99 protein-coding genes (2 of these 99 only partly in view) are annotated in these 113611 nt (G+C 72.9%); 24 read left to right on the top strand and 75 right to left on the bottom strand.

Annotated elements, in window-relative coordinates:
* On the top strand, window positions 1-2166 hold the 3' portion of the coding sequence (locus AC4H2S_RS07925; protein ID WP_491496418.1) for an Ig-like domain repeat protein. The gene continues 252 nt to the left of window position 1, outside the view; the window shows 2166 of its 2418 coding nt (coding positions 253-2418); the start codon falls outside the window, past its left edge; the stop codon is at window positions 2164-2166.
* A gap of 78 nt (window positions 2167-2244) precedes the next feature.
* On the opposite strand, the gene cimA is transcribed toward AC4H2S_RS07925, so the two are convergent.
* From cimA to AC4H2S_RS07905, 4 genes are all read right to left on the bottom strand, one after another.
* On the bottom strand, window positions 2245-3825 hold the full coding sequence (gene cimA, locus AC4H2S_RS07920) for a citramalate synthase (protein ID WP_491496417.1): 1581 nt from the start codon (window positions 3823-3825) through the stop codon (window positions 2245-2247).
* 359 nt (window positions 3826-4184) lie between these two features.
* A complete protein-coding gene (locus AC4H2S_RS07915; RefSeq protein ID WP_491496416.1) occupies window positions 4185-5492 on the bottom strand; it encodes a circularly permuted type 2 ATP-grasp protein in 1308 nt (435 codons plus the stop codon).
* Between the two features lie 349 nt (window positions 5493-5841).
* Window positions 5842-6453: a DUF5709 domain-containing protein gene (locus AC4H2S_RS07910; protein WP_491496415.1), complete on the bottom strand. Its 612-nt coding sequence runs from the start codon at window positions 6451-6453 to the stop codon at window positions 5842-5844.
* 70 nt (window positions 6454-6523) lie between these two features.
* Window positions 6524-8275, bottom strand: a complete 1752-nt coding sequence (locus AC4H2S_RS07905; RefSeq protein WP_491496414.1) for a serine/threonine protein kinase — start codon at window positions 8273-8275, stop codon at window positions 6524-6526.
* A gap of 110 nt (window positions 8276-8385) precedes the next feature.
* Between AC4H2S_RS07905 and AC4H2S_RS07900 the strand changes: the two genes are divergently transcribed.
* The 3 genes from AC4H2S_RS07900 to AC4H2S_RS07890 all read left to right on the top strand — a co-directional run bounded on the left by AC4H2S_RS07900 (window position 8386) and on the right by AC4H2S_RS07890 (window position 10939).
* Window positions 8386-8739, top strand: a complete 354-nt coding sequence (locus AC4H2S_RS07900) for a TraR/DksA family transcriptional regulator (protein WP_491496413.1) — start codon at window positions 8386-8388, stop codon at window positions 8737-8739.
* Window positions 8740-8803: 64 nt separating this feature from the next.
* Complete coding sequence (locus AC4H2S_RS07895) at window positions 8804-10309, top strand: HNH endonuclease signature motif containing protein (RefSeq protein ID WP_491496412.1); 1506 nt, start codon at window positions 8804-8806, stop codon at window positions 10307-10309.
* A 246-nt stretch (window positions 10310-10555) separates the two neighbouring features.
* Complete coding sequence (locus AC4H2S_RS07890; RefSeq protein ID WP_491496411.1) at window positions 10556-10939, top strand: hypothetical protein; 384 nt, start codon at window positions 10556-10558, stop codon at window positions 10937-10939.
* Between the two features lie 244 nt (window positions 10940-11183).
* On the opposite strand, the gene nhaA is transcribed toward AC4H2S_RS07890, so the two are convergent.
* From nhaA to AC4H2S_RS07870, 4 genes are read right to left on the bottom strand one after another with little or no spacing between them, the layout of a single operon-like run.
* Window positions 11184-13070: a Na+/H+ antiporter NhaA gene (nhaA, locus tag AC4H2S_RS07885; protein ID WP_491496410.1), complete on the bottom strand. Its 1887-nt coding sequence runs from the start codon at window positions 13068-13070 to the stop codon at window positions 11184-11186.
* Between the two features lie 36 nt (window positions 13071-13106).
* Entirely contained in the window at window positions 13107-14180 is a 1074-nt protein-coding gene (locus AC4H2S_RS07880; RefSeq protein ID WP_491496409.1) for a branched-chain amino acid aminotransferase, read from the bottom strand.
* A 25-nt stretch (window positions 14181-14205) separates the two neighbouring features.
* Window positions 14206-15294 (bottom strand): 3-isopropylmalate dehydrogenase, encoded by a 1089-nt coding sequence (locus AC4H2S_RS07875; protein WP_491496408.1) that lies wholly within the window; start codon window positions 15292-15294, stop codon window positions 14206-14208.
* A gap of 10 nt (window positions 15295-15304) precedes the next feature.
* On the bottom strand, window positions 15305-15454 hold the full coding sequence (locus tag AC4H2S_RS07870) for a hypothetical protein (protein ID WP_491496407.1): 150 nt from the start codon (window positions 15452-15454) through the stop codon (window positions 15305-15307).
* Between the two features lie 421 nt (window positions 15455-15875).
* Here AC4H2S_RS07870 and AC4H2S_RS07865 point away from each other — a divergent pair, with 421 nt between their 5' ends.
* A complete protein-coding gene (locus AC4H2S_RS07865) occupies window positions 15876-16442 on the top strand; it encodes an O-methyltransferase (RefSeq protein WP_491496406.1) in 567 nt (188 codons plus the stop codon).
* Window positions 16443-16458: 16 nt separating this feature from the next.
* On the opposite strand, the gene AC4H2S_RS07860 is transcribed toward AC4H2S_RS07865, so the two are convergent.
* Window positions 16459-18066, bottom strand: a complete 1608-nt coding sequence (locus AC4H2S_RS07860; protein ID WP_491496405.1) for a hypothetical protein — start codon at window positions 18064-18066, stop codon at window positions 16459-16461.
* Between the two features lie 93 nt (window positions 18067-18159).
* On the opposite strand from AC4H2S_RS07860, the gene AC4H2S_RS07855 reads away from it, so the two are divergent.
* Together AC4H2S_RS07855 and AC4H2S_RS07850 are read left to right on the top strand one after the other, a co-directional pair.
* Window positions 18160-18828, top strand: coding sequence for an ABC transporter ATP-binding protein (locus tag AC4H2S_RS07855; RefSeq protein WP_491496404.1), 669 nt, complete (start codon window positions 18160-18162; stop codon window positions 18826-18828).
* A complete protein-coding gene (locus AC4H2S_RS07850) occupies window positions 18818-20311 on the top strand; it encodes a DUF6297 family protein (RefSeq protein WP_491496403.1) in 1494 nt (497 codons plus the stop codon). The genes AC4H2S_RS07855 and AC4H2S_RS07850 overlap by 11 nt, the downstream gene beginning before the upstream one ends.
* 3 nt (window positions 20312-20314) lie before the next feature.
* Here the strand turns inward: AC4H2S_RS07850 and yczE are convergent, their stop codons facing one another.
* The gene (gene yczE, locus AC4H2S_RS07845; RefSeq protein ID WP_491496402.1) at window positions 20315-21004 is read right to left on the bottom strand and encodes a membrane protein YczE; all 690 of its coding nucleotides are present in this window, start codon (window positions 21002-21004) and stop codon (window positions 20315-20317) included.
* Window positions 21005-21065: 61 nt separating this feature from the next.
* Between yczE and yczR the strand changes: the two genes are divergently transcribed.
* Window positions 21066-22517 carry a MocR-like transcription factor YczR gene (yczR, locus tag AC4H2S_RS07840; RefSeq protein ID WP_491496401.1) on the top strand — a complete coding sequence of 484 codons (1452 nt, stop codon included), beginning with the start codon at window positions 21066-21068 and terminating at the stop codon, window positions 22515-22517.
* A gap of 21 nt (window positions 22518-22538) precedes the next feature.
* Here yczR and serA read toward each other — a convergent pair whose 3' ends face one another.
* Window positions 22539-24134 (bottom strand): phosphoglycerate dehydrogenase, encoded by a 1596-nt coding sequence (gene serA / locus AC4H2S_RS07835; protein WP_491496400.1) that lies wholly within the window; start codon window positions 24132-24134, stop codon window positions 22539-22541.
* Window positions 24135-24270: 136 nt separating this feature from the next.
* On the opposite strand from serA, the gene AC4H2S_RS07830 reads away from it, so the two are divergent.
* Window positions 24271-24843, top strand: coding sequence for a YdeI/OmpD-associated family protein (locus AC4H2S_RS07830; RefSeq protein ID WP_491496399.1), 573 nt, complete (start codon window positions 24271-24273; stop codon window positions 24841-24843).
* A gap of 37 nt (window positions 24844-24880) precedes the next feature.
* Here AC4H2S_RS07830 and AC4H2S_RS07825 read toward each other — a convergent pair whose 3' ends face one another.
* The 12 genes from AC4H2S_RS07825 to AC4H2S_RS07770 all read right to left on the bottom strand — a co-directional run bounded on the left by AC4H2S_RS07825 (window position 24881) and on the right by AC4H2S_RS07770 (window position 37138).
* Window positions 24881-25594, bottom strand: a complete 714-nt coding sequence (locus tag AC4H2S_RS07825; protein WP_491496398.1) for a DsbA family oxidoreductase — start codon at window positions 25592-25594, stop codon at window positions 24881-24883.
* Window positions 25595-25632: 38 nt separating this feature from the next.
* Entirely contained in the window at window positions 25633-27135 is a 1503-nt protein-coding gene (locus AC4H2S_RS07820; protein WP_491496397.1) for a purine-cytosine permease family protein, read from the bottom strand.
* A gap of 51 nt (window positions 27136-27186) precedes the next feature.
* Window positions 27187-27525 (bottom strand): hypothetical protein, encoded by a 339-nt coding sequence (locus tag AC4H2S_RS07815; RefSeq protein WP_491496396.1) that lies wholly within the window; start codon window positions 27523-27525, stop codon window positions 27187-27189.
* 37 nt (window positions 27526-27562) lie between these two features.
* A complete protein-coding gene (gene efeB, locus AC4H2S_RS07810; RefSeq protein ID WP_491496752.1) occupies window positions 27563-28849 on the bottom strand; it encodes an iron uptake transporter deferrochelatase/peroxidase subunit in 1287 nt (428 codons plus the stop codon).
* A complete protein-coding gene (gene efeO / locus AC4H2S_RS07805) occupies window positions 28846-30021 on the bottom strand; it encodes an iron uptake system protein EfeO (protein WP_491496395.1) in 1176 nt (391 codons plus the stop codon). Before efeO ends, efeB begins: the two co-directional genes overlap by 4 nt.
* 16 nt (window positions 30022-30037) lie before the next feature.
* A complete protein-coding gene (efeU, locus tag AC4H2S_RS07800; RefSeq protein WP_491496394.1) occupies window positions 30038-30901 on the bottom strand; it encodes an iron uptake transporter permease EfeU in 864 nt (287 codons plus the stop codon).
* Between the two features lie 56 nt (window positions 30902-30957).
* Window positions 30958-31758, bottom strand: a complete 801-nt coding sequence (locus tag AC4H2S_RS07795; RefSeq protein ID WP_491496393.1) for a class I SAM-dependent methyltransferase — start codon at window positions 31756-31758, stop codon at window positions 30958-30960.
* Between the two features lie 7 nt (window positions 31759-31765).
* Complete coding sequence (gene ilvC, locus AC4H2S_RS07790) at window positions 31766-32794, bottom strand: ketol-acid reductoisomerase (RefSeq protein WP_491496392.1); 1029 nt, start codon at window positions 32792-32794, stop codon at window positions 31766-31768.
* Window positions 32795-32832: 38 nt separating this feature from the next.
* The gene (gene ilvN / locus AC4H2S_RS07785; RefSeq protein ID WP_491496391.1) at window positions 32833-33387 is read right to left on the bottom strand and encodes an acetolactate synthase small subunit; all 555 of its coding nucleotides are present in this window, start codon (window positions 33385-33387) and stop codon (window positions 32833-32835) included.
* The gene (locus AC4H2S_RS07780) at window positions 33384-35198 is read right to left on the bottom strand and encodes an acetolactate synthase large subunit (protein WP_491496390.1); all 1815 of its coding nucleotides are present in this window, start codon (window positions 35196-35198) and stop codon (window positions 33384-33386) included. Before AC4H2S_RS07780 ends, ilvN begins: the two co-directional genes overlap by 4 nt.
* Window positions 35199-35403: 205 nt before the next feature.
* Window positions 35404-36075, bottom strand: a complete 672-nt coding sequence (locus AC4H2S_RS07775) for a 4a-hydroxytetrahydrobiopterin dehydratase (protein ID WP_491496389.1) — start codon at window positions 36073-36075, stop codon at window positions 35404-35406.
* A 46-nt stretch (window positions 36076-36121) separates the two neighbouring features.
* Window positions 36122-37138 carry a S66 family peptidase gene (locus AC4H2S_RS07770; RefSeq protein ID WP_491496388.1) on the bottom strand — a complete coding sequence of 339 codons (1017 nt, stop codon included), beginning with the start codon at window positions 37136-37138 and terminating at the stop codon, window positions 36122-36124.
* Between the two features lie 25 nt (window positions 37139-37163).
* On the opposite strand from AC4H2S_RS07770, the gene AC4H2S_RS07765 reads away from it, so the two are divergent.
* Window positions 37164-37604, top strand: a complete 441-nt coding sequence (locus tag AC4H2S_RS07765; protein ID WP_491496387.1) for a DUF6973 domain-containing protein — start codon at window positions 37164-37166, stop codon at window positions 37602-37604.
* 33 nt (window positions 37605-37637) lie between these two features.
* Here AC4H2S_RS07765 and AC4H2S_RS07760 read toward each other — a convergent pair whose 3' ends face one another.
* Window positions 37638-38249 carry a TetR/AcrR family transcriptional regulator gene (locus AC4H2S_RS07760; protein WP_491496386.1) on the bottom strand — a complete coding sequence of 204 codons (612 nt, stop codon included), beginning with the start codon at window positions 38247-38249 and terminating at the stop codon, window positions 37638-37640.
* A gap of 45 nt (window positions 38250-38294) precedes the next feature.
* On the opposite strand from AC4H2S_RS07760, the gene AC4H2S_RS07755 reads away from it, so the two are divergent.
* Window positions 38295-39158, top strand: coding sequence for a hypothetical protein (locus AC4H2S_RS07755; RefSeq protein WP_491496385.1), 864 nt, complete (start codon window positions 38295-38297; stop codon window positions 39156-39158).
* Here AC4H2S_RS07755 and AC4H2S_RS07750 read toward each other — a convergent pair.
* The 7 genes from AC4H2S_RS07750 to AC4H2S_RS07720 all read right to left on the bottom strand — a co-directional run bounded on the left by AC4H2S_RS07750 (window position 39139) and on the right by AC4H2S_RS07720 (window position 45900).
* Window positions 39139-39603: a deoxycytidylate deaminase gene (locus AC4H2S_RS07750; RefSeq protein ID WP_491496384.1), complete on the bottom strand. Its 465-nt coding sequence runs from the start codon at window positions 39601-39603 to the stop codon at window positions 39139-39141. The genes AC4H2S_RS07755 and AC4H2S_RS07750 overlap by 20 nt on opposite strands.
* Window positions 39600-40016, bottom strand: a complete 417-nt coding sequence (locus tag AC4H2S_RS07745) for a VOC family protein (RefSeq protein WP_491496383.1) — start codon at window positions 40014-40016, stop codon at window positions 39600-39602. Before AC4H2S_RS07745 ends, AC4H2S_RS07750 begins: the two co-directional genes overlap by 4 nt.
* Before the next feature lies 1 nt (window position 40017).
* Window positions 40018-40773, bottom strand: a complete 756-nt coding sequence (locus AC4H2S_RS07740) for a GNAT family N-acetyltransferase (RefSeq protein ID WP_491496382.1) — start codon at window positions 40771-40773, stop codon at window positions 40018-40020.
* The gene (kynU, locus tag AC4H2S_RS07735) at window positions 40770-41984 is read right to left on the bottom strand and encodes a kynureninase (RefSeq protein WP_491496751.1); all 1215 of its coding nucleotides are present in this window, start codon (window positions 41982-41984) and stop codon (window positions 40770-40772) included. Before kynU ends, AC4H2S_RS07740 begins: the two co-directional genes overlap by 4 nt.
* Before the next feature lie 40 nt (window positions 41985-42024).
* A complete protein-coding gene (gene ilvD, locus AC4H2S_RS07730) occupies window positions 42025-43716 on the bottom strand; it encodes a dihydroxy-acid dehydratase (RefSeq protein ID WP_491496381.1) in 1692 nt (563 codons plus the stop codon).
* Entirely contained in the window at window positions 43713-44387 is a 675-nt protein-coding gene (locus AC4H2S_RS07725; RefSeq protein ID WP_491496380.1) for a helix-turn-helix domain-containing protein, read from the bottom strand. The genes ilvD and AC4H2S_RS07725 overlap by 4 nt, the downstream gene beginning before the upstream one ends.
* A gap of 409 nt (window positions 44388-44796) precedes the next feature.
* Window positions 44797-45900, bottom strand: coding sequence for a WD40/YVTN/BNR-like repeat-containing protein (locus tag AC4H2S_RS07720; protein ID WP_491496379.1), 1104 nt, complete (start codon window positions 45898-45900; stop codon window positions 44797-44799).
* A 61-nt stretch (window positions 45901-45961) separates the two neighbouring features.
* Here AC4H2S_RS07720 and AC4H2S_RS07715 point away from each other — a divergent pair, with 61 nt between their 5' ends.
* The 3 genes from AC4H2S_RS07715 to AC4H2S_RS07705 are packed head-to-tail and all read left to right on the top strand — an operon-like array spanning window position 45962 to window position 48657.
* The gene (locus AC4H2S_RS07715) at window positions 45962-46534 is read left to right on the top strand and encodes a PadR family transcriptional regulator (protein WP_491496378.1); all 573 of its coding nucleotides are present in this window, start codon (window positions 45962-45964) and stop codon (window positions 46532-46534) included.
* A gap of 48 nt (window positions 46535-46582) precedes the next feature.
* A complete protein-coding gene (locus AC4H2S_RS07710) occupies window positions 46583-47494 on the top strand; it encodes an EamA family transporter (protein ID WP_491496377.1) in 912 nt (303 codons plus the stop codon).
* On the top strand, window positions 47491-48657 hold the full coding sequence (locus AC4H2S_RS07705; RefSeq protein WP_491496376.1) for a PQQ-dependent sugar dehydrogenase: 1167 nt from the start codon (window positions 47491-47493) through the stop codon (window positions 48655-48657). Before AC4H2S_RS07710 ends, AC4H2S_RS07705 begins: the two co-directional genes overlap by 4 nt.
* 63 nt (window positions 48658-48720) lie before the next feature.
* Here the strand turns inward: AC4H2S_RS07705 and AC4H2S_RS07700 are convergent, their stop codons facing one another.
* The 9 genes from AC4H2S_RS07700 to gatC all read right to left on the bottom strand — a co-directional run bounded on the left by AC4H2S_RS07700 (window position 48721) and on the right by gatC (window position 60518).
* The gene (locus AC4H2S_RS07700) at window positions 48721-49545 is read right to left on the bottom strand and encodes an ECF transporter S component family protein (protein ID WP_491496375.1); all 825 of its coding nucleotides are present in this window, start codon (window positions 49543-49545) and stop codon (window positions 48721-48723) included.
* Entirely contained in the window at window positions 49542-51191 is a 1650-nt protein-coding gene (locus AC4H2S_RS07695; protein WP_491496374.1) for an ABC transporter ATP-binding protein, read from the bottom strand. Before AC4H2S_RS07695 ends, AC4H2S_RS07700 begins: the two co-directional genes overlap by 4 nt.
* Window positions 51188-52288, bottom strand: coding sequence for an energy-coupling factor transporter transmembrane component T (locus tag AC4H2S_RS07690; RefSeq protein WP_491496373.1), 1101 nt, complete (start codon window positions 52286-52288; stop codon window positions 51188-51190). The genes AC4H2S_RS07695 and AC4H2S_RS07690 overlap by 4 nt, the downstream gene beginning before the upstream one ends.
* Window positions 52289-52294: 6 nt before the next feature.
* A complete protein-coding gene (locus AC4H2S_RS07685) occupies window positions 52295-53428 on the bottom strand; it encodes a hypothetical protein (RefSeq protein WP_491496372.1) in 1134 nt (377 codons plus the stop codon).
* On the bottom strand, window positions 53425-55302 hold the full coding sequence (locus AC4H2S_RS07680; RefSeq protein ID WP_491496371.1) for a hypothetical protein: 1878 nt from the start codon (window positions 55300-55302) through the stop codon (window positions 53425-53427). Before AC4H2S_RS07680 ends, AC4H2S_RS07685 begins: the two co-directional genes overlap by 4 nt.
* Window positions 55303-55606: 304 nt before the next feature.
* Window positions 55607-57016: a prenyltransferase/squalene oxidase repeat-containing protein gene (locus tag AC4H2S_RS07675; RefSeq protein WP_491496370.1), complete on the bottom strand. Its 1410-nt coding sequence runs from the start codon at window positions 57014-57016 to the stop codon at window positions 55607-55609.
* A gap of 163 nt (window positions 57017-57179) precedes the next feature.
* Window positions 57180-58688, bottom strand: coding sequence for an Asp-tRNA(Asn)/Glu-tRNA(Gln) amidotransferase subunit GatB (gene gatB, locus AC4H2S_RS07670; RefSeq protein ID WP_491496369.1), 1509 nt, complete (start codon window positions 58686-58688; stop codon window positions 57180-57182).
* A gap of 1 nt (window position 58689) precedes the next feature.
* Entirely contained in the window at window positions 58690-60219 is a 1530-nt protein-coding gene (gatA, locus tag AC4H2S_RS07665) for an Asp-tRNA(Asn)/Glu-tRNA(Gln) amidotransferase subunit GatA (RefSeq protein ID WP_491496368.1), read from the bottom strand.
* Window positions 60219-60518, bottom strand: coding sequence for an Asp-tRNA(Asn)/Glu-tRNA(Gln) amidotransferase subunit GatC (gatC, locus tag AC4H2S_RS07660; protein WP_491496367.1), 300 nt, complete (start codon window positions 60516-60518; stop codon window positions 60219-60221). Before gatC ends, gatA begins: the two co-directional genes overlap by 1 nt.
* A 167-nt stretch (window positions 60519-60685) precedes the next feature.
* Between gatC and AC4H2S_RS07655 the strand changes: the two genes are divergently transcribed.
* Genes AC4H2S_RS07655 through AC4H2S_RS07645 form a run of 3 tightly spaced genes read left to right on the top strand, consistent with a single transcriptional unit; the run spans window position 60686 to window position 63836 of the window.
* Complete coding sequence (locus AC4H2S_RS07655; RefSeq protein ID WP_491496366.1) at window positions 60686-62284, top strand: N,N-dimethylformamidase beta subunit family domain-containing protein; 1599 nt, start codon at window positions 60686-60688, stop codon at window positions 62282-62284.
* 35 nt (window positions 62285-62319) lie between these two features.
* Window positions 62320-62931: a hypothetical protein gene (locus AC4H2S_RS07650; RefSeq protein WP_491496365.1), complete on the top strand. Its 612-nt coding sequence runs from the start codon at window positions 62320-62322 to the stop codon at window positions 62929-62931.
* Window positions 62928-63836: an LCP family protein gene (locus AC4H2S_RS07645; protein ID WP_491496364.1), complete on the top strand. Its 909-nt coding sequence runs from the start codon at window positions 62928-62930 to the stop codon at window positions 63834-63836. The genes AC4H2S_RS07650 and AC4H2S_RS07645 overlap by 4 nt, the downstream gene beginning before the upstream one ends.
* A 3-nt stretch (window positions 63837-63839) precedes the next feature.
* Here the strand turns inward: AC4H2S_RS07645 and AC4H2S_RS07640 are convergent, their stop codons facing one another.
* From AC4H2S_RS07640 to ligA, 4 genes are all read right to left on the bottom strand, one after another.
* Window positions 63840-64484 carry a response regulator gene (locus tag AC4H2S_RS07640; RefSeq protein ID WP_491496363.1) on the bottom strand — a complete coding sequence of 215 codons (645 nt, stop codon included), beginning with the start codon at window positions 64482-64484 and terminating at the stop codon, window positions 63840-63842.
* Between the two features lie 20 nt (window positions 64485-64504).
* Window positions 64505-66751 carry a sensor histidine kinase gene (locus AC4H2S_RS07635; protein ID WP_491496362.1) on the bottom strand — a complete coding sequence of 749 codons (2247 nt, stop codon included), beginning with the start codon at window positions 66749-66751 and terminating at the stop codon, window positions 64505-64507.
* A 55-nt stretch (window positions 66752-66806) separates the two neighbouring features.
* Complete coding sequence (locus AC4H2S_RS07630) at window positions 66807-68054, bottom strand: calcium-binding protein (protein ID WP_491496361.1); 1248 nt, start codon at window positions 68052-68054, stop codon at window positions 66807-66809.
* An 81-nt stretch (window positions 68055-68135) separates the two neighbouring features.
* Window positions 68136-70274, bottom strand: coding sequence for an NAD-dependent DNA ligase LigA (ligA, locus tag AC4H2S_RS07625; RefSeq protein WP_491496360.1), 2139 nt, complete (start codon window positions 70272-70274; stop codon window positions 68136-68138).
* Between the two features lie 179 nt (window positions 70275-70453).
* On the opposite strand from ligA, the gene AC4H2S_RS07620 reads away from it, so the two are divergent.
* Together AC4H2S_RS07620 and AC4H2S_RS07615 are read left to right on the top strand one after the other, a co-directional pair.
* Window positions 70454-71056: a TetR/AcrR family transcriptional regulator gene (locus AC4H2S_RS07620; protein ID WP_491496359.1), complete on the top strand. Its 603-nt coding sequence runs from the start codon at window positions 70454-70456 to the stop codon at window positions 71054-71056.
* Window positions 71057-71147: 91 nt separating this feature from the next.
* A complete protein-coding gene (locus tag AC4H2S_RS07615) occupies window positions 71148-72767 on the top strand; it encodes an MFS transporter (RefSeq protein WP_491496358.1) in 1620 nt (539 codons plus the stop codon).
* A 9-nt stretch (window positions 72768-72776) separates the two neighbouring features.
* On the opposite strand, the gene AC4H2S_RS07610 is transcribed toward AC4H2S_RS07615, so the two are convergent.
* From AC4H2S_RS07610 to AC4H2S_RS07550, 13 genes are all read right to left on the bottom strand, one after another.
* A complete protein-coding gene (locus AC4H2S_RS07610) occupies window positions 72777-73766 on the bottom strand; it encodes a uroporphyrinogen decarboxylase/cobalamine-independent methonine synthase family protein (protein ID WP_491496357.1) in 990 nt (329 codons plus the stop codon).
* Window positions 73763-74716, bottom strand: a complete 954-nt coding sequence (locus AC4H2S_RS07605; protein ID WP_491496356.1) for a serine hydrolase domain-containing protein — start codon at window positions 74714-74716, stop codon at window positions 73763-73765. The genes AC4H2S_RS07610 and AC4H2S_RS07605 overlap by 4 nt, the downstream gene beginning before the upstream one ends.
* On the bottom strand, window positions 74713-75816 hold the full coding sequence (gene mnmA, locus AC4H2S_RS07600; protein WP_491496750.1) for a tRNA 2-thiouridine(34) synthase MnmA: 1104 nt from the start codon (window positions 75814-75816) through the stop codon (window positions 74713-74715). The genes AC4H2S_RS07605 and mnmA overlap by 4 nt, the downstream gene beginning before the upstream one ends.
* Window positions 75817-75836: 20 nt before the next feature.
* Window positions 75837-77018: a cysteine desulfurase family protein gene (locus tag AC4H2S_RS07595; protein ID WP_491496355.1), complete on the bottom strand. Its 1182-nt coding sequence runs from the start codon at window positions 77016-77018 to the stop codon at window positions 75837-75839.
* A gap of 147 nt (window positions 77019-77165) precedes the next feature.
* The gene (gene proB, locus AC4H2S_RS07590; protein WP_491496354.1) at window positions 77166-78287 is read right to left on the bottom strand and encodes a glutamate 5-kinase; all 1122 of its coding nucleotides are present in this window, start codon (window positions 78285-78287) and stop codon (window positions 77166-77168) included.
* Complete coding sequence (gene obgE / locus AC4H2S_RS07585; protein WP_491496353.1) at window positions 78277-79845, bottom strand: GTPase ObgE; 1569 nt, start codon at window positions 79843-79845, stop codon at window positions 78277-78279. Before obgE ends, proB begins: the two co-directional genes overlap by 11 nt.
* 86 nt (window positions 79846-79931) lie before the next feature.
* The gene (rpmA, locus tag AC4H2S_RS07580) at window positions 79932-80186 is read right to left on the bottom strand and encodes a 50S ribosomal protein L27 (protein WP_491496352.1); all 255 of its coding nucleotides are present in this window, start codon (window positions 80184-80186) and stop codon (window positions 79932-79934) included.
* Window positions 80187-80243: 57 nt separating this feature from the next.
* Window positions 80244-80543 carry a 50S ribosomal protein L21 gene (gene rplU / locus AC4H2S_RS07575; RefSeq protein WP_056908626.1) on the bottom strand — a complete coding sequence of 100 codons (300 nt, stop codon included), beginning with the start codon at window positions 80541-80543 and terminating at the stop codon, window positions 80244-80246.
* Between the two features lie 188 nt (window positions 80544-80731).
* Window positions 80732-84364 carry an Rne/Rng family ribonuclease gene (locus tag AC4H2S_RS07570; protein WP_491496351.1) on the bottom strand — a complete coding sequence of 1211 codons (3633 nt, stop codon included), beginning with the start codon at window positions 84362-84364 and terminating at the stop codon, window positions 80732-80734.
* A gap of 320 nt (window positions 84365-84684) precedes the next feature.
* Window positions 84685-85407, bottom strand: a complete 723-nt coding sequence (locus AC4H2S_RS07565; RefSeq protein WP_491496350.1) for a TIGR03936 family radical SAM-associated protein — start codon at window positions 85405-85407, stop codon at window positions 84685-84687.
* Entirely contained in the window at window positions 85404-86129 is a 726-nt protein-coding gene (locus AC4H2S_RS07560; protein ID WP_491496349.1) for a class I SAM-dependent methyltransferase, read from the bottom strand. Before AC4H2S_RS07560 ends, AC4H2S_RS07565 begins: the two co-directional genes overlap by 4 nt.
* Window positions 86130-86162: 33 nt before the next feature.
* Window positions 86163-86597: a DUF2304 domain-containing protein gene (locus tag AC4H2S_RS07555; protein ID WP_491496348.1), complete on the bottom strand. Its 435-nt coding sequence runs from the start codon at window positions 86595-86597 to the stop codon at window positions 86163-86165.
* Window positions 86597-87340 (bottom strand): glycosyltransferase family 2 protein, encoded by a 744-nt coding sequence (locus tag AC4H2S_RS07550; RefSeq protein ID WP_491496347.1) that lies wholly within the window; start codon window positions 87338-87340, stop codon window positions 86597-86599. The genes AC4H2S_RS07555 and AC4H2S_RS07550 overlap by 1 nt, the downstream gene beginning before the upstream one ends.
* A gap of 157 nt (window positions 87341-87497) precedes the next feature.
* Here AC4H2S_RS07550 and AC4H2S_RS07545 point away from each other — a divergent pair, with 157 nt between their 5' ends.
* The 3 genes from AC4H2S_RS07545 (at window position 87498) to AC4H2S_RS07535 (ending at window position 89997) form a co-directional block, all read left to right on the top strand.
* Window positions 87498-87662 carry a hypothetical protein gene (locus AC4H2S_RS07545; RefSeq protein ID WP_491496346.1) on the top strand — a complete coding sequence of 55 codons (165 nt, stop codon included), beginning with the start codon at window positions 87498-87500 and terminating at the stop codon, window positions 87660-87662.
* Window positions 87663-87675: 13 nt separating this feature from the next.
* A complete protein-coding gene (locus AC4H2S_RS07540) occupies window positions 87676-88764 on the top strand; it encodes an O-fucosyltransferase family protein (protein WP_491496345.1) in 1089 nt (362 codons plus the stop codon).
* A gap of 66 nt (window positions 88765-88830) precedes the next feature.
* Window positions 88831-89997, top strand: coding sequence for a hypothetical protein (locus AC4H2S_RS07535; protein WP_491496344.1), 1167 nt, complete (start codon window positions 88831-88833; stop codon window positions 89995-89997).
* A 55-nt stretch (window positions 89998-90052) separates the two neighbouring features.
* Here the strand turns inward: AC4H2S_RS07535 and AC4H2S_RS07530 are convergent, their stop codons facing one another.
* Window positions 90053-91021 (bottom strand): glycosyltransferase family 2 protein, encoded by a 969-nt coding sequence (locus AC4H2S_RS07530; RefSeq protein ID WP_491496343.1) that lies wholly within the window; start codon window positions 91019-91021, stop codon window positions 90053-90055.
* A 169-nt stretch (window positions 91022-91190) separates the two neighbouring features.
* Here AC4H2S_RS07530 and AC4H2S_RS07525 point away from each other — a divergent pair, with 169 nt between their 5' ends.
* The gene (locus AC4H2S_RS07525) at window positions 91191-92300 is read left to right on the top strand and encodes a UDP-N-acetylglucosamine 2-epimerase (protein WP_491496342.1); all 1110 of its coding nucleotides are present in this window, start codon (window positions 91191-91193) and stop codon (window positions 92298-92300) included.
* On the opposite strand, the gene AC4H2S_RS07520 is transcribed toward AC4H2S_RS07525, so the two are convergent.
* From AC4H2S_RS07520 to AC4H2S_RS07440, 17 genes are all read right to left on the bottom strand, one after another.
* Window positions 92290-93291, bottom strand: coding sequence for a Gfo/Idh/MocA family protein (locus tag AC4H2S_RS07520; protein WP_491496341.1), 1002 nt, complete (start codon window positions 93289-93291; stop codon window positions 92290-92292). The two genes, AC4H2S_RS07525 and AC4H2S_RS07520, sit on opposite strands and share 11 nt — an antisense overlap.
* The gene (locus tag AC4H2S_RS07515) at window positions 93291-94394 is read right to left on the bottom strand and encodes a DegT/DnrJ/EryC1/StrS family aminotransferase (RefSeq protein WP_491496340.1); all 1104 of its coding nucleotides are present in this window, start codon (window positions 94392-94394) and stop codon (window positions 93291-93293) included. The genes AC4H2S_RS07520 and AC4H2S_RS07515 overlap by 1 nt, the downstream gene beginning before the upstream one ends.
* Window positions 94391-94987 carry an acyltransferase gene (locus tag AC4H2S_RS07510; RefSeq protein ID WP_491496339.1) on the bottom strand — a complete coding sequence of 199 codons (597 nt, stop codon included), beginning with the start codon at window positions 94985-94987 and terminating at the stop codon, window positions 94391-94393. Before AC4H2S_RS07510 ends, AC4H2S_RS07515 begins: the two co-directional genes overlap by 4 nt.
* Window positions 94984-96489 (bottom strand): DUF2142 domain-containing protein, encoded by a 1506-nt coding sequence (locus tag AC4H2S_RS07505; protein ID WP_491496749.1) that lies wholly within the window; start codon window positions 96487-96489, stop codon window positions 94984-94986. The genes AC4H2S_RS07510 and AC4H2S_RS07505 overlap by 4 nt, the downstream gene beginning before the upstream one ends.
* A 217-nt stretch (window positions 96490-96706) precedes the next feature.
* A complete protein-coding gene (locus tag AC4H2S_RS07500; RefSeq protein WP_491496338.1) occupies window positions 96707-98380 on the bottom strand; it encodes a glycosyltransferase family 2 protein in 1674 nt (557 codons plus the stop codon).
* Window positions 98377-99471 (bottom strand): class I SAM-dependent methyltransferase, encoded by a 1095-nt coding sequence (locus AC4H2S_RS07495; protein WP_491496337.1) that lies wholly within the window; start codon window positions 99469-99471, stop codon window positions 98377-98379. Before AC4H2S_RS07495 ends, AC4H2S_RS07500 begins: the two co-directional genes overlap by 4 nt.
* Window positions 99472-99574: 103 nt before the next feature.
* Window positions 99575-99784, bottom strand: a complete 210-nt coding sequence (locus AC4H2S_RS07490) for a hypothetical protein (protein ID WP_491496336.1) — start codon at window positions 99782-99784, stop codon at window positions 99575-99577.
* Between the two features lie 89 nt (window positions 99785-99873).
* Window positions 99874-101847 carry a TIGR03960 family B12-binding radical SAM protein gene (locus AC4H2S_RS07485; RefSeq protein WP_491496335.1) on the bottom strand — a complete coding sequence of 658 codons (1974 nt, stop codon included), beginning with the start codon at window positions 101845-101847 and terminating at the stop codon, window positions 99874-99876.
* A gap of 156 nt (window positions 101848-102003) precedes the next feature.
* Window positions 102004-103188 (bottom strand): rod shape-determining protein RodA, encoded by a 1185-nt coding sequence (gene rodA / locus AC4H2S_RS07480; protein ID WP_491496334.1) that lies wholly within the window; start codon window positions 103186-103188, stop codon window positions 102004-102006.
* Between the two features lie 4 nt (window positions 103189-103192).
* Window positions 103193-105325 carry a penicillin-binding protein 2 gene (gene mrdA / locus AC4H2S_RS07475; RefSeq protein ID WP_491496333.1) on the bottom strand — a complete coding sequence of 711 codons (2133 nt, stop codon included), beginning with the start codon at window positions 105323-105325 and terminating at the stop codon, window positions 103193-103195.
* On the bottom strand, window positions 105322-105834 hold the full coding sequence (mreD, locus tag AC4H2S_RS07470; RefSeq protein ID WP_491496332.1) for a rod shape-determining protein MreD: 513 nt from the start codon (window positions 105832-105834) through the stop codon (window positions 105322-105324). Before mreD ends, mrdA begins: the two co-directional genes overlap by 4 nt.
* The gene (gene mreC / locus AC4H2S_RS07465; RefSeq protein ID WP_491496331.1) at window positions 105831-106769 is read right to left on the bottom strand and encodes a rod shape-determining protein MreC; all 939 of its coding nucleotides are present in this window, start codon (window positions 106767-106769) and stop codon (window positions 105831-105833) included. Before mreC ends, mreD begins: the two co-directional genes overlap by 4 nt.
* Entirely contained in the window at window positions 106769-107797 is a 1029-nt protein-coding gene (locus AC4H2S_RS07460) for a rod shape-determining protein (RefSeq protein WP_491496330.1), read from the bottom strand. Before AC4H2S_RS07460 ends, mreC begins: the two co-directional genes overlap by 1 nt.
* A gap of 251 nt (window positions 107798-108048) precedes the next feature.
* Window positions 108049-108480, bottom strand: a complete 432-nt coding sequence (ndk, locus tag AC4H2S_RS07455) for a nucleoside-diphosphate kinase (protein WP_491496329.1) — start codon at window positions 108478-108480, stop codon at window positions 108049-108051.
* 22 nt (window positions 108481-108502) lie between these two features.
* Window positions 108503-108901 carry a DUF4233 domain-containing protein gene (locus AC4H2S_RS07450; protein ID WP_491496328.1) on the bottom strand — a complete coding sequence of 133 codons (399 nt, stop codon included), beginning with the start codon at window positions 108899-108901 and terminating at the stop codon, window positions 108503-108505.
* The gene (locus AC4H2S_RS07445) at window positions 108898-110265 is read right to left on the bottom strand and encodes a bifunctional folylpolyglutamate synthase/dihydrofolate synthase (protein WP_491496327.1); all 1368 of its coding nucleotides are present in this window, start codon (window positions 110263-110265) and stop codon (window positions 108898-108900) included. Before AC4H2S_RS07445 ends, AC4H2S_RS07450 begins: the two co-directional genes overlap by 4 nt.
* A 12-nt stretch (window positions 110266-110277) precedes the next feature.
* Window positions 110278-111231: a GNAT family N-acetyltransferase gene (locus AC4H2S_RS07440; RefSeq protein ID WP_491496326.1), complete on the bottom strand. Its 954-nt coding sequence runs from the start codon at window positions 111229-111231 to the stop codon at window positions 110278-110280.
* 77 nt (window positions 111232-111308) lie between these two features.
* On the opposite strand from AC4H2S_RS07440, the gene valS reads away from it, so the two are divergent.
* Window positions 111309-113611: the 5' portion of a valine--tRNA ligase gene (gene valS, locus AC4H2S_RS07435; protein ID WP_491496325.1), read on the top strand. The gene runs 334 nt beyond the window's last position; only the first 2303 of its 2637 coding nucleotides appear in the window; the start codon lies at window positions 111309-111311; the stop codon falls past the right edge of the window.

Here is a 113611-nt window from a genome sequence, read left to right as displayed (position 1 = left end):
GACCACGCCATCGTCGGCAACTACCTGGGCTTCCAGGTCTACGACGTGTCCGACCCGGCCGACCCCACCCTGAGCGGCTCGTTCGTGTGCCCCGGCGGGCAGGGCGACGTGAGCGTCTTCGGCGACCTGCTGTTCTTCTCGGTCGAGCAGACCTCGGCCCGCGTCGACTGCGGCACCCAGGGTGTGGAGGGCTCGGTGAGCCCGGAGCGGTTCCGCGGCATCCGGATCTTCGACATCTCCGACCTCTCCGCCCCCGTCCAGGTGGGCGGCGTGCAGACCTGCCGCGGCTCGCACACGCACACGGTCGTCAGCGACCCGGACGATCCCGACAACGTCTACCTCTACAACTCCGGCACCGCCGGCGTGCGGTCGGGCGACGAGCTCGCCGGCTGCGAGAGCGTCAACCCCAACACCACCACCGGCCCCGTCACGACCGGCAACCCGGCCCAGTGGCGCATCGACGTCATCAAGGTGCCGCTCGCCGCGCCCGAGGACGCCGCCATCGTCAGCCAGCCGCGGATCTTCACCGACCCCGCGACCGGCGCCTACAACGGACTGCAGAACACGCTCCCCGGCACCCAGCACCCCTCGGGCACCAACTACTCGCCGCTGCCCAACACCAACACCTGCCACGACATCACCGCCTACCCCGAGCTCGGCCTCGCAGCCGGCGCGTGCCAGGGCAACGGCATCCTGCTCGACATCACCGACCCGGTGAACCCCGAGCGCATCGACGCGGTGTCCGACCCCAACTTCGCCTACTGGCACTCGGCGACGATCAACAACGACGGCACCAAGGTGATCTTCACCGACGAGTGGGGCGGCGGCTCGGGCGCACGCTGCCGCGAGACCGACCGGCCCGAGTGGGGTGCCGACGCGATCTTCGACATCGTCGACGGCAAGATGGCGTTCCGCAGCTACTACAAGCTCCCGGTGCCGCAGACCGCGCAGGAGAACTGCGTGGCCCACAACGGCTCGCTCGTCCCCGTCCCGGGCCGCGACATCATGGTCCAGGCGTGGTACCAGGGCGGTCTGTCGGTCATCGACTTCACCGACTCCGCCAACCCGGTCGAGCTCGCCTACTACGACCGCGGGCCCGTGAACACCCCCAACCCCACCAGCCTCAACCTGGCCGGCTTCTGGTCGACCTACTGGTACAACGGCCACATCTTCGGCTCCGAGATCGCGCGCGGCTTCGACGCCTTCGCGCTCACGCCGAGCGACCTGCTGTCGGCCGACGAGATCGGCGCCGCGGGCGAGGCGGTCGTCGAGGAGTTCAACGCCCAGCACCAGACGACGCTGCGCTGGGACCCGAGCTTCAACGTCGCCGGCTCCTCCCTCGACCAGGCGGCCCGTTCCGGCGCGCTGGCCGGCGAGACCCTGACGGCCGTCCGGGCGAGCTTCGGCACCGCCCGTGAGCTGTCCGCGCAGGGGGCCTCGTCGGCGCCCCTGGTCAGGTACCACCTCAACGCGGCGCGCCGACTCCTCGGCGACAACGTCGGCCAGGTCCAGGCCCGGCGTGCCATCACCGAGCTGCGCGACAGCCTGCCGTGCGAGGCCGGCTGCAAGCTGCCGACCAAGGTGGGCGCTGCGCACTCCCCCGAGCCGTCCACCTCCGGACAGGCGTCGACGGCGACGGTCACCGTCGACCGCGTCGGCACCGAGGGCGCCCTGCCCACGGGCAGCGTCGTGGTGACCGACAAGGCCGGCACGCAGCTCGGCAAGGCCACCCTGGCCCGGGGCACCGCCACGGTGGGCCTGCCCGCCGACCTTCCGGTGGGCACCCACACCCTGACCGCGGCCTACGCGGGCGACGACACCAACGCCGCCTCGTCGGCGACGTTCACCGCCACCGTCACCGCCGCGGCGCCGACCGGAAAGGTCACGTCCCGGACGAAGGTCACGGTCAAGCCGAAGAAGCCCCGGTTCAAGCAGGACGTCACCGTCGTGGTGGCCGTCAAGTCCCGCGGCGCCGACGCGACCGGCACGGTCACGGTCCGGATCGACGGCAATAAGGTCGGGGCCGCCCGGCTGTCCGACGGTCGGGTCGTCGTCAAGGTGAGGAAGAACCTGTCGCTCGGCAAGCACAAGGTGTCCGCGAGCTACGGCGGGTCCGACACCGTGACGAAGAGCCGGACCACGGCGACGTTCCGGGTCGTGCGCTGACCCGGCAGCGCTGCTGACGCAACGACACGAGGCCCCGGCGGAGAGATCCGCCGGGGCCTCGTCGTACGTCCCTCGACGTCAACGGTGGTGCCGGCGCAGGCCGAAGGTGAGGCCGTCGACCAGAGCGCCCCACGACGCCTCGATCACGTTGGCTCCGACGCCGACGGTGACCCACGACGACTCACCGTCGGTGGTCTCGATGAGCACCCGCGTGATCGCGTCGGTGCCGTGGCCCTGGTCGAGGATGCGGACCTTGTAGTCGATCAGCTCGAACTTCGCGACCTCCGGGAAGGCCTGGCCGATCGCCTCGCGCAGCGCGGCGTCGAGGGCGTTGACCGGACCGTTGCCCTCGCCCGTCACGACGTAGCGCACGCCCGCCGAGCGCAGCTTGACCGTCGCCTCGGAGATCGCCTCGCCGTCGGTGCGGGTCTCGGTGATGACGCGCCAGGACTCGACGCCGAAGTAGGACGGGCGCGCGCCCTCGACCTCCTCGGCGAGCAGCAGCTCGAAGGACGCGTCGGCGGCCTCGAAGGTGTAGCCGCGCTGCTCGAGCTGCTTGACCCGGTCGGTGACCCGGGTGACCAGCTCCCGGTCGTCGGACAGGTCGTAGCCGAGCTCGCGGCCCTTGAGCTCGATGGACGCGCGCCCGGCCATGTCGGAGACGAGCAGGCGCATGTCGTTGCCGACGACCATCGGGTCGAGGTGCTGGTAGAGGTCGGGGTCGACCTTGATCGCGCTGGCGTGCAGCCCGGCCTTGTGCGCGAACGCCGACGTGCCGACGTAGGGCTGGCGCGAGGCCGGCGGGACGTTGGTGACCTCGGCGACCGCGTGCGCGATGCGGGTGGCCTCGCGCAGCAGGCCCTGGGGCAGCACGGCGCGGTCGAGCTTGAGCTCGAGGTTGGCCACGACGGTGACGAGGTCGGCGTTGCCGGTGCGCTCGCCGTAGCCGTTGATGCAGCCCTGCACGTGCGTCGCGCCGGCCGCGACCGCCGCGAGGGAGTTGGCCACTGCGCAGCCGCTGTCGTTGTGGGCGTGGATGCCGACGCGCGCGCTGGTGGTCTCGATGACGTCGAGCACGACGTCGGAGACCCAGTCGGGCAGCATCCCGCCGTTGGTGTCGCACAGCGCGACCACCTCGGCGCCCGCCTCGGCGGCGGTGCGCAGGACCTCGAGGGCGTAGTCGCGGTTGGCGCGGTAGCCGTCGAAGAAGTGCTCGGCGTCGAGGAACACCGTCTGGCCCTCCGCGCGCAGGTGGCTGACCGTGTCGCGCACCATCGCGAGGTTCTCCTCGAGCGTGGTGCGCAGGGCGAGCTCGACGTGCCGGTCGTGTGACTTCGCGACCAGGGTGACCACGCCCGCGCCCGAGTCGCGCAGGGCCGCGACGAGCGGGTCGTCCGCCGCGCGTACGCCCGCCCGGCGGGTCGCGCCGAACGCCGCGAGCCGCGCGTGGCGCAGGTCGAGCTCCTCGCGGGCCCGGCGGAAGAACTCGGTGTCCTTGGGGTTGGCGCCCGGCCAGCCGCCCTCGATGTACCCCACGCCCAGGCCGTCGAGCTGCTTGGCGATGCTCAGCTTGTCGGCGACGGAGAGGTTGAGGCCCTCCTGCTGGGCGCCGTCGCGCAGGGTGGTGTCGTAGACGTGGAACGAGCCGTGCAGGTCCATCGGAGGTCTCTCGGTCGGTGCGGTCGGGGCAGAAAAAAACCTCCTGGGGTGCAGGAGGTGGGCGCGGCGGGTGTTCCCGTCGCGCTAGGCAATGATGATGGTGAGGGTGCTCACGAGGCCCATCGTGCCACCGATCGACGTGCGGTGAGACGGACGTCTCGGAATCCGGTCGCCGCGGGTCACGTCGCGTCGAGGCTCGCGCGCCGGTCGGCGCCGACCTCCGACGCGGTGAACCTCCTGCGGTACATGAGCAACAACTGCGACCTCGCGAGCGCCGTCGAGGCGGAGGGGCTCGGCGTGGCGCTGGTCAGGAGCGACCTCGGCACGTCGGCGACCCGGGGCCGGGCGGCGTTGGCGGGCTAGCGCACCCAGGTCGCCTTCGCGCCGCCGTCCTGCGAGGAGTTGACCACCATCTGGCCCTCCTCGAGTGCGACGCGGGTCAGGCCGCCGCGGGGCACGGTCACGTCGCGGCCGTCGAAGAACACGAAGGGCCGCAGGTCGACGTGGCGCGGCTGCGGCACGCCGTCGACGATCGTGGGCTGCGTGGAGAGGGACACGACGTCCTGCACGATCCAGCGCTGCGGCTCGCTGCGCATGGCCTCGCGGGTCGTCGCCAGCTCCTCCTGCGACGCCGACGGCCCGATCACCACGCCCTGGCCACCGGCGCCGTCGCGCGGCTTGGCCACCAGGTCGGGGAGGCGATCCAGCGCCTCCTGCAACCGGCCGGCGTCGGTGAGGTCGTAGGTGCGCACCGAGCGCACCTGCGGCTCCTCGTGGAGGTAGTAGCGGACCATGTCGTCGACGTGGGCGTAGACCGACTTGTCGTCGGCGACGCCGGTGCCGTAGCAGTTCACCATGCCGACGCGACTGGCCTGCCACGGCGCGAGCAGCCGGCCCGCGACGTCGGCGGCGGGATCGGTGGCGCGCAGCCCGTCCTGCTCGGTGCGCCGGTAGACCGCGCGCACCGGCGTCCCGTCGGCCAGCCGCAGCCCGTCGCCGTCGGGCCGCAGGCCGTCGAGCTCGACCAGCGCGAGCCCCGCCTCGTCGGCGAGGCGGCGGTGCTCGTAGTAGGCGGAGTTGTCCGGACCGTCGGTCAGCAGCACCAGCGCGCCCTCGCCGTCGGGGTTGGTGGCCTCGAGGCAGCCGCGCAGCGCCGAGGCGCACTCCTCGAGGCCGGCCGGCTGCTCGACGTCCAGCACCTCCGACACGGCCTCGGAGACCGCCATCGCGTACGCCATCCCGGACGGCGTGCGGACGTTGTCCTCCAGCACCAGCAGGGTGCCGCTCTCGTCGCGGACCACGTCGAAGCCGGCGACCGAGATCCAGGCACCCGCCACCGGCGCGCTGCCGCGGAGGTCGGGCTCGAGGTAGGGGGTGGCGTCCAGGACGTGGGCGGGCACGACGCCGTCGCTCACGCAGCGGCGCTCGGCGTAGACGTCGGCCACGAAGGCGTCGAGGGCGCGGATGCGCTGCGCCAGCCCAGCCGAGAGGAGCTCCCACTCCTCGGCGTCGAGCAGGCGCGGGACGGGGTCGGCACGGAAGGCATGGCCTCCTGCCCCACCGAAGCGGACCCCGCGCTCCTCCAGCACGGCGTTCACGCGTCGGCTCAGGTCGTCGCGCTCGCCGGGGGACGAGGGACGCTCGGTCGGGTCGGGGTGGGATGTCATCGCCCCTGTCTACCGACAAAGGGCGGCGAGCGCTCATCCGCGGGGGGACCGGCGCCCACCCCAGACGGGCTGCTACGGCACGCGTGCCGAGGGCTCGAGTGGGTATCGGCGACATGACCGACCACGAGCTCCCCCTGGACAGCTACGACAACCTGGCTCCCGGCTCGATCGAGTCCCGCTCGCACGCGCTCGACCCGGCCGGCGAGGCTCCCGCCGCCTCGATGACCGAGGGACCGCCTGTCAACCCGCCGTCGCACGCGACCCGACCAATCCCGCCCAGCCGCGCGGCTGAGGCGGTCGGACGCGCGCGAGCCCCCGACCCGCCCGGGCCGGGGGCTCGCGCGATGGTTCACTCGGTGCCGGCGGGCTCCTCGTCCACGACCTCCGCGTCGAGCAGCACCGGGTCGTCGGCGACCGGGTCGTCGACGACGTGGACCGCGGCCTCCTCGGCTCCGGCCGCGGCACCGTCGATGCCCACGTCCTCGGCGACGAGGTCCTTCTCGGTGTCGGTGCGTGCGCCCTCGTCCTCGGCGACGAGACGGCCCGCGCGCTCGCCCTCGGCCGCCTCGACGTCGGCCTGGACGGCCTCGCCGTCGCTCGAGTCCTCCGCCACGAGCGGGGCCAGCTCGCCCCGGTCGGCCTCCTCGGCCGCCTGCTCGTAGGGGTCGGGCTCGACGACCTCCTGCTCCACCCGTTGGTCGAGCGACTCCCCCATGCTCTCCTCGAGCGGGGTGTTGCCGTAGCCCTGCGCCGCGGACCACTTCTCCGGCGGCGAGTAGCCCTCGTCCAGGGGCTCGGCCAGGCCCCGGTCGTCGACGAGGCTGTCACCCTCACCCTGCGGCTGGTTCTCGTCGTCGACGCTGTAGCCGTGGTAGCTCTCGTTGTCGGTGGTGTCCCCGGTGACGTCCACCGCGGGGTCCGTGCCGATCTCGGTGCCGATGTCGGGCTGGTCGGAGCTCATCAGTCCTCCTGCTGTCGGTGGGTGAACCCGTCAGGTACCCCCGACGCCCGCCGCTACACGGCGAGGTCCGTCACAGCCAGGCGGGCAGGCGCACGCCGGAGAACGGCGCGGAGTCGTCGGGCGCCCAGTTGGTGCCCTGTGCGGTCGCGGCCGCGGCCAGGCCGGAGCCGGCCGCCGCGACGAGCAGGGTGGCGAGCAGCCACGGCACACCGCGGCGGGCGAGCGGGTCGAGCAGGCGGTGGACCGGCGAGCGGAGCCGCTCGGAGCCCGGACCCCACCAGGTCGAGATGGCGAAGACGACGCCGATCGCGGCGAGCGAGGTGGTCATCGACAGCGACGCCGCGAAGCAGATCAGCGCCACGGCGCACGCGATGCCCGCGCTCCACAGGAAGAGCACCAGCGAGCCCCCGGCGCCGGCCACCGCGTGCCACGGCGCGGACAGCAGCACCTGGATGCCGTCGTACCAGCGCGCCCCGCGTCGGTCGCGACGGCTGCCGGCGGACGCCGCGGCGAGCGAGCCGCTGCGCAGCAGCCAGACCACGACGAAGAGGACGCCGAATGCGACGTAGGGGGCGAGGGTGATGGCGCCGGCCACGACGCCGCCGAGGGCCAGCAGGGTGAGCGAGCGACGCACGCGCTGGCCGGTCGGCACCTGCGCGCGCTCGGGCGGCCCGTAGTCGGAGACGTACTCGACCGAGCCGTCGGGCAGGACGCGCGTGTGGCGGTGGGGCGCGGTGGCGGCGTCGCCCCACCCGATGGTCGCGTCGTCGTCGCGCCACGCGTCGGTGCGGTCGTCGTCGCGCCAGTCGTGGGCCGGAGCGTCGTCGTGCCAGTCGTCCGTGCGGTCGTGGCCGGGGTGGTCCCAGTCGTCGGACCAGTGCACGGGCTCCGCGGGCGCGCCGGGCGCGACGGTGCCGACGCGGGTCGGTGCCTCGAGGTCCTGCCGGACGCCGGCGACGTAGGGCAGGGTGATCGGGCCGGACGTGCGGCGGGCGGGCTCCGATCCGACCGACGAGCCGAGGTCGTCGAGCCAGTCGCGCACCTCCGTCAGGGAGGGCCGGTCGGCGGGCTCCGGGGCGAGGGCCTGCTCCACCAGCTCGAGCATGTCGGGGTCGAGGCCGACCAGGTCGTGCTCGCCGCGGCGCACGCGGTCCATCACCGCCACCGACGGACCGCGGCCGAACGGCGCGCGACCCGTGCCGGCGTACGCCACCGTCGCTGCCCAGGCGTGCACGTCGGAGGCGGCCGTGGCGTCGTCGCCGTAGAGGATCTCGGGGGCGAGGTATCCCGGCGTGCCGAGCAGCCAGCCGTTCATGGTGATGCGCGAATCCTCCGCGACCCGGGCCAGGCCGAAGTCGATGAGGATCGGCGTGCGGCCCTCCATGATCACGTTGGACGGCTTGATGTCGCGGTGCAGCACGCCGACGGAGTGGACGGCCTCGAGCGCTTCGGCGAGGCAGTCGGCGAACCAGACCAGGTCGTCGCCCTCGAGCGCCCCCTCCTCCTGCACGTGGTCGTGGAGAGAGAGGCCCGGGACGTAGCGCGTGGCGACGTAGGGGATCTCGCCGAAGGGGTCGGCGTCGACGATCTCGGCGATGCGGCGACTGCGGACGCGGCTGAGCGAGCTGACCTCACGGGCGAGCCTGCGACGCGCCTCGTCGTCGCCGACCACGTGCGGGCGCAGCACCTTGATCGCCACGGGGCGCTCCCCCGGCCGCTGGCCGAGGTGAACCACTCCCATGCCGCCCTCGCCGAGGCGGGCTCGCAGGGCGTAGCCGCCCACCGTCAGGCCGGGCGGCGGCGCCTTCGGGGACGTCGTCACGGCACGAGGATAGTGCCGCAGGCGTCGGATCCCCGTGATCGCGGCTCCCGCGGCGCAGCCGGTGGCGGCTCGCACGCGGCGCTGTCGGTGCCGTCGGCGACCATGGTGTGGTGGACGAGACACGGCGACGGTTGGCCGACGAGCGCGACCAGGCCCTCGCGCGCCTGGCCGGCCTGACCGGCGACTACGACGCCGTCGTCGCGGCGTCCCTCGACACCAACGCCGACGACGAGCACGACCCCGAGGGCGCCACCATCGCGTTCGAGCGCTCGCAGATCGGCGCCCTCGTCCGGCAGGTGCGAGGCCGCGTGGCCGAGGTGGATGCGGCGCTGGAGCGGGTCGACGCCGGCACCTACGGAGTGTGCGAGTCGTGCGGGCGACCGATCGGCGACGCACGGCTCGAGGCGCTCCCGGCAGCGCGCACCTGCATCCGGTGTGCGGGGCGCGACCCGGGCTCGCGCTGACCGCACCTGTCTGCTCGGGGGGGTGTCCGGCCCTGCCGACCCGGTCCGTCGTGGGGGGTGCCGGGTGGTCCCGTCCCCGCCGCGAGCCACGCCCGGCGTCACCCCTCCACAGATCGGCGACGGCGGGCGAATGTCGGTGGTCGACGGTAGAATCGAACACACGATCGAGACGCTGGCGTGGCCACGGGCGGGTGGGGTCGAGGACCTCACCGCCGGTGACCTGCTCGCCTCGATCAAGAGGTCGCGCGAGACCGAGAACGCCGAGGCCGCGCGCCAGCTCGTCCTCGCCGCGAGGTGGGCCGACCCGCACCCGCCGGAGTCGATCCACTCCGCCGCGACGTTCACGGTGGCGGGATGTGAGCACGAGGAGCCCATCGCCGGCGAGGACACGCCGCTGGTCGCGGAGTTCTGCGTCGCAGAGCTCGGCTCGGTGCTCGGCGTCTCGACCGTGTCCGCGAAGAGGCTCATCGGCCACGCACTCGAGCTGCGCCACCGCCTGCCGCGACTGTGGACCCAGGTCCACTCCGGCAGGGTGCCAGCATGGCGGGCCCGGGCGGTCGCCGAAGCGACGATCCACACCACCCCGGCGCTCACTCGTGAGGCGGCGGCGTACGTGGACGCGCAGGTGGCCGCCGTCGCCGGGCGCATTGGCCCGGCGCAGCTCGACCGGCTCGTCGCCGAGACCATCAAGCGCTACGACCTCGCCGCGCCCGACCCGGCCTCCGATCCGGAGGACGGCTACCTCTACGTCGACCCCCGCCACGCCACCCTCCACGACCAGGAGGTCCACTTCGCGGGCACGATGTGGTTCGAGGCAGAGCTCGACATGGCCGACGCCATCGACCTCGACCGCGCGCTCGCCCACGGCGCCGCCACCCTGGCCGCGCTCGGCTCCGCGGAGTCGCTCGACGCGCGCCGTTCCGCAGCCCTCGGCGACCTGGCCCGGACGCAGGCCGCCCTCGACCTCCACCACCAAGGCGCCACCGCGACGTGCTCCGCGGACGGGCTGCCGGTCGCGCGGGAGGTCGTGCTGCACGCCCATCTCGACGCCAGCCTCTCCGGCGACGCCACCGTCTTCGGTCCGACCGGTCGCCTGGAGGAGGGCCAGCGGCTCGTCCTGCTCGACCAGATCAAGGACTGGTGTGCCGACTCTCGCACCAAGATCACCATCAAGCCGGTCATCGACCTCAACGCGAGCCTGCACACCGACGCCTACGCGGTCCCCGACCGGCTCCGCGACCAAGTCGTTCTCCGGGACCGCACCTGTGTGTTCCCGTGGTGCACCCGCCCCGCCAGGGGCTGCGATGTCGACCACGTCATCGCCTACGACCACGACGCCGCAGCCGAGGGCAGACCACAGGCCGGCCCTACCCAGACCGACAACCTCGCCGTCTTGTGCCGGTCCCACCACCGCCTCAAGACCCACACCGCCTGGCGCTACGAGATGACCGCGCCCGCCACGTACGAGTGGACCAGCCCCCACGGCCACCGCTACCGCCGCGACGCATCGGGCACCACCGCACTCGACCCACTGGCGCCACCCGGCATCCCGCGCCCCCGCCGACCATGACCCCGCCCCACACCCCGCCACTCACGGTGACGGGGCCTGAGCATGTCGTGGAGCACCGAGCGTCGACGCGAGGCTCGCGCAACATGCCCTGACAGCGCGTGACCCGTTTCCCAGACCGTGACCGCCCCGTCGTGGTGGGATCGACCCCACGACACATGGGGGCCTCACGGTGGCGAGGTCACGCCCTACCCGACCCGCGAGCTGTCGTGTCTTCGGCGCACATGGTTGCGTCGCAACCTGCCCTTGGTGCTGGCCATGGTCGCGTTCCACGGCGCCGCCGTCGGCCTCTCGACGTGGTGGGGCTCGGCCTTCGGCAACCCGTACGCCTGGTACGCCTGGTACGCCATCGGCCTCGTGCACGCCGGGCTCAGCGCGGCGCTTCCGCACCTGCTCAACAGCGCCGTCACCACCCACGAGCCCCGCGCTGTCTTCCAGCTGCGAGGCGCATGGGGCGAGGACAACAACCGGACGGCACTGGCGCGCGCCAAGAGGAAGGGACTGCGCTGGGGATGGGTCGACCGCATCACCGTGCGGGTCGGCGACCTCGACCACATCGGGGTCACCCGAAACGGCGGCGCCGTCCTGAAGAACGACGGGCGGGGCGACACCGCACCGCGGGCACGTGAGTGACCGTCGCGTCCTGCATCGTGCTGTGGGGCCCGGCCAGGCTCTCGGTGCCCGACGACCAGGTCATCGACGGCGTGCACTTCGTCAATGGCCGCGGCCTCCTGCACTTGGCTCGGCCGGCTTCCTCTGTCACCCGTCACCGGGGACGCGGCGATCGACCTGCTGTCCCGCTCACCGACTACCGCGACTCAGTCGACGCTCGCGGCTGAGCCGTCCTTCTCCGGTCCGCCATCCGGCGACACAGGGGTCAGCCGATCGGCCGAGGCGAGTCCTCCGACTGCTCGAGCGCCGCGATCAGCGTCCGGGCGTCGTGGGGGCCGATGTGGCGGGTCTGGCCGATGAAGAAGGTGGGGGTGCCCCGCACGCCGCTCTCCTCGGCCGACGCGACGTCCTGGGCGACGTGGCGGGCCAGCTCCTCGTCGTCGAGGTCGCGGAGGAACTGCTCGACGTCGAGGGCCAGGTCGGCGGCGTAGCCGGCGAGGTCCTCCAGCTCGAGCTCGTCCTGGTGGGCGAAGAGCAGCTCGTGCATCTCCCAGTAGCGGCCCTGCCGCGCCGCGGCCTCCGCCGCGAGCGCGGCCAGCTCGGCGTGCGGGTGGACCGGGAGCGGCAGGTGGCGGGTGACGTAGCGCAGCCGGTCGCCGAAGTGCGCGCGCAGCTCGTTGCCGACCCCGCTGACGCGGGCGCAGAACGGGCACTCGTAGTCGAGGTACTCCACGAGCGTCAGCGGCGCGTCGACCGGTCCGAGGACGTGGTCGCGCGCGGGGTCGACCGGCCGGCTCAGGGTCGTCGGCAGGGCGGCGTCGCCCTGGCCGAGGAAGCGGGCCGCGAAGCGGAACGCGAGCCAGCCGGCCAGACTCGCCAGCGCGGCGGCGAGCAGGACGCCGACGCGGGCCTCGTCCTGGAGCCGGGACGACTCGAAGGCCAGGCTGATGATCAGCAGCGACACCGTGAAGCCGATGCCCGAGAGCGCGCCGCCGGCCAGCGTGTGCCCCAGGCCCACGCCCTGCGGCAGGCGTCCCCAGCCGAGCCGCACGCTGGCCCAGGCGCCGGCGAAGATGCCGACCGACTTGCCGACCACGAGTCCCAGCACGATGCCCCACATCAACCGCGAGCCCAGCGCGTCGCCGAGGACGCCGTCGCGGAGGTCGACGCCGGCGTTGGCCAGCGCGAAGACCGGTACGACGACGTTGCTGGTCGGGGCGTGCAACGCCTCCTGGAGCCGCTCGTTGACCGAGATGGCCCGCGTCAGCGAGCGCCTCGCCGCCCGCTGCACGCCCGGCATCGGCGACTGCCGGAACGCACGGAAGCTGCGCGCCGCGTCCTCCACGTCGGAGCGCCGCGGGTCGAGCGCGGGGACCAGCAGGCCGCTCAGCATGCCGGCGATCGAGGCGTGCACGCCCGACTCCAGCGTGGCCACCCAGAGCACGAGCACGACCAGCACGTAGGGCGCCGCCTGCCACACGCCCGCGCGGCCCAGCCCGACCAGCACGAGCAGGCACGCCGCGGCGATCGCCAGCGACCCGAGCGAGAGGTCGTCGGAGTAGACGACGCCGATGACGCTGACGGCGACGATGTCGTCGATGACGGTGAGGGTCAGCAGGAAGATCCGCAGCTGCGTCGAGACCGCCGGCCCTACGAGCGCCATCACGCCGAGCAGGAAGGCGGTGTCGGTGCCGATGACCGCGCCCCAGCCGGCCGCGGCCTCGCCGGAGGGGTTGAGGGCCAGGAAGATCGCGGCGGGAACGAGCATGCCGGTCGTGCCCGCGACCAGCGGCACCACCACCCGGCTGCGGTCGACGAGCTCGCCGATGGCGAACTCCTTGCGGACCTCGAGGCCGATGACGAAGAAGAAGACGACCATCAGGCCGTCGTTGATCCAGTGGTGCAGGTCCATCGTGAGCCCGCCCTCGCCGAAGCGGACGGACAGCTCGGTGTGCCACAGGTCGACGTACGACTGCGACCACGGCGAGTTGGCCCAGACCAGCGCGACCAGCGCGGCGACCACGAGCAGGCCCGCCGAGCCGGACTCGGTGCGGATGAAGTCGCGCAGCGAGCGCGGGCTCTGCGCCTCGAACGCGACCGGCCCCCGGCAGGACGACTGGTCGGGGTCGCGGTCCGGTGGCGCCGTGCTCACCCGGATGAGGCTAGCGGGCGGATCACGGGTGTGCCCTCAGCAGACCTGGTGCATCCAGCCGAAGGAGTCCTCGGCGCGACCGAACTGCATGCCGACGAGGGCCTCGCGGATCTGCATGGTGAGCTCGGTGCTCGCCGGCGCCGGGGTCACGCTGCTGGGCGAGCGCAGCTCGCCGACCGGCGTGACGACCGCGGCCGTGCCGCACGCGAAGACCTCGGTGATGTCGCCGGACGCCACACCCTCGCGCCACTCGTCGATCGAGACCTTGCGCTCCTCGACCGCGTGGCCGAGCTTGCCGGCCAGCTCGATGATCGAGGCGCGGGTGATGCCCTCGAGGATGGTGCCGGTCTCGGGGGTGACGACCCGGCCGTCGGCGTGGACGAAGAACAGGTTCATCCCGCCGAGCTCCTCGATGTAGCGGAACTGCTGGTCGTCGAGGAACACGACCTGGTCGCAGCCCTGCTCGATCGCCTCGCGCTGGGCGGCCAGCGAGGCGGCGTAGTTGCCGCCGGTCTTGGCCGCGCCCATGCCGCCGCGCCCCGCGCGGGTGAAGGACTCCGACAGCCACAGGTTGACCGGCTTGATGCCGCCCTTGAAGTAGGCGCCGGCGGGCGATGCGATCACCATGAAGGTGACGTGCTCGGCCGGGCGCACGCCCAGGAAGGTCTCCGAGGCGAACATGAACGGCCTCACGTAGAGCGACTTCTCGCCCTCGCTCTCGGGCACCCACCGCTGGTCGGCCTGGACCAGGGCGTCCACGCACGCGACGAAGTCGTCGACCGGGAGCTCGGGGAACGCCAGGCGCCGCGACGAGCGCACCATCCGCTCGGCGTTCTGCTCGGGCCGGAACGTCCAGATCGAGCCGTCGTCGTGCCGGTAGGCCTTCATCCCCTCGAAGGTCTCCTGGGCGTAGTGCAGCACCGCGGTCGCCGGGTCGAGGGTCAGCGGGCCGTAGGGCTCGATGCGACCGGCGTGCCAGCCGTCGGCGGGCGTCCACTCGAGGGTGAGCATGTGGTCGGTGAAGTGCACGCCGAAGCCCGGGTTGGCGAGGATCTCCGCGAGGCGGGCGTCGTCGGCGGGTGCGGGGTTGGCGGTGGTGCTGATCTGCATGGGGTCAAACCTACTCAGGTGTGGCTCAGAGGCGAGCGGCGATGGCGTCCCCGACCTCGCTCGTCCGACGGCTCGTGCCGGGCGCGCGCTCGGTGAGGTCGGCCAGGACGGCCGCCTCGATCCGCGCGGCCGCCTCGGCGTGGCCGAGGTGGTCGAGCAGGAGCGCGCCGGACAGGATCGCGGCGGTCGGGTCGGCCTTCTGCTGGCCGGCGATGTCGGGGGCGGAGCCGTGGACCGGCTCGAACATGGACGGGGTGGTGCGGTCGGGGTTGACGTTGCCGGAGGCGGCCAGCCCGATGCCGCCGGTGACGGCGGCGGCGAGGTCGGTGATGATGTCGCCGAAGAGGTTGTCGGTCACGATCACGTCGAAGCGGGCCGGGTCGGTGGCCATGAAGATCATGGCCGCGTCGATGTGGATGTAGTCGGTGGTGACGTCGGGGTACTCGGCCCCGACCTGCTCGAAGAGCCGCCACCAGAGCGAGCCGGCGTTGACCAGCACGTTGGTCTTGTGGACCAGCGTGAGCTTCTTGCGCGCCCGGCCCTGCGCCCGGGCGAAGGCGTCGCGGACGACGCGCTCCACGCCGTAGGCGGTGTTGACCGAGACCTCGGTCGCCACCTCGGCCGGGGTGCCGACCCGCAGCGCGCCACCGTTGCCGGTGTAGGGACCCTCCGTGCCCTCGCGGACCACCACGAAGTCGATGTCGCCCTTCTCCAGCACCGACTCCGCCAGGGGTGAGGTGGAGCCGGGGAAGAGCCGCGACGGACGCAGGTTGACGTAGTGGTCGAGCTCGAAGCGCAGCCGCAGCAGCAGCCCGCGCTCGAGGATGCCCGGCGGCAGGCCGGGGTCGTTGGGCCGCCCGCCGACGGCTCCGAGCAGGATGGCGTCGTGCTCGCGGATCTCGGCGAGCACCGAGTCGGGCAGCACCTCTCCGGTGGCGAGGTAGCGCTCGGCGCCCAGGTCGTAGCGCGTCGTGTCGAACTTCACGGGGGCCGCGGCCTCGAGGACCTTCAGGGCCTCCGCGGTGACCTCGGGGCCGATGCCGTCGCCGGGGATGACGGCGAGGGTCGGGTTTCCGGTGTCGCGGGCGGCGGCGGGCTGCTGGGTCTCGGACATGCCGCGAAGGCTAGTTGTCGTCCGGACGCTGGCCACCACCGTCTCGCAGGTCAAGCGCCCGCTGGACGGCAGCCGCGGTGTTCTCGGCGCTGCGCGGGTTGTCGGGGTCGTGGGCGGCAGGGCCCCAGGTCTCGGGATACATCTGGTACATCTCGCTCACTCCTTGCGTGGTGCGTCGCTGAGGGGGGTGAGCCCGAAGCCGCCGACACCGCGGCGGGTGGGGAAGCAGGGGTACGGGGATCGCCCGGGCCCGGCTGCCGGCCGGCGAGGCGTGCGGGTCGCGCTGTGCTGCGCAGGACCCGCCGCGAAGGCGGAGACTTCGAGCTCGGCTGGGCTGGTGCCCAGCGGAGGGGGCGAAAGGCCGGGTGGCGGAACCTCGTCAACGCCGAACACCGCGACGAGGTGGCCTCTCTGTCAGGCCCCGCCGCGGCGATCGATAAGTACGAAGACGCTCCGCATGATGGACAGACCATACGACCGGGCGGGCGGTCCTCGCGCGGGGATGCCCCAACGTGTCAGATCGTGAGACGTGGGCCGGTGCACCGGGATCCCGGGCGAGGGATGACAGACTCGGCGACCTGATGTCTGCTCCCCCCGACCTCCCCCACATCGTCCAGCGTGCCTTCGACGTGTGCCGGCAGGCCGGCTACGTCGCGTTCTGCCGCAACGAGACCGGTCGCCTGCTGGCGACCCTCGCGGCGACCCGCGGCGGCACCATGGCCGAGTTCGGCACCGGTTGCGGGGTCGGGACGGCGTGGCTCCGCAGCGGCGTGCGCAACGGCGCCCGGATCCTCACCGCGGAGCTCGACGAGTCGCTGGCCGGGGCCGCATCGAAGATCTTCGACGACGACGCGAAGGTCGAGGTGCTCGCCGCCGACTGGAGCGTGCTGCGCGAGCACGGCCCCTTCTCGCTGCTGTTCCTCGACTCGGGCACCCCGTCCGAGGTCGGCGTCGACGCGATCGTCGACCTCGTCGAGCCCGGCGGCATCGTGGTGCTCGACGACTTCGCACCGTGCGAGTCCTGGCCGCCGATCACCTACGGCCGGGTCGACACGCTGCGCGAGCAGTGGCTCACCGACGAGCGGTTCACCGCGGTCGAGGTGATGGTCGCCGCGGACGCCTCGGCGGTCATCGCCACGCGCCGCTGAACCTCGCCCGCGACGCTCACTCGTAGAAGTTGGTGTCGCCCAGCAGGACGCCCTCGGCGGCCGGGTTGGGCTTGCCGCTCGGGTCGTGCTGGATGCCGATGACCTCGCGCTTGCGGGTGCCGTCGGCGTACGTCAACTCGATGATGCCCGTGCGGACGATCTTGTAGGTGCCGCGCTGGTCGGCGGGAGCGCTGGCCCAGTTGCTGCCCAGGCCCGTCCAGCTGCCGACCGAGTAGCCGCCCTCGACGAAGCGACCGCCGCGGTCCATCGTGAGGTAGTCGGTGTAGGCGGTGCACGTGATCGTGCAGAAGCCGGACCAGTTCTGGTGGTAGAGGTCCACGGCGAGCTTGGTGCCCTTCTTCGGCAGCGACAGCGGCTCGAGGTCCAGCTTCTCGCCGTAGCCGGGGTGCGTGAACGCGAAGCCCTCCGAGGTGACCTTGACCTTCTCCTTGCCGATCTTCAGCCGACCGGTGCGCGCGTCGTAGGAGTAGCGGCGGCACTCCTTGACCTTGGCAGAGCACCGCGGCTTCTTGCCCTCGGCCCACCCGGTGTAGGCCCACTTCCGGTCCACGAACCACACCGAGTGGTTGATCCACCCGGCCGACGAGGACAGGTCGGTGTCCTCCCATCCCCACCAGTAGGTGCCGGTGAGCTTCTTCGGGATCGTCGGCTTCGGCGTGAGGACGACGCTGAGGGTCCCCGTCGCGGGCGCGGCCGCCGGGTCGGTGACGGTCAGGGTGAGGGTGCGTGGCTTGGGCGCCTTCGCCTTCTTGCCCTTCTTCGACTTGGGCTGCTCGAGCCGCACCCGGAGGTCGAGGTACTCCGTCGAGCGGGCGTCGATCGGGCCGACGTCGATCCTCGGGGTCTTGATTTCGATGCCCTTGCCGGTCGCGGTGAGGCGGACCGCGGACGCGGCGCCGCGCGAGGTGTTGCGGACCTCGAGGCGCACCGTGGCCCACTTGCCCTTCTTCGCACCGACGACCTTGTCGTCCGCCTCCACCTCGAGCACCGGCTGGTAGACCGCGGCGAGGTCGGTGGGGTAGGCGATGCTGAGCAGCTGACCGTTCTCGACGTTCTGCGCCACCACGGCGTAGGCGCACGCGAGATCGGTGTCGCGCAGGGCCGGGTGCGGGGTGGTGGCGATGGTCAGCGTGGCGCCCTGCAGGCTGGCGCTCGCGCCGATCACGGACCCGTCGGGCACCTGCCCCTGCGCCGAGGAGGCGTCGCCCGTCGCGACGGCGGCGAGCGCCGGCGTGCAGGTGCTGCCCTGCCACGTCCCGGCCACGACGGCGACCACGGCGCTCGCGTCCGAGGGCGCTGCGTTGAGGGCCGCGGTGCCGGTGACTGTGCCTGCCTGCACGTCGATGACGACGTCGACGGCCGCGAGCTGCTGCTGCGGGGTGGTGCCGGGGGCGTGCTCGATCTCGGTGAGCCGCGCGGTGCGGCGCACGGCGCCGTCGGGCGCCCGCCCTTGCGCCCTCGAGCCCGGCGACGCCTCCTGGCCGCGAGGGTCGAGCCGGAGCTCGATCCCCGGGCCGGGATCGGCGAGAGCAACGGCAGGTGTGCCGGCCACGGCTACGCCGAGCAGGACCGGGACCGACATGAACAGACGTCGACGACGCATGGTTTCCCCCACAACTGGACCAAGGTGCCCTATCCCTACCATGGCGACACGGCTCGGGTCACCAGTCGAAAGGTCGACCGTGGGCCTGCTTGGATGACGCACGTGGCCCGCGACGAGTCTCCTCCGCTGCTCCGGGCGCGGGGGATCTCGCGCCGATTCGCCGACCGCACGATCCTGTGCGAGGTCGACCTGGACGTCGCCGCGGGCGAGGCGGTCGGGGTGGTGGGCCCCAACGGCAGCGGCAAGTCGACGCTGCTGCGCTGCGTCATCGGCACCGACCGCCCCGACGCGGGCGAGACGACGCTCGACGGGCGGGTCCTCGACGAACGCGAGCCGGAGATCCGGGCCGACCTGGCCGTGGTGATGGACGACATCGACTTCTTCCCCGACCTGTCGGTGGTCGAGCACCTCGACCTGGTGGCGCGGGCGCACGCCCAGCCGGACGCCGAGGAGGTCGTCAACGCCGTGCTCGACGAGGTCGGGCTGATGGAGGTCTCGGGCCAGCTCCCCTCGACACTGTCGTCCGGGCAGCGACGGCGGCTGGCGCTCGCCAGCGCGTTCGTACGCCCGCGCCGGCTGCTGGTGCTCGACGAGCCGGAGGCCCGGCTCGACGTCGAGGGCGTGCACTGGCTCGGCGCGAAGCTCCTCGCCGAGAAGGCCGCCGGGCGGGCCGTGCTGCTGGTGAGCCACGACCCCGACCTCGTCGCGCGGGTCTGCGACCGCGTGGTCCGCCTCGGGGACGAGCCCGACGATGACGACTGACCCGCCGGCGGTCGCGGAGGTCCCGTCCGCACGGGAGGTGCGCGCGGAGATCCGCGACTGGCGCCGCGGCCGCGCCGAGCTGACGTGGGGTGAGGTCCTCTCGGACGCCTACGTCGCCCTCTTCTGCGTCGTGATGATCGGCGCGATGGGCGGCAACGTCGTGCTCAGCCTGCGACGGCTCGCCGACGACACGTGCCTCGCCGCGTGCGCCGAGGTCCGCTCGGCGGCCCCGTGGCTGGCGACCCTCGCCGTCGCGCTGCTGGCGCTCGGCATGGCCCGGCTGCTGGGTCCGGTCTTCAGCCCGCCCGCGGCCAACGGGTGGCTGCTCAGCACGCCCGTCGACCGCGGCGCGCTGCTGCGGCCCGGCTGGTGGCGGACCCTCGCGTTCACCGCTCTGGGCACCGTCCTCCTGCTGCTGGCAGCGGCCGTGCTGGGCGGCTTCTCGTGGCACGAGTCGCTGGTCTACCTGGTGGCGGGCGGTGCCACCGCATCCGCCTGCGTAGGGGTGGCGGCATTGTCGCAGGTGCGCGAGGACCCGGTCGCGCGGTGGCTCACGTGGGGCGTCACCGGTGCGCTCTGGCTCGCGCTCGCGCTCGCCGCGACCCACCGGATCGGTGCCGTGCCCCGCGTGCCCGCGGCGGCCGGGATCGCCGCGGCCACGCTGCTCGTCGTGGTCGCGGGCGTCCTCGCGTGGCGCGCGGCGATCGCCGTCGGCCGGGTGCCGCGCCGCGTCCTGGGCTACACCGAGCACCTCTCCCCCAGCCTGTCGGGCGCACTGTCGTCGGTCGACCTCGGCCTGATGTACGACGTCCTGCTCGCCCGCCGCTGGGGTCGCGGCGCGCGCGTCAGGTCGCGCACCGGCGGTCCGCTCGGCTGGCGTGCGCTGGTGCACCGCGACCTGCTGCGGGCGGCGCGCTCGCCCCAGCCGTACGTCCTGCTCGCCGGCCTCGTCCTCGTCCCGTACGCCGCGGCGGAGGCTGGCGCCGGGCGGGCGGTCGTGCTGGCCACGACGCTGGCCGGGCTGCTCGGCGGGCCGCCGCTGTGCTCCGGCCTCCGCGTGGTCGTCCGCACCCGGAGCGTGGCGCGGATGCTGCCCCTGCGCCGGCGGACGCTGGTGCTCGCGCACCTGGTCGTGCCGGCGACGGCGCTGATGGCGTTCGCCCTGGCGACGACCTGGACGCTGCTGCCCGTCGTCGGCGAGGACGGCGGAGCGGTCAACCTCGCCGTCGCGTGCGGGCTGTCGTCGATCGCGGCGACCGTGCGGTGGGTGAGCGGCAAGCCGCCCGACTACGCCGCGCCCCTGATCAGCACCCCCGCCGGGGGCGTGCCGTCCGGAGTGTTCGCCAGCGCCGCCCGCGGCTTCGACGTGTGGGCGCTGACCGCCCTGCCGCTGATGTTCGGGACGATCGGCGTGCTCGTCTCGAGCGTGGTCAGCGTCGGCGTGATCGCCTACCTCGTCTCCGACGACGCCGGACCGGGCTGAGGCTCACTCGGCGGTCGGCGGCGCGAGCACGACGGTGAACCACGGCAGCATCAGCTGGGTGAGCGGGCCGATGGCGAGGGCGTAGACGACCGTGCCGACGCCGAGCACCCCGCCGAGGAGCAGCCCGAGCACCACGACGGTGACCTCGAGGCCGGTGCGGACGAGGCGGAGGGACAGCCCGGTGCGCCGGGCCAGGCCGGTCATCAGCCCGTCGCGCGGGCCGCGGCCGAGCTGGGCACCGATGTAGAGCGCACTCGCCGCGCCGCAGAGCACGACGCCGCCGAGCATCAGCCCCAGGCGCCCGGCCATCGCGTCGGGACGCGTGAGGACGCCGAGCGTCGCGTCGGCCGCGAGACCCACCACGACGGCGTTGCTGATCGTCCCGAGCCCCGGCATCTCGCGCAGCGGGATCCACAGCACCAGCACCACGAAGCTGAAGAGCACGACCGCCTGGCCGAGCGTCATCGGCACGTGCCGCACGAAGCCGGAGTGCAGCACGTCCCACGGCGCGAGGCCGAGCGCGCCGCGGACCATCATCGCCAGCGAGACGCCGTAGAGGAACAGGCCGACGTAGAGCTGCGGCAGGCGGCGGGCGAGGTGCCCGGCGCGGAGCTGGGCGATCGGACCGAGGTCGACGAGGGCTTGGCTTGAGCCGGCGGAGCGGGGAGAACGGGGCGACGTGGTGCTGGACATGGCACCAGCCTGCGCCCGATTGGCCTTGTCTGAAATAGCCAATACTGGAACAGTGGTCTGCATGAGCCGCGTCGTGAGCGCCCAGCGGATAGCCACACTGGTGGGCGAGTTCCCCCGCTCCCCCGCCTACCTCGGGCTGGCCGACAGCCTGCGCGTGCTCATCGGCGACGGTCGCGTGGGCATCGACGTGCGACTGCCGAGCGAGCGCGACCTCACCGCGGCGCTCGACGTCTCGCGCACCACGGTCACCCGCGCCTACGAGGTGCTGCGGGAGTCCGGCTACGCCGAGTCGCGCCGCGGGTCGGGCACCTTCACGACCGTCCCCGGCGGCCGGCGCCGTGCCTACGACCGGTCGCTGATGCCCGGCACCGGCGGCGAGGACGCCATCGACCTCAACTGCGCCGCCAGCTCCGCCCCGCCCGGTCTCGTCGAGGCCTACCAGCGGGCCGGCGAGCAGCTGCCCGCCTACCTCAGCGGGCCGGGCTACTTCCCGCTCGGGATGCCGGCCCTCCAGGCGCGCATCGCCGCGTCGTACGAGGCGCGCGGGCTGCCCACCGTGCCCGAGCAGGTGATGGTGACCGCGGGTGCCCTGGCGGCCGCCTCGGTGGTGGCGCAGGCCTTCACCGCCCCCGGGGAGCGGGTCGTCGTCGAGTCGCCGACCTACCCCAACGCGACCCAGGCCGTGCGGCACGCCGGCGCCCGGCTGGTCCCGGCCACCGTCGACCCCGACGGCTGGGACCTCGACGCGCTGGCCGCCACGCTGCGCCAGACCTCACCGCGGCTGGCCTACCTGATCCCCGACTTCCAGAACCCCACCGGGCAGCTGATGAGCGACGCCCAGCGCGAGGAGCTCGCCCGGGTCCTGGGCCGCACCCGGACGACGGTCGTCGCCGACGAGGCCCACCAGGCGCTCGCCCTGAGGCCGGGGCTGGCCGACGACATGCCGCGGCCGCTCGCGGCGTACGCACCGGATGCGATCACGATCGGCAGCGCCAGCAAGTCGTTCTGGGGCGGGCTCCGGCTCGGCTGGGTGCGCGCCCCGCTCGCCGACATGGACCGGCTGCTGCAGGCACGCATCGGCCTCGACCTCGGGGCACCGGTCTTCGAGCAGCTGGTGCTGGCCGACCTGCTGGACCACGCCGACGAGGTGCTGCCGGCCCACCGCGCGCGGCTGCGAGCGGGACGCGACGCCCTGGTCGCGGCGGTCCGCCAGCACCTGCCGTCGTGGCGCTTCCGGGTGCCCGACGGTGGCCTCGCACTGTGGTGCGAGCTGCCCGAGGCGCTCGGCACGGCGACGACCGCCGAGGCCGAGCGACGCGGCGTCGTCGTCGCCCCGGGGCCGGTGTTCGCGGTCGAGGGCGGCCTCGACCGGTTCGTGCGGATCCCGTGGACCGCGGACCCCGACCGCCTGACCGAGGCGGTGCGGCGGCTGGCTGCGGCCTGGGACCACGTGTCCACGGACGCGGCCCGGCCGGCGGCGCGCCGGCCCGCCGGCCGCGTGGTGGTCGCCTGAGGGCGAGTTGGGAGGGGCGGGTCAGGACAGGTCGACGGCCCGCACCGACACCGCCTGCATCGCGGTCTCGATCTCGGCCAGCGTCTCGGCCGGGATCGCCGAGTCGACGCTGAGCGCGACGAGGGCGGCGCCGCCCTTGTCCTGGCGCGAGACCTGCATCCCGGCGATGTTGACGGCCGCGTCGCCGAGGATGCCGCCGACGGTGCCGACCATGCCGGGACGGTCCTCGTAGGTGAGGAACGCGAGGTGGGTGGTGGGCTCGATGTCCACGTCGAAGCCGTTGACCTCGACGAGCCGCTCCTTCTGGGCGATCCCGACGAGCGTGCCGCTGACGGAGACCTGGGTCCCGTCGGCGAGGGTGCCGCGCAGCGTGATGAGGTTGCGGTGGTCGGGGCTCTCCGCCTCGGTCACCAGGCGCACCTCGGTGCCGCGCTCGGCGGCCAGCAGGGGCGCGTTGACGTAGGAGACCTGCTCCTCGACGATGTCGGCGAAGACGCCCTTGAGCGCCGCCAGCTCGAGCACCTTCACGTCGTACTCGGTGATCTCGCCGCGGACCTCGACGTCGAGCTGCTGCGCGACCTCGCCGGCGAGCGCGGTGAAGACCCGGCCGAGCTTCTCGGTGAGCGGGATGCCGGGACGTACGTCCTCGGCGATGACGCCGCCCTGCACGTTGACCGCGTCGGGGACGAGCTCGCCGCCCAGCGCGAGCCGCACGGACCGGGCGACCGCGATGCCGGCCTTCTCCTGCGCCTCGTCGGTCGACGCGCCCAGGTGGGGCGTGGCCACGACGTTCTCCAGCTCGAACAGCGGGCTGTCGGTGCACGGCTCGCTGGCGAAGACGTCGAGGCCGGCGGCGGCGATCTGGCCGGTCTTGAGGGCGTCGTAGAGGGCCGCCTCGTCGACGATGCCGCCGCGGGCGGCGTTGACCAGGACCAGGCTGTTCTTCGCGCGGGCGAGCTGGTCGGCGCCGATGAGGCCGAGCGTCTCGGGCGTCTTGGGCAGGTGGACGCTCATGAAGTCGGACTCGTCGAGCAGGGTGTCGAGGTCGACCAGGCGTACGCCCATCTGCGCGGCGCGACCGGCCTGCACGTAGGGGTCGTAGGCGATGACCTTCATCCCGAAGGCGCTCAGCCGCTGGGCGACGAGCACCCCGATGCGGCCCAGGCCAACGATGCCGACGGTCTTCTCGTAGAGCTCGATGCCGGTGTACTTCGAGCGCTTCCACTCGCCACCGCGCAGCGCCGCGTGGGCGGGGCTGATGTGGCGGGCGGCGGCGAGCATCAGCGCGACGGCGAGCTCGGCGGCGCTGACGATGTTGGAGGTGGGGGCGTTGACGACCATGACGCCGGCCTGGGTGGCGGCCTTGACGTCGACGTTGTCGAGGCCGACGCCGGCGCGGGCCACGACCTTGAGCCGGTCGGCGGCCGCGAGCGCCTCGGCGTCCACCTTGGTGGCGGAGCGGACCAGGATCGCGTCGACGCCGACGATCGCCGGGAGGAGCTCGGCGCGATCGGCACCGTTGCAGTGCCTGATCTCGAAGTCGGGGCCCAGCGCCTCGATCGTGGCGGGGCTGAGCTCTTCGGCGATGAGTACGACGGGCTTGACGGGTGCGCTCACAGCGTGGGTCCTCTGGGTGTCGTCGAGGGTGTCCGGGACTGCACGACGCTGTGCGGTGACCACCCTACCCGCGAGTGGATCGGGAGGCCCAATGCACCAGCATCCGGACGTCGTACCCGGCGCCTACGATCCCCTCATGGGTGCGATGGACGACGCGGAGCGGCTCGAGCCGGCCTCGGTCGAGGAGTGGAGCACGTGGCTGCGCGAGCACCACACGCAGACCACGGGCGTGTGGCTGGTCGCGCCGCGCCGGGCCGCCGAGCGGGCGTTCTCCTACGAGGAGGCCGTGCTCGAGGCCTTGCGCTACGGGTGGGTCGACTCGACGGTGAGGCCCGTCGACGAGGCCCGCGCGATGCAGTGGTTCGCACCACGCCGCAGGGGCAGCATGTGGACCCGGATCAACAAGGGTCGGGTCGCGCGCCTCGAGGAGGCCGGGCTGATGGAGCCGGCGGGTGCCGCCGCGGTGGCCATGGCGAAGGAGACGGGCGCGTGGACGCTCATGGACGCGGTGGAGGACCGGGTCGTCCCCGACGACCTCGCCGCTGCCTTCGACCGGCACCCCGGCGCGCGCGATCACTGGGAGTCGTGGTCGCCGTCGGCGCAGAAGCTGATCCTGTCGTGGATCGTGCTGGCCAAGCGACCCGAGACCCGCGCCGCGCGCGTGGAGACGACCGCGGAGAAGGCCGGGCGGGGCGAGAAGTCCCAGTAGGCCCAGTAGGCCCAGGAGGCCGCCGGGGCGCGGTGGATCAGATCGCGCAGCCGTCCGGGCCGCACGCCTCCCCGCCGTCGGCGCTCGCCAGCACCTCGATCGCCGGGTGCGACTCCGACCAGGCGCGCTCGAGCACCTGGGTGAACACCTCGGTCGGCTGGGCGCCGGAGACGCCGTACTTCCCGTCGACGACGAAGAACGGGACACCGCTGGCTCCGTAGGCCTGGGCCTGCGCCATGTCGGCGTGCACGTCCTGCTCGAACTCACGCGAGGACAGCACCTCCTCCACCCGGGCCGCGTCGAGCCCGCCCGTGACGGCGACCTCGCGCAGCACGTCGGGGTCGGCGACGTTGCGGGCGCCGGTGAAGTAGGCCTCGAGCAGCGCCTCCTTGACGCGGCCCTGCAGCTCGGGGCCGCCCTGCTGGTCGGCGAGGTGGATCACCCGGTGCGCGTCGACGGTGTTGAGGTGCATCGTCTCGGAGAGCCGGTAGACCAGCCCCTCCTCGGCCGCGACGGCCTCGACGCGCTCCTGCATCTGCTGCGCGCCGCTCGGCGACTGCCCGTACTTGCGCGCCAGCATCGTCGTCGTGGTCTCGGTCGGCTCCGTCGGCGCCCCCGGGTCGAGCTGGTAGGAGCGCCAGTGCACCTCCACCTCGTCGGCGTGGGCGAACTCCGCCAGCGCGTTCTCGATGCGGCGCTTGCCGATGTAGCACCACGGGCAGACGACGTCGGACCAGATCTCGATCTTCACGCCGACCCAACGCCGCCCGCCTGGCGGTTTGTTCCGGGTCAGCCGGCCTCCTGGGCCCGCACCTTCGCGCGGCGGGCGACGTAGGTCACCGCGAACCCGAGGACGAGGGCCAGCAGCACGCCGAGGTTGGCGTAGGGCCAGTTGCCGTCCCAGTAGGGCCCGGCGGGGTCGTCGACGTAGGTGCCCAGGCCGAGGGGGTGGAGCAGGAACCCCTGCCAGTTGTTCCAGGTGGCGTCGGCGGCGAAGTTGTTGACCACCAGGCCCCACCCGACGACCGAGGCGCCCACCATCGTGGCGATGGAGGTCCAGTCGACGCTGCCGTAGCGGCCGCCGCTGTCGAACAGCGCCTCGTCGTCGTAGTCGCGCTTGCGCAGCGCGATGTCGGCGATCATGATCCCCGCCCACGCGGCCAGCGGCACGCCAAGAGTGATCAGGAAGCTCTGGAACGGGCCGAGGAAGTCCTCGGCGAAGAAGACCACCCAGATCGTGCCGGCGGTCAGGATGAGGCCGTCGACGAACGCCGCCGCGGGGCGCGGGATCCGCACGCCCAGCGAGAGCAGCGTCAGCCCCGAGGAGTAGATGCCGAGGACGGCGCCGCTGACCAGCGCGAGGATCGCGGCCAGCAGGAACGGCACCAGGAACCAGGTGGGCAGCAGCGTGCCGAGGGTGCCGATCGGGTCGTCGACGATGCCGGCGCTGAGCTCGTCGGACGAGCCGGCGAGCAGCAGGCCGAAGACGACGAGCAGCACCGGGGCGACGGCCCCGCCGAAGGTGTTCCAGGCGACGATGGCCGAGCCCTTGGTGTCGCGGCGCTGGTAGCGCGACCAGTCGGCGGCGATGTTGATCCAGCCGAGGCCGAAGCCGGTCATCACCATGACCAGCGCCCCGACCATCTGCTGGGCGCTGCCGCTGGGGATGTCGCTCACGGCCGCCCAGTCGATCTCGTCGAGGGTGAGGCCGACGTAGACCAGCGTGGCGATGCCGGTGAGCCAGGTGAGCACCGACTGCATCCGCATGATCACGTGGTAGCCGGCGACGCTGGCCGCGACGATCAGGGCCGCGACCACGAGGGTCGCCACGACCTGCGTGGTGGTGCCGCCCGACCAGCCGAGCTGCTCGAAGATCGTCGCCGTCGCGAGCACGGCGAGGATCGCGAGGAAGGTCTCCCACCCGATCGAGACCAGCCACGACACGACGCCGGGCACCTTCTGCCCGTCGACGCCGAACGCCGCGCGGCTGAGCACCATCGTGGGGGCCGAGCCCCGCTTGCCGGCGATGGCGATGACGCCGCACAGGGCGAACGACACCACGACGCCGACCACCGTGACCACCAGGGCCTGGAGGAAGGAGATGCCGAAGCCCAGCACGAACGAGCCGTAGCTGATGCCGAAGACCGAGACGTTGGCCGCGAACCACGGCCAGAACAGGTCACGCGGGCGGGCCGTGCGGGCGGACTCCTCGATGATCTCGATGCCGGTGGTCTCGACGCCGAGGCGGCGGGCCTGCTCGAGCCCCGACGTCGGGGTTGCTGTGTCGCTCATGACGGCATCGTCGCGCACCGGTGGCCCGGTATCCAGCACCGCACCCCTGCGTCAGCCGAGCGGCCCGAGGAGCCGGGGGTCGAGGTCGGCCCCGGTCACCTCGAAGTGGTCGACGTGCGCGTCCTTCTCGACGAGCAGGTCGTCGTCGCCCGGGTAGAACACCGCGCGCTCGGGCTCGTCGCCGGCGAAACGGCGTACGTCGTCCATGGAGCCCCACAGCGACAGGGTCTCCACCTCGACGAGGCCGTCGTCGCGGAGCCGCTTGAGCACGAGGGCGCCGAGGTTGCCCTCGGTGGCACGGTAGTCGCGGACTCCGGTGTCGTCCTGGTGGCGCAGGTAGGCCTCGGCGTCCTCGGCCCGGACTGCTCCCCGCCATCTGCGCAGGATCATGGCGCCGACCCTACCGCTCCGGACGCCGCGCGCGGCGTCAGGCGAACAGCGCCTGGCCGACGTGCTCGCCCGCGCCGATGCCCGGGGGCACCGCGAACACCGCCGAACCGGTGAACCGCAGGTACTCCACGAGCGCGTCGTCCTTCGACATCGCCCGCTGCACCGGGACGAAGTGGGTGGCGGGGTCGCGGACGTAGGCGATGAAGAACAGGCCCGCGTCGAGGCCGCCGAGGGCGTTCGACCCGTCGACGAAGTTGTAGCCGCGGCGCAGCATCCGCGCGCCGCCGTGCGCGCTCGGGTGCACCACGCGGACGTGCGCGTCGGTCGGGATCACCGGCTGGTCGTTGCTGCCCGGCATGTCGAAGTCGGGCTCGGTCATCTCCTCACCGCCCGAGAGCGGCGCGCCGGTGCCCTTGGTGCGGCCGACGAACATCTCCTGGTCGCCGAGCGGCTGGCGGTCCCACACCTCGATGGCCATGTTGATCCGCCGGGCGACGAGGTAGGAGCCGCCGGCCAGCCAGCCGGCGCGCGCGTCGTCGTCGCCCACCCACACGTGCTCGTCCAGGGCCGCGGACTCCTCCGCCTTGACGTTGGCCGTCCCGTCCTTGAAGCCGAACAGGTTGCGGGGCGTCGACTGCGACGTCGACGTCGTCGAGGTGCGGCCGAAGCCGAGCTGCGACCAGCGCACCGACACCGTGCCGAACCCGATGCGGGCGAGGTTGCGCACGGCGTGGACGGCGACCTGGGGGTCGTCGGCGCACGCCTGGATGCACAGGTCGCCCCCCGAGCGCGCCGGGTCGAGGGCGTCGCCCGGGAAGTGCGGCAGGTCGCGCAGCGCCGCGGGCCGGCGCGAAGCGACCCCGAAGCGGTCGCGGCCCTCGGCGTCGCGGAAGAGCGACGGCCCGAAACCGAAGGTGATGGTGAGGCCGCTGGCGGGCAGGTCGAGGGCCTCTCCGGTGTCGTCGGGGGGCAACCGGACGTCGCCGCCGACCGCGCCGTCCCCGGCGGGACGACCCGCCGTCATCTGCTCGGCGGCGAGCGTCCACTGCTCGAGCAGCCCGACCAGCTCGTCGCGGTCGTCGGTCAGCACGTCGAACGCCGCGAAGTGCAGCCGGTCCTGTGCCGGGGTCACGATGCCGGCCTGGTGCGCGCCGCGGAAGGCGTACGTCGCCGAGCGGCCGGTGCCGGCGCCCGGCGTGCCGTCCGCGCCGGCGTGCGCGGACGTCCGGCCCGCGGCGAACGCCCCCGCGGCGCCGGCGAGCGCGACCCCGCCACCCAGCAGGCCACGCCTGCTGAGCCCGGTGGGGGTCGGCCGCTCGGTCAGGACAGCACCGCCGCGGTCAGCCGCGAGAGCGGCTCGGACAAGGCGTTGACGGCGTCGGAGAGCGCCTTGACCTGCTCGGGGGTGAGCCGGTCGTAGCTGACGAAGCCGTCGCCGCGGCGCTGCTCGTCGAGGAGCGCCTGGAGCGCGTCGAAGCGGGTGGTGAGCTGGTCGGCGAGGTCGGGGTCCTTCTCCTCGACGATCGGCTGCACGCCCTCCCAGGCGACTCGGGCGCCGTCGACGTTGGCCTGGAAGTCCCAGAGGTCGGTGCGCGACCAGTACTCCTCCTCGCCGGTCACCTTGCCGGTGGCGACCTCCTCGAGGAGGCCCCGCGAGCCGTTGGCGATCGCGTCGACGGTGTAGGTGAGCTCCTGCACCCGGGAGTCGAGCTCCTCGGTGTTGGCGAGCAGGTCGTCGGCGTAGGTCGCGCGCTCGGCGTCGGTGAGCGGGGTGTACTCCTCGGCGCGCTGCGGCCAGAGGTCCTTCTCGATGCGGTGCCAGCCGGTCCACTCCTGCCCCGGCTCGAGGTCGGCCTCGCGCGCGTCCATCATCGGGTCGAGGTCGCCGAACGACTCAGCGACGGTCTCGATGCGCTCCCAGTGGGTGCGCGCGACCGGGTAGAGCGCGCGGGCCGCGTCGTCGTCGCCGGCCGTGTAGAGGTCAACGAACTCCGCGGTCCTCTCCAGCAGCTGCGCGGACTGGTCCTCGACGTAGGCCGCGTAGTTGGCCTCGGCCCGGTCGACGAGCTCCTGCTCGTCGGCGCTGACCGCCACCTCCTCGTCGGACTCGGTGACGGTGAAGTCCCCGCGGATGCCCTCACCCGTCATGCCCGGCTTGCAGGCCGTGACGTAGGTCCCGGCGGGCGCGTCGACGGTGAGCGCGCGGCTGATGCCCGGCCCGACGTTCTCGACCTCGGCCACGATGCGCAGGCCGTCCTCGCCGAGCAGGTAGAACTCGGTGACCTGGTCGCCGGTGTTGGTGACGTCGAAGGTCAGCGTCCCGGCGGGCGCCTCGGTGGCCGACAGCGTGCACGCGTCGGCGGAGGACTCGACCGTCAGCGCCCGGGCGTCGGAGCCTCCCCCGCCTGCGGCGGCGGGCCCGCCGTCCGCGTTGTCGGTGCAGGCCCCGAGGAGGGGCAGGGCGACCAGGGCGGTCACCGCGAGGGTCGTACGCATGTGCGGGGCTTCCTTGTCAGGCGGCCGCGCGCGACGGCGCGGCGGGGGTGGTGGAGCGTCGGCGGGCGCCGACGAGGAACAGGACCATGACCGGCACGGCGTAGAGCAGCCACGCGGCCGCCTCGAGCTTGGTGGTGGCGGGCGAGAAGTTGAAGACGCCCTTGAGGAGGGCGCCGTACCAGCTGTTGAGGTCGACGGTGTCGGACACGTCGAAGGCCAGGTCGTCGAGGCCGGGCAGGAAACGGGCCTCCTGCAGGTCGTGGACGCCGTAGGCGAGCACGCCTGCCGCGACGAGGATGAGGAAGCCGCCGGTCCAGGTGAAGAAGCGCGACAGGTTGATGGAGATGGCGCCGCGGTAGATCAGGTAGCCGAGGGCGATGGCGGTCAGGATGCCGAGCGCGGCCCCCAGCAGCGGCTCCCACGTCGACGCGACAGTGCCCACGCCGCCGCGGGTGCCGGCCTTGGTCGCGGCCCAGAGGAACAGGGCCGTCTCGAGCCCCTCCCGGCCCACCGCGAGCACCGCCACCACCACGAGGGACCAGCGCCCGCCCTCGGCGGCCTGGTCGATGCGGCCGCGGAGCTCGCCGCTCAGGCTGCGGGCAGCCGAGGCCATCCAGAAGATCATCCAGGTGACGAACGCGACGGCGACGATCGAGAGCCCGCCCCCGATGAGCTCCTGCGCCTCGAACGTGAGACCGCGGGGACCGAAGGTCAGCGCGGCGCCGAAGGCGAGGCTCATCCCGACCGCGACGCCCACGCCCGCCCACACCCGGGGCAGCAGGTGGCGGCGCTCGGTCCTGACCAGGTAGGCGACCAGGATGCTCACCACGAGGGCCGCCTCCAGCCCCTCGCGCAGCCCGATCAGGTAGTTCGCCAGCACCACTGCAGGCTACACCTGAGGTTAGCCTTGCCTAATACCTTGGTCGCACGGATCGTTCAGGCCCTGATCAGCACCTCGCCGTGCAGCACGGAGAACCAGCCGTCGGGGTGGACGGCCCAGGCGCGCCAGGCGGCCGCGACCTCGGCGAGCTCCTCGACGGAGGCGCGTCCCTCGTCGACCAGCTGGCGGGCCAGCGCGGTCGTGGTGATGCGGTCGGCCCAGAGGCCGCCCCACCACTCGCGGTCGGCCGGGGTGGCGTAGCACCACGTCGACGACCCGGCGACCACGTCGGTGGCGCCGGCGGCGTGCGCCCAGGCGAGGAGCATCCTGCCCGCGTGGGGCTCGCCGCCGTTGGCGCGCGCGGCGGCCTCGTAGAGCTCGAGCCACCGGTCGAGCCCGCTCGAGGCGGGGTGCCAGGAGAAGTGGCCGTAGTCGCTGTCACGCACGGCGACCACGCCGCCCGGCCGGGTCACCCGCAGCATCTCGCGGAGTGCCCCGACCGGGTCGGGGACGTGCTGGAGCACCTGGTGCGCGTGGACGACGTCGAAGGCCCCGCCGAGGGCGCCGTCGAGGTCGAGCGCGTGGACGTCGCCCACCACGACCCTCGCGTTGGTGACGCCCTGGCGCTCGAGCTCCGTGCGCGTCAACGCCGCCGCCGTCTCGTCGATCTCGACGGCGACGACCTCCCGCACCAGCCGGGCCAGGTCCGCGGTGATGGTGCCGGGACCCGACCCGACGTCGAGCACGCGCTGCCCGTCGTGCAGGTGCGGCAGGAGGTGGGCCGCCGAGTTGGCCGCCGTGCGCCACCGGTGGGAGCGCAGGACGGCCTCGGCGTGCCCGTGCGTGTACGTGCTCATCGCTGGATCAGCGGGCGGAGCTGCCCTCGGTGTAGTCGGCGTCGTGCGACTTGACCCAGGACATCAGCTTGCGCAGCTCGCGACCGGTCTGCTCGATCGGGTGGCTCTCGGCCGTCTTGCGGAACGCGGTGAACTCGGGCGAGCCGGACTCCATGTCGGTGATGAACCGCTCGGCGAACGCGCCGTTCTTGATGTCGGCGAGCACGTCCTCCATGTTCTTCTTCACGTCGGGGGTGATCACCCGCGGACCGGAGACGTAGTCGCCGAACTCGGCGGTGTCGGAGACCGACCAGCGCTGCTTGGCGATGCCGCCCTCGTACATCAGGTCGACGATGAGCTTGAGCTCGTGGAGGCACTCGAAGTAGGCCACCTCGGGCTGGTAGCCCGCCTCGGTCAGGACCTCGAAGCCGTACTGCACGAGCTTGGAGGCGCCACCGCACAGGACCGCCTGCTCGCCGAACAGGTCGGTCTCGGTCTCCTCGGTGAAGGTGGTCTTGATGCCGCCGGCGCGCAGGCCGCCGATGGCCTTGGCGTAGGACAGCGCGAGGTCCCACGCCTTGCCCGACTCGTCCTTCTCCACCGCGACGAGCACCGGCACGCCGCGCCCGTCGACGTACTCACGGCGCACGAGGTGGCCCGGGCCCTTGGGGGCGACCATGAAGACGTCGACGCCGTCGGGCGGGGTGATGTAGCCGAAGCGGATGTTGAAGCCGTGGCCGAAGACGAGGGTGTCGCCCGGGGTGAGCGCCGGCTCGATCTCCTCGGCGTACAGCGTGCGCTGGTGCTGGTCGGGGGCGAGGATCACGATCAGGTCGGACTCCTCCGCCGCCTCGCGCGGGGTGAGGACGCGCAGGCCCTCGGCCTCGGCCTTGTCGCGGCTCTTGGAGCCGGGCTGCAGCCCGATCCGGACGTCGACGCCGGAGTCGCGAAGCGACAGCGCGTGGGCGTGGCCCTGGCTGCCGTAGCCGATCACCGCGACGTTCTTGCCCTGGATCAGGCTCAGGTCGGCGTCGTCGTCGTAGAACATCTCAGCCACTGGGGGCTCTCCTTCGTCGGTTTGTTTCTCGGGGTGGATCAGTTGGCGATGGCGGACACGGGGGCGGGCACGGCGACGGGGCGCTGGGTGCGCTCGCTGATCGAGCGCGAGCCGCGCCCGATCGCGACCATGCCCGACTGCACGAGCTCGCGGATGCCGAACGGCTCGAGCACGCGCAGCAGGTCGGCGAGCTTGTCGGAGTTGCCGACGGCCTGGACCGTGACCGCGTCGGGCGCGACGTCGACGACCTTGGCGCGGAAGAGCTGGACGGCGTCGAGCACCGCGCCGCGCGTGGCGGCGTCGGCACGGACCTTGACCAGCAGCAGCTCGCGGTTGACCGACCCGGGGCCGTCGAGCTCGACGATCTTGATGACCTCGACGAGCTTGTTGAGCTGCTTGGTCACCTGCTCGAGCGGGGACTCGTCGACGTTGACCACGATGGTCATCCGCGAGACCTCGGGGTGCTCGGTGGGGCCGACCGCGAGGCTGTCGATGTTGAAGCCGCGACGGGAGAACAGGCTCGCGATGCGGGCCAGGACGCCCGGCTGGTTCTCGACCAGGACGCTCAGCGTGTGCTTGTTGACGGCGCTCATGCCCGGATCTCCCAGTCGTCCTGCACGTCCTCGAACTGCGGCGCGAGGTCGCGTGCGTACTTGATCTCGTCGTTGCTCGTGCCGGCGGCCACCATCGGCCACACCATCGCGTCGCGGTGGACGCGGAAGTCGACGACGACCGGCTGGTCGTCGATCGCCATGGCCTTCTCGATCGTGGCGTCGACCTCGTCGGGCGACTCGCAGGCCAGGCCGACGCAGCCGTAGGCGTCGGCCAGCTTGACGAAGTCGGGGATCCGCTTGGAGTGCAGGTCGGTGTTGGAGTAGCGCTCGTTGTAGAACAGCGTCTGCCACTGGCGCACCATCCCGAGCGACTCGTTGTTGATGATCGCGACCTTGATCGGGATGTCGTTGATGGCGCAGGTGGCGAGCTCCTGGTTGGTCATCTGGAAGCAGCCGTCGCCGTCGATCGCCCAGACGGTGCTGTCGGGCATGCCGACCTTGGCACCCATCGCGGCGGGGACGGCGTAGCCCATCGTGCCGAGACCGCCGGAGTTGATCCACGTGTTGGGGTTCTCGTAGCCGACGAAGTGGGCGGCCCACATCTGGTGCTGGCCGACGCCGGAGCAGTAGATCGACTCGGGCCCGGCGATCGCGCCGAGCCGCTCGAGGACGTACTGCGGGGCGAGCGAACCGTCGGTCGGGGCGTCGTAGCCGACGGGGTACTTCTGCTTCACCCCGGCGAGGAACGCCACCCACGCCTCGTAGTCGCCGTCGGCGCCCTCGGCCTGCAGCAGCTCGATGAGCTGGGAGATGACCTCGCGGCAGTCGCCCACGATCGGGACGTCGGCCCGGCGGTTCTTGCCGATCTCGGCCGGGTCGATGTCGGCGTGGATCACCAGCGCGCCGGGGGCGAAGGAGTCGAGGTTGCCGGTCACCCGGTCGTCGAAGCGCGCGCCGAGGCTGATGATCAGGTCGCTCTTCTGCAGCCCTGCGACCGCGGCCACGGTGCCGTGCATGCCGGGCATGCCGAGGTGCTGGGGGTGGCTGTCGGGGAACGCGCCGCGCGCCATCAGCGTGGTCACGACGGGGATGCCGGTGAGGGCGGTGAGCTGGGCGAGCTCGCGCGAGGCGCGGGCCCGGATCACGCCACCGCCGACGTAGAGGACGGGGCGCTTGGCCTCGCGGATGAGGCGCACCGCCTCCCGGATCTGCTTGGAGTGCGGCGTGGTCACGGGGCGGTAGCCCGGCAGGTGCAGCTCGTCGGGCCAGGCGAACGTCGTCTGGGCCTGCAGCGCCGACTTGGCCACGTCGACCAGCACCGGGCCGGGCCGCCCGGTCGAGGCGATGTGGAACGCCTCGGCGATGGTGCGCGGGATGTCGGCGGGGTCGGTGACCAGGAAGTTGTGCTTGGTGATCGGCATCGTGATGCCTCGGATGTCGGCCTCCTGGAAGGCGTCCGTGCCGATCATCGAGGCACCCACCTGCCCGGTCACGGCGACCATCGGCACCGAGTCCATGTGGGCGTCGGCGAGGGGCGTGACGAGGTTGGTCGCGCCCGGGCCCGAGGTCGCCATGCACACGCCCACGCGGCCGGTGGCGGCGGCGTAGCCCTGCGCGGCGTGGCCGGCGCCCTGCTCGTGCCGGACCAGGATGTGCCGGATCCGGGTGGAGTCCATCAGCGGGTCGTAGGCCGGGAGGATCGCACCACCCGGGATGCCGAAGATGTCGGTCACGCCGGCCGCCTCGAGGGACGTCACCAGGCTCTGTGCGCCCGAGACCGGTCCGCTTCCCTGTCCGCCCTGCTGCGTCATGTCCTTCTCTCTCCTGCGTCTGCGTCGGCTCTGGGCCATGAAAAAACCCCTCGGCCCGGTGGGCGACGAGGGGTGACGCGCGTGCGTTGGGCCGGTGGCCGTCAGCTCACGCGTCGCGTGCGTACAAGAATCTCGGTGCGCATGCGACATACCGTCGTCGCCGGGGTGGTCCGACGTCAAGCAAGTGTGACAGGCGTCCCAACATTCGGAACGCCGGTCTCGCCATGTGGAGGAGCAGGCGTGGTCAGTCGCGCTCCAGCGGCGTGCAGATGCATGACCGGTTGCCGTCGGCGTCCTCCACGACCCAGAACGCCGGCGCCTCGGCGTCGCTCACCAGGCGCCCGCCGGCGTCGAGCACGGCCTGCAGGCGCCGCTCGGCCTCGTCGTGCGGCACCCACACGTCGAGGTGCCAGCGTTGCTCGTGGCCCTGGTCCGGCAGCGACGACGCGTCACCGTCGGGCGTCTGGAACCACACCCCGGGCACCTGCCCACTCGGGTCGGTGATCCCTCCGGGGCCGACCTCCGCGCCGAGGAGGGCGGCGTAGAAGCCGCCGAGCCGCTCGGCGGAGGCCGTGTCGAGGCCGGGCTCGATCTCGGTGAGCCCGGAGACGTCGGCGGACGCGCCCAGCTCGGCGGCCAGCTCGCTGATCCGCCGGGCCAGGGCGAGGTCGCGGCTGGTGATGCCTCCGACGTCGTGGCTGCTCAGCGTCACGACGACCTCCGGATAGGTCAGCGTGACGTCGGGGTGGTGGTCGGCCTCGTCGGCGGCCGCACCGATCCGGTCGACCAGCTCCAGGCCGGTGGCGAAGTCACCGGTGCGGAAGCGGGCCTTGAGTCGGTTGAGCACCTTGCGCCAGTCGTCGAGGCCGGCGCCGAGGATGTCGTCGTGGCTGAGTCGTGCCTTGGGATCGCTCATGGACCCGACCCTGCCACCCGGCACCGACGCCGACCAGCCCGACGGCTCAGGCGAGGGTCTGGGTGATCTCGTGGGTGGAGTCGTCGACGACGACGCGCGCCAGGGCGCCGTTGACCAGCGGCAGGTGCGGCGGCACGTGCCCGATCTCGAGGTCCCACACGATCGGCAGGTCGAGCCGGCCCAGGGCGTCGAGCACGGCCTCGCGCTGGGTGAGGTCCGGGTGGTCGGGCGCGCTCGTGCGACCGACCAGGACGGCGGTCGCCCGGTCGAACCAGCCGGCCAGCCGGAGGCCGTGGAGGAAGCGGCAGATGTCGACCGCGTGGTCCTCGCACGCCTCGACGTAGACGATCGTCGGCTCGTCGAGACCCTCCGCCCACCCGCGCACGTCGCCGTACGGCGTGCCGGCGAGGTGGCCGACCGTCTCGATGCAGCCGCCGATGAGCCGCCCGGAGACGTCGAGCGCGCCGCCGCCGTGGACCTGCCAGGACCCGGTGCCCACGTGCGTCCACTCGGTCGCCCGGGGGTCCTGCTCGAAGCGCACCCAGTCGGTGACCAGCCCGGAGTCGCGCTGCACGAACGGACCGGGCCCGCCGGCCAGGTCGAGCCAGTGCAGCAGCCCGTCGGGGACGGCGTACGGCGTGTCGGCGAGGTTGTCGCCGTGGATCGTGGCCCAGCCCAGCCGGGTGGTCAGCGGGACGAGGACGGTCGAGAGGTCGGAGTAGCCGACGAGCCAGGTCGGCTCGGCGTCGGCGAGCGCGTCCCAGTCGAGCAGGTCGACGAGGTCGATGGCGGTCTCGCCGCCCCACGGCGGGATGACGCACGCGACGTCGGGGTCGGCCAGCATCCGGGTGAGCTCGTCGGCGCGCTGCTGGGCCGGACCAGCGGTCAGCCCGCCCCCGACCAGGAACTCGCCGACCTCCACCTCGTAGCCGCGCCCGCGCAGCCAGTCGACGCAGAAGTCCATCCGCGCCACGCCGTCGCCCTCGACGCCCGCCGACGGGGCGGTCACCCCGATCCGGTCGCCGGGGCGCAGCGGGCGTGGGAAGAGGGGTGCTCGGGCCATGGCACCAGTCTGGCACTGTGTGTCCATGGCTTTGGGCGACATCGCGCGGCAGGCGATCCATGCCGGCACCGTGGTGCCGCGGCTCTACGTGGCGGCGGTGCGGGCCGGCCTCGGACCCGCCGGCGCGCTCGAGGTGCTGCGGCTCTCCCGGGCCGCCCTGCAGGTCGCGGCGGCGCAGGGCCGTGGCGTGCCGGGGCGCACCAACGCGATGCGCCACTTCATGTGGCAGGCGGTGCTGACGGCACGGTTCGGGGTCGAGACCGCCCGGGCGATCGCCACGGCGCAGGAGTCCGGGTCGCCCGCCCGCCACGACTCGCGGGTCGACGAGCACAACAACACCGTGGGGCAGGCGTACGGCGTCGCCAACGCCGCCGAGCTCGCGGGCACCGACGCGATGCGGCGCCTCGTGCCGGTCGCACTGGCGAAGTGGGACTCCGGCGAGCTGGTCTGGGTCGGGCGGCGCTGACGCGGGCCGCACCGGCCAGGTGCGCGTGCCCGGCTAGTGCGCCGCTGGTGGTCCGGGCGCGAGCAGCCGACGGACGGTGTCGACGAGGACGTCGCGCTGCCCCGCCGCGGTGAACGACTCGTCCACGGCGAGGCGGCCCAGGAAGCCGTCGATCACGACGAGCAGCCAAGCGGTGAGGTCGTCGGCCGACAGGTCGGTGCGCGCCCGGCCCGCGGCCTGGGCCCGGGCGACCCAGGGGCCGAGGCCCTCCTCCAGCACGCGGGTGTCGCGGGCGAGCGCCTCCTCGACCTCGCGCTCCCCCATCACCGCCCCGACCGCCCGCACGAAGCCCGCGAGCCGGGGGTCGGTCATCTCGTCCGCGGTGTGCGCGAGGTGCGCCTCGATGACGGCCATCGGGTCCTCGTCGGCCGACCGCGCGGCGAACCACGCCCGGGTCTCCTCGGTGCCCAGCTCCAGGATCGCCAGGAGCAGCGCCTGCTTGGTCGGGAAGTAGTGGAAGAAGGTGCCCGAGCCGATGCCGGCCTCCCGGCAGATCGCGGCCGTCGACGTGCCGGCGTACCCCGTGGCGGCGAAGCACGTCAGCGCAGCGTCGATGATCAGCAGCCGACGGGCCAGGTGCTTCTCGGGGTCGACGGTGCGAGCCACGGGTCACTTCCCTTTCTTGGAGTACGCGCTCTAGTATTGCATCCCATGGGGGACATCGAACGCTGGCACCTCGTCGACGGCGACCACGAGCACGAGGTCACCGTCGCGCAGGGTGCGCTCACCCGCGAGGTGGTGTGGACCCGCGACGGCACCGAGGTGGGTCGCACGAAGACCTCCGACGACACGATCGTCCTGGCCCCGAAGGGCGCGGACGGTGCCGTACGCCTGAAGTGCGGGATGTTCGGTCCCACCCGCCGGGTCACGCTGCACGAGGGCGAGGCCGAGGCGCACACGGGCCTCGGCGGCACCGACCTCGAACCGGCGGCCGGGTCACGGCCAGCGAAGCGAGCCGAGTGGATCGGCGCCCACCCCCACCTCCACACGGCGAGGCAGACCGCGAGCGCCGCCGCCGGCGTCGGGGTGCCGATCCTGCTCGTCTGGCTGCTGAGCCTGGTGCCGTGGCCGAGCGTGGACATCCCGTGGCCCGACATCCCCTGGCCCGACGTGACCCTGCCGTCGATCCCGTGGCCCGACCTTCCGTCGATCCCCTGGCCCGACATCACCCTGCCCTCGATCCCGTGGCCCGACCTTCCGTCGCTGCCGGCGTGGACCGAGCCGGTACGGAAGCTCCTGGTGCCGGTGCTCATCGCGTTCTTCATCGCGCGCGGCGAGGTGAAGCGTCGGCGCCGGGCCGAGGAGAGGGCCAAGGAGGCCAAGGAGGCCACCGGGGCGAAGGCGGCCACGGGGGCAAAGGCCAAGGAGGTTGAGACGGAGGCCGAGACGGAGGCCGAGACGGAGGCCGAGACGGAGGCCGGGACGGAGACCGAGACGGAGACCGAGACGGAGGCGCTGGGCCTTGAGTCTCCTGGAGACTCACGGCCCAGTGCGGTCACCGACCCCAGGCCGTGAGGCCCTCGCGGTCGTGCTCGCCGCCGGGCCAGACCGCGCGCACCACGCCAGCCGCGGCGAGGGCCTTGCGGCAGCCCGGGCAGGGCGGGTCGGTGATGTAGGCGGTGGCCCCCTTGGTGTCCCGGGTCGCGAACAGGAGCGCGTTGACCTCGGCGTGGATGGCGATGCAGAAGCCGGGCGTGCCGGGCCGGTCGTAGTCGCCGAGGCCGGGCACGTCGTCGTAGCCCAGCTGGCCGCGCGGGCACGCCCCGGCCAGGCAGTCGTCCTCCCCCGGCGCGGCGCCGTTGTAGCCGGTGGCGATGATGCGGTGCTCGATCGTCAGGACCGCGCCCACGCGGCGGCGCGTGCACTTGGCCCGGGCGGCCACGGCGTCGGCGATGCCGAGGAAGTAGTCGTCCCAGCCGGGGACGACGTGGCCCGGGCTCGTGGTGGTGGGTGTGCTCACGGGAGCACAGACTGCCCGATCGCACCGGGGTTGTAGGCCACTTCCCAGCGGAATCCGTCTGGGTCGGCGAAGTAGCCGGAGTAGCCGCCCCACTCCCGCTCGGTGGCCTCGCCGACCTGTGCGGCGCCGGCGATGCGCGCCTGCTCCAGCACGGTGTCCACGCCGGCCTTGGTGGCGAGGTTGTGGGCCAGGGTGATCGGGGGGACGCCGCCGCGCGTCGGGGTGTGGCCGACCTCCTCGACGAAGAACGACTCGGCCCAGAGGCTCAGCACGACCTTGTCCGCGACCCGGAACATGAGCACCTCGCCGACCTCGTGGAGCTCGGGCTCCCAGCCGAGGCCGTCGACGTAGAACTTGCGGGTGACCTCGAGGTCACCCACGACGAGGGTGATGAAGCTGAGGCGCTGGTCCATGTCACTGCTCCTGGGGGGCGTCGGGCTGGGGCGGACGGGCGGCCAGGCGGACGCGCTGGCGCCCCATGGCGTCGAAGTTGCGGTCGTCGAGCCAGTCGGCGAGCGCCTGGCGCACGCGCGGCCACTCGCGGTCGGTGATCGAGAACCAGTCGGTGTCGCGGTTGCGGCCCTTGAGCACCACGGCGTTGCGGAACCGACCCTCCCAGATGAACCCCAGGCGGATCGCCGCACGCCGCGAGGGCGCGTTGAGGCTGTCGCACTTCCACTCGTAGCGGCGGTAGCCGAGGTCGTCGAACACGTGACGCATGAGGAGCGCCATCGCCTCGGTCGCGGCGCGGCTGCGCTGCAGTTGGCGGCCGAACGCGATGCCGCCCACCTCGATCGTCCCCAACGCGGGGTCGATCCGCATCAGCGAGCAGAAGCCCGCAGCCCGGCCGGTCTCGACGGGGACGATGGCGTACATCACCCGACCCGGGTCGGCGACGGCGTCCTCGACGATGGCCGCGAGCTCGTCGCGCTCGCGCGGGCGCTCCCACGCGAGGTAGGTCCAGATCGGTTCGTCGTCCGCGCCGCAGAGGGCGGCGTAGAGGTCGTCGACGTGCTGGGGTCCCGCCGGCTCGAGGCGCACGCCCTGCCCGGCCAGCACCGCCGCGGGGTCGGGCCGGGCGGCCGGTGTCCACTCGACCGGACGGCCGATGCGCTGACCGTGGGCGTTGGTCCGCGGGGTGCCGCCGGGCGCGGCGGTCGGCTCGCTCATCGCGCGGTCTCCTGCAGTGCCTCGGCGACCGCGGCGATGCCGCGCTCGACCTCCTCGAACGACGTCGACAGCGGCGAGAGCCCGATGCGCAGGCCGCCGGGGTCGCGGTAGTCGGGGATGACGTCGCGCTGCCACAGCAGCGCGGTGACCTCGCGCATCCGCTCGTGGTGCAGGGTCACGTGCCCGCCGCGGCGCGCCGGGTCGCGGGGCGAGGCGAGGGTGACCTCGGGCAGCGACGCGTCGGCGAGCTCGACGGCGTACGACGTCAGCGCGACGGACTTGGCGCGGACCGCGTCGATGCCGGCCTCCTCGACGAGCTCGAGCATGCCCTGCATCGCGACCATGCCCAGGATCGGCGGGGTGCCGGAGATGAACCTGCGGATGCCGGGTGCCGGCGTGTAGCCGGGGCCCATCAGGAACGGGTCGGCGTGACCCATCCAACCCTGGATCGGCTGGGTGAGCTCGTTGTGGAGGCGAGCGTTGACGTAGCCGAACGCGGGCGAGCCCGGGCCGCCGTTGAGGTACTTGTAGGTGCAGCCCACGGCGAGGTCCACGTCCCACGCGTCAAGGGCGACCGGCACGGCGCCGGCCGAGTGGCACAGGTCCCACAGCACCAGCGCACCGGCGTCGTGGCTGATGCGGGTGAGCTCGGCGGCGTCGGCCAGCCAGGCCGAGCGGTAGGAGACGTGGTTGAGCACGACCAGGGCGGTGCGCTCGCCGACCGCCTCGCGCAGCTGGTCTGCGGTGACGCCCTCGGAGGTGTCGACCTCGATCCAGCGCAGGGTCATCCCGCGCTCGGCGGCGATGCCCTCGGCGACGTAGCGGTCGGTGGGGAAGTTGTCGGTGTCGACGACGATCTCGGTGCGGGCCGGGTCGGTGCGCACGGCGTGGTCGACCGCGGCCCGCATCAGCTTGTAGAGCCACACGGTGGTGGAGTCGCCGACGGCCGTCTGGCCGGCGGCCGCGCCCAGGCAGACACGGGCCAGGTCGTCACCGAGGGTCGTGGGCAGTTGCATCCACTGCTCGTCCCAGCCGCGGATCAGGCGCCCGCCCCAGTCCTGCTCCACGAAGGAGGCCAGCCGGTCGGCCGTGGCGGCGACGGGACGTCCCAGGGAGTTGCCGTCGAAGTAGACGAGGTCGCTCGCGGCACCGACGAACCGCTCCCGGAAGCGGGCGAGCGGGTCGGCGGCGTCGAACTCTGCTGCGGTCATCACGACCGCAACATATCCGCCGCCTCCGCCCGGCTCGACGTCAGTAGCAGACCGCCCCGTGCGCGGCGCTCTGGACCACCTTGCGGTACTTGCCGAGCACCCCGCGGGTGTACTTGGGCGGCAACGGCTCCCAGCCCTCGGCGCGCGCGGCCAGCTCGGCCTCGTCGACGTGCAGGTCGAGGGTCATGTTGGCCACGTCGAGCGTGATCTGGTCGCCGTCGCGCAGGAACGCGATCGGTCCGCCGTCGCTGGCCTCCGGGGCGATGTGGCCCACGCAGAGCCCGGTGGTGCCGCCGGAGAACCGTCCGTCGGTGATCAGCAGGACGTCCTTGCCGAGGCCTGCGCCCTTGATCGCGCCGGTGATGGCGAGCATCTCGCGCATGCCGGGGCCGCCCTTGGGGCCCTCGTAGCGGATCACGACGACGTCGCCGGCGGTGATCGCGCCCTCGGCCAGCGCGTCGAGCGCCTTGCGCTCGCCGTCGAAGACCCGGGCCGTGCCGGTGAAGGTGGAGTCGTCGAAGCCGGCGCTCTTGACGACCGCGCCGTCGGGCGCGAGCGAGCCCTTGAGGATGGTCAGGCCGCCCGTGGCGTGGATCGGACGGTCGAGCTGGCGCAGGATCTCGCCGTCGAGAGGCTTGGGGTCGAGGTCGGCGAGGTTCTCCGCCATCGTCTTGCCGGTGCAGGTGAGGACGTCGCCGTGCAGGTGCCCGGCGTCGAGCAGCGCGCGCAGCAGCACCGGGATGCCGCCCACGCGGTCGAAGTCGGTCCACACGAAGCGGCCGAACGGCTTCATGTCGGCCAGGTGCGGGACGGTGCGGCCGATGCGGGTGAAGTCGTCGAGGGTCAGGTCGACCTCGGCCTCGCGGGCGATGGCGAGCAGGTGGAGCACGGCGTTGGTGGAGCCACCGAGCGCCATGGCCATCGCGATGGCGTTCTCGAAGGCCGGGCGGGTCATGATCTGGCGCGCGGTGATGCCCTGGCGCAGCATGTTGACCACGGCCTCGCCGGACTTGTGGGCGAACCCGTCGCGGCGGCGGTCGACGGCCGGCGGGCTCGAGCTGCCCGGCAGGGACATGCCGAGCGCCTCGGCGACGCTGGCCATCGTGTTGGCGGTGTAGGCGCCGCCGCACGCGCCCTCGCCGGGACAGATGGCCCGCTCGATCTCGTCGACCTTCTCGCGGCTGATCTTGCCGGCCAGGCACGCGCCGACCGCCTCGAAGGCGTCGATGATGGTGACGTCCTTGCCGTCGACCTGGCCGGGCATGATCGTCCCGGCGTAGAGGAAGACGCTGGCCAGGTCGAGGCGCGCGGCGGCCATCAGCATGCCCGGCAGCGACTTGTCGCACCCGGCGAGCAGGACGGAGCCGTCGAGGCGCTCGGCCATCATCACGGTCTCGACCGAGTCGGCGATGACCTCGCGGCTCACCAGCGAGAAGTGCATGCCCTCGTGGCCCATCGAGATGCCGTCGGACACCGAGATCGTGCCGAACTCGAGCGGGAAGCCGCCCGCGGCGTGCACCCCGTTCTTGACCGCCTTGGCCAGCCGGTCGAGGGAGAGGTTGCAGGGGGTGATCTCGTTCCAGCTCGACGCGACGCCGATCTGGGGCTTCTCCCAGTCGTCGTCGCCCATGCCGACAGCCCGCAGCATGCCGCGGGCCGCTGCCTTCTCGAGCCCGTCGGTCACGTCGCGACTGCGAGGCTTGATGTCGGGTCCGTCGGCTGCGTGCGTCATGCCGTCAGGCTAGTAGCCCCCGCTCGGGCCGGTGCACGGTGTCTCACCCGGACGCCGACGCCGAGGCGCTCCTCACGTCGTTCGTCGAGGTGCTCGGCCTCAGCGGCCAGCTGCCACCTCGACGGATGGTCGTCGGGCGTGCCGTGGAGCAGGCGCTCGAGCCGGCGCCAGAAGGGGCACGTGGTGGCCCGGATCGACGGGTCCCGTCGCGCCCGCGAGCGGTCGCGCACCCGGTAGTACTCGACCATCGTCGTCATCAGCTGACGCGGGGTCCACCACCCGGTCGCTCGCAGGTCGGCGTGGGCGGGGAACCGGCTCCCGCCGTGCTTGCGCGCTCCGTCGTCGCGCATCGGCGTCACCTCCTCCCCCGTCTCCTCGTCGCGGTACGTCACGGTGAGCCGGGCCATCCGGAGCAGCTCGTGGAGCACGCACGCCCGCGGGCTGGTGCGGCCGGTCTCCCAGCGAGCCACCACCGACTGCGAGACGTCGATCAGGGCGGCCAGGCCCCGCTGGGAGACCTCCAGGATCCGCCGGACCCGGCGGACCAGCCCGGGTATCCCGCCGTCGAACGGCCCCATCCCGAACCACTCCCACTCCTCCTCGGTCCACACCGCCATCTCCGCGTCGGACACGTCATCGCGCCACGTGATGCGTGCTGTATCCGTCCCCATCGCCGGCCTCCTGGTCACGATCGCCTCGTCACGACCCATCACACGCCCGGCGACCGACAGGAGCGGCGCCCTTTCCACAGGGCTTCTCGAAATGCCCGCGCGCCCGCGCCTGTGGACGTTCCCCGGTCCGCGCCCGGAGGCTGCCCGCGCCCACCTCGTCCCTGCTGTGCCGTGAGTCTCTGAGGGACTCACGGCACAGCAGCGCGGTCGGCGGGCACCCCGGAGCGCGCCTTGGGCCTTGAGTCGCTCAGAGACTCAAGGCCCAGTAGTGGCGGGGGCGGGGATGCGCGGGGGTGGGGGTGCGCGGGTGGGTGCGCGGGTGGGTGCGCGGGTGGGTGCGCGGGTGGGTGCGCGGGTGGGTGCGCGGGTGGGGGTGCCCGGCTCGCGTGGGGTGGCCGGGCGACCCGCGTCAGGGGAGCTTCACGGCGCGGACGACGAGCACGTCCGGCAGGTCCTTGTGGATCTCCTGCCACGACGCTCCCTCGTCGGGCGAGGCCCAGACGCCGCCGTTGCGACCGCCGAAGTAGAGGCCGGGGACGTCGTGGTCGTCGACGCACATGGCGTCGCGCATGACGGCGGTGTAGTAGCCGTCGGGCAGGACGCCGTCACCCAGCGGCTCCCACGATGCGCCGGCATCCGTGGTGCGGTAGACCCGGGCGCAGCCGTCGACGGGCCAGCGGGCCTCCGCGCCGGTGATGGGGAAGTTGTAGGCCGTGTCGCCGCGGTGCGGGTGGGCGACCATGGCGAAGCCGAACTCGGTGGGCAGGCCGGGGGCGATGTCCTGCCAGGAGGTGCCGCCGTCGTCGGAGCGGTAGACGCCACCGTGGTTCTGCAGGTAGAGCCGCTCCGGGTCGGCGGCGTCCCTGGCGACCTTGTGCACGCACTGGCCGAACTCGGGATAGTTGCGCTCGCCGGGGAAGAACTCGGCCTTCACACCGGTGTTGGAGGGCTGCCAGGTCTCCCCGCCGTCCGCGGTGACGTAGACGCCGCCGGTGGACAACGCGGCCAGCACGCGCGAGGGGTCGTCCGGGTGGGGGAGGATCGTGTGGAAGGCCTGGCCGCCGAAGCCCGCGTTCCACTCCGCGCGGTGCGGGTGGTCCCACAGTCCGCGCACCAGCGAGAACGTCTCGCCACGGTCCTCGGACCGGAAGACCGCGCCGGGCTCGGTGCCCGCCCACACCACCTCGTCGCCGCCGTCGCCGGACGGTCCCGGCTGCAGCTGCCACACCCGGGCCACGGTGGCGCCGGTGTCCTCGGGGAAGCGGACGGCGCCGTTGGGCGTCTCGTCCCACGTAGCGCCGAGGTCGTCGGAGCGCCAGACCTGCGGGCCGAGCCAGCTCGACGAGGCCCCCGCCAGCAGCCGCGGCGCACTCCCACGGGTGTCGGCCATGACGGAGTAGACCTCCTCCATCGGGAAGTGGGGGCCCGTCCAGTCCCACGACTGCCGGGACTCGTCCGAGGTCCCGAGCCACATCCCCTTGCGGGTTCCGACCATGAGCAAGGTGCGCGACACGTTGGCCCTCCGGCGTCGAGACGATGACTATTCCGATTAGGAACACTACTCTCGGAGGATCATGCGTCAAGACCTTCCGGTGACCGGCTACGCGATCCTCGGCCTCCTCACGTTCGGCGACGAGCTGACGGGCTACGAGATCAAGCAGCGCGCCGACATCACGCTGCGCTTCTACTGGGTCTCCCCCGCGATGAGCCAGATCTACACCGAGCTGCGCCGCCTGACCGAGCAGGGCCTGGTGCGCGCCGACGCCCGCCCCGAGGGCGGACGGGAGGTGACGTCGTACGCGATCACCGAGGCCGGACGGACAGCGCTGCGCACCTGGATGGACCAGACGCCCGCCGGGTTCCCCGTCCTCAAGCACACGGTGCTGCTGCGGCTGCTGATCGGCCACGTGGGCGAACCGCACCAGACCAGGCAGATGCTGCGCGACTACATCGACGAGCTGCAGCAGGCCGCGTGGGACCTCGCCGACGTTCGTGCGGCGCTGAGGGGGTCCGACGGGCCCGGGGAGCCATTCCGGTTCCCCTCGCTCGTGGCCGACTGGGGCCTGGACTACTTCGCCGCCGAGCAGCGGCACGCGCGCCGGGCGCTCCTCGCCCTCGAGGACGACACGGCCGAGCAGCCCGACTGAACAGGGCTGTTCAGCCGGCTGACGAGCCGGGCTGAATAGGGTGGCCGGGTGACCCGGCGACCCAGCAGCGCCCTGCTCGGGCCGGTCGGCCTGGTGCTGGTGGGCATCTTGTCGGTGCAGCTCGGCGCGGCGATCGCCAAGGGACTCTTCGACGAGATCTCCCCCACCGCCATGGTGTGGCTGCGCCTGATCACCAGCGCGCTGGTGCTCCTCGCCCTCACCCGGCCCCGGCTCCCCGGCCGCACGCGGCGGGACTGGCTGGTCGTGCTCGGGTTCGGCGCCAGCCTCGCCACGATGAACTGGGCGATCTACCAGTCCATGTCCCGGATCCCGCTGGGGATCGCGGTGACGATCGAGTTCATCGGGCCACTGTCGCTCGCGATCCTCGGTTCGCGGCGCGCCCGCGACCTCGTCTGGGTCGGGCTGGCCGGTGCCGGGGTCGCGCTCCTCGGCATCGAGCGCACCGGCCTCGACCTCGTCGGCGTGGCCTGCGCCCTGCTCGCCGGCGCGGCCTGGGCGGCGTACATCCTGCTCAGCGCGAGCACCGGTCGCCGCTGGGAGGGGCTCGACGGGCTGGCCGTGGCCAGCGTCGTCGCGGCGGCGGGGATGACGCTGCCCGCGCTGATGAGCGCCGGTACGTCGCTGTGGGACGGCCGGGTGCTCCTCCTCGGAGCGCTGGTGGGACTGCTCAGCTCGGTCATCCCCTACAGCTGCGAGCTGGTCGCGCTGCGCAGCCTGCGCCCCGCCGTCTTCGGGATCCTGATGAGCCTCGAGCCGGCGGCCGCGGCGCTCGCCGCGATCGTGGTGCTGCAGGAGCACCTCTCACCGCTCCAGTGGCTGGCCATCGCCTGCGTGGTGGCGGCGTCCGTCGGCGCCACCCGGTCGGGGTCCGCCCCGGGTGGGCCGCCCGGAGGCCGCGGCGAGGAGCATTCGACGGCACCCGGCACACTGGCGACATGACGAGCAGCCCCCTGAGATCGCGACTGCTCCTCGGCTCGCTGGCCCTGACGCTGGGCGCCGTGGCGGGCTGCGCGAGCACCGAGCCCGACCCGATGCCCCGCACCACGCAGCCGACGGACCTGCCCGAGCAGCCGACGCCCTCCGACGCGCCGGACGAGTCGGGGTCCGCGTCGGAGTCGGCGGGGGCGTCGTCCGGACCGCCCGAGGTCGTCGACACCCTGGTGGAGGACCTGGAGGTGCCGTGGGGGGTCGACTTCCTGCCCGACGGCACGGCCGTGGCCACCGAGCGCATCTCCGGCCGGGTGCTCAGCATCGACGAGGACGGCGAGGTCGCCACGCTCGGCACGATCGCGGACGCCGCCCCCCAGGGCGAGGCAGGGCTCCTCGGCGTCGCCGTGTCGCCGGACTACGACTCCGACCGCACACTCTTCCTCTACCTGACCACCGCCACCGACAACCGGGTCGTCAAGGCCCGCCTCGACGGCACCCGGCTCGGCAGGCCCACGGTCGTCCTCGACGGCATCCCGGCCGGGTTCATCCACGACGGCGGCCGGATCGCGTTCGGTCCCGACGGCTACCTCTACGTGACGACCGGCGAGACGGGCGACCCCGAGCTCGCCCAGGACCCGGACAGCCTGGCCGGCAAGATCCTCCGGATCACCCCCGACGGCGACCCGGCGCCGGGCAACCCCGACCCCGACTCCCCCGTGTGGTCGCTGGGCCACCGCAACGTCCAGGGTCTGGCGTGGGACGACGAGGGCCGGCTGTGGGCCTCGGAGTTCGGCGACTCGGAGTGGGACGAGCTCAACCTCGTCGAGAAGGGCGGCAACTACGGCTGGCCCCGGGTCGAGGGGGCGGGCGACGACCCGGACTACGTCGACCCGCAGGTGGTCTGGCCGGTCGAGCAGGCCTCGCCGAGCGGACTGGCGTTCGCCGACGGGCACCTCTGGATGGCCGGCCTCCGCGGCCAGCGACTGTGGCGCATCGCGGTCTCCGAGGACGGCACGGCGTCCAAGCCGCGCGCCTTCCTCACCGAGGACTTCGGCCGGCTGCGCACCGTCGCCGCCGCGCCCGACGGCCTGCTCTGGGTCACCACCTCCAACCGCGACGGACGTGGCCAGCCGACCCCGGCCGACGACCGCATCGTCCGCGTCCGGCCCTGACCCGTCCGGCACCCACCCGGTCGGGACCCCGGCACCGACCCGGCGCTGATCGGGCCGCGCGGCTCAGCCCGGACGTACGACGGCGCGGCGGGCCGCCCGGCGCAGCGTGGTGAGGATCGCTGGACCCAGCACCACGATGGCGATGCTCGTCGTGATCGCGCGGCCGGTGTCCCAGCCGCCGGTGGAGGTGAGCAGGGTGTAGACGAGGAACCGGTGGGCGTTCTCGAGCAGCGGCGCGCCGGCAACGTAGGCGAGCGAGCCCTCGTGGCCCGGGACGACGATGCCGAGCGCGAACGGCCAGAAGCTGAGGTTCATCAGCATGCCGAAGAGGTAGGACGCGACGACCGCGTAGGCCACCAGCATGGCGATCTCGGCGCGACCGCCGACGCGGCGGGGCAGCAGGCCCGCGCCCATCCCGACCCAGGCCGAGCAGATCATCTGGAACGGCAGCCACGGCCCGACCCCCGCGGTGAGCAGCGCCGACGCGAAGATAGAGGTGCACCCGAGCACGAACCCGAACCCCGGCCCGAAGACCCGCCCACCCAGCACCAGCAGGAAGAACACCATCTCGATGCCACCGGTCCCGGCGCCGAGTGCCCGCATCACGGCGTTGATGGCGGACAGGACGCCCAGGACGGCCAGGACGCGGGCGTCCATGCCGCCCTCCCCCATCTCCGCGAGGACGACGACCATCACGAGGGGCAGCAGCGCGAGGAAGAGGAACGGCGGCTCGACGCGGTCGCCGGGCTGCACCTCCAGCAGGAGCGGCCAACACAGCATCATCAGCCCGGCGACGGAGGCGAGGACGAGCACGGCCGCCGTGCGCGGCCCGATGGGCAGGGCGACCGGGGGCGGGGCGCTGGGGCGGCGTCGCTCGACGGTGCTCATGCGCCCTCCCCGGTGCCGTCGCGCGTTGCTGCCCGGTCGGCCAGCGCGGCGGCGACCTCCTCGACGACGAGCCACGGCGGGCCGAGCACCTTGGTGACCTGGGGGGCGAACGACGGCGACTCGGCCAGCACCCGGCGCGGCGGGCCGCTCGAGACGACCTCACCCTCGGCCATCACGACCACCTCGTCGGCGACGTGGGCCGCGAACTCGACGTCGTGGGTGGCCAGGAGGACGGCGTGGCCGTCGTCGGCGAGGCCGGCGACGATGCGGGCCAGCTCGGCCTTGCCGGCGTAGTCGAGGCCGCGGGTCGGCTCGTCGAGCAGCACGACGGGCGGCCGGGCGGCCAGCACGATGGCGAGCGCGAGGGCGAGCCGCTGTCCCTCGGACAGGTCACGGGGGTGGATCGCGTCGTCGATCCCCGGGGCGAGGCGGTCGAGCAGCGCACGGCAGGTGCCGGGACCGGCGTCGGCACCGATGTCGGCCGCCGCGCACTCCTCGGCGACGGTCTCGAGGTAGAGCAGGTCGGCGGCGGTCTGCGGCACCAGCCCGACGTGGGTACGCCGCGCGGCCGGCGCGAGCGCGGCGGGGTCGTCGCCTGCGACGTCGACCGAGCCCGCGCGTCGCTTGCCAGAGCCCTGGAGCGCCCAGATCAGGCTGGACTTGCCCGAGCCGTTGCGGCCCATGAGGACGGTGACCCGGCCCGTGGACAGCGTGAGGTCCACCTCGCGCACGGCCACGTGGGAGCCGTGGACGACCGTGACGCCGCGGGCGACGAGCAGGGGGTCGGCGGCGGACTGGGGCGCAGGCGCGGCGGGCGTGAGCTCGGGGAGCGAGCGGGCGCGCCGGCGCGCGTCGCGCACGGTGAGCGGCAGGGGATCCCAGCCGGCCAGGCGGCCGAGCTCGACCAGGGGCGGAGCGACCGGTGAGTCGGCGAGCACGACCTGCGGGTCGTCGACGCGGATGCCGCCGTCCCCCGTCACCAGGCAGATCCGGTCGGCGAACGGCACGACGCGCTCGAGCCGGTGCTCGGCCAGCAGCACCGTCAGGCCCAGGTCGTGCACCAGCCGGGTGATCGTCGCGAGGACGTCCTCGGCGGCGGTCGGGTCGAGCGCGGAGGTCGGCTCGTCGAGGACCAGCACCCGCGGGTTGGTGGTGAGGACCGCGCCGATCGCGACCCGCTGCTGCTGACCGCCGGAGAGGGTGCGGAGGTCGCGGGCCCGCAGGTCGGCGATGCCCAGCAGGTCGAGGGTCTCCTCGACGCGGCGTCGCATCGTCTCGGGGGCGGTGCCGAGCTGCTCCATGCCGTAGGCGAGCTCCTCCTCGACGGTGTCGGCGACGAAGCCCGCGAGCGGGTCCTGCCCGACGTAGCCGACGAGGTGCGCCCGCTCGCGCGGCGGCTGCTCGACGATGCTGCGCCCGTCGAGCAGGACGTCGCCGGTGAGCACCCCGCCGGTGAAGCGCGGGACGAGGCCCGTGACGACGCCCAGGAGCGTCGACTTGCCCACCCCCGTGCGGCCCGAGACGAGCACCAGCTCGCCCTCCTCGAGACTCAGGTCGACGCCGGCCAGGACCTGGCGCCGGTCGTAGCGGAACCCGACGTCGCGCAGCTCGATGACGCCGCTGCCCGCGGCACGTGGCGCGCTCATGCCGCCGCCTCCCGTCGCACGGGCGCCGTGGCAGGCACCGGGGTGGCCACGGCCGGGAGCGTGCCGAGGACACCGAGCAGCAGGGCGAGCGGCGAGAGGTAGGGCGCGACGTCCACGCCGGGGTAGGCGACCGCGACCTGGGTGTGGCTCACGTACCAGGCCAGCACGGCGACCGTGACGCCCACGCCGACGGTGAACAGCTCGGGTCCGCGCCACGGGTCGGGGCGGTAGCGGGTGCGCTGCACCCGCCGCCCGGAGCTGACCATGCCGAGCACCGCGACGCTCGCGCCCGCCGCGAGCATCGGGAGTGCGAGGACGCGGGGCGCGGTGGGGTCGAGCCAGGCGTAGGTGCCGACGCAGATGCCGGTGAGGGCGAGCAGCAGGAGCGATCCGGTCGTCCAGCGCTCGCGAGGTGTCGCGTCGCCCGAGCGGCCGTAGCCGCGGGCGTCCATCCCGGCGGCGAGCGCCAGGGAACGCTCGAGCGCGTCCTCGAGCACCGGCACCAGGAAGCGGCGCAGCCGTCCGACACCCGAGGTCGCGCCGCCGCGGAGCGCCTGCGCGGCGCGGACGCGGCGGGCGCTGTCGGCGAGCTGGGGGAAGATCGTCACCGCGACGACGAGAGCGGTGCCGATCTCGTAGAGCGCGGGCGGCACCGACGCGAGCAGTCGCTTGGGGTTGGCCAGCGAGTTCGCGGCGCCGACGCACAGGATGATCGTGGCCAGCCGCAGCCCGTCGTACAGGCCGGCGAGCAGCGCCTCGCTGGTCACCGGCCCCAGCAGCCGGACGCCGGCAGCCCAGTCGGGCAGCGGCACCTCCGGCAGGTCGAGCAGCACGTGACCGACCTCCTGGCCGCCGAAGACGATGCGGAAGACGACCCGCAGCACCACGGTGAGCACGGCCAGGAGGACGTAGAGCCGGAAGGACCGGCCGAAGGGATGACCGGATCGGCGCGCCATCACCACCACCGTCGCCGCCCCCATGACGAGCAGCAGCAGCAGCGGGTTGGTGGTGAGCGAGGCAGCGGTGGCCAGCCCGATCGCCCAGGTCCACCAGGCGAGCGGGTGCAGGTCTCGCGGCAGCGCCGCCGATCCGGTCACGAGGCGTCAGGCCCCCCGTCGGCGGCGCGCCACGACCGCGCTGACCGCGATCGCGACCGCGAGCATCCCGAGCACGCCCCAGGTGAGGGCGGCCGGCACCCGCCCGGGCGCGTCGGCGCTCGTCGGGGCCGTCTCGGAGGACGCGCCCGGGGCCGGGTCGGCAGAGGCACCGCCGTCGGCGCTGGACGCTGAGTCTCCCGGAGACTCATCGCGCTCGGAACCCTTCGAGCCCTTGCCCGTGCCCTTGTCGGAGTCCTTGTCAGAGTCCTTGTCCGCCCCCTTGCCGTCGCCGCCCGAGCCCCCGTCGGGACCGTCGGACTCGGCGCCGCCCGGACCCTCGCTGCGCCGTGAGTCTCCTGGAGACTCATTGTCCAAGGAGGGCGCGGAGGAGCCGCCGGACGCACTCGGCGACGACGACGCCGACGGACTGGAGCCGCCCCCGGAGCCGGAGCCGCCGCTGCCGCCGGACCCGCCGGAGGTCGTGGCGGGACCGCTGGGCTGCGAGCCGCCGCCCGAGCCGCCGGAGCCACCCGACCCGCCGCCGGAGCCGCTGCCGGAGCCGCCGGTGCTGGGCGAGGCGGTCGGGGAGCTGCCCTGCGAGGGCGACGACGTCGGGGACGACGGCGACGGGGAGGACGTCGGGGTCGCGGTCTTCGTCACCGGGGGCGCGAGGCCCGGCGGGACGTTGGAGCCGGCCGTCCGGTCCTGCTGCCACGACCACGCCACCGACCCGCCGGCCGGCACGGTCTGCGAGCCGATGCCGGCCGCGGAGTAGGTCCACGACGCCTTCGACCCGTCGGCCCACCACATGCCCCAGTAGGCGTTGGGCGGCGAGGTGTTGACGCACGGGTCGCTCGCGGGGACGCCGTTGACCCGGCACACGAAGCCGGGCTGACGGGTGGCGTAGGTGATGCCCACCCCGACCGAGGCGAAGATCGCCGCGGCGCTCTTGCCGCCCCCGTCCGCCGAGCAGGCCGTGACCATGCTGCCGCCGAGCTCGCGGTAGTCGACGACCACGCTGACCCCGCCTGAGGAGGTGCAGGTGGCGGCGCCGGCCGGGGACGTGGCCCCGAGGACGACGCCCGGGGCGAGGACGAGCAGCAGCGCGACGAGCAGGCGGCGCGCGGCGCGGGCGGTCACCGCGGGGCCACCGTCGTCGAGCCGGAGCGCAGGGCGGCGAACTGCCCGACGGCCCGGATCCGGACCTTCGCGCGTCCCTCGGGGAGGGCGACACGGGCGAGGAACCTGCCCTTGGCGTTGGCGCGACCCGTCGCGACCGTCGTGCCGGCGATCCGCAGGCGCACCTTCTCCCCCGCGGCGAGGCGGCGGACCAGCACGCGCGTGCGGGGGCCGTCGCTGGCGAGGGTCGACACGGCGAGCGTCTTCTTGCCGAGCACGCGGACCCGGCCGGTGGCCCGGCCGTCCGCCCCGGTGAGCACGTACGTCGCCGCACCGGTCGTGCGCGGCAGCCGCACCACGCGGGTCAGCACGCCGTCGGAGCCGACGACGACGGTGGCGTCCGCGATCCCGGGACCACGGAGGGCGAAACGGGCGCCCGGAGCCGCGCCAACCACCTCGAGAGCCACCTTGCTGCCGGCCTTGCGGAAGCCGCTCGGCCCGGCGAGGCGGACGCCGGCGACCGACCCGCGCGCGGACTCGGCTGCGCCGACGAGCACGGTGTGGCTGGTCGCGCCGTCACGACCGGTGAGCGTGTAGGTCGCCGCGCCGGCGACGGCGGGAAGGCCGACCCTGGCGCTCAGGGTGCCGTCGGAACCCACGACGGCGGTGCGGCTGCCGTCGATGCCGGGCCCGGTGAGGCAGAAGCGGTCGCCGGCGGCCCCGCCGGTCGCGGTGAGGGTGGCGGTCGACCCCGGCTCGCTCCCGGCGGAGGTCACCGTGAGCGCCTTCGCCGAGCCGCGTGCGTTGGTCAGGCCGGCGACGGCCTGCACCGTCGCGCGCCACCACTGGTCGCGGCCCGCTCCGATGCCGGCGGTCGCGGCACCGTCCAGCGCCGCCCGGTCGTAGGCGAGCGCGCCCTCCTCGTCGGCCAGCGGCGAGCCGGCCGGCTGCTGGCCGACCTGGAGCGTGGCGACCCAGTCCGCTGCGCGGCCGGACCGCTCGCAGGCGCCGGTGACGGCGAACGCGCTCGCGGCGAGCCCGGTGCTGTTGGTGTTGGGGTCGGGGGTGAAGGGGCTGCCGCCGAACGAGCCGTCGGCGCGCTGGGTGGCCGCGAGCCACCCGACGGCCCGGGTGATCGCCCGGTCCACCGCCGCGGGTCGCGGCGACACCGCCGCGAGCTGGACGACCGCGAAGGCGGTGGCGTCGGTGTCGGCCGGGTCGGTGCCGTCCGCGCACGACTGGTCGGCCGCGGTGGCGTCGGGGGTGAAGAGGACGCGGAAGTAGCCGGAGGCGCACTGCTGCTGCAGCAGGAAGTCGGTGGTGGCGGCGGCCTTGGCCGACCCCGCGACCGACAGGCCGCGCACGGCCAGGGCCTGACCGAAGAGGTTGGCGTAGTCGCCGTAGGCCGACTGGTCGCGCAGGCGGCCCGCGCTCGGACCGCTCGCGACGACCCGCGCCTCCGTCTGGGCGACGAGATCGAGGCCGCCGTAGGTGCGCGGGTCGGCGCCGGAGACCTGGGCGAAGACCATCGCCTTGGCCAGCGAGCCGGCGTAGCGCTCGGTGACGGACGGCGCTGCGTACTCCTCGATCCGGCCGGCGAGCGAGGACCGGATCTGGCGCACCATGGCCTGGTCGCCGCCGACCTCGTCCATGCTGAGACCGATGTCCATGGTCAGGCCGAGGTCGTCGAAGTCGTAGGTGTCGTTGTGGATGACGCCGCCGGTGAGCTGCGTCGCCAGCCATCCGGTGGCCGAGCGCGCGGCCCCGGATGCCGGGGCACCCGTGGTGGTGCCGGCCGCCTGGGCGGGCGGGGCGAGGAGCGGCTGCGCGAGAGTGGCAGCGGCCAGGGTGAGAGCGAGACCCGACAGGGCGGATCCCGACGCGGAGAACTTCATGGTTCCTTCCCTCGCTGCGACAACGAGGGAAGGAGGCATCAGCCGGTCCGCCCTCGCTGCATTCCTCGACAGCGATGGTGATCAAGACGCGTCGAGGCGGGTGTTCCGGCTCGCACGGGATCGCTCCCGTGCCCACGGTTGCGGGTCAGCGCCGGTTTCGGACCGGCTTTCCCCAGCTCGGGCGTGTGTGGTGCCGACCCGGTCGGGACGGCCCGTGCAGCGTATCCCCCGGCGCTGCCCGGACGCACCTCGGCCCGGCGTCGTGGGACGCCGGGCCGAGGTGGTGGTGCGGGTCAGGAGTGCGTCAGTTGCGCACCCGCAGCGACGTACGCGCCTCGTCGTCCGCGGTCTTCACGAGAGCCACGCGGCGCTGGTTGCCGGTCGGCAGCACGAGCTTGCGCACGATCTTGCCGCCGTTCTTCTTGCCCGTCAGGTGCAGGAAGTCGCCCTTGACCTGCAGGCAGGCGCTCTCACTGGGAGCGAGGCCGAAGACCCGGAACTGGACGCGGTCACCGGCGCGGGCCTGCTTGCGCACCGAGACGATCCGCAGCTTCTCCGTGCTCGCCGGGGCGAACTGGAGACCGAGGATCGCCTGGGCGGTGGCCCGACGCCACTCGTCGCGGGCCGTGGCAGGGATGCCGGTGGTCTCGGCGGGCGCGATCTCCTGCCGGCGGTAGGCCACCGCCCCCGTGTCCTTGGTGAGCGCGGTGCGGCACTTGAACTTGTCGACCGGCTGGTTCTTGCGCACCCACAGCGCGGCCTTGAGCGCCGCGTCGCGGTTCTTCAGCAGGCCGAGGGCGTAGCCGCCGAGGGCCGTGGTGTTGGTGTTGATCTTGCTGACCGGCGCTGCGGCGCGGAACGCACCGCTCCCCCGCTGGCGCTTGGCCAGCCAGGTGCCGGCCTTGGCCAGGGCGCCCACGACGGCCGGGCTGTCGTCGCCCGACTCGACCAGGTTGATCACCGCGATCGCGGTGGCGTCCGGGTCGGCCGCGCTGCCGGCCGCGCCCTCGGTGCACGACTGGTCGGGCACGTCGGCGTTGGCGAAGGTGTTACGGAAGTAGCCCGACGCGCACTGCTGCTTGAGCAGGAAGTCACGCGCCGCGGCGGCCTCGGTCGACTGGGCCAGCGTGAGGACACGCGCGGCGTAGGCCTGGCCGATCACGTTGGCGTAGTTGCCGGACGCCGACTTGTCGAAGATCCGGCCGGCGATGGCCGCGGCCTGCGGCTGGGCAGCGGGATCCGCCGGCACGTCGGCGGTGCGCTCCTGGAGGCGGGCGATGAGGTTGACCCCGCCGTAGCTGGTCGGGTTCTGCTTGGCGGTCCAGGCGAACACGGCGGCCTTGGCCAGCGGACCGGCGTAGGACTCCGTGGTGCCGTCGCCGACGTAGTCGGCGATGCGCGGCTCGAGGGAGTTGTTGATCGCCGTGATGGTGCCGCCCTGACCGGCGACGGTCGAGAGCCCCAGGCCGGTGTCGACGGTGAGGCCGAGGTCCGGGCCGGACGAGCCGACGATCAGCCCGTTGCTGAGCTCTCCGGCCAGCCATTCTGCGGCGATCGTGGACGGGGTGCTGTCGGTGTTGACTGCGGCCTTGGCGGCGCGCAGGGCAGGCGTGGGCTCCGCCGATGCGGGCGGAGCGGCGAGTACGCCGACCCCCAGGGCTGCGGTCGACAGGGCGACCAGAGCCGTGCGGACGGGTCGAATGCGATGGTGCATGACTTCCTTCCCGCTCGCAGAGGTCGTCGCGACCGCATGCCGCGGCCGACCACTCCCCCGGTGCTGCGAGCGTTGGTTGGTGATGTGACCAATGTGACTCGCAATCACCCTAACAAGTTGTCTAGACCTGGCGGTCAACCGCCGAATCCGACGAAAGTCGCACTCAGGTGAGCTTCTCCAGGATCAGCTCGCGGACCCGTCCGGCGTCCGCCTGCCCGCCCATCTCCTTCATCACCGCGCCGATGAGGGCCCCCGCCGCGGCGACCTTGCCGTCGCGGATCTTGTCGGCCACGCCGGGGTTGGCGGCGATCGCGTTGTCCACCGCGGCGCCGAGCGCGCCGTCGTCGGAGACCACCGCGAGGCCGCGCTTCTCGACGACCTCGTCGGGGGTGCCCTCGCCCGCGAGGACGCCCTCGAAGACCTGGCGCGCGAGCTTGTCGTTGACGACCTTCTCGTCCACCAGCGCCTGGATGCGCGCCACGTCGGCGGGAGTGATCGGCAGGTCGACCAGGTCGACGCCGTCCTCGTTGCTGCGGCGGGCCAGCTCGCCGAGCCACCACTTGCGGGCGGCCTGCGGGGCGGCCCCCTCGGCGATGGTCTGCTCCACGAGCCCCAGCGCGCCGGCACCGACGGTGTCGCGCATCTCGAGGTCGGTGAAGCCCCACTCGGCCTGCAGCCGCGCCCGGCGCACGGTCGGGTTCTCCGGCAGCGTGCCGCGCAGCTCCTCGACCCACTCGCGGCTCGGAGCCACGGGCACCAGGTCGGGCTCGGGGAAGTAGCGGTAGTCGTCCGCGTCGGACTTCTCCCGGCCGCTCGTGGTGACGCCGGTGTCCTCGTGCCAGTGGCGGGTCTCCTGCAGGATCGTCCCCCCGCCGCTGAGGATCGCGGCGTGCCGTTGCATCTCGAAGCGCACCGCCCGCTCGACGGAGCGGAACGAGTTGACGTTCTTGGTCTCGGTGCGGGTGCCGAGCGTGCCGCTGCCCTTGGGCGCGAGCGAGAGGTTGACGTCGGCGCGCAGGTTGCCCTGGTCCATCCGGGCCTCGGACACGCCGAGGGCGACGATCAGCTCTCGCAGCTGGGCGACGTACGCGCGGGCCACGTCGGGCGCCTTGGCCCCCGCGCCGAGGATCGGGCGGGTGACGATCTCGATGAGCGGGATGCCCGCGCGGTTGTAGTCGACCAGCGAGTAGTCGGCGCCGTGGATGCGGCCGGTGGAGCCGCCGACGTGCAACGACTTGCCGGTGTCCTCCTCCATGTGGGCGCGCTCGATCTCGACGCGGTACGTCTCGTCGTCGCCCCCATCGACCGGCACAGTGACGTCCATCCAGCCGTCGAAGGCAATCGGCTCGTCGTACTGCGAGGTCTGGAAGTTCTTCGGCATGTCCGGGTAGAAGTAGTTCTTCCGGGCGAACCGGCACCACTCGGCGATGTCGCAGTTGAGCGCGAGGCCGATGCGGATCGCGGACTCGACGGCCTTGCGGTTGACCACCGGCATCGCCCCGGGCAGCCCGAGGCAGGTCGGGCACACGCCCGAGTTGGGCTCGCCGCCGAACACGGCCGGGCAGCCGCAGAACATCTTGGAGGCCGTGTTGAGCTCGACGTGGACCTCGAGGCCGAGAGCCGGGTCGTAGGCCGCCAGCACGTCGTCGAAGGGCATCAGGGTCTCGGTCACGTCAGTTCACCTCGGCGGTCGGGGCACCGGCCAGCGCCGGAGCCTTGTCGAGCAGCGGGCCGCCCCACTGGTCGGCGTGCAGGGCCTCCAGGGCGGCGCCGACGCGGTAGACGCGGTCGTCGGCCAGGGCAGGCGCGAGCACCTGGAACCCGGTGGGCAGGCCGTCCTCGTCGGCGAGGCCGTTGGGCACCGAGATGCCCGGCGTGCCCGCGAGGTTGGCGGGGATGGTGGCGAGGTCGTTGAGGTACATCGCCATCGGGTCGTCGAGCTTCTCGCCCAGCCGGAACGCCGTGGTCGGGGCGGTCGGCGACACCAGCACGTCGACCTCGCCGAACGCGGCGTCGAAGTCGCGGCTGATGAGCGTGCGGATCTTCTGCGCCTGCCCGTAGTAGGCGTCGTAGTAGCCGCTCGACAGCGCGTAGGTGCCCAGGATGATGCGGCGCTTGACCTCGTCGCCGAAGCCGGCGTCGCGGGTCGCGCGCATCACCTCCTCGGCGCTCGGGTCGCCCTCGGGGGTCACCCGGAGGCCGTAGCGCATCGCGTCGAACTTCGCGAGGTTGCTCGACGCCTCTGCGGGGAGGATGAGGTAGTAGGCGGCCAGGGCGTGCACGAAGGACGGGCACGACACCTCGACGACCTCCGCGCCGGCCTTCACCAGCAGGTCGACCGACTCCTGGAAGCGCGCCATCACGCCGGGCTGCCAGCCGTCGCCGGCCAGCTCGGTGATGACGCCGACCTTGACGCCGGTCATGTCGCCGGCGGCGCCGGCCCGCGCGGCCTCGGTGAAGGAGGGCCACGCCTGCTGGATCGAGGTGGAGTCGCGCGGGTCGTGACCGCCGATCACGTCGTGGAGCATGGCCGCGTCGAGCACGGTGCGGGTGACCGGCCCGGCCTGGTCGAGGCTGTTGGCGAGCGCGACGAGGCCGTAGCGCGAGACCCCGCCGTAGGTCGGCTTGACGCCGACCGTGCCGGTGACGGCACCGGGCTGGCGGATCGAGCCGCCGGTGTCGGTGCCGATGGCCAGCGGCGCCTCGAACGCGGCGACCGCGGCGGCCGAGCCGCCCCCGGACCCGCCCGGGATCCGGTCGAGGTCCCACGGGTTGTGGGTGGGGCCGTAGGCCGAGTGCTCGGTCGATGAGCCCATCGCGAACTCGTCCATGTTGGTCTTGCCCAGGATCGGCAGGCCGGCCTCGCGGAGGCGGGCCACGACCGTGGCGTCGTAGGGCGGCACCCAGCCCTCGAGGATCCTCGAGCCGCAGGTGGTCGGCAGCCCGCGGGTGGTCAGCACGTCCTTGACGGCGATCGGTACGCCGTCGAGCGGGCCGCGCGCCTCGCCGCGGGCGCGACGGGCGTCGGACTCGGCGGCCTGGGCGAGGGCGCCGCCGCGGTCGACGTGGAGGAACGCGTGCACGGCCCCGTCGACGTCGTCGATGCGGTCGAGGTGGGCCTCGGTGAGCTCGACCGAGGTGACCTCGCCGGTGGCGAGGCCCTCGGCGAGGGCGGCAGCGGTGCTGCGGGTGACGTCGCTCATCAGGCCTCCTCACCCAGGATCCGCGGGACCGAGAAGCGCTGGCCCTCCCGGGCGGGGGCGCCGGACAGCGCCTCCTCGGCGGTCAGGCCGGGCACCACGACGTCGTCGCGGAAGACGTTGGTCAGCGGGAGCGCGTGCGAGGTGGGCGGCACGTCGTCACCCGCGACCCCGTTGATGGAGGCGACCGAGTCGAGGATGACGCTCAGCTGGGGGGCCAGGTGGTCGAGCTCGGCGTCGGAGAGGTCGATGCGGGCGAGCATGGCCAGGTGGGCCACCTCGTCCCGGGAAATCTCGGGCATGGGGTTGATCCTAGGTCCACGTCCGGCCCGGGCCCGCCCCCGGTCGGGACCGTCGCCGGATCGTCCCGGCCGTCCGGGACCGCCGCCCCGTGCCCCGGGACGTGCCCGCGGACCACCGTCGTGACCAGGGCGCCGGAGGGCCGGCGCCACGGATCGAGGAGCGGGCGATGCAGCCACGACGGATGGTGGTCGCGGCGGTGGCGCTGGCAGTGGCGCTGGCCGTGCTCGCGACAGGGTGCGGGCCTGTGGAGCGAGCGGCCCAGCCGGGTGGGGACGGGGGGCGCGGAGGGGGACCGCGCACCGCGGAGGGGGAGGCCCGCCGGGCGGTGGACACGCCGCCGCCCGGCGGGCCGGGCGAGGCGACGCCCTCGCCGGCCCCGCGCGGCTCGGAGGACTGGCGCGTGCGCAGGCCGTCGCTGCACGGGGAGGTCGCGGCCTACACGACCCGCGCCAGCGGCGTGCCCGGCACCCGCATCGGGCTCAAGGTGTCGACGACGGAGGGTGGCTACGAGGTGGCCGCCTTCCGCATCGGCGCCTACGCCGGGGGCACGGGCGCGTTCGTCTGGGAGTCGGGGTTCCGCCTGGGACGCGAGCAGTCCGCGCCGCGCTACTCGTCGTACGAGCGGCGCACGGTGGTCGCGCCCTGGCGCCGCACCCTCACCGTCGACACCACGGAGTGGGAGCCGGGGTTCTACGTCTTCCGGCTGCTCACCGACACCGGGTGGGGCACCCAGGTCCCCTACGTCGTCGCCTCCCCGACGGCGGAGGGCACCGTCGCGCTGGTCGCGCCGATCACCACGTGGCAGGCCTACAACGAGTGGGGCGGATACAGCCTCTACGCCGGCGCCAACGGGGACCGGCCGAGCCACGCCGTCAGCTTCGACCGGCCCTACAACGGGGCGACGGGCGCCAACGACTACCGCACCGCGGCCCTGCCGGTCGTGGTGCGGGCGGAGCGCTCGGGCGTGCCGTTGTCCTACTTCACCAACGTCGACCTCCACACCACGCCGGGAGTGCTGGCCGGCGCGCGCGGCTACGTCTCGATGGGGCACGACGAGTACTGGACCAACACCATGCGCGACGTCGTCCTCGCCGCGCGCGACGCCGGGACCAACCTCGCCTTCCTCGGCGCCAACACGATGTACTGGCGGATCCGGCTCGAGCCCGCTGCCGGCGCGCCCGCCCGGGTGGTCGTCGGCTACCGGCACTCCGCCCACCTCGACCCGCTGCACGCCCGCGGCTCGGTCGACACGACGGCGATGTTCCGCGAGCCGCCCGTGCCGCGTCCGGAGCACGACCTGCTGGGCATGCAGTACGAGTGCTACCCCGTCGACACCGACTACGTCGTGGCCAGCCCGGGCTGGTGGGGCTTCCGCGGCACGGGCGTGCGGCGCGGCGACCACGTGCCCGGGCTGGTCGGCCCCGAGGCCGACCGGGTCTACCCCGACGCGCGCCTGCCGCGGCCGCTGCAGGTGCTCAGCCACTCGCCGTACTCCTGCCGGGGCGTGACCACCACGACCCAGTCGGTCTACTACACCGCCCGTTCGGGGGCAGGGGTGTTCAACGCCGGCACCCTGCGCTGGGGCTGCGCGATGGTCGACCGGTGCGAGCGTCCCCTCGGCGCCGCCACCGCCGACTTCACCCGGACCGTGACCGGCACGCTGGTGAGCGAGTTCTCCCGCGGCCCGGTCGGCGAGCGACACCCGGCCCGCGACAACGTCGCCGACTTCGACCTGTCCCCGGTCAACACGGTCCCCGCGAGCTGAGACAGGGGCGCGGCGCGTCGGACATGATGAACGCCATGGGCCACACTCGCCGCCGTGCCGGTCTGGCCGCCAGCGTCGGCGTGGCGCTCGCGGCGGGCATGCTCGCGACGGCCTGCTCGACCGACGACCCGGCCGACGACGACCCGCCCACCTCACCCAGCTCGGTGGCCTTGCGCGTGGAGACGGTCTCGGGGGCCGATCGGCTCGACGAGCAGGCACGCGCCGAGGTCGAGGGCGCGGTCGGCGACGTGCTCTCCGACTACGTCGTCGGGGCGTTCCTGGGCGACTTCCCGCGCCAGGAGTTCGTCCGCTCCTTCGCGTCGTTCACGAGCGGCGCCGCCCGCGACGCGGCGCAGGACATCGACCTGCTCACCGCGGCGTCGGTCCGCGACGCCACGGCCGTGCGGGCCACCGACCTCGACGCACGGCTCTCGTTCCTGACCGAGGCGGGCACCGTGCACGGCGCGAGCGCCCGGGTGCACTTCGCCTTCGAGGCGACGATGGAGGACGGCTCGACGCGGCCCCTGTCGCTCGACGGCCGGTTCCTGCTCGACGCCGAGCGGGACACCTGGTCGATCTTCGGCTACGACGTCTCGTTCGACGACGGCGCACCCGCCGGCGAGGCGGCGGCCGAGGTGCTCCCGTGAGGTGGCTGCGGCGGGCCCTCGCGCGGCTGGCGCTGCTCGCCGGCGTCGCCCTGGTGGTGCCGAGCGGCTCGGTCCACCCCACGACGATCAGCCTGTCCGCGGTGGGCACCGCCAGGGCCGTCGACGCCGGGGGCGGGGTCACCTGGGTGCTGGCCCTCGGGTCGCAGGCGGGCGCCGGTGAGGACGTGATGGGCGGGCTGACCGACGCGATCCAGCTCGTCGGCATCGACCCGGGCACCGGACACGCCGTCGCCTTCGGCCTGCCCCGCGACCTCTACGTCGAGCTGGGCACAGGTCGTGCGCGCCTCAACACCGCGCTGCGGGAGGAGGGTCCGGAGGGGGTCGCCCGGGAGGTCGACGAGCTGCTGGGGATCGAGCCCGACGTGGTGCTGGTGACCGGCTTCGAGGGGTTCCGGTCGATGATGGGCGCGGTCGGCGACGTGCACGTGGACTCGCCGATCTCCTTCACCACCGACGACGGCGGCGTGCGGGTGCGCCGGGGCGCCAACACGTTCGACGCCGAGCAGGCGCTCCTCTACGCCCGCACCCGCGACGCCCTGCCGGCGGCCAGCGACTTCACCCGCGTCGCCAACCACCAGCGGCTCCTCCTGGGGGTGCTCGAGCGGCTGCGGGCGGCCGAGGACGAGGCGGGCTTCATCGAGAGCACCACCCTGACGGCCCTGTCCGGGCTGCAGACCGACCTGTCGCCGTCGGCGGCCTACCGCCTCGTCCAGGCCCTCACCGCCATCGACCCGCGACGCACCACCGGTTGCATCGTCGGGGGCACCTTCGACGTGCAGTACGGCGCCTCGGTGGTGCTGCCCGACCTCGAGCAGGCAGCCGCGGTGGGGGCGGACGCGCGCGACGACGCCCGGCTCCAGGGCGGCTGCCGCGACTCCGGGTGAGCCTCAGCCCAGTCCGGCCTCCCGCGCCTTGACGATCGCCTGTGCGCGGTGGGCGACCTGCAGCTTGGTGAAGATGTTGCTGGCGTGGTTGCGCACGGTCTTGACCGACAGGTCGAGCTGCCGGGCGATCTCGCCGTTCTCCTTGCCCTCGGCGATGAGCCCCAGCACCACCCGCTCACGGTCGGTGAGGTCGGGGAAGGCGTCGGCGACCGGGCGACTGCGCACCCCGGCGAAGTAGGCCATCACGCGGTCGGCGATGCCGGGGCCGAAGATCACCTCGCCGGCGCCGACGGCCTGCACCGCGCGGGTGATCTCGGCGCGGCGCGCCCCCTTGAGGAGGTAGCCGCGGGCGCCCGCCCGCACGGCGGCGAAGACCGACTCCTCGTCCTCCATCATCGTCAGCACGAGCACGCCGATGTGCGGTGAGGACGCCACGATCTGCGCGGTCGCGTCGATGCCGTTGACCCGCGGCATGTGCAGGTCCATCAGCACGACGTCTGGCTGGAGGTCCAGGGCCATGGCGACCGCCAGCGCGCCGTCGGAGGCGGCGCCCACCACCTCCACGTCGGGCGTTGCGGCGAGCAGGGCCTCCAGCCCGCGCCGGAAGTCGTGGTGGTCGTCGGCGACCAGCACCCGGTAGCCGTCCATGGGGTCCTCCTCCCTCCCGGTCATCCCTGCTCGAGCGGAAGGCGCACCCGGACCAGGGTGCCCCCGCCGGGGCGGCCGACGACCTCGAACGACCCGCCGAGCTCCTGGGCTCGTTCGCGCATCGAGGACAGGCCTACACCCGCGTGACGGTCGTCGGCCAGCCCCGTGCCCGTGTCGGACACCTCGATCCGCATCACCGCCCCGTCGCGCGCCAGGCGGACGGCGCACTCGTCGGCGCGGCTGTGGTGCTGCACGTTGGTCACGGCCTCGGAGACGATGCGGTAGGCCGCGACCTCGACGGCCGCGGGGAGCGGCTCGAGATCGGGGTCGGCCTCGATCGACCACGGCACCCCTCCGGAGACCGTGCCGTGCTCGGCCGCCAGGTGCCGCAGCGCCGACACGAGCCCGAGCTGGTCGAGCGCCGGCGGGCGCAGCCCGTCCACCAGCCGTCGCACCTCGGCGATCTCCTCGCGAGCCTGGTCGGAGAGCCGGGCGATGAGCTCCGCGGCCTGGTCCGGGTCGTGGTGGACGAGGTCGGTGGCCGCCTCCAGGCGCATCGCCAACGACGCCAGGGACGGGCCCAGCCCGTCGTGCAGGTCGCGCCTGAGCCGTCGGCGCTCCTCCTCGCGGGCCGCGACCAGGCGCTGGCGCGAGACCTGGAGCTCGCGGTTGGTGGTGACGGCCTGCACCAGCGCGCCGACCTGCGTGCCGATGTCCTCCAGGAGCCGCCGATCGCCCCGGCCGAACGGGTCGTGGCCCGCATCGACCTCGACGCGGAGCCGGCCCAGCGTGGCGCCGCCGACGGTCAGGTCGACGGTCGCCGGAGCGCCTCCCGGGGAGCCGATGGACGCCGAGACGGGCCCCGAGGTCGGCGTGGCCAGCACCTCGACCGCCGCGTAGGACAGGTGCAGGCGCCGGGCGAGCAGCCCGAGCGCCTCGCCCAGCGACTCCTCGGGCGCGGTCAGCGCGTCGAGCCGACGCAGGTCCGACACGACGCGGTCCGGGAACTCCCGGTCGCCGTAGACCACCCGCCGCACCGCCCGCTGCACGGCCACGGCCACCGGCAGCAGGAGGAGCGCGAGCAGCCCACCGGCCAGCATCGATCCGGCCGAGATGTCCACCGCCGCGTCCGCCGCCCGGACCCCGCCCACGAAGGCGGCACCGACGACGACCAGGACGAGCGCCTGCACGAGCCCGCGCCGTACGCGCGGCTCGATGTCGCCGAGCCGGAAGTGCGCCGCCGCCGCCGCGACGCACGTCGTCGTGAGCGCCCCGGCGAGCAGGACGATCAGGTCCGGTCGCAGCACCTCGGCACCCGTGAGCAGGGCCGGCGCCGGACCGAGGACCACCCACGTTCCGAGACCGGCGCCGACACCCAGCAGGGCGAGCCTGGAGGCGAGCACGTCGACCCGGCGGCGCGCACGGAGGTGGGCGAGCGTCGCGCCGACCAGGAGCGCCGGCACCGCGGACCACAGGGCAGGCGACCACACCGTGGCCAGCACCGCGAGGCGGGCGAGCGTCGGCCCGACCCCGGGCAGTCGTGCGGCGAGCCACACCCCGTAGCCGAGCACCGGCACCGCGGGCAGCACCGCCGTCGCCCACACCGTCGCCCACCGGCCCGGGCGGCTCCCGCGGGTCAGCGTCGCGACCGCGAGCACCAGCGCGACGAGCCCGAGCGCGGCCCCCGCCTCCCCCACGAGCTGGGCCCACACGCCTCGTCCGCCGGCGAGGTCGATGGCCCCGAGGCCGAGTGGCGTGGCGGTGAGCATGAAGGGCAGCAGCGCCGTGGCGGCCAGGAACGCACGCGCGGGCACCGCCCCCGGTCTCGCCCAGAACACCGCCGAGCCCAGCGCGAGCAGCAGCCCGGGCAGGAGCACGACGTGCGGGGCGGCGCGGACCGCCGCCGCGACGGGATAGCGCTGGAGGGTGACGTCCACCTGCTGGATCAGGTCGAGGTCGGCCCCGGCCCGGCGCACCTCGTAGCGGACGACGTCGCCCACCTCTCGCCGTACGCTGCCGCGTTCACGCGCCCACTCCTGCGGCGACCGGCCGTCGACGGCCTGCACCACGTCGCCCGCGCGCAACGGCGTCTCGCCGTAGGTCGCCGCGACCCGCACCTCCTGACCCCAGCCCGGTGCGTACGAGGGCAGCAGCCGTGCGGAGAGCGACGTCCCGTCGGAGGGACCGGCCAGCAGGGCGGCGCCGGTCCAGCAGACCGGCACCAGCCAGGCCGCTGCGAGCACGAGCCACCTGCCGGTGCGCGACATGGGGGCATCGTGCCCCCGGGTGCGGTCGTGGGGGAAGCGGGCGCGTGGCGCCGGGTCAGCAGCTGGACCGCTTCTCGGCGGCCTTGCACGTGTCGTTGCCGCCGCGGCCGCGCGCGATGTCGAAGCCCTTGCCGCCGTCGAGCCGGTCGGGCTGCGAGGATCCGGTCATCACGTCGGCGCCGCCGCGGCCGTAGATCTTCACGCGGTGGTCGGGGTCGGCGGTGATGACCTCGGAGTCGTTGCTGCCCTTGAAGATCGACAGCGTCCGGGCCGGCAGCACGATGTCGCTGAACCCGTTGATCTTGCCCTCGACGGTGGCGGGGATCAGGCCGCGGATGGTGGTCCGCTTCAGCTGGTCGATGCGCACCGTGGGCTTGACCGCAAGGTTGGAGCTGGGCAGCAGCCGCAGCTTGTCCTGCCCGCCGTTGCCCCGCGCGGAGAAGCCCGACTCGGTGGGGAGCGGGAAGGTGACGGTGTCGACGCCGCTGCCGCCACGGAGCTGCTGGGGCAGCTCGGAGGTGGACGTCAGGGTGTCGGACCCGCTGCCACCGACGAAGGAGTCGGAGCCGGACGTGCCGCTCAGGGTGTCGTCGCCGGCGTCGCCGTAGAGGCGGTCGTTGCCCACGGCGTCGGACGCGTCGGCGAGGATCGTGTCGTCGCCGCCCCGGCCGAAGATCGTGTCGTCGCCCCCGCGGCTGTGGATGGTGTCGGCGGAGTTGGTGCCCTTGACGGTGTCGGCGTGCGGGGAGCCGATGAGGCGGACGCCGCCGTCGAGGCCGGTCACGGTGTCGTTGCCGTCTGCGGTGATGGGGACGGTCGCGGCCGCGCCGAAGTCGACCACCACCGGAGCCGGCGCGTGGACGTAGGTCACGCCGTCGGGCGTGACGGTGGTGCCGTCGCTGGCCGGGCGCGGGTCGTGACCGAGGTCGATGGCGTCGTCGCCGGCTCCGCCGGAGAGGGTGTCGCCCGTCTTCACCACGCGCCCGAACTGGTCGGTCCGGACCAGGTCGGCCTCGCCGTAGAGGCGGTCGTTGCCGTCGCCGCCCATGATCGTGTCGGCGCCCTCTCCTCCGCAGATCACGTCGTTGCCGCCGAGCCCGCGGATGGTGTCGTTGCCGCCGCGGCCCACGATGACGTCGCGCTGTGGGGTGCCGGTGAGGAAGTCGGCCTTGTCGTCGCCCACGATGGTGGCCCGCAGGCCGCCGCAGCTCGGCGCGGCGTGAGCGTGGGAGGCCACGGCGAGCGGCGCGGTGAGACCGGCCGCCGCGACGACGGCGGGGACGAGGTGACGGACGAGGCGCATGTTGACTCCCAGGACGTAGGTCGGTGCAGGGTTCCTGACCCTCGGGCGGGCTCCCCAAACCTCGCGGCGTCACCAAAGGGGTCAGGAGAGGCCGTCGGGTCCCTTCTCCAGCAGCACGGTGAACTGGTCCTCGTCGAGCACCGGCACGCCGAGCTGCTCGGCCTTGTCGGCCTTGGACCCGGCGTTGTCGCCCACCACGACGTAGTCGGTCTTCTTCGACACCGACCCCGACGCCTTGCCGCCGCGGCTGATGATCGCCTCCTTGACCGAGTCGCGCGTGTAGCGCTCGAGCGAGCCCGTCGCCACGATGGTGAGGCCCTCCAGCGTGCGCGGCACCGACTCGTCGCGCTCGTCGGCCAGGGAGAGGTGGCGCGACCACTTCTCCACGATGTCGCGGTGCCACCCGACCTCGCGCCACTCCACGACGGCGGCGGCGATCGTCGGGCCCACCCCCTCGGTGGCGGACAGCTCCTCCTCGGTGGCACCGTCGATCGCCTCCCACGAGCCGAACTCCTGGGCCAGCGCGCGGGCGGCGGTCGGCCCGACGTGGCGGATGGAGAGCGCCACCAGCACCCGCCACAGCGGCGCGGCGTGGGCCTTGTCGAGGTTGTCGAGCAGGCGCTGGCCGTTGGCGGACAGCTGCGGGCCGTCCTCGCCCTTCCTGGGCGCCCGGGTGAACAGGTCGGTGGTGCGCAGCTTGTCGGCGTCGAGGTCGAAGACGTCGCCCTCGTTGGTGATCGCCCCTGACGACAGCAGGGCGCTGGCCGCCTCGTAGCCGAGGCCCTCGATGTCGAACGCGCCGCGACCCGCGACGTGGAAGACCCGCTCGCGCACCTGGGCCGGGCAGGCCTCGTGGTTGAGGCAGCGCAGGTCGCGGTCGCCCTCCTTCTGTTGCGCGAGCGTCGAGCCGCACGCCGGGCACTCGGTCGGCATGACCCACTCGGCCAGGCCCTCGGGGCGCAGCGCGAGCACGGGTCCGACGACCTCGGGGATCACGTCGCCGGCCTTGCGCAGCACGACCGTGTCGCCCGGCCGGACGTCCTTGCGTCGCACCTCGTGCGCGTTGTGCAGCGTGGCGCGCTCCACGGTCGACCCGGCGACCTTGGTCGGCTCCATCACGGCGAAGGGCGAGACCCGCCCGGTGCGCCCGACCTGCACCTGGATGTCGAGCAGCCGGGCGTTGACCTCCTCGGGCGGATACTTGAAGGCGATCGCCCAGCGCGGCGCCCGGGAGGTCGAGCCCATCCGGCGCTGCAGGGCCACGTCGTCGACCTTGACCACGACCCCGTCGATCTCGTAGGGGACGATCGAGTGACGCTGCTCGCCGGCATGCTCGATGTAGGCCTGCACGTCGGCGAGGGTCGGCACCACCTGTACCTGGTCGGAGGTCGGCAGGCCCCACGCCGCGAGCGCCTCGTAGGCGTGGGACTGGGCCTTCGGCTCGAAGCCGCGACGCTCACCGATGCCGTGGCAGACCATCCCGAGGGCTCGGCCGGCCGTGACGCGCGGGTCCTTCTGCCGCAGCGACCCCGCGGCGGCGTTGCGCGGGTTGGCGAAGGCGGGGCGGCCGGCCTCGGTCATCGTCACGTTGAGCCGCTCGAACGCCTCGACGGGCAGGAAGACCTCGCCGCGCACCTCGAGCAGCTCCGGGACGGGGAAGCCGTCGGCGGCGGTGAGCCGGTGGGGCACCGAGTCGATGGTCTTGACGTTGGGCGTGACGTCCTCGCCGGTGCGCCCGTCGCCGCGGGTGAGCGCCCGCACCAGCCGGCCGTCCTCGTAGAGCAGGTTGATGGCCAGGCCGTCGACCTTGAGCTCGCACAGCAGGTCGGGCTGCGTGAGCCCCTCGCGCTCGAGGCGGGCGTACCACCCCTCGAGCTCCTCGTAGGTGAAGGCGTTGTCGAGGCTCTCCATCCGCTGGAGGTGGTCGACGGCGGTGAACTCGGTGGACACCGCCCCGCCGACCTTCTGGGTGGGCGAGTCGGGGGTGCGCAGCTCGGGGAACTGCTCCTCGAGCGCCTCGAGCTCGCGCAACCGGGCGTCGAAGTCGGCGTCGGAGAGCGTGGGGTCGTCGAGCACGTAGTAGCGCCAGCGGGCGTCGTCGACCTGCTCGCTGAGGTCGCGATGGCGCTCGCGCGCCTCGGGCGGGGCGGACGCGACGGAGGCGTCGGAGGTGGCCGGGGCGTCGCCGGCCTCGGGGCCGGTCTGCTGCGACGTGCTCATGGGCACAGTCTGCCGGTCGCGACCGACAGGGCGCGCGGGGTGCCGGCCGTGGCCCCGGGTGGACGGCGGCAGCGGTGGTGGTCTGGACCAGATGAAACGGACTTGTTCCATCGGGGAGGACGTGCCTAGGCTCGGTGAAACGAAACCGTACCGTTTCACTCGTCGACCCAGGAGGTGCCGTGATCCCGACCGAGACGTGCCTCCGCCCGCGGGTGAAGGGCCAGCGCGAGCTCGAGATCCTCGAGGCGACGCTGCAGGTGCTCGACGAGGTCGGCTACGACCTGTTGACCATGGACGCCGTCGCCAGCCGCGCCAAGGCGTCCAAGGCCACGCTCTACCGCCGCTGGAAGGGCAAGCCCGAGCTCGTCGTGGCGGCGATCATGGCGCACAAGGGCGAGAACGTCGTGCCCGACACCGGCACCCTGCGCGGCGACCTGATCGCCGCCTACTGCGGCACCGGCGGGCTCAACGACCCGATGGCGAAGAGCGTGCTGACGGCCGTGGTGACGGCGATGGGCCGCGACCCCGAGTTCGCCGAGATCTACCGTCGCGACCTCATCGGACCCAAGATCGCCACGTCCCGGGTGATCTACGAGCGGGCCCGCGAGCGCGGCGAGGTCCACCCCGACACCGACCTCACCATCCTCGCGCCCTCGCTCGCCGGCATCGTCCTGCACCGGGCGTTCCTGCTCGGCGACGCCGTCACGCCCGAGCTCGTCGCCCGGGTGATCGACGAGGTCATCCTCCCCGCGGCACTCCGCGGACCCGCGCCCACGGCCTAGCCCGTCCCCGGGCCACGAGCCACACCACGTCCGGCGCCGCTGTCGGACCCCTCTGCTCCACTCGACTGCACGACCGTTCGAAGGATGTTCCATGACCGACAGCACGCTGGTTGCCGACGAGGTGACCCCCGAGCAGCACCACCGCCTGCGGTGGGCCCTCGTGCTCATCTCCCTCGCGCAGCTGATGGTGGTGCTCGACAGCACCATCGCCAACATCGCCCTGCCCTACATCGGCACCGACCTGTCGATCGACCAGGCCAACCTGCAGTGGATCGTCACGGGCTACGCGCTGACCTTCGGCGGCTTCCTGCTGCTCGGCGGCCGGCTCGCCGACCTCTACGGCCGACGGCTGGTCTTCATCACCGGCGTCCTCGTGTTCGCCGTCGCCTCGCTGGTCGGCGGGTTCGCCCAGAACGAGACCATGCTGCTCAGCGCGCGCGGCCTCCAGGGCCTCGGCGCCGCGATGGCCTCCCCCGCCGCCCTGGCGCTCATCACGACGACGTTCCCGGCGGGCCGCGAGCGCAACCGCGCCTTCGCGGTCTACGCCGCCATGGCGGGCGTCGGCGCCGCCGTCGGCCTGATCCTCGGCGGCTGGCTGACCGGCCTCGACCCGATCCTCGGCCTGGAGGGGTGGCGCTTCACCTTCCTCATCGTCGTGCCCATCGGACTCGCCGCGGCGCTGCTCGCGCCCCGGTTCTTCGACGAGTCCGAGCGGCACTCCGGGTGGCTCGACGTCCCCGGCGCGATCACCGGCACCGGAGCCCTGCTCGCCATCGTCTACGGCCTGTCCCGGGCCGGCGACGAGCGCTACGGGTGGAGCGACACCACGACCGTCGCGAGCCTCGTCCTGGGTGTCCTGCTCCTGGGCATCTTCCTGCTCGTGGAGTCCCGGGTCCAGCACCCGCTGATGCCGTTCCGCATCTTCCGCAGCAAGAACCGCGCCGCCGCGTTCGCCGTGATGATGATCGTGCCGGCCGCGATGTTCGCGATGTTCTTCTTCCTCTCGCTCTTCATCCAGCTCGTGGTGGGCTACTCCCCGCTCCACACGGGCGTGGCCTTCCTGCCGTTCTCGATCGCGATGATCATCTCGGCCACCGCCGCCTCGAGGCTGATCAGCCATGTCGACCCCCGGCTGCTCTCCGGCGTCGGCACCCTGCTCTCGGCCGCGGCGCTCTACGGCTTCAGCCGGATCACCGTCCCCGAGGACCCGGGCTCGATCCTGGCGACCCTCCCGCAGTCGATGGGCGGCCAGGGCGTCGCCCTGGGCGACGGCGTCAGCTACTGGACCGAGGTGCTGCCCTTCGTCGTCCTGATGGCGTTCGGCATGGGGCTCAACTTCGTGCCGCTCACCCTGGTCGCCGTGCACCACCTGCGGGCGCAGGACACCGGCATCGGCTCCGGCGTGCTCAACACCATGCAGCAGGTGGGCGGCGCGCTCGGGCTGGCGACGCTGAGCACCGTCTCGCTCCACTTCGCCCAGTCGCGCGCCGACGAGATCGCGCCGGCCATCGCCGCCGCCGCACCCCGGCTCGACGAGTCGGCGCTCGGCAGCCTGGCCTCGCTCGGCTCGTTCACCGAGGGCGCCACGATGGCGTTCTTCGTGGGCTCGCTGATGATGCTCGCCGCGTCGGCGATCGTGTGGCTGTTCCTCGACGTCAAGCACGAGGAGCTCGCCACCGAGTCGGCACCGGAGGGTGTCGGCGCCCACTGAGCGGCGGCGTCAGAGGTTGCGGGCCACCGCGGCCGAGAGGCGTACGGCCCTTCCGGCCCACCCCGTGGTGGCGCCGGCGAGGCCGCACGTCGGCGTGACCACCAGGTGCTCGCCGACGGCGTCGGGGTCGAGGCCGAGCATCTCGAGCCAGCGCTGCACCCGCTCGGTGGTGCGCACCTCGGAGGCCTCGCCCGCGGGGTCGGTGGACGGCACCACGCCGAGGGCGACGGTGCGCCCCGACTCCAGCGCCTCCGCGAACGTGTCGAGGTCGGCCGGGCCGAGCGTGTCGAGGTCGGCCGACAGCCCGCGGGCCCCCGTGCCGGCCACGAGCGACCACGGCGTCTGCGCGGCGCACGAGTGCGCCCAGGCCTCTCCCCCGGCCTCCTCGACCGCCGCGACCACCCACTCCAGGTGCGCCGAGGCCTCGGGAAGGTCGACCGTGCGGTGCCGGCCGAAGCCGCTGGCGGTCGGCACCCGGCCGCCCACCACGGCGGCGAGGGAGGGCTCGTCGACCTGGACGATCCAGCGGTCGACCCCGCGGATGCGTCGCTGGAGGTCGGCCAGGTGGACGCGCACGCCCTCGGCGAGCGCCTGGGCGAGGTCGCGGCGGGCGCCGTGGTCGCTGAGCACCTTGTCGCCGCGGGGCTTCTCGACCGTGGCGGCGAGCGTCCACGGCCCGACGACCTGGGTCTTGAAGGCGCCGGCGTAGTCCTGCGCCTGCTCCTCGACGGTGTCGAGGTCCTGGGCGAGGAGCGAGCGCGCGCGCCGGTGGTCGACGCCGTCCGCGTCGGTGAGCCGCCAGCCGGCGGGCTGGAGGTCGGCGGCCAGTCCGTCGACCACGGCAAGCCCGCGCCCGATCATCCCGGCCGTGACGCCGCGGCCGGGCACCTCCGGCACGTGCGGGAGCTCGGACAGCTCCCCCAGCACCAGGCGGGTCGCCTCTGCGTGGTCGGTGTCGGTGGTGCCCGGCATCGAGCCCACCCCGGTCGCCCGCGTCACGAGTCGCCTGCCTCGGCCAGCAGCCGCGCGGCGGCGCCGTCGACCGAGCGGGTGGTCGCGCTCACCAGGGCGACCCCGGTGCCGCTCTCCCGGTCGATGCCGACGAACGAGCGGAAGCCGCCCGTTCCGCCGTTGTGCCACGTCACGGTGCGGCCCAGCAGCGGCCCGGTCAGCCAGCCGGCGCCGATGCGCATCGTGCCGACGAGCGGGGCGACCGGGTCCATCGCGTCCGCCCCGACCACCGTGCGGTCGAGCATCGCGCGCAGGAGCAGGGCGAGGTCGGTGGCCGACGACCGCACGCCGCCGGCAGGAGCGATCGCGTCGTTGGCCCACGGCTCGGTCTCGCGGCCGCTCCGGTTGCGCGGTGCGACCGCACCGGGTCGCAGCTGCTCGGGCGAGGTGGGCACATAGGTGTCGGTGAGCCCGAGCGGCTCTGCGACCCGGGTGGTGACCAGCTCGGGGTAGGCCAGCCCGGCGGCAGCCGCGACCGCGTGGCCGAGCAGCTCGAAGCCGAGGTTGGAGTAGGAGGGCCGCGACGACCGGCGCACCGTGACCGAGTCGAGCAGGGCCAGCAGCCCGTCGAGGTCCTCGCGGTAGGGATTGCGGCCGTGGCGCCAGAGGTCCCACGTGCGCCGAGCCATGTCGGAGCCGGCGAGGCGCGGCAGCCCCGCGCTGTGCGTGGCGAGGGCGGACAGCGGGATCCGCGCCAGCCGGGGCGGGACGTCGAGGTGCTCGCCGAGGAGCGCGTCCGGCGCGACCTCGCCCCGCACGACCGCGTCGCGCCAGAGGAACCCGGTGACGCCCTTGCTGACCGACCCGAGCTCGACGTCGGCGTGCTCGTCGGCGCCGGCCGCGCCCACCTCCACGCTCCCGGGGGTCACCAGCGCGACGACGTACGACGTGTGGCGCGGGCCGAGCAGCCGCCCGGCGCGCCCGGCGAGGTCGCTCATCGGGCCACCCCGACGGGACGCGTCGCGGCGATCGTCGCGGAGCCGACCACGCGGGTGCCGTCGTAGATCACCGCGGCCTGGCCGGGGGCGATGCCCTGGGCCGGGTCGAGCAGGTCGATCTCCACCCGGTCGCCCGTCACCGTGACCACCGCCCGGTGCTCGGCGCCGTGGGCGCGCAGCTGGACGGTGCCGTCGACGCGCTCGGGCACGGTGCCGCACCAGCGGGACCGAGTGCCGGAGACGTGGTCGACGGCGAGGCGCTCGCGCGGCCCGACGGTGACGGTGCCGCTGACCGGCTCGATGTCGAGGACGAACCGCGGCTTGCCGTCTGCGGCGGGAACGCCGAGCCGCAGGCCGCGGCGCTGGCCGATCGTGAAGCCGTAGGTGCCGGTGTGGCTGCCGACCGTCTCCCCCGTCGTCGCGTCGACGATGTCACCGCCGTGGTTGGGCGCCCGGTCGCCGAGCTTCTCGCGCAGCCAGCCGGCGTTGTCGCCGTCGGCGACGAAGCAGATGTCGTGGGAGTCGGGCTTGTCGGCCACCAGCAGCCCGCGCGACTCGGCCTCGCGGCGCACGGCCGGCTTGTCGGTGTCGCCGAGCGGGAAGAGGGAGCGCCGCAGCTGCTGCTGGTCGAGCACGCCGAGGACGTAGGACTGGTCCTTGGCGTGGTCGGTGGCGCGGTGCAGCTCGATCAGGCCGTCGGCGCCGGTGCGCAGCTGCGCATAGTGGCCGGTGGCGACGGCGTCGAAGCCCAGCGCCAGCGCCCGGTCGAGCACGGCGGCGAACTTGATCTTCTCGTTGCAGCGCAGGCAGGGGTTGGGGGTGCGGCCGGCGGCGTACTCGTCCATGAAGTCCTCCACGACGTCCTCGTGGAAGCGCTCGGAGAGGTCCCAGACGTAGAACGGGATGCCGATCACGTCCGCGGCGCGGCGCGCGTCGTTGCTGTCCTCGATCGTGCAGCAGCCCCGTGCCCCGGAGCGGTAGGACGCCGGGTTGCGGCTCAGGGCCAGGTGCACGCCGGTCACGTCGTGGCCGGCCTCGACCGCGCGGGCGGCCGCGACGGCGGAGTCGACGCCGCCGGACATCGCGGCGACGACCCTCAGCGGACCGGTCACCGGAGCTGTCATCGAGCCCGGGCGGCGCGCGCCCGCTCCACGACCGGGCCGATCGCCTCGACGAGGGCGTCGACGTCGGACGAGGTGGACGTGTGGCCGAGGGTGAACCGGAGCGAGTGCCGGGCCTGGTCGTCGTCGCAGCCCATGGCGAGCAGGACGTGGGAGGGCTGCGGGACGCCGGCGGAGCAGGCCGACCCGGTGGAGCACTCGATGCCCCGGGCGTCGAGCAGCATCAGCAGCGAGTCGCCCTCGCAGCCCGGGAAGCCGATGTGGGCGTTGCCGGGCAGCCGGCGGGGCCCGGGAGGGGTGCCGTGCAGGTGCGCGTCGGGCACCACCTCGACGACCCGGCGCACCAGGTCGTCGCGCAGTGCGGCGACGCGCAGGGCGTGCTCGGGCTGCTGCTTGACCGACGCCTCGACGGCGGCCGCCAGGCTGGCGATGGCGGGCACGTCGAGGGTGCCGCTGCGGATGTCGCGCTCCTGCCCCCCACCGTGCACCAGCGGACTCACGGCCAGGTCCCGTCGTACGACGAGGGCGCCCACGCCGATGGGGCCGCCGAGCTTGTGCCCGGTGAAGGTGAGCGCGTCCACCCCGCTCTCGGCGAAGTCGACGGGCACGTGGCCCACGGCCTGGACGGCGTCGGTGTGCACGGGGATGCCGTGCTCGGCGGCGACGGCGACGACCTCGTCGATCGGCTGCATCGAGCCGACCTCGTTGTTGGCCCACATCACCGAGATCACGGCCACCGACGCCGGGTCCCGGGCGACCGACTCACGCAGCGCGTCGACGTCGAGGACGCCCTCGGACGTCACCGGCAGCAGCTCGACATCGGCGCCGTCGGTCTCGGCGAGCCAGTGGAGCGGATCGAGCACAGCGTGGTGCTCGATGGCAGTGGCCAGGATGCGGGTGCGGCGTGGGTCGGCCGAGCGGCGCGCCCAGAACACGCCCTTGACGGCGAGGTTGTCGGACTCCGTGCCGCCGGAGGTGAAGACGACGTCACCGGGCCGGGCACCGACCACCCCCGCGATGGTCTCCCGCGACTCCTCGACCACCCGCCGGGCACCGCGTCCCGAGGCGTGCAGGGAGCTGGCGTTGCCCACGTCGCCGAGGTGGCGGGTCAGTGCCTCGACCGCGACCGGGAGCATCGGCGTGGTCGCAGCGTGGTCGAGGTAGACGAGGGGCTGGTTCATGTCCCGCCAAGCGTACGCGGCGACCCGCGTCACCCGGCCACCGTCCCCCGTGGACGCGCGGGCGTTGCTCGCGCCCGGACGCCGTGCCACGCGGAGACCGATCGCGCCCGCCGGACCACTGTCCGCGCGCCTACGTCGTGGCCGGGGTCAGAGCAGCACCAGGTCGTCGCGGTGGACGACCTCGCGCTCGTAGGCCGCACCCAGTGCCGTCTTGAGCTCGCTGGTGGAGCGGCCGAGGAGGACCGGCAGCTCGTCGGCGTCGAAGTTGACCAGGCCGCGGCCGACGCGGGTGCCGGAGGGGTCGAGGAGGTCGACGGCGTCGCCGGCGACGAAGCTGCCGTCGACCGCCGTGATGCCGGCAGCGAGCAGGGAGGCGCGGCGCTCGACCACCGCGCGCACGGCGCCGGCGTCGAGGGTGAGCGTGCCCTGCCCCGACGTGGCGTGAGCCAGCCAGAGCAGGCGAGTGGGCCGGCGCTTGCCGGTGGGCTCGAAGTGCGTGCCGACCTCGGCGCCGGCGAGCGCGGCGGCGGCCTGCTCGGCGGAGGTGAGGAGCACGTCGATGCCGGCGCCGGTCGCGATCCGGGCCGCGTCGACCTTGGTGGTCATGCCCCCGGTGCCGACTCCCGCCGCGCCGGCCGACCCGATGGTGACCGCGGCGAGGTCGTCCTCCGAGCGCACGACGGGCACCAGCCGCGCTCCGGGACGCGAGGGCGGGCCGTCGTAGAGCCCGTCGACGTCGGAGAGCAGCACCAGCAGGTCGGCGTGCACGAGGTGCGCGACCAGGGCGGCGAGGCGGTCGTTGTCGCCGAAGCGGATCTCCGAGGTGGCGACGGTGTCGTTCTCGTTGACGATCGGCACGACACCGAGCTCGAGCAGCTTGGCGAACGTCTGGTGGGCGTTGCGGTAGTGGGCGCGGCGGGTGACGTCGTCGACCGTCAGCAGCACCTGACCGGTCACGATGCCGTGTCGGGCGAACTCCTCCTGGTAGCGGTGGGCCAGGAGGCCCTGCCCGACCGACGCGGCCGCCTGCTGCGCGGCGAGGCCCCGCGGACGCCGCTTCAGCCCGAGCGGCGCCAGGCCGGCGGCGATGGCACCGGAGGACACGAGCACGACCTCGGCGCCGCGGCCGCGCACGGCGGCGAGCACCTCGACCAGCTGGCGCACCCGCGCGGGGTCGATGCCACCGGCGGCGGTGGTCAGCGACGACGAGCCGACCTTGACGACGACGCGGCGAGCGCCCTCGACCAGGGCCGAGCGATCAGTCGTCACTGCCGTCCCAGTCGGGGTCGTCCTTGGTGCCGATCTCGTAGGACATCGGGCCGACGCCGGAGCTGCCGGTGCTGCGCGAGCGGCCCTTCTTCTTGCGCTCCTCGTCGAGGCGCCTGGCCACGTCGGCGCGGGCCTCCTCCTCGGACTTGGTCTCCATCGCCTCGGCGATGTCGCGGCGCCGCTCGCGGGCCGGACGGTTCTCGCGGAGCCGCTCGTCCTCGCCGCGCCGGCCGAGCATCTCCGCGCCTGCGGCCTCGATGCTGGGCTTGAAGTCGAAGACCACCGAGTTGTCCTCGGGGCCGATGAGGACCGTGTCGCCCTCCTGGGCCCCCATCTGGGCGAGCTTGAGCTCGACCCCGAGCCGGTTGAGGCGGTCGGCGAGGAAGCCCACGGCCTCCTCGTTGCTGAAGTCGGTCTGGCGCACCCAGCGCTCGGGCTTGGGGCCGCGCACCCGCCAGCCCTCCTCGGTCTCGACGACCGTGAAGTCACCGCCGCCGTCGACCGCGGCAGGACGCAGCACGATGCGCTGCGCCTCGACGGCCGGCTTCTCGGCGCGGGCGGCCTGGACGATCTCGGCCATCGCGAACGCCAGCTCGCGCAGGCCGGCGCCGGACGCGGCGCTGACCTGGAAGACCCGGTGCCCGCGCTCGCGGAGCTCCTCCTCGACCATGTCGGCGATGTCCTTGCCGTCGGGCACGTCGATCTTGTTGAGGGCGACCAGCCGCGGCCGGTCCTCGAGCCCGCCGTAGCGGGCGAGCTCGTTCTCGATGACCTCGAGGTCGTCGAGCGGGTTGCGACCCGGCTCGATGGAGGCGGTGTCGACCACGTGCACCAGCGCGGCGCACCGCTCGATGTGGCGCAGGAAGTCGTGGCCGAGGCCGCGGCCCTCGGCGGCGCCCTCGATCAGGCCGGGCACGTCGGCGACGGTGAAGGTGGTCTCCCCCGCCGTGACGACGCCGAGGTTGGGCACGAGGGTGGTGAACGGGTAGTCGGCGATCTTGGGCCGCGCGCGGGAGATCGCGGCGATCAGCGACGACTTGCCGGCGCTCGGGAATCCGACGAGCCCGATGTCGGCGACGACCTTCAGCTCGAGGCGTACGTCGAGCTCGTCGCCGGGCTCGCCCAGCAGCGCGAAGCCGGGGGCCTTGCGCTTGGACGAGGCGAGGGCGGCGTTGCCCAGCCCGCCGCGACCGCCCTGGGCCACCACGAGCGTGGTGCCGGCACCGACCAGGTCGGCGAGGACGTTGCCGTCGGCGTCCTTGACGAGTGTGCCGTCGGGGACCGGCAGGACGAGGTCCTTGCCGTGGGCGCCGTTGCGGTGCGCCCCCGCCCCGTGGCCGCCGTGCTCGGCGCGGCGCTTGGGGCTGTGGTGGTAGTCGACGAGCGTGGTGACGCTGGGGTCGACCTCGAGGATCACCGATCCGCCGGGACCGCCGTTGCCGCCGTCCGGGCCGCCGAGGGGCTTGAACTTCTCGCGGTGCACCGAGGCCACACCGTTGCCACCCCGTCCTGCTGCGATGTGCAGCGTCACGTGGTCGACGAACGTGGGGAGGGCCATGGGTGTCCTAACAGAGGGTGGTGAAGCACGAAGGGCGCCCCCAGACAGGGACGCCCTTCGCAGGAATGCTCAGTGTCGCGGTGACGTCACTCGCCGGGGACGACGTTGACGACCTTGCGACCGCGGCGGGTGCCGAACTCGACGGCGCCGGCCTGCAGGGCGAAGAGGGTGTCGTCGCCGCCGCGGCCCACGCCGGTGCCCGGGTGGAAGTGCGTGCCGCGCTGGCGCACGATGATCTCGCCGGCGCCGACGACCTGGCCGCCGAAGCGCTTCACACCGAGGCGCTGGGAGTTGGAGTCACGGCCGTTCTTGGTGCTCGCAGCACCCTTCTTGTGAGCCATTGTTCAGTCCTTTGGGAATGAAGGGGTCGGGATGAGTGGTCGACCTCGAGCGTGAGCTCAGAGGGAGATGTCGGTGACCTTGACCTGGGTGTACTTCTGGCGGTGACCCTGGCGCTTCTTGTAGCCGGTCTTGTTCTTGTACTTCTGGATGATGATCTTCGGGCCCTTGGTGCGGCCGGTGACCTCGACGGTCACGCTCGCCTTGTCGAGACCGGTGGCGGTGACCTTGTCACCGTCGACGACCATCACCACGGGCAGGGTGAGGGTGTCGCCGGCTGCGGCCATCGCGTCGATCTCGATGACGTCGCCCACGGCAACCTTCTGCTGCTTGCTGCCACTGCGCACGACTGCGTACACGGCGAGTCACTCTCCTCGATACGAAAAACTTCAGGTAAAAGAACTGTCGGACTGCGCACGACACCGCCTGGTGGGCGAGTACGCCGCGGGGCGGGCGCGCAGAATCGGTGTGTCGAGCACCGAGGGTCAAGACTACGGGATCGGGTGCCGACCGGGCAAAACGAGGCCCGGTCGGCGCCCACCCGGGCTCAGCGCTTGCGCGAGCCCTTCTTCTTGATCGGGACGTGCTCGACGGTCGGGGACTCCCCCGAACCGCCGCCGGCACCGTCGGTGGCACCGTCAGTCGCACCGTCAGTGGCACCGTCCACCGGCGCCCCTGCTGCCTGGTCCACCCCGGTGGTCGCGGGCGGCTCGGAGCCCGCCGCGGGCGCGGTGGCGACCCCGGCCGGCGGGCCGGCGGGACGACTCGCGGAGCGGCGGCGCGTACGCGTCACGACGCGCGGCTTCTCGACCTCGACAGGTGCCGCCTCGGCGGGCGGAGCGGTGGTCCCGGCCGTCTCGGTGGCCTCGGTGGCCTCGGTGGCCGGAACGGTGGCCCGGCCGCCGTCCGGCTGGTCGGCCGGGGGCTCGACCTGGGGCTCGACGTCGGGCGTGGCGTCGGCCGTGGCCCCGGTCCCGGTCCCGGTCCCGGTCGCCTCGTCGGTGGGAGCCGCGCTCTCGTCGCCGGCCGGCTGGCCGGCCTCCACCGGGGACGGGGTCTCGGCGGACTCGGCGGGCTCGGTCGTCGCGGGGGTCTCACCGGCGTCCGAGGACTCGGCCTCGTCGGCGGCGGAACGCTCGTGGCGCGCCATGGCGGCCACGTCCTTGGGCGAGGGCGCGTGGGATGTCTCGGCGGGCTTGGTGCTGCTGTCGCCGCTGCCGGCGTCGTCGCCGGCGCCACGACGGCCGCGTCGCCGGCCGCTGCGGCGGCCCTCGCCACCCTCCTCGGAGCGGGCGTCGGGGTCGACGGGCTGGTCCTTAATGACCACCCCGCGCCCGTGGCAGTGCTCGCAGGGCTCGCTGAACGCCTCGAGCAGGCCGGTGCCGATCCGCTTGCGCGTCATCTGCACCAGGCCGAGCGAGGTCACCTCGGCGACCTGGTGGCGGGTGCGGTCGCGGCCCAGGCACTCGACGAGGCGGCGCACCACGAGGTCGCGATTGGACTCCAGGACCATGTCGATGAAGTCGACGACGATGATGCCGCCGATGTCGCGCAGCCGGAGCTGGCGCACGATCTCCTCGGCCGCCTCGAGGTTGTTCTTGGTCACCGTCTCCTCGAGGTTGCCCCCGGAGCCGGTGAACTTGCCGGTGTTGACGTCGACCACGGTCATGGCCTCGGTGCGGTCGATGACCAGCGAGCCGCCCGAGGGCAGCCAGACCTTGCGGTCGAGGCCCTTGTGGATCTGCTCGTCGATCCGGTAGGTCGCGAACACGTCGCCGCCGGTGCCACCCCGCTCGAACCGCTCGAGGCGCGACGCCAGGTCGGGAGCGACCGACTCGACGTAGCCGTGGACGGTGTCCCACGCGTCGTCGCCCTCGATGACGAGCTTGGAGAAGTCCTCGGTGAAGAGGTCGCGCACCACCTTGAGGGTCAGGTCCGGCTCGCCGTAGAGCAGCTGGGGGCCGGAGCCCTTGTTGGTCGCCTTCTTCTCGATGGCCTCCCAGCGGGCCTTGAGCCGCTCGACGTCGCGCGTCAGCTCCTCCTCGCTGGCGCCCTCCGCCGCGGTGCGCACGATCACGCCGGCGGTGTCGGGGACGATCTCCTTGAGCAGCGACTTCAAGCGGCTGCGCTCGGTGTCGGGCAGCTTGCGCGAGATGCCGGAGGTGGTGCCGTCGGGGACGTAGACCAGGAAGCGGCCGGCGAGGCTGACCTGGCTGGTCAGGCGGGCGCCCTTGTGGCCGACGGGGTCCTTGGTGACCTGCACCAGGACCATCTGGCCGCTGGAGAGCACCGACTCGATCTTGCGCGGCTGACCCTCCTTGTGGCCGAGGGACTGCCAGTTGACCTCACCGGCGTAGAGGACCGCGTTGCGGCCCTTGCCGATGTCGATGAAGGCGGCCTCCATCGACGGGAGCACGTTCTGCACCCGGCCGAGGTAGACGTTGCCGATGAGCGAGGTCTGCGACTTGCGCGCGACGTAGTGCTCGACGAGGACCTTGTCCTCCAGCACGGCGATCTGCGTGAGGTCCTCACGCTGGCGCACCACCATCACGCGCTCGACCGACTCCCGACGGGCCAGGAACTCGGCCTCGCTGACGATCGGCGCCCGGCGCCGGCCGGCCTCTCGGCCCTCGCGGCGGCGCTGCTTCTTGGCCTCGAGGCGGGTGGAGCCGGACACGGCGGTGATCTGGTCCTCGGCGGAGCGGACCTTGCGGACCCGCGTCACGGTGTTGGCGTCGCCGTCGTCGGACGAGCCCTCGTCACCGGCGCGGCGGCGTCGGCGCCGACGCCGCGAGGTGCCCTCGCCGCCGTCGCCCGAGTCGGAGTCGGAGTCGGAGTCGGACTGGCCGGCCGGCCCGCTGGCGCGGCCGCCGTCCTCGGACGCCTCTGCGGACTGGGAGTCGCCCGACTCGTCGCCGGACTCGCCGCTCGTCTCGCTGCTGCCCTCGCCGGACTTGCGGCGGCGACGGCCGCCGCGGCGACGACGACGGCGACCGCCGCCCTCGCCGTCGGACTCGTCGTTGTCGTCGTTGTCGTCGCTGCCCTCGGTGGTGGTCCCGGCGGGCGCCTCGGTGGCGGTCTCGGTGGCGGTCTCGGTGGCGGTCTCGGTGGCGTCGTCGGTGGCGGTGGCGGCCTCGTCGGCGTCCTCGTCCTCGTCCTCGGCGGCGGTCAGCGACGCGTCGGCGACCGGCTCGACGGGCGCCGCGGCGGCGGCCTTCCTGCCCGACCTGCGAGCGGGCTTCCGGGGGGCCTGCTCGGCGCCCTCGTCAGCAGCGTCCGTGGCCTCGACGGTGGACTCGACAGCGGGCTCGCCGGTGGCGGCCTCGGCCGGCCTGCCGGCGGACTTCTTCGCGGCGGACCTGCGGGCGGCGGACTTCCGGGCCGGGGCGGGTGCGCCGGTCTCGGTGGTCTCGGGGACCTCGGGGGTCTCGGTGACCTGGGCCGGCGTCGCGGCGTCGGTGGGCTCGCCGGCGGCCTCTGCCCGGGCCGGCTTCTTGCGCGCCCGACGCGTGGTGGTGGTCACGACCGGCGGCTGGAACAGCACGGCGTGGCCGGTGGCGGCGTCGGTGGCGGCGTCGGTGGCGGCGTCGGTGCCCGCGTCGGTCCCCTCGGCGGCGGTCTCGGCCGGCGCGGCGGCGTCGTCGGCAGCGGGGGCCGCTGCGGCCCTCTTGGCGCCGGCCCGCTTGGCGGGGGCCTTCTTCGCCGGGGCCTTGGCCGCGGTCTTGCGTGCCGCGCGCTTGGCGGGGGCGGCAGGCGCCTCGGACGTGCCCTCGGCGGCCGCGGGAGCCTCGGGGACGTCAGCGGTGGCGCTCGGCGCGTCCGGGCTGACCGGCTCGGGAGCGTCGGACTCCGGGGCCTGGGCCGTCTTCTTGGCGGCGCTCTTGCGCGCCGGCGCCTTCTTGGCGGGCGCGCGGCGCGAGGCCGTCTTGCGCACGACGGGTGCGTCGCCGGCCTGCTCACCGGTGGACTCCCCGGCGGCGGGCGTCTCGGTGGACTCCCCGGCGACGGGTGTCTCGGCGGGAGCGTCGGCTCCCGCTGCGGGGGCGGGCGCCGCCTTCTTGGCGGGCGCCTTGCGCGTGCGTCGCGTCACGACGGGCGCGGCGGGTGCCGTCGCGGCCTCGGGAGCCGGGGTTCCCGTCGCGGTGGTGTCGGGCTGGTCGGTCTGGTCATCACTGAGCATGTGGCGCTCCTCGGGCACCGTGGCGGTGCCGGTACGGCGTCCGCCGCTCACGCGGGACGATCACGGGGACGCAAAGCTTCTGTGGCGGCGACCCCCTCCGCGGGTGCGTCTCCGAGCGAGGCGGTGCGTCACCTGCCGCGGTCGCCGGGCCACCCGAGTCGCTGTCACCGACTCCTGTGGCCGCGTCGCGGTCCGGTGACGTCCACCCAGTCGGGTGCCGACCACGGGTGCGGCCGGCGAGAACGTCGTCGGCTCGACGGATCCCGACGGGTGGCCGGGGCGTCGAACGTGGCGAGTATCGCACACCGCCCCGGAGGAACCTACGCGCGAGCCGCCAGCGGGTCGCCGATGTCTCCGGACGGGAGCAGCGGCCCCTGGGCCAGCCGGGTCATCAGCGGCGCCTCGCCGAGCGAGAGACCGGCCACTGCCTCCAGGGCGCGGAGCACGTCGTCGGGGCGCACCGACGGGGTGCCGTGGCGCAGCACCACGTCGAGCCGGGTCCGCCCGTCACCGTCCTCGTCGGGCAGCACGACCAGCGAGACCACCGCGTCGCGTGCGTCGAACTCGCGCATCCCCTTCTTGGTCATCCGCTCCACCAGCACCTCGTCGGCGGCGAGGAAGCGATCGACGGCGTCGATGACGCTCGCGCGGTCGGCCACGACCGCGATGCGCCAGCGGCTCCCCTCCAGCAGGTCGGCCAGCGACCCGCCCGTCGACTCAACGACCTCCATGACGTCGAGGCCCGTCGGCAGCGCCTCGTCGAGCACCGCGTGCACCTCGGCGGGGACGACCACCTCGGCGAGCGCCAGCTCGAGGTACTCCGCCTCGCTCGCCGAGCCCGTGGGAGCAGCGCCGGCGTAGGAGATCCGCGGGTGCGGGTTGAACCCCGAGGAATAGGCCATCGGGATCCGGGCCCGGAACACCGCGCGCTCGAACGCGCGGCTGAAGTCGCGGTGGCTGGTGAACCGCAGCCGGCCTCGCTTGGCGTAGCGGACTCGGAGCCGCTGCACGGGCGGGGCTTGCTGCTGGGGCTGTTGCTTCACGCCATCCGCTCGAAGACCTTGATGCGGTGGGAAGCCGCGGCGCGGACCCAGGCGGAGTCGTCGTGCCGACCGAGCGCCCAAGAGTCGGCCCGGTGGAAGGCGTCGGGGAACCGGTTGGCCACGCGGTAGGTCAGCAGCTGCTTGCTGACGAAGTAGGTGGGCATCTCGTCGACCTCGCGGAAGCCGTTGCGCTCGAGGATGGCCACGGTCTGCTTGCGCGGTCGCATCTTCATGATCTTCGACGGCACCAGCTGCGGCAGTCGGAGGAAGCGTTCGTGCAGCACGACGTAGCGTGACGACCATCGACACAGCGCCTCCACGGACGCGGCCCACTCCGCATCGGACATGATGTGGTAGACGACATCGAACGAGTGGACGTACTCGAAGCCGCCGGCCGGCAGGTCGGCGGACGCGATCGGCGAGCAGACCTTCGTGATCGGCAGGTCGATGCCGTCGAGCGCCGTCTGCGAGATGTCGAGCGCGGTCACGTCCAGACCCCGCGCGTGGAGCAGTCGCGTGAACGCGCCGACGCCGGCACCGGCGTCCAGGGCCGTCGTGCCTTCCGGGAGGGCGAGCCGGTCCAGCAGTCGCGAGTACTGATCGACGAGCAGCTGGTAGGCCAGCTGGTTGGCGCGCTCGGTCATGGTGTCGATGCCGACGGCCCGGAGCTCTCCGTCGTGCTCGTCGTGCCGCTGCCGCCAGTAGTCTTTCTCATCGAACACAGTGTGCCCTTCCGTCAGTGGTGACGGTCGAGTCTAGCCACGCCGGCGTTCGCTCGACGGTCCCCCGTCGTCGCCTCCGAGGTTGTCGCCGTTCGTCGTCTCGCCGGGGGCCGTGGACGAGTGCGGCGTGGAGAGCTGCTCGAGCTTCAGGCTCAACAGCGCGACCTCCTCGGCAAGCGTCCGGGTGCGGTCCTCCAAGCGCCCGATCTCATAGCTGAACTGGATGCTGAGCAGGAGCAGCAGCATGCTGGCAGCGAAGAAGAGCAGGTTCGAGGGGACCTGGACGCCGAGCAGGTCCGACGCGGCCCTGAGCAGGCCCGGGAAGACGACGAGCAGCACCGTCGCGAGCGCCACGACGACCCAGATGAGGGCGTACTTCTCGCGCAGGCGCTGGCGGCGCAGCATCTCGAAGAGCACGACCAGGGTGGCGGCGGCCCCGACGACACCCAAGGTGAACACGGGACTCATCACTTCTCCTGACCCAGGGTCTCGGTCGCGGCCGGCCACCGTCGGACGAGCGCGAGCCCGAGGGCGGCTACGGCGCGGACGAGGTACGTCGCGGCACGCAGCGGCGATTGGCTGGCCGTGCCGATCGTGCGGGGACGCATGTGGACGGGCTGCTGGGACACCGTGCACCCTACCCGCAGAGCGATGACCAGCGACTCGACGGTGTCGCCGAGGTACTCGGCCGGGTAGTGGTCGGCGAAGACCCGCACCGCGCGGCGGTTGGCGACCCGGAAGCCGCTCGTCACGTCGGTGAGCCTGGTCCCGGCGAGTCGGGACAGCACAACCGCCAGCATCCGCATCGCCCAGCGGCGCGGGCCACGCGCGGCGTAGGTCCCCTCCCCCGCGAACCGTGCGCCGATGACGACGTCCGAGTCGTCGAGACCGGCGAGCAGCTGGGGCAGGTAGCTCGGGTCGTGCTGGCCGTCCGCGTCGATCTGGACCACGACGTCGTAGCCCTCGCGCATGGCGTAGCGGTAGCCGGTGCGCATCGCCCCACCGACGCCCAGGTTGTAGGGCAGCCGGGCCACCTTGGCGCCGGCGGCACGGGCCACCTCTGCCGTCCCGTCGCCGGACCCGTCGTCGACCACGAGGATGTCCAGACCGGGCTGGTAGGCCCTTACCTCCGCGATGGTGCCGGCGATGGCGCCGGCCTCGTTCCACGCGGGGATGACCACGAGGATGGTGGGGTCGGCACGTCCGGACATGGGAGGCACCCTAGTCGGCAGCGAGCCGCTCGCCGCTCGCGCCCGTGATCACGCTGCGGCGCGCGGTCCCTGCACGGCCCCGCGGGTTCCGCGTGTCGAGGTGACGGCGGCACATGGCACCGGCTGCCGCCGAGGACGGATTCGCTACGATCCCCGCATGATCCTGTCCAGCCGAGGCGAGCCGCCAGCGCTCGGGCTCGACGACCTCGTGAACCTCGTCACCACCGGTGGCCCGTTGGTGACGCGTGAGGACGGCCTGGTGGCGCGAGAGCACCGCGAGCAAGTGCTCGCCGCGCCGCAAGCCACGCTCGCGAATGGGTGAACGGCAACGACGCGTGCGCGCGCGGCTTCGCGCCTGGCTCATGTACCGGCTCGGGCTCGGCGTGCCGAGCGCCCTGCGTCGTCCGCTCCTCCTCGTCCGCGACACCGTGCGCCTGCTCGGGTTCTACGGGGGTCACCAGTCGCGCCAGTACATGCGGTTCGTGCGCGAGTGCGAGTCCCGGCCCGGCCTGCTGCGCGAGAAGATCGCCGAGCTCGACGCCAAGGTCGCAGCAGGGGCCCCGCTCTCGTACTACGTGATGCCGTCGGCAGGTGCGAAGGAGGGGATGTTCCAGCAGGTGAATGCCCTGCTCCACACCCACCTCGTCATGGCGTTGCTGCAGGGCCGCGTCCCGGTCGTGGACATGCAGAGCGAGAAGAACCAGTACCTGGCCGCGGACAAGGTCGGCAGGGAGAACTCGTGGGAGTACTTCTTCGAGCAGCCGTACGGGATCGGCCTCGACTCCATCCCGCCCGGGGCGGATGTGGTGCGCGGCCACTTCCGGACGCACTGGGGCGTCTGGAGAGGCGACCCGACCCGGGACTTCGGGATGCGGGACGAGACGCGCGGAGACCTGTACATGCTCTGCGAGCGTTTCGTGCGTCCGAACACGGCCACGGCGCGGACGATCGAGGAGAACCGGCAGGCCCTCTTCTCACCAGGCGACACCGTGCTCGGCGTGGTGATCCGCGAGACCGACTACGCACTGCAGATGGAGCACCACAGCCCCGTCGACGGCCAGATCGACTACACCGCCCAGATCCGGGACGCCCTGCGCCGGCACGGCTGCAACTCCATCTTCGTGGCAACGGAGTCCCGCAAGGTCTTCGACGCGGTCAGCACTGCTTTTCCCGGGCTCGCGCGGACGAACCCGCGAGAGTTCTACGACCGCTACTACCAGGACCGCGAGGACGGCCGTGCGCTCGTGCTGGCCGACGTCAGGCACGATCGCGAGAACGACGAGTACCTCAGGGGCCTCGAGTACGTCACGACCGTGTTCCTCCTGGCCGGGTGTGACGTGCTCCTCGGCACGCAGAGTGGCGCGTTCACCGCTGCGCAGCACCTCAACGGCGGTGCGTACCGCCACGTGAGCACCTGGGCGTAGACGATGGCCAGCGTTGGCGTACGCCTCACAGCTGCTGCGATCGCCAGCGGGATCTCCTCATACGTGATGCTGATGATCGTCGCCCGGCACCTCAGCCTCGCGGAGAACGCGACGTTCCTGGTCTTTTGGAGCGCCATGTCGTTCGGATTCGGGATCTTTACGAGCATCCAGAGCGATGCCACACGCGCTGCTGCGGTCTGGGCGCGCGTGCCGAGAGAGGGGGTCGAGCATGCCTGGACCCGTCCGCGGCTCGTCACCATGATCTGGGCAGCGGGTGCCGTCTCGATGGTCGCGGTGATGCTGTCGTCACCCTTGTGGGCGGGTGGGCTTTTCATGCAGGGCGCGGCAGCGCTTGCGGTGATCGCTGCAGTCGGGCAGTTCGGCGCAAGCACGAGCGCCGCCTACAACGCTGTCCTCGTCGGCCATGGCAGGCACTCGATCTTCGCGCTCGTGATCCTGCTGGACGGGCTGCTCCGCCTCGCGTGTGTCTCGGTCGTCGTTGCCGGCGGCGGATCGTTGGTCGCCATAGCGCTGGCGACCATGCTCCCCTCCTTCACCTGGCTGATTCCGTGGCTCGTCTTTCGTGAGACACAGGGGGAGCTTCGCCGAACACGATCCGATCGGGGCCTTCCCGGCACCCTCGCCGCGTGGGGACAGACGGTGCTCGCATCCGTCTGCAACAGCGCGCTCATCGTCGGCTTCCCGGTGCTCGCGCGAAGCACCTCGACCGAGCGCGAGTTTGCGGCCGCCGCGCCGATCCTGCTCGCCGTGGTGCTCGTCAGAGGTCCGCTGCTCCTGCCGCTGGGTGCCATGCAGACCGTCATCATCGGTCACGTCGCGAGCTCACCCGACGGCCGGCTCGACGTGCCGCGCGTCTGGATAGCCCGAGCCGCCGCGGTCGCTGTCGCGGTCGTCGCGCTGGCCGTCGTCGCCGGTCCGCCGATGCTCCGGCTGGTCAACGCCGACTACGTCGTCAGCGGACCGGCGTTCGGGGGCATCGCCCTGGGCTCGATCCTCCTCGCCGCCTTCGCGCTCGTCAGCACGGTCGTGCTGGGACGAGGGCGTCATTCGCGGTACCTCCTCGGGTGGGGGATAGCACTCGCGGCGGTGCTGGCCGTGCTGGCGACGGCCGCGCCCTTCGAGCCGCGCATCGTGACAGCCGTCATCGTCGGTCCTGTCGCCGGGGTGGCGGTTCATCTCCGCTCGCGTCCCGTCAAGGTCACGACCCCATGACCGCACCACGAGACCGAGCGCCTCTCCCTGCCCATGGACGGCGATGGCTCACATGTCAGCAGCCGCGACGGCCCGCGGCCATGCGCAGACCTCGGACAACGCCGGCGCCGAAGATCACGCCGAAGCCAGGCGTGAGCAGACCGACCGCGACAGCCTCGCGCGGCGTGCCACCGGCCCATCGAGTCACCGATCCGGTGGCGAGGCACCCGAGCACGGCGCCGGCAGCAGCGGCTCGCGGCGCAACCGTCACGAGCGCGACTCCAGCCACCCCTGTCGCCGCCAGGCCGACCAGGAGCCCCGGCGCCCGGTCGCGGTCGCCCAGGTAGCCGTCCACGAACGTCGTGCCCCGGAAGTAGCACTGACGCGACCAGGCCCGCCGGCCGGTTCTGGCGTGGTGGGTGCAGGCCACCTCTGGGGAGAGGTGGATGTCCTGCGCCGCGGCGACCGCGCGCAGGAGCCGCGTGTCGTCCGAGGCCAGGGCGCCGTCAGCGAAGTGGGACTCGAAGCCCTCCGCCGCCTCGAGCAGGAGTCGCCGCGGTGCCAGGAAGGCGCCGGTGCCCTTCGGGTAGCGGTCGAAGTCGTCGAGCCCGAAGGCCACGGGCTGCCGGGTGCGGAAGTAGTCCCGCCACCAGACCTTGGTGATCCCAGTCCAGAACAGCGCGCGGAGGTCCCGGGAACCGGGCACCACGTCGTAGTTCCACACGAGGTCGCCGCGCTCGACGGCGGCGCGCAGCCGCTCCAAGGACTCGGGCGCCACCTCGACACGGGCATCGAGCAGCAGGACCAGTTCCGCCGTCACCGTCTCGAGGCCGTGCCGGCGGGCAGCGAAGCGGCCGGCGTTCGGCTGGTGCAGGACCTGGACGTCGGGTCGCGCGGCGACCTCGTCGAGGACGGCCAGGCTCTCGGCGTCGGTCGCACCGTCGTCGACGACGACGACCTCGAGCGGCCAGTCAGCACGGCGGGCTGCGACCTTGAGCGCGTCGAGTGCGCGTCGGACCCAGGCGCCCTCGTTGTAGGCTGGCATCACCACGCCGAGCCGTGCCCGTGCCCTCGGCGCGGGGCTGCTTGCGGCCGGCCGTGGCTGGGTGTCCTGCACGGTGGTGGACCACCTCTCGTCGCTCGCCTGATCCGCGTGCAGACGATACTGCAACGCGAATCCATCCCGGCACACGGGACGAGCCAGGGGAGAACACGTGACGATCGCCTTCATCGCGGGAACGACGGCAGAGATCATCAAGCTCGCACCTGTGATCCAGGCGCTCGACGAGCGCGGGGAGCGCGTCGAGCTCTGGAACACCGCCTTCCACGTAGGCGGTCTCCCCGCCACTCTCGCCGACATGGGGCTCGCCCAGCCGGCCGTAGACCTGGTGCCGGCACGACACCAGAACGACGTCGTACGGGTGACGCAGGTGCCCCTCTGGGCCGCGCGCATCGCGTGGGGCGTCGTACGACGACGTCGGGAGCTGCGCCGCCGTCTGGCCCGCGGCACGTCGCGTCCGCTCGTGGTGGTGCACGGCGACACGTTCAGCACCGTCCTCGGCGCCTTGATGGGACGAGCCCTGGGCGCTGAGGTGGCCCACGTCGAGGCCGGCATGCGGACCGGCAACATCTGGCACCCCATGCCGGAGGAACTGAACCGCCGCCTGGTCGCGAAGATCGCGACCCTCCACTTCGCACCCACCCAGTACGAGGTCGAGCACCTGCGCCGCGAGAGGGCACGGGGGTCGATCGTCGACACCGGCGCCAACACGGTCATCGACGCCCTGCGCACGGCGATCGACGGTGACGCCCCCGGGATCGAGCTCCCCCCCGAGTTCGGACTGGTCACGCTGCACCGGTTCGAGATGCTGCGCAACGGGCCGGTCTTCACGCAGACCTTGGAGGTGCTGCACGAGGCGAGCGCCGACCTGCCGCTGGTGATGCCGGCAGGCAACACCGAGCGCAACCGGATCGAGGAGCTGGGCCTGCGCCACCTCTTCGGCGGCCGCTTCCTGCTGGTCGACAAGCAGCCCTACGCCCGGTTCATGCCGCTTCTGGCGCGCGCCAGCTTCGTCGTCACGGATTCGGGCGGCCTCCAGCAGGAGTGCGGGATCCTGGGCAAGCCCGCCGCCATCCACCGTGAGGCCGTCGAGTCGCAGCAGGGCATCGGCGACAACCTCGTGCTGACCGGTCTCGACATGGACGTCCTGCGCGACTTCCTGGGCACGTGGCGCAAGTACGCACGCCCGTCGCTCCTCGACGAGTTCCACCCCACCAAGGCGATCGTCGAAGCCCTAGAGCGCGCGGGTCACCTCACAGCGTGACCTCACGCCCCTCGTCCGCCGAGCGCAGACACGCGTCGACGACCCGCAGCGTCTGCACGCCCTCGGCCATCGGCACGATCCCACCCGCGTCCTGCCCGAGGATCGCCTCACGGAAGTGGGCCTGCTCCACGGCCAGCGGCTCGCGCTTCTGGATGGCAAACCGCGTCACGTCGCCCTCGTTGACACCCCGGAAGGTCGCGACGGCGTCCCAGTCGTTCTCGAAGGTGCCGTTGGCGTAGAAGGTGAGGTCGCCCGTCAGGGTGTCGGCCACCAGGGCGCCCCGCTCGCCGGTGGCGATGCACTGCCGCTCCTTGCGAGGCGAGAGCCAGTTGACCAGGTGGTTGACGATCACCCCGTTGTCGAGGCGGCCGGTGGCGACGACCATGTCCTCCTTGTCGCGGCCCGACCGGTGCTGCGTGTGGGCCGTGAGCCGGACGTAGGGCGAACCGGCGATCCACGGGGTGAGGTCGAAGTCGTGCGTGGCGAGGTCCTGCACCACACCGACGTCGGTGATGCGCGGCGGGAACGGCCCCTGGCGTGAGGTCGTGATCTGGTAGATCTCGCCGAGCAGCCCCTGCTGGATCCTCTCGCGCATCGCAATGACCGCCGGGTTGCAGCGCTCGACGTAGCCGACGCAGCCGACGACGCCGGCCTGCTCGAACGCGGCGCCGACCCGCTCGCCCGCCTCGACGGAGTGGGCGATCGGCTTCTCGACCATGGTCGCGACACCGGCCGCCGCCAGCGCGAGCGCGACGTCCTCGTGGTGCACGGTCGGCACGGCGACGACGGCCGCGTCGAGACCGGCGGCGATGAAGGCGTCGACGTCGGCCAGGACCGGCAGGTCACCGGCCACTCCGAACTTGTCGCCGACCGGGTCCGCGACGGCGACGAGCTCCATGCCGGGCGTCGACCGGATCACGCGGGCGTGGTGACGTCCCATCGAACCGAGGCCGATGACGCCTGTGCGCAGGGTCGTGGAGTCGTGCGTCATCACGCACCCGCCTTCACGACAACGTTGACGGCCTCGACGATCCGGTCGAGGTGCGACTGCTCGAGAGCGGGGTGGACCGGGAGGGAGATCACCTCGGCCGCGGCCCGCTCGGTCTCAGGCAGGTCGAGCTCGGGCGCGAACCCCCGCAGCGACTCGAGCCGGTGATTCGGGATCGGGTAGTAGACGCCCGACCCGACCTGGAACTCCTCGCGGAGTCGGCGTACGACCTCATCGCGGTCCTCGGCGACGCGGATCGTGTACTGGTGGTAGACGTGGGTGGCGGCCTCCGACACGGCGGGGACGGCGACGCCCTCAAGGTGGGCGTCGAGGAACGCGGCGTTGCGCTGCCGGGTCGCCGTCCAGGCCCCGATCTTGGTCAGCTGCACACGGCCGATGGCCGCGTGGATGTCGGTCATGCGGTTGTTGAGCCCGATGACCTCGTTGGCGTACTGGCGCTCCATGCCCTGGTTGCGCAGGAGCTTGACCCGGCGAACGACGTCCTCGTCGACGCAGGAGACCATCCCACCCTCGCCCGAGGTCATGTTCTTCGTGGGGTAGAGCGAGAACATCGCGAACGTGCCGAAGCTGCCGACCGCAGCGCCGTTCCACGTGGCGCCGTGCGCCTGCGCGGCGTCCTCGAACACCATGACGCCGTGACGCTCGGCGACCTCGCCCAGCGCCGTCATGTCGGCCGGATGGCCGAAGAGGTGGACGGGCATGATCGCGCGGGTGCGCTCGGTGATCGCTGCCTCCACCGCCCGCGGGTCGAGGCAGAAGTGGGTCGGCTCGATGTCGACGAAGACCGGCGTCGCGCCCGTGAGGGCGACCGAGTTCGCGGTCGCCGCGAACGTGAAGGACGGCACGATGACCTCGTCACCCGGACCGATGCCCGCGGCGAGGAGCCCCAGGTGGAGACCGGATGTCCCCGAGTTGACGGCCACGCAGGCGCGCCCGTCGACCAACTGGTCGCCGAACTCCTTCTCGAAGGCAGCCACCTGCGGCCCCTGCGCGACCATGCCGGAGCGGAGGACCGCGTCGACGGCCGCCCGCTCCTCGTCTCCGATGAGGGGTTTGGCGGGCGGGATGAACTCGCGCTCGGTCACTCTTCTCTCTCCTTGAGTCGTCCGTCGATGACGTCGTGGACGGCGCCGGTGCCGGGATCGACCAGCGAGCCGTCGGGTTGCTCTACGAGCCGGGTCCCCGCTTTGGACACCCAACCGATCTGGCGTGCGGGCACACCGGCGACAAGTGCGTGCGGCGGCACGTCGCGGGTGACGACCGATCCGGCCGCAACCAGCGCCCAGGCCCCGATGCGCACCGGGGCGACGCACACCGACCGGGCCCCGATGGCGGCGCCGTCGTCGATCGTCACACCGACCGGTTCCCAGTCCGCTGCGGACTTCGGCGACCCATCCGGGTTGACCGCACGCGGGTAGGTGTCGTTGGTGAGGACCACGGCGGGGCCGATGAACACGCCGGCGCCGAGCATTGCAGGCTCGTAGACGAGGGCGTGGTTCTGCACCTTGCAGTTGTCACCCATGCGGACACCGGTCCCGATGTAGGCGCCACGTCCGATCACGCAGTTCTCGCCCAGGACCGCCTCCTCGCGTACCTGGCACAGGTGCCACAGGCTGCTGCCGTCGCCGATCGTCGCGTCGGGCGAGATCTCGGCGGACTGGACGGCTCGGTAAGTCATGCGGTCTCCTCCGCTCTGGCCCGATGTAATGGCTCTGGCGCGGCGGCACCGATCGAGACATCGGTGCTCGAGAGTACGTGCTCCGAGGTGCCGCCGACGTAGCCGGGTCCGCGGCTCCAGCTCATCACGACCAAGGGCGCGGCGAACACGGCGAACGCGAGTCCGCCCAGCACGGCCACGACGGACGGCGACGGCGCGGACTGCCACCACCACTCCAGGTCGTCGATCAGGACCGGGCCGTCCACGCCGGTGACGTAGCGTCGGATGTTCGCATAGATGGCGCTCGCGTTGGCGATGGTGAGGGCCAGCGCGATCAGCAGGGCCTGGACCCGACTCAGACCGACGACGTGCTCAGCCGCCCGGTCGACCAGCAGGACCGCAAGCAGCATCGGCATGAGGGGAAGGATGTAGCGCGGCTGCACACTCTCGCCGACGACCAGCCGCGTACGCAGCAGGGTCATGACCGGCAGCACCACCATGGGGATGAAGATGAGTGCGACGGCGACGGACTTCGGCCAGCTCAGTCGGCCGAGCCCCGTCAACCCGAGGAAACCGATGATGAGCGCGACCGGATACGCGGTGATGGAGTAGACGGGCGTGTCGAGCCACCCGAGTCCGAACGCATAGCCGAACATGCCACTGAAGAGCGAAGGGAACTCGAGCAGCAGGTTGGGCACGACCTCGCTGAGCGTACGGTCGGTCTCCGGGGCGGCTCCGGCGATGCTCGCCACCTGGGCCGCCGCCAGTACCCGCCACAGACAGATCATGGTGATCACCGCGGGGATGGCGAGCAGACGCCGGTCGGCCTTGATCGTGCGCACGTGCAGCGCGCACACGGCGACCGTGATCACCCCGGCGTAGGCGGGCGCGTCGCCTCGGGCGCACAGTGCCATGACCAGGCCCAGGCTCCCGAGGCCACCGGCAGCGATGCGCCTCCCGCGGTCTTCACGATCGGTGAGCAGGAAGACGGTGTGCAGGGCGAAACCGAAGGCGGTCAGGCCACTGAGGGACCAGCTGCTGGGGTTCACCGACGCGACGATGAACCATCCCAGCGGGATGAGCACCGGCACCAGCGTCAGGACCATCAGCCTCCGCGCTGACGAGGTGGTGACCAGCGCGATGGCGCCCAGCAGCGTCGCCGCCAGCACGACGTTCGCGAGTCGCATAGCAAGCACGGACTCCGGGATGCTGTCACCGACGAAGAGGTGCATCACGCGGTAGAAGCCACCGGGATACGAGCCGTTGTCGAGGGTCTCCGACGAGATCGTCTCGCCCCTCAACAGGTCCTGGCACGACGCCGACTCCGCGGGAGCGAACGCGTAGCAGGTGGGCGCCCCGACGAGGGCGGGCAGCTCGACGACCCGTCCGCCGGTGGCCTCGGACGTGCCCGTGACGCGACACGTGTCCGAGGGGTCCCCCGCGGTGGCGTCCACGCACCAGATCGTCGCCTGGTGGTACCCATCGTCAGGCGAGGACCCGAGAGGCGACGACAGCGCCCACATGGCACCACACAGGATGGCGGCCACGACGACGGCGACCACGGACCAGACCCGAACCATGCTCCCTACTCCCTGCTCCCTGACCGACGACACACCAGCGAGACACCCTAGCCACTGACGGCTCCGGACCCTGTCTCGGGCTTCGGGCGTAGGTTACGGCCCTCACGCTCGGCAGAACTCGTGAGCCCCACGCCGCTCCCGCTCGCGGGCGCGTGGTGACTCAGTCCCTCAATGCCCGTCCGGCTGCCCCGTTGGTCTTGCGGGACGTGGACCTCGCCCTGGTCGGCGAGACGAGCTGCTGGTCGAGCAACCGGTGCGGGTCCATCATCGGAGCGGCGATCGACGCCGGCGTGTAGAGGTCCTTGTCGGGGATCCCCCAGCGACGCACCACGAAGTGCCGCTCCCACGACTGCACCGTGCCGTCGCGGGTCTGCGACTCGAAGTGGAACAGCTCGCAGTTGGCGACCCAGACGATGCGGTAGCCGTGGTGGGCGACCTTGTAGCAGAAGTCGACGTCGTTGAAGTTGGACGGCAGGGCCTCGGTAAACCCGCCGATGCCGAGGAACACCTCACGTCGGATCGCGGCACACGCCGCGGTGACGCCGGTGACCTCGCGGTTGACCGCCAACTCACCGAACGGGCCGGGGTCCTCGCGGGTGCGGAAGCGGAAGGGGTGGTGGTAGTGACGGCCCCAGTAGCCGTGCCCGGCGTGCTGGATCGAGCTGTCGCTGAAGTAGAGCTTGGCCCCGGTCAGGCCCACGTCGGGCTCGTCCAGCGGGCCCACGAGGTTCTCCAGCCAGCGGTCACTGATGACCTCGACGTCGTCGTTGAGGAAGACCAGCCGCTCCCCCGTCGCCCGCAGCGCGCCCACGTTGCACTTCTCGGAGAAGTTGAAGGGTTTGGTGAACCGCTCGAGGACCAGCTTGTCGCCGGCTATCTCGCGCAGGCGTCGGAGCACCTTCTTGGGTGTCGGCTTGTCGTAGACCACGACGATCTCGACGTTATCGTGCTCGGTCCTGGCCAACGCCGTCCGCACCGTCTCCTCGACCAGCACCCGGCGTCCACCGAACACCAGCGCCGAGCTGCCGAGCGTCGGGATGACGATGGACACCTTCACGGCGGGATCGAGGTCGCGCTGGATGACGTAGCGCCCCGCCTCGCGCCCCTGCTCCACCCGGCCCTTGATCCCGAGCCGGTCGAGCTGGTCCTGGACGGCCCGCCGGCCGGCGATGGTGGCGTAGGGCTTGGCGTCGATGTCGGCTGCCGCGGACCCGGCGATCGCCCGCCAGTGGTAGAGCACCTGCGGCACGTGGACCACCCGGCGCGCGCGCTCGCTGACCCGCAGGGCGAGGTCGTGGTCCTGCGAGCCGTCGTAGCCCTCACGGAACGCACCCACCTCGCGCACCAGCGACGTGCGCATCACCGAGAGGTGGGACGTGTACATCTGCCCGCGCAACCGCTCCGGCGACCAGCGCGGCTTGCGGAACTCCGAGTGGAGGTTGCCGTCCTCGTCAGCCTTGTCCTCGTCGGAGTAGAGATAGTCGACGTCGTCGTGGGCGCCGATGTGGCGCGCCATGGCCTTGAGGGCGTTGACGGCCAGCAGGTCGTCGTGGTCGAGGAAGGCGAGGAACTCGCCGCGGGCGACCGCCACGCCGTCGTTGGACGCCTTGACGATGTGGCCGTTCTCGGTGCGCGCGACGAGCCTGATCCGCGAGTCAAGCGCCGTCTGCTCGCGGATGAAGTCGCGTACGTCCGGGGACGGCGAGCAGTCGTCGACGAGCACCCACTCCCAGTCGGCGAACTCCTGGGCCAGCACGGAGGCGAACGTCTCCCGGAAGACGTCGAGCGGCGGCTCGTAGACGGGCGTGACGATCGAGAACAGCGGCGCGCTCATCGGCCCGCGCCCCGCAGGCGGCGGACGGCCCGGCGCGCGAGGGAGGGTGACGCGGACCTTGACTCGAGCTCCGCTACCCGCCGGGCGAGCGCGGCGTTGCGCTTCCTGGCGTCCTGAAGCTTGGTGGTGAGTCCTGCGATGCGCTTGGCCTGGGCCTTCTTGCGCTCGGTCAGCCGGGTCTCACGGCCCTGGAGGCGACGCAAGGTGCCGTGGAGCCGGAGGATCTCGTCGTTCTGCCGTCCGATCTCCGCCTCTATCCCGACGACGTGGTCACGGTTGAGCAGCTGCGCGTGCCGCGCCTCCATGACCTCCTTCTCGAACTCCTTCACGAGGGCAACCTGCTCGGCGAGCGCCTTGCCGCCGTCGAGACCGTCGCGTAGCTCGGAGATGTTGCGGTGGGCGGCCAGCAACGCGGTCCGCTTCTCCAGCAACTCCCCGTTGAGTGCGGCGAGCTGCGTCTCGTAGGCCCCCACGACGTCGCGGACCGTGCGGTCGGCGCGCTCGAAGAGCACGGCCCACGGAGAGAGGAAGGTGAGGTCCACGTCGGCGCGCCGGAAGAAGCCCCGCTCGGCGAACCAAGCCGCCCAGGTGGCGGTGGACTTGGTGTTGACGTGGGTCGGCTCGTCGTGGTCGCCGGGACTTGAGGAGAACAGCACCCGGTCCGTCACGGCCGTCACCTGGTCGATCGCGCGCTGGGCGTCCTGGGGCGACATGTGCTCGATCATCTCGATCATGCTGACCAGGTCGTAGCGCCCATCGATCGGATCGACCGCCGACGCCACCCACAGGTGCTCGCGCACCTCGGGGTGCGCCGACTCAACGGCGTGCTGCGAGATGTCGAAGCCACGGGCGTCGGCACCCTTCTCGCGAAGGGCCTGGACCAGCAGGCCCTTGGCGCAGCCGACGTCGAGCATGCGGCCGCGCCCGACGATCGCCACGATGCGGTCGGCGACCAGCTGGAAGAACCCGCGCCACTGATCGTTGTCCCAGGTGTAGTTGTCGTAGCCGCCCAGGTGTGCGTCGTTGTAGTAGCAACTGCCGTAGTCGGAGGCCACGGTCCCGGTCTGCGGGGCCTGCTGGTCGTCACCCATGTGGTTCCTGTTCCTGTCGCCCGACGCGGGGGCCGGGCGAACGATCGGTTCGGCGAAGGAGGCTACCGCAGGTGCATCCCTGGGCCGCGCCTTCGGACTGTGCTCAGCGCTGGCCGGTGACGAACTCCGCCTCACCGTCCGCGGCACCCACCGCGATATGCATGAGGTCGATGTCGAGCCCCGACTCCTCCATCAGCGTCCCGCCGGCTTGGGCAAGCTCACGAGCACGGTCGTCGTCCGGGTCGACGTACATCCGGAGCCCCATGGGGCTCGTCACGTACTGCTCTTCGTCGGTTCGGTCCGTTCTCGCCACCCAGCCTCCTCCACGTGTGGGTGACAACCGTATCGGGCCACCGCGGGTCGGCACGCAGCACCTCCGGGCGGCTCAGCCGCGACCGGGTCTCAGACGACGCTGAGCGGCAGGAGCGTCTGTCCCGTCGGGCCGACCTGGATCTCGGTGCCCATCTCGGGGCACACGCCGCAGTCGTAGCAGGGCGTCCAGCGGCAGTCCTCGACCTCGATGTCGGCGCCGTCGGCGGCCGCGAGCGCGTCCTCCCAGTCGCTCCAGAGCCAGTCCTTGTCGAGGCCGGAGTCGAGGTGCTCCCAGGGCAGCACCTCGTCGTAGTCGCGCTCGCGGGTGGTGTACCAGTCGACGTCGACGCCCGTGCCGGCCAGCGCCCTCTCGGCCGACGCCATCCAGCGGTCGTAGGAGAAGTGCTCGCTCCAGCCGTCGAAGCGGCCGCCGTCGCGCCACACCTCCTCGATCACCCTGCCGACGCGTCGGTCGCCGCGCGAGAGCAGGCCCTCGACGATGCCGGGCTTGCCGTCGTGGTAGCGGAAGCCGATGGCGCGGGCGTACTTCTTGTCCTCGCGCACGACCTCGCGCAGCAGCCGCAGCCGCTCGTCGGTCGCCTCGTGGTCGAGCTGCCCGGCCCACTGGAACGGCGTGTGCGGCTTGGGCACGAAGCCGCCGATGGAGACCGTGCAGCGGATGTCGTTGCGCCCGGAGACCTCGCGCCCGGTCTTGATGACGCGCTTGGCGAGGTCGGCGATCGCGAGCACGTCCTCGTCGGTCTCCTGCGGCAGGCCGCACATGAAGTAGAGCTTCACCTGGCGCCAGCCGTGGGAGTAGGCCGCGGCGACCGTGCGGATCAGGTCGTCCTCGCTGACCATCTTGTTGATCACCTTGCGCATCCGCTCCGAGCCGCCCTCCGGGGCGAACGTCAGCCCCGAGCGCCGGCCGTTGCGGGAGAACTCGTTGGCCAGGGTGATGTTGAAGGCGTCGACGCGCGTGCTCGGCAGCGAGAGGGAGACGTTGGAGCCCTCGTAGCGGTCGGCGAGGCCCTTGGCCACGTCGGCGATCTCGGTGTGGTCGGCGCTGGACAGCGACAGCAGGCCGACCTCCTCGAAGCCGGTCTTGCGGATGCCGTTCTCGACCATGTCGCCGATGGTCTTGATCGAGCGCTCGCGCACCGGCCGGGTGATCATGCCGGCCTGGCAGAAGCGGCAGCCACGGGTGCAGCCGCGGAAGATCTCGACGGAGAACCGCTCGTGGACGGTCTCGGCGAGCGGCACCAGCGGGTTGGCGGGGTAGGGCCACTGGTCGAGGTCCATCAGCGTGTGCTTGCGGACCCGGAACGGGATGCCGGGGCGGTTGGGCACGACGGCCTCGATCGCGCCGTCGGCGCCGTAGGCCACGTCGTAGAAGCGCGGGACGTAGATGTTGCCGGTGACGGCCAGTCGGCGCAGCAGCTCCTCGCGCCCGCCCGGGCGTCCCTGCGCCTTCCACTCGCGGACGACCTCCGAGATCGCGAGCACGACCTCCTCGCCGTCACCGAGGACGGCGGCGTCGATGAAGTCGGCGATCGGCTCGGGGTTGAAGGCGGCGTGGCCGCCGGCGATGACCACCGGGGCGTCCTCGCCGCGGTCGGCGGCGTGGATCGGGATGCCCGCGAGATCGAGCGCGTTGAGCATGTTGGTGTAGCCGAGCTCGGTCGAGAAGCTCAGGCCGAAGAGGTCGAACGCGCCGACCGGACGGTGGCTGTCGACGGTGAACTGCGGGATCGGGCCGTGCTCGTCGCCCTCGCGCATCACCTGCTCCATGTCGGGCCACACCGAGTAGGTGCGCTCGGCGAGGATCCAGTCGCGCTCGTTGAGCACCTCGTAGAGGATCTGCACGCCCTGGTTGGGCAGGCCGACCTCGTACGCGTCGGGGTACATCAGCGCCCACCGGACGGTCGGGCCGCCGGACTCCGAGGCGTCCGCGCAGTCCCAGTCCTTGACGACGGAGTTGAGCTCGCCGCCGACGTACTGGATGGGCTTCTGCACCGAGGGAAGCCTGGCCTCCAGGCGCGGGAAGACCGACGCGACGGACATGCTGCGAACACCTCGACTGAGCTCGGGGAAAGGGAGGACGGGGCACGGGCACGACACACGACCCACGGCCGACCACCAAGACTACGTCGCCCCGGGTGGCACGGCCTACTCAACGGCCCACTCAACGGCCGCGCCCGGCGGACCGCCCGGCGACGCTCAGCGCCGGACGGGTCCGGCCGACCTGAGGTGGATGTTCTGGAGCAGCCCGAGGGCCAGCATGCCGGCGAAGAGCGAGCTGCCGCCGTAGGACACGAACGGCAGCGGCACGCCGGTGACGGGCATGATGCCCAGGCACATGCCGATGTTCTGGAAGGCCTGGAAGCCCCACCAGCAGGCGATGCCGGCGGCGGCGACCCGGCCGAAGAGGTCGTCGGCACGTGCGGAGATCGTGAGGGCGCGCCAGATGACGACGGCGACCAGCAGGATCAGCAGCCCGGCACCGACGAGGCCGAGCTCCTCGCCCGCGACGGTGAAGATGAAGTCGGTGTGCTGCTCGGGCACGAAGCCGGAGCGCGTCTGGGAGCCGTCGAAGAGACCCTGGCCGAAGAGGCCGCCGTTGCCCACCGCGATGCGCGCCTGCTCGGTGTTGTAGCCGGCACCGCGCGGGTCGAGGCCGGGATCGGTGAAGGCGAGGAAGCGGTCGACCTGGTAGGGCTTCAGCACGCCCATCGACACCGCCGCGACGGCTCCGACGACGCCGCCGAGGGTGAGCCCGGCCAGCCACAGCCGACCGGCGCCGGCGACCGCGAGCACGCCGAAGACGGTCGCGGCGAGCACGAGCATGGTGCCCAGGTCGGGCTGCAGCAGGATGAGCGCGGCAGGGACGGCGGCGATGGCGAGCATCGCGACGACCTCCAGGCTGCCCACGCCCCTCCCCCACCGGCGTTCGGTGCGCTCGGCCACCACCAGCGCCATGCCCACCACCACCGCGAGCTTGGCGAACTCGGCGGGCTGGACGGACATGCCGCCGAGCTGGATCCACGACCGGGAGCCGTTGATCGTGCTGCCCGCCACGAGCACCATCACCAGCCCGCCGATGCTGGCGAGGTAGGCCAGCGGCGCGAGGATCCGCACCCACCGGTGGTCGGTGGCGAGCACCGAGACCATCAGGACCAGGCCGATCGCGACGTTGACCAGCTGCTTGCGGAGGTAGGCGTTGGGGTCGCCGCCGGTCAGGTCGGCGCGCGTGGAGGTGGCCGACCAGACGAGCAGGGTGCCGAGGACCACCAGCAGCCCGGCGGCGAGCATCAGGAGCCAGTCGAGGCCCGGGGCGCGCAGGCTCGACCCGCGCAGGGAGCGGTGTCCCGGCCGGGTGGCGGGACGGGTCGACAGGACGGTCATCGCATCACTTCCGTGCCTTCTCGGGGACCGGCGGCATGATGGAGCCGTCCTCCAGGAACTGCGGCAGGCGGGCCGGCGGGACGGTGCCGGGGATCGCCGCGCGGGCCGGGCGCACGGTCTCGCCCTCGATGCCGTAGAGCGCCTCCCAGATGGCGCGGATGCCGTCACCGGTGGAGCCGGAGCCGGTGCCGCCCTGGCTGATCATCATCACCACGACGTAGTCCTCGGAGTAGGACGCCACCCAGCCCGTCGACTGCTTGCCGTAGACCTCGGCTGAGCCGGTCTTGGCGCGGATGGTCACGTCGTCGATCGGGAAACCGCCGAGCTTCCAGGCCATGGTGCCGACCCGGGAGACGTTCTCCAGCGCGCCGTCGATGTAGTCGAGGTACTTCTTCGGCACGTCGACCCGGCCGACCTTGCGCGGCGCGATGCGGCGCAGCACCTTGCCCTGGGGGCTCACGATCGCCTTGGCCACGGTGGGCGCCCAGAGCGTCCCGCCGTTGCTCAGTGCGGCGTAGCCGCGGGCGAGCTGGAGCGGCGTGACGATCGTGTCGCCCTGGCCGATGGAGAAGTTGACGGCGTCGCCGGCGCGGTAGAGGTTGCCCTCGAGGCAGAACTCGCGGGCGAACCTGTAGACGAAGTCGCTGGTGTCGGCGGTCTGCGGCTTGTCGCTGAGCTCGCAGTAGTAGTCCTTCTGCGACTCGTAGTAGGCCTGCTTCCAGTGCCGGTCGGCGATACGTCCGGGCGCCTCCCCCGGCAGGTCGATGCCGGTGCGCGAGCCGAAGCCGAACTCCTTGGCCTCCTCGACCAGCGGGTCCTTCGCGTCGATGTCGGCCGGGTCGCTGCCGAGGCGCTGCCAGAAGTCGTAGCCGATGCGGTAGAAGAACGTGTTGCAGGAGACCTCGAGCGCCTTGGCGAAGCCGATGTTGCCGTAGGCGCCCGACTCGTAGTTCTTGAACACCCGGTTGCCGACCTGGAAGCCCGACGTGCACGGCAGCGTCGTGTCCATCGAGTAGCCGTGGGTGAGCGCCCCGGCTGTCATGAACGGCTTCCACGTCGACCCCGGCGCGAACTGGCCCTGGGTGGCGCGGGAGAGCAGCGGGGTGCCGGCCTTCTCGGAGTAGAGGCGGGTCAGCTGCGCCTCGCTGATGCCGCCGGTCCACACGTCGGGGTCGTACGTCGGCTGGCTGGCCATCGCGATCACCCGGCCGGTCTTCGCGTCGAGCACGACGGCCGCCCCGGAGTCGGCGGCGAAGCGGCGCCCGGTCACCGTGTCGACCTGGGTGCGCTGGAAGGCGATGCGCTGGGCGAGCTGGCGCTCCACCACCGACTGCACCTTCGCGTCGATGGACGTCACGAGCGTGTCTCCCGGCGTGCTCTCGACGAGGGAGTCGTCGCCGAGCACCCGGCCCATCGAGTCGACGGCCACGCGGCGGTAGCCGGGCAGGCCCCGCAGCCACTCGTCGTACTGCTTCTCCACGCCGGCACGGCCCACGACCGAGGCGCCGTTGAGGGACCGGTCGTCGCGCTCGGCGGCGAGGTCGTACTCGTCCTCGGTCACCGGGCTCAGGTAGCCCAGGACGTGGGCCAGGTTGATGCCGAAGGGGCGCGGGTAGGAGCGGACGCTCTGCTGCTCGGCGACGACGCCCGGATAGTCCTCGGACTGCTCGAGCACCCGCAGCGCGACGTCCTTGGGCACGTCGACCGCGACCGGCACGGGCTGGTAGGGCGAGCCGTTCCAGCACACGTCGCGGACGCTTCCGGGGTCGCCGCAGGTGACGAGGCGGGCCTCGACGTCCTCGGCGCTCGCGTCGACGACGACCGCGACGCGGCGCACCAGCTCGGTGCGCTGCTTGTCGCCGAGCTTGCCGAGCACGGTGCGGTCGACCGAGATCACCCACGAGGTGCGGTTGGCCACGAGCGGGCGGCCCTGGCTGTCGACGATGAGCCCGCGCTGGGGCTGGACGACGATGTCGCGCACCGACTGGTCGGCAGCCTGCGCCTGGTAGGACTCGCCCCCGATGACCTGGAGGTAGTAGAGGCGGACGAACAGGGTGGCGAAGAGGGAGAACACCAGCGCCTGCACCACGACGAGGCGGAGCCGGCTCTTCGCGGCCCCGGACCCGGCAGCCGTCACGACGCCGCCCACTGCGGGCTCAGCCGGCCGAACAGCTTCATCAGCGGCGGGAGCACGAACGGCGTGAGCAGCACGTCCCACACGACCGCGACCAGGACGACCTCGAGGAGCCCCGCGACCGAGGTGGCGGGGTCCTGGAGGACGAGCCCGGACAGCGCGAACAGCGACGTGGCCACGAAGGACGCGGCGGCGACGGTGCCGATGACGGCGAGCGCGGTGGGCTTCTGGTCCTGGCGCACCCGGGCGGCGAGGAACGCCGCGATGGTGAGGGCGAGCGCCCAGCGCCCGGCGACGTGGTCGGCGGGCGGCGCGAGGTCGAGCGTGAGGCCTGCGACGAAGCCGAGGACGAGGGCGAACGGTGCCTCGACGGTCAGCGCGGCCGCCACCACGACGAGCAGGCAGAGGTTGGGGACGATGCCGTGCCAGGCGACGTGCGGGAAGAGGGTGACCTGGACGACGAGGGCGACGACGACGGCCGCCAGGGCGACGACCCAGCGCAGGCGGCTCATCGCAGGCTCCCGTCGGCCTCGATGACGGCCCGGTCGCTCCGCGACCCGCTGGGGACCATCACCCCGACCACGTCGAGGGCGGAGAAGTCGACGAACGGCTTCACGACCGCCCGCTGGGAGGCCTCGCGCAGCGAGCTGTAGACCTCGGTGATCGTGCCGATCGGCACGCCCGGCGCGTAGGGGCCGGTGGAGCTGCCCCACGTCACGACGGTGTCCTGACGGGCGGGCACGGAGGCGTCGTCGACGAGGCGGAGGTCGAGCCCCTCCTTCTGGTCGAGCGAGCCGCTGCCGGTCACGAACCCGATCTCCATGCTCGACCCGACCCGGCCGCCGACGGTGGAGTCGGGGTCGATGACCAGCAGCACGGTCGCCGTGCTCCGCGTGACCCGCAGCACCCGGCCGACGAGACCGTCGTTGTTGACGACCGTCATGTCGGGACCGACGCCCGACTCGGAGCCGGCGTCGATGGTGACGGTGAAGCTCTGGGACTGCCGCGGGCCCATGGCGACCACGCGGGCCGGCACGAGGGCGGAGCCGAGGTCCTTCGCGGCCGTGGTGAGGCCGTCGTACTGCTCGAGACGGTTGCGATCGAACCCGGCGAGCTCGACGCGGCCGCGCAGCTCGGCGTTGCTGGCCTCGAGGTCGCGCACCCGGTCGGCGAGGTCGCCCTTGCTGCGGAACCACGCGGGCACGGCGGTGAAGGGACGTACGGCCGCGGCGACGCCCGCCTCGGCCGGCCCGAACGCCTCGCCCACCACGCGCCGCGCCGGCTCGACGGGCGAGTCGGCGCCGCCGGAGACGTCGAGGGTGATCAGGGTGACGCTCGCCAGGACCAGCGCCACGAGCAGCGAGCGGGGCGCGCGGTTGCGCGACTCGAGCCGGTCGAGGCCGGTCCAGCGGCGTTCGCGCACCTCGTGTCCCCCGAGGGCGCCCATCAGAAGCGCCTCGGGTCGGACACCAGGACCTGCTGGAGCGCCTCGAACTCCTCCACGCACCTGCCGGCGCCGAGGGCCACCGAGGACAGCGGGTCCTCCGCGACGTGGACGGGCATGCCGGTCTCGTGGCGCAGCCGCTCGTCGAGGCCACGCAGCATCGCGCCGCCCCCGGTGAGGACGATGCCGCGGTCCATGATGTCGCCGGCGAGCTCGGGCGGCGTCTGGTCGAGGGTGGTGCGGACGGCGTCGATGATGTTGTGGAGCGGCTCCTCGAGCGCCTGGCGCAGCTCGGAGCTGGAGACCACCACCGTGCGCGGCAGCCCGGAGACCATGTCGCGACCGCGGATCTCGGCGTCGGGCTCGCTCGGGAGCGGGAAGGCCGACCCGAGGGTCATCTTCATCTCCTCGGCGGTGCGCTCGCCCAGCATGAGGGAGTACTCCTTCTTCATCCACGCGATGATCGCCTGGTCGAGGTCGTCGCCCGCCGTGCGCACCGACAGGCTGGTCACGATGCCGCCGAGGCTGATCACCGCGACCTCGGTCGTGCCGCCGCCGACGTCGACGACCATGTTGCCGGTGGCCTCGTGCACGGGCAGCCCGGCGCCGATCGCCGCCGCCATCGGCTCCTCGACGATGTAGACCCGGCGGGCGCCGGCCTGGTAGCCGGCCTCCTTGACCGCGCGCTGCTCGACCGCGGTGATGCCGCTCGGCACGCAGATCACCATCCGGGGCTTGGCGAAGTAGCGGCGGCGGTGGACCTGGTGGATGAAGTAGCGCAGCATCTGCTCGGTCGCCTCGAAGTCGGCGATCACGCCGTCCTTGAGCGGGCGGATGGCCGCGATGCTGTCGGGGGTGCGCCCGATCATCCGCTTGGCCTCGTGGCCGACGGCGAGGACCTCGCCGGTGGCGGTGTTCATCGCCACGACGGACGGCTCGTCGAGCACCACGCCCCGGCCGCGGACATAGACCAGCGTGTTGGCGGTGCCGAGGTCGACGGCCATGTCGCGACCGATGAAGCTGTTTGCCATGCCGCTGCTGCCCTTGCAGGTCGGGTCGTACCGGGAAGTGGGGACGACCGCTGCAGCCGACCCGCACTCAGGCTAAGGAGCGCGGCCCGGTGTTCCGGGGAGGACACGCGCGGGGCACCGCAAGGGCGCGCTTCGGTTTCCCCGGTCAGCCGGGGAAGTTCGAACTTCAGGGGGCGTACGTGCCCCGATAAGTTCGCACTTCCCCGGTTAGCCGGGGAAACCGAAGGTGAGTAGCCGGCAGTACGCCGGGGTCAGCGGGCGAGCGCCGGGAACCAGATGCCGATCTCGCGGGCGGCCGACTCCTCGGAGTCCGAGCCGTGGACGAGGTTCTGCTGGACGGCGAGGCCCCAGTCGCGGCCGAGGTCGCCACGGATGGTGCCGGGGGCGGCGACGGTGGGGTCGGTCGCGCCGGCCAGCGAGCGGAAGCCCTCGATGCAGCGCTGACCCTCGATGACGACGGCGAGCACCGGGCCGGACAGCATGAACTCCACGAGCGGGGCGTAGAACGGCTTGCCCTCGTGCTCGGCGTAGTGCTCGGCGAGGATCTCCGGCGTCGCGGAGCGCAGCTCGACGGCCGCGAGGGTGTAGCCCTTGGCCTCGATCCGGCGCAGCACCTCGCCCGAGAGGCCGCGGCGCACGCCGTCGGGCTTGACGAGGACGAGGGAGCGCTGGACGTCGGTCATGCGTGCAGCCTAGCGAGCAGCCTCAGCCCTGCTCCGCGCGGTACGCCGCCCACGCTGCGGCGCGCTCGCGCTCGATCTTGCGCCCGAGGAGGTCGGCCGCCGTCCACAGCGCGGCGAAGATCGCCCCGAGGGCGAACATCGCCGGGACGACGAAGCCCAGGGCGATGGCGGCCACCTGCACGGCGTAGCCGGCGAGGTAGGCCCACTCGGCGCGCAGCATCCCGGCCAGCAGCAGGCACACGACCGCCAGGCCGAGCCCCACCGCCAGCGCGGTGCCGGTCGGGACGTCGGCGATGGTGATCATCACGGGCGTCGTCAGGCCCAGGGTGATCGCCTCGAGGCTCAGCACGGCCGCAGCCATGCCGCGCCGCGGCGAGCGCTCGGTGTTGGCGGGCACCTGCTCGGGGGTCTGCTCGCTCATCGGCGCCCCTTCAGCATCGCGCGGGCCTCGCCCACGGTGACGACCGAGCCGGTGACGAGCACGGCACCCGAGCCGATCGAGACGTCGATGGCCTCGCCGGCCTCCGCGAGCGTCGTCGCGCGGTCGATCGCCTCGGCCAGGTCGGGCACGACGCTGACGCGGTCCTCGCCGAACACCTCGGCCGCCGCGCGGCCCAGGGCGGCGGCCGACATCGAGCGCCGCGAGGAGTTCTGCGTGCAGACCAGGTAGGCCAGGTGCGGCTCGAAGGCGGACAGCAGGCCCTCGTGGTCCTTGTCCTCCATCACGCCCATCACGCCGACGAGCGGGCTGAACGAGAACGAGTCCTCGAGCGCCTCGGCCACGGCCTCGGCCCCGTGCGGGTTGTGCGCGGCGTCGAGCACGATCGTGGGGCTGCGGCGGATGATCTCCAGCCGTCCCGGCGAGGTGACCTCGGCGAACGCCGCGCGCACGACCTCGTCGTCGAGGGCGCCGGTGCCGAACGCCTCGACGGCGGCGAGCGCGACGGCGGCGTTCTGGGCCTGGTGGGCGCCGTAGAGGGGCAGGAACACGTCGTCGTACTGCGCGCGCAGGCCCTTGAGCGTGAGCACCTGCCCACCGACGGCGGGGGTGCGGGAGACGACGCCGAACTCCATGCCCTCGCGGGCGACGGTCGCGCCGACCTCGCCCGCGCGCGCGAGCAGCACGGCCGCGACCTCGGGCGTCTGCTCGGCCAGGACGGCGATGGAGCCGGCCTTGATGATCCCGGCCTTCTCGGCGGCGATGGTGGCGGGGTCGTCGCCGAGGTACTTCGCGTGGTCCAGCGCGATCGGCAGGACCACGGCGACGTCGGCGTCGACGACGTTGGTGGCGTCCCAGCCGCCGCCCATGCCGACCTCGACGACGGCCACGTCGACGGGGGCGTCGGCGAAGGCGGCGTAGGCCATGCCGACGATCGTCTCGAAGAAGCTCAGCGGGTGGTCCTGCTCGGCGTCGACGAGGTGGGTGTAGGGCGCCACGTCGTTGAACGCGCGCACGAACGCCTCGTCGTCGAGCGGCTCGCCGTCGATGCAGATCCGCTCGCTCATCCGCTCCAGGTGGGGAGAGGTGAAGCGGCCGGTGCGCAGGTCCAGCGCGCGCAGCAGGGTCTCGATCATCCGGCTGGTGCTGGTCTTGCCGTTGGTGCCGGTGAGGTGGATCGTGCGGAAGGAGCGCTGCGGCTCACCGAGGAGCTCGGTGAAGGCCGCGATCCGGTCGAGGCTGGGCTCGAGCCGGGTCTCGGGCCAGCGGGAGAGCAGCGCGTCCTCGACCTCGGCGTAGGTCTGGGCGAGGCGCGGGGCGTCGGCGGCGTCGTGGGGGTCTGTCATCTCCCCGCGAGTCTATTGACCCCGCTGCCCGGACGACGACTCGTGGCCGGGGAGCCGGACGACGTGCTCGGCCATGTCGACCGTCGGCTCGTAGCCCAGCGCCGCGTAGATCTTGTTCGACGTCGGGTTGTCCCGGTCGGTGAACAGGCACATCCGGTGGCCCGCCTCGAGCCCGCGCCGGGTCAGCTCGCCCACGACGTGGGAGGCGATGCCGCGACCGCGATGCTCCTTGGGCGTGTAGACCGGGCCGATCCGTGAGACGCCGTACGACGGCAGCCCGGCGCCGGTGAGGTGGGCCACCGTCCCGTCGGGCAGCTCCCACAGCCAGTCGACGCCCTCCCGGATCCTGACGAGGACGTTGTCGAGCGTGTTGTGCTCACCGGACGCGGGGTCGGGCTCGCGCCCGGCCTGCTCGTCGGCCTCCTCGTAGAACGTCGTGAACCAGGCGAGCACGAGCTCGGCGTCGTCCTCGCTCGCCCGCCGCAGCCGTCCCTCCGGCGCGGGCGGGACCGCGACCGACGTGGCCTCCCAGAGCCGGGTCGCCTTGTCGGCCACCACCTCTCCCCCCGCCAGCTCGGCGCTCGCGCGCGCCAGCACCTCCGCCCCGGGCAGCGCGCCATTGGCGCCGCCGAGGAGCTCGCCGCGGGCGTGCAGCGCGGTGGCGAGCGCCGTGGCGGCACCGGCGTCCATCGGCATCGAGAAGGTCGGGTAGGGCGCGAACGGCGCCGTGCGCATCGCAGCGCTGACCACCGCGCCGGCGGCCTCGCGGACCACGACCCACCAGCGCTCGAACGGCGCCCCGACCTCCGCCCACGAGTCGCGGCCGACAGCCAGCTCACGGGCGGTCCGCTCGCTCACGCTCGCGATCACGCTCCCCAGCACCGGCTCGGCGGCGAGCAGCCCTCCGGCCGCGTCGAGGAACGGCTGCGGGGTGTCGAAGAACTCCAGCGTGACGTCGGGACCCATGGCGGCACGGTAAGGCCGGCGACGCCCGTGTCCATACTCGTTTTCGCAGGCCGGAGGCCCGTCAATAGACTCAGAGCATGACTGAGAACCCCAGCACCCAGGCCCCGGAGGCCGGTCCGACGACACCGAGCACCGATCAGCGTGCCGTCGTCGTACCCGAGCGGCCGGCGCTGGAGGGCCTGGAGGACAAGTGGTCGCGGGTGTGGGCCGAGAACGACACCTACGCCTTCGACCGCACGCAGCCGCGCGAGAACGTCTACTCGATCGACACTCCCCCGCCGACCGTCAGCGGCTCGCTGCACGTCGGCCACGTCTACTCCTACAGCCACCCCGACCTGATCGCGCGCTACCAGCGCATGCAGGGCAAGGCCGTCTTCTACCCGATCGGCTGGGACGACAACGGTCTGCCGACCGAGCGCCGCGTCCAGAACTACTACGGCGTGCGCTGCGACCCCGCCCTGCCCTACGACCCCGACTTCACCCCGCCGGAGAAGCCCGACCCGAAGAAGCAGGTGCCGATCAGCCGGCCCAACTTCATCGAGCTGTGCGAGCGGCTCGTGGTCGAGGACGAGAAGGCGTTCGAGGCGCTCTGGCGCCAGCTCGGCCTGTCGGTCCAGTGGAACCCGACCTACACGACGATCGGCGACCACTCGCGCACCGTCAGCCAGCGCGCCTTCCTGCGCAACTACGCCCGGGGCGAGGCCTACCTGTCCGAGGCGCCGACCCTGTGGGACGTCACGTTCCAGACCGCGGTCGCCCAGGCCGAGCTCGAGGCCCGCGACTACCCCGGCGCCTACCACCGCGTGGCCTTCCACCGCCCCGACGGCTCGCCGATCCACATCGAGACCACGCGACCGGAGCTCATCCCCAGCGTCGTCGCGCTGATCGCGCACCCCGACGACGAGCGCTACCAGGACCACTTCGGCACCACGGTCACCTCGCCGGTCTTCGGTGTGGAGATCCCGGTCCTCGCCCACCCGGCGGCCGAGCCCGACAAGGGCGCCGGCATCGCGATGTGCTGCACCTTCGGCGACCTCACCGACGTGACGTGGTGGCGCGAGCTCGACCTGCCGGTCCGCACGGTCGTGGGCCGCGACGGCCGGCTGACGCGGGAGACGCCCGAGTGGCTGGCCGCCGAGCCCGCCGCGACGGCGTACGCCGAGCTGGCGGGCAAGACGACCTTCAGCGCCCGCGAGGCGATGGTCGGGCTGCTCCGCGAGTCCGGCGACCTCGACGGCGAGCCGCAGCCCACGCAGCGCATGGCCAACTTCTTCGAGAAGGGCGACAAGCCGCTCGAGATCGTCGCCACCCGCCAGTGGTACATCAAGAACGGCGGCCGGGACGCCGCGCTGCGCAAGGAGATGCTCGCCCGCGGCGAGGAGATCACCTGGATCCCCGCGCACATGAAGCACCGCTACGACAACTGGGTCGGCGGGCTCAACGGCGACTGGCTCATCTCGCGCCAGCGGTTCTTCGGGATCCCGTTCCCCGTCTGGTATCCCCTCGACGCCGACGGCGAGCCCGACCACGACCACCCGCTCCTGCCGAGCGAGGACCGGCTCCCCGTCGACCCCTCGACCGAGGCCCCCGAGGGCTACACCGAGGACCAGCGCGGCAAGCCGGGCGGCTTCATCGGCGACCCCGACGTGATGGACACCTGGGCGACGTCGTCCCTGACCCCGCAGATCGCGGGCATGTGGGGCGTCGACGACGACCTGTTCTCGCGGGTCTTCCCCTACGACCTGGCCACCCACGCGCACGACATCATCCGCACCTGGCTGTTCTCGCGCGTCGTCCGCTCCGACTACGAGCACCAGGTCGCCCCGTGGACGCACGCGATGATCTCCGGCTTCATCGTCGACCCCGACCGCAAGAAGATGTCGAAGTCCAAGGGCAACGTGGTCGTCCCGACCGACATCCTCGACAAGTACGGCGCCGACGCCGTCCGGTGGCGGGCCGCCATCGGCCGCCCCGGCGCCGACTCGCCCTTCGACGAGTCGCAGATGAAGGTCGGGCGCCGCCTGGCGATGAAGGTGCTCAACGCCTCCAAGTTCGTCCTCGGCAACGTCGGCGCCACCGAGCTGGCCCCCAGCGCGGTCAGCGCACCGGTCGACTGCGCCCTCCTCGGACGCCTCGACACCGTGGTGCGCAAGGCGACGGAGGCCTTCGACGCCTATGACTACACCACGGCGCTCGAGGTCACCGAGAAGTTCTTCTGGGAGTTCTGCGACGACTACCTCGAGCTGGTCAAGGAGCGCGCCTACGACGACGAGGGCGGGATCGGCACCGACTCGGCGCGCGCCACGCTGGCCATCGCGCTGCACGTGCAGCTGCGGCTGCTCGCGCCCTTCCTGCCCTACGTCACCGAGGAGGTCTGGTC

It is taken from the genome of Nocardioides sp. Z13_37, from assembly GCF_058355585.1.
This window is presented reverse-complemented; position numbering and strand designations above follow the sequence as displayed.

Coding starts and splice junctions, on each gene's coding strand:
- cimA (WP_491496417.1), bottom strand. CDS start 3,825: ATGGACCTGCACGGCTCGTTCCACGTCTACGACACCACCCTGCGCGAC.
- AC4H2S_RS07915 (WP_491496416.1), bottom strand. CDS start 5,492: ATGACATCCCACCCCGACCCGACCGAGCGTCCCTCGTCCCCCGGCGAG.
- AC4H2S_RS07910 (WP_491496415.1), bottom strand. CDS start 6,453: ATGAGCTCCGACCAGCCCGACATCGGCACCGAGATCGGCACGGACCCC.
- AC4H2S_RS07880 (WP_491496409.1), bottom strand. CDS start 14,180: ATGCAGATCAGCACCACCGCCAACCCCGCACCCGCCGACGACGCCCGC.
- AC4H2S_RS07875 (WP_491496408.1), bottom strand. CDS start 15,294: ATGTCCGAGACCCAGCAGCCCGCCGCCGCCCGCGACACCGGAAACCCG.
- AC4H2S_RS07865 (WP_491496406.1), top strand. CDS start 15,876: ATGTCTGCTCCCCCCGACCTCCCCCACATCGTCCAGCGTGCCTTCGAC.
- AC4H2S_RS07860 (WP_491496405.1), bottom strand. CDS start 18,066: ATGCGTCGTCGACGTCTGTTCATGTCGGTCCCGGTCCTGCTCGGCGTA.
- AC4H2S_RS07855 (WP_491496404.1), top strand. CDS start 18,160: ATGACGCACGTGGCCCGCGACGAGTCTCCTCCGCTGCTCCGGGCGCGG.
- AC4H2S_RS07850 (WP_491496403.1), top strand. CDS start 18,818: ATGACGACTGACCCGCCGGCGGTCGCGGAGGTCCCGTCCGCACGGGAG.
- yczE (WP_491496402.1), bottom strand. CDS start 21,004: ATGTCCAGCACCACGTCGCCCCGTTCTCCCCGCTCCGCCGGCTCAAGC.
- yczR (WP_491496401.1), top strand. CDS start 21,066: ATGAGCCGCGTCGTGAGCGCCCAGCGGATAGCCACACTGGTGGGCGAG.
- AC4H2S_RS07830 (WP_491496399.1), top strand. CDS start 24,271: ATGGGTGCGATGGACGACGCGGAGCGGCTCGAGCCGGCCTCGGTCGAG.
- AC4H2S_RS07820 (WP_491496397.1), bottom strand. CDS start 27,135: ATGAGCGACACAGCAACCCCGACGTCGGGGCTCGAGCAGGCCCGCCGC.
- AC4H2S_RS07815 (WP_491496396.1), bottom strand. CDS start 27,525: ATGATCCTGCGCAGATGGCGGGGAGCAGTCCGGGCCGAGGACGCCGAG.
- efeO (WP_491496395.1), bottom strand. CDS start 30,021: ATGCGTACGACCCTCGCGGTGACCGCCCTGGTCGCCCTGCCCCTCCTC.
- AC4H2S_RS07795 (WP_491496393.1), bottom strand. CDS start 31,758: ATGAGCACGTACACGCACGGGCACGCCGAGGCCGTCCTGCGCTCCCAC.
- ilvN (WP_491496391.1), bottom strand. CDS start 33,387: ATGAGCGCCGTCAACAAGCACACGCTGAGCGTCCTGGTCGAGAACCAG.
- AC4H2S_RS07780 (WP_491496390.1), bottom strand. CDS start 35,198: ATGGCCCAGAGCCGACGCAGACGCAGGAGAGAGAAGGACATGACGCAG.
- AC4H2S_RS07775 (WP_491496389.1), bottom strand. CDS start 36,075: ATGAGCGATCCCAAGGCACGACTCAGCCACGACGACATCCTCGGCGCC.
- AC4H2S_RS07770 (WP_491496388.1), bottom strand. CDS start 37,138: ATGGCCCGAGCACCCCTCTTCCCACGCCCGCTGCGCCCCGGCGACCGG.
- AC4H2S_RS07765 (WP_491496387.1), top strand. CDS start 37,164: ATGGCTTTGGGCGACATCGCGCGGCAGGCGATCCATGCCGGCACCGTG.
- AC4H2S_RS07755 (WP_491496385.1), top strand. CDS start 38,295: ATGGGGGACATCGAACGCTGGCACCTCGTCGACGGCGACCACGAGCAC.
- AC4H2S_RS07745 (WP_491496383.1), bottom strand. CDS start 40,016: ATGGACCAGCGCCTCAGCTTCATCACCCTCGTCGTGGGTGACCTCGAG.
- AC4H2S_RS07740 (WP_491496382.1), bottom strand. CDS start 40,773: ATGAGCGAGCCGACCGCCGCGCCCGGCGGCACCCCGCGGACCAACGCC.
- kynU (WP_491496751.1), bottom strand. CDS start 41,984: ATGACCGCAGCAGAGTTCGACGCCGCCGACCCGCTCGCCCGCTTCCGG.
- ilvD (WP_491496381.1), bottom strand. CDS start 43,716: ATGACGCACGCAGCCGACGGACCCGACATCAAGCCTCGCAGTCGCGAC.
- AC4H2S_RS07725 (WP_491496380.1), bottom strand. CDS start 44,387: ATGGGGACGGATACAGCACGCATCACGTGGCGCGATGACGTGTCCGAC.
- AC4H2S_RS07715 (WP_491496378.1), top strand. CDS start 45,962: ATGCGTCAAGACCTTCCGGTGACCGGCTACGCGATCCTCGGCCTCCTC.
- AC4H2S_RS07705 (WP_491496376.1), top strand. CDS start 47,491: ATGACGAGCAGCCCCCTGAGATCGCGACTGCTCCTCGGCTCGCTGGCC.
- AC4H2S_RS07700 (WP_491496375.1), bottom strand. CDS start 49,545: ATGAGCACCGTCGAGCGACGCCGCCCCAGCGCCCCGCCCCCGGTCGCC.
- AC4H2S_RS07695 (WP_491496374.1), bottom strand. CDS start 51,191: ATGAGCGCGCCACGTGCCGCGGGCAGCGGCGTCATCGAGCTGCGCGAC.
- AC4H2S_RS07680 (WP_491496371.1), bottom strand. CDS start 55,302: ATGAAGTTCTCCGCGTCGGGATCCGCCCTGTCGGGTCTCGCTCTCACC.
- AC4H2S_RS07675 (WP_491496370.1), bottom strand. CDS start 57,016: ATGCACCATCGCATTCGACCCGTCCGCACGGCTCTGGTCGCCCTGTCG.
- gatA (WP_491496368.1), bottom strand. CDS start 60,219: ATGAGCGACGTCACCCGCAGCACCGCTGCCGCCCTCGCCGAGGGCCTC.
- gatC (WP_491496367.1), bottom strand. CDS start 60,518: ATGCCCGAGATTTCCCGGGACGAGGTGGCCCACCTGGCCATGCTCGCC.
- AC4H2S_RS07655 (WP_491496366.1), top strand. CDS start 60,686: ATGCAGCCACGACGGATGGTGGTCGCGGCGGTGGCGCTGGCAGTGGCG.
- AC4H2S_RS07650 (WP_491496365.1), top strand. CDS start 62,320: ATGGGCCACACTCGCCGCCGTGCCGGTCTGGCCGCCAGCGTCGGCGTG.
- AC4H2S_RS07640 (WP_491496363.1), bottom strand. CDS start 64,484: ATGGACGGCTACCGGGTGCTGGTCGCCGACGACCACCACGACTTCCGG.
- AC4H2S_RS07635 (WP_491496362.1), bottom strand. CDS start 66,751: ATGTCGCGCACCGGCAGGTGGCTCGTGCTCGCAGCGGCCTGGCTGGTG.
- AC4H2S_RS07630 (WP_491496361.1), bottom strand. CDS start 68,054: ATGCGCCTCGTCCGTCACCTCGTCCCCGCCGTCGTCGCGGCGGCCGGT.
- ligA (WP_491496360.1), bottom strand. CDS start 70,274: ATGAGCACGTCGCAGCAGACCGGCCCCGAGGCCGGCGACGCCCCGGCC.
- AC4H2S_RS07615 (WP_491496358.1), top strand. CDS start 71,148: ATGACCGACAGCACGCTGGTTGCCGACGAGGTGACCCCCGAGCAGCAC.
- AC4H2S_RS07605 (WP_491496356.1), bottom strand. CDS start 74,716: ATGAGCGACCTCGCCGGGCGCGCCGGGCGGCTGCTCGGCCCGCGCCAC.
- AC4H2S_RS07595 (WP_491496355.1), bottom strand. CDS start 77,018: ATGAACCAGCCCCTCGTCTACCTCGACCACGCTGCGACCACGCCGATG.
- obgE (WP_491496353.1), bottom strand. CDS start 79,845: ATGGCCCTCCCCACGTTCGTCGACCACGTGACGCTGCACATCGCAGCA.
- rpmA (WP_491496352.1), bottom strand. CDS start 80,186: ATGGCTCACAAGAAGGGTGCTGCGAGCACCAAGAACGGCCGTGACTCC.
- AC4H2S_RS07570 (WP_491496351.1), bottom strand. CDS start 84,364: ATGCTCAGTGATGACCAGACCGACCAGCCCGACACCACCGCGACGGGA.
- AC4H2S_RS07555 (WP_491496348.1), bottom strand. CDS start 86,597: ATGAGTCCCGTGTTCACCTTGGGTGTCGTCGGGGCCGCCGCCACCCTG.
- AC4H2S_RS07550 (WP_491496347.1), bottom strand. CDS start 87,340: ATGTCCGGACGTGCCGACCCCACCATCCTCGTGGTCATCCCCGCGTGG.
- AC4H2S_RS07545 (WP_491496346.1), top strand. CDS start 87,498: ATGATCCTGTCCAGCCGAGGCGAGCCGCCAGCGCTCGGGCTCGACGAC.
- AC4H2S_RS07535 (WP_491496344.1), top strand. CDS start 88,831: ATGCTGATGATCGTCGCCCGGCACCTCAGCCTCGCGGAGAACGCGACG.
- AC4H2S_RS07530 (WP_491496343.1), bottom strand. CDS start 91,021: ATGCCAGCCTACAACGAGGGCGCCTGGGTCCGACGCGCACTCGACGCG.
- AC4H2S_RS07520 (WP_491496341.1), bottom strand. CDS start 93,291: ATGACGCACGACTCCACGACCCTGCGCACAGGCGTCATCGGCCTCGGT.
- AC4H2S_RS07510 (WP_491496339.1), bottom strand. CDS start 94,987: ATGACTTACCGAGCCGTCCAGTCCGCCGAGATCTCGCCCGACGCGACG.
- AC4H2S_RS07505 (WP_491496749.1), bottom strand. CDS start 96,489: ATGTGGGCGCTGTCGTCGCCTCTCGGGTCCTCGCCTGACGATGGGTAC.
- AC4H2S_RS07500 (WP_491496338.1), bottom strand. CDS start 98,380: ATGAGCGCGCCGCTGTTCTCGATCGTCACGCCCGTCTACGAGCCGCCG.
- AC4H2S_RS07495 (WP_491496337.1), bottom strand. CDS start 99,471: ATGGGTGACGACCAGCAGGCCCCGCAGACCGGGACCGTGGCCTCCGAC.
- AC4H2S_RS07485 (WP_491496335.1), bottom strand. CDS start 101,847: ATGTCCGTCGCGTCGGTCTTCCCGCGCCTGGAGGCCAGGCTTCCCTCG.
- rodA (WP_491496334.1), bottom strand. CDS start 103,188: ATGACCGTCCTGTCGACCCGTCCCGCCACCCGGCCGGGACACCGCTCC.
- mreD (WP_491496332.1), bottom strand. CDS start 105,834: ATGAGCCGCCTGCGCTGGGTCGTCGCCCTGGCGGCCGTCGTCGTCGCC.
- mreC (WP_491496331.1), bottom strand. CDS start 106,769: ATGGGCGCCCTCGGGGGACACGAGGTGCGCGAACGCCGCTGGACCGGC.
- AC4H2S_RS07460 (WP_491496330.1), bottom strand. CDS start 107,797: ATGGCAAACAGCTTCATCGGTCGCGACATGGCCGTCGACCTCGGCACC.
- ndk (WP_491496329.1), bottom strand. CDS start 108,480: ATGACCGACGTCCAGCGCTCCCTCGTCCTCGTCAAGCCCGACGGCGTG.
- AC4H2S_RS07450 (WP_491496328.1), bottom strand. CDS start 108,901: ATGAGCGAGCAGACCCCCGAGCAGGTGCCCGCCAACACCGAGCGCTCG.
- AC4H2S_RS07445 (WP_491496327.1), bottom strand. CDS start 110,265: ATGACAGACCCCCACGACGCCGCCGACGCCCCGCGCCTCGCCCAGACC.
- AC4H2S_RS07440 (WP_491496326.1), bottom strand. CDS start 111,231: ATGGGTCCCGACGTCACGCTGGAGTTCTTCGACACCCCGCAGCCGTTC.